The organism is Komagataeibacter diospyri (genome assembly GCF_043995075.1).
Taxonomy (GTDB): domain Bacteria; phylum Pseudomonadota; class Alphaproteobacteria; order Acetobacterales; family Acetobacteraceae; genus Komagataeibacter; species Komagataeibacter diospyri.
In genome coordinates this window covers 1,720,199-1,835,541 of sequence record NZ_CP171836.1, presented here as the reverse complement: position 1 = coordinate 1,835,541, position 115,343 = coordinate 1,720,199, and the positions used below count along the sequence as shown (strand labels likewise).

Here is a 115,343-nt window from a genome sequence, read left to right as displayed (position 1 = left end):
TATTGCCCCGGCACATGGTGCATGACGGGTTTCCCGTCTTCGGGCGTCAGTTCGAACGAGGTGACGGTTTCACTTTCTTCCACGCGGCGGCTGACACGGAAGGGACGCCAGCCAACCCAGCCACCGGGGGCCGCGGCATGGGCCACGTAAATCTGTTCTTCCCGTCCGATCAGGATTTCAGCGAGAAACCAGTAGGCCTTGCCCCATGCATCCATGATCTCGGGGGTGGCGGCATCTCCCAGTACGTGGGCGATGGCGCCCAGCAGGGCATCGGCAACATATGGGTAGTGTTCAGGCAGGATGTTCAGCCCGACATGCTTTTCCGCAATCCGTTCGACTGCACCGGCCATGGCGCCGAGGTTGTCGATGTTGCGGGCATAGGCCAGCACTGCAAGCGCCAGCGCCTTTGGCTGTTCCCCGTCCTTCTGGTGCGAAATGTTGAACAGATCGCGAATATCTGGATTGGCCAGCAGCCGACGGTACATTTCCGTCGTGATCGTCAGGCCGTGCGCTTCCAGTGCGGGTACGCAGGCCTTGATGATGCTGCGGGTCTTGTCATCCAGGGGCGATGCCATGTGTGAGATCCTTTAAGATGTATAATATCTACACCTTTATTGTCATCCAAAAAGATGTCAACAATGTATATCTTTTTTGACGCACATATCCCTTATGCATGATCCGTATTGCTGGGGAAGATGTACTGGCATGCGGGCTGGCGGGTATAATTGACAGTGATAATAAATCGCATAACATGCGCCCGTTATTGGAGTGTGCCGTATGCGTTACGTAATCGTTCTGTCATGTGCCTGGCTTGCGGCGCTCGTGCTTGCACCGGCAGCAAGGGCGATGGACCCCGTGCATCTGGAGGTAAAGGACCACCATTTCACCCCCGACCATATTACGGTCCCGGCGGGACAGCGCTTCCTGATCGTGCTGGATAATCATGATGACACGACGGATGAATTCGAAAGCTACGACCTGAAATTCGAGAAGATCGTGGTCTCGGGCGGCACGATCACCGTGCATGCGGGTCCGCTGCATCCCGGGACCTACAAGTTCTTTGACGACTACCACCCCGACCAGGCAACGGGCACCGTTACCGTGACACAGGAGCCCTGAAACATGCTGGGAAGTCTGCTGATCGTCTTTCGTGAGGTCATGGAAGCGGGACTGATTGTCGGTATCGTGCTGGCGGCGACACAGGGTATTCCGGGGCGTGGACGCTGGGTTGCCGGTGGCATTGCGGCGGGTGTCGCGGGGGCCGCGATTGTGGCCGTATTCGCCGGCAGCCTGTCCGCGGCCCTGTCTGGTAACGGGCAGGATGTGTTTTCCGCTACCATCCTGTGTATCGCGGTGTTGATGCTGGGCTGGCATACGGTGTGGATGACCCGTCACGGACGCGAAATGGCGGGCGAGATGAAGACACTGGGGGCGGAGGTCGTGTCTGGTGAACGCTCGCTGGCCGCCATGTCCGTTGTCGTGGCTGTCGCCGTGTTGCGCGAAGGGGTGGAGGTCGTGCTGTTCCTGTATGGCATCGCGGTTTCGACCCATTCGGGACCGATGGCCATGCTGACTGGCGGCGCGCTGGGCATTGCGGCGGGGGCGGCGCTGTCGTGGCTGCTATACCGGGGACTGATCGTCATTCCGCTCAGTCGCCTGTTCAGTGTGACGGGACTGCTGATCGCCTTTCTCGCGGCGGGCATGGCCAGTCAGGCAGCGGGCCTGCTGGCGGGGGATGACCTGATCCCCGCCCTTGGTTACGAGGTCTGGGATACATCGTGGCTGCTGTCCGATGGCAGCATGATCGGACGTGCGGCCAAGGCGTTGCTGGGTTATTCCGACCGGCCCATGGGGGTGCAGGTCATGACATGGGCAGTGACGCTGGCGGTCATGATCATCGCGACCCGTCTTGTGCGCAGGCAGCCTGCCGCCCGCGCCTGATGGGGTTAGCCGCGCAGGGCAAGCTGACCGATGGCGGGATCATCGGTAAAGAAACCATCCAGCCCCAGATCCAGATAATGCCGGATTTCCGCGATTGATCCCTGCGGGTTGCGGGCGTTGTCCCCCGCGTCATTGCGCAGGTGCGCGGGCAGGAAACGATTTTCGGGCCGGAAAGTATAGGAATGTACCAGCAGGCCCGCGCGATGCGCGTCCTCTATCAGTGATGTCGGCGCACGCCATGCGCCGGTTGCATCACGCGGTATGATGTCCGCATTGGATGGGCCGATCACATCCGCATATTCCCGCACGCGGTGTAAACCGTCAGTGGTCATGAGATCACCAAAGGTAAGCGGTGTGGCGGTGCCTGCCATGTCGGGAACGTGTTCTGTCCGTTCCCCCATCAGCAGCATGAGGCGTGTCTGCGGGTTGATGGCCTGAACCCGTCCGCGAAGCTGGCGCAGGGGGGTTATTTCAAAGGACTGGACCTCCAGCGGGCAGTAGCGGGTGTATTCATGCGCCGCGATGGTGCGCAGGAATGTTTCTTCCGGCTTAAAGCCAAGCTGGTGGAAGTGGGTGGCGTTCTTGATTTCGGGTATCAGCCCGATCATGCGGCCACGGGTAGCGGCTTCGGCTGCCACGAAATCGATTATTTCCTCGAACGTCGGAATGTCGAAATGCCCGTCATAGCGCGTGTTGGCCGCGCGTATGTCGGGCAGGCGTTCACGCGCGCGCAGGGTCTTGAGCTCGGCCAGTGTGAAATCCGTGGTGAACCAGCCGGTTAAGGTTGCGCCATCAATAATCTGCGTACGTCGGCGTTCGGCGAATTCCGGGTGGCTGCCGACATCCGTGGTGTTGGTAATGTGGCTTTCGTGACGGGCAACCAGCACGCCATCCTGTGTCGGCACAAGGTCGGGTTCGATGTAATCGGCCCCATCGGCGATTGCCCTGGCATAGGCGGCCAGCGTGTGTTCGGGACGCAGGGCGGATGCGCCACGATGCGCCATGACGCAGGGCAGGGGCACCAGTGCGGCGGCGGCGAAAGCCTGGCGTGTTGTCATGACCGCCATGCCCGACAGGGCGCCCGTCATGGTCTGTCTGCGTGTCAGCATGGATCCTGTTCCGGCCTGTTGCGGGGCAACAGTCAGGGAAGATCACGTGCAGCGCAATGGGATTTCCAACGTCATGGGCGGATGGCTCCGTGCCGGGTGCCGCTAGCGGGATGCCTTCGTCGCGGATAGGCATAATCGGGGGGAGGGATATTGTCGCGGTGGTTGAATCCCTTGCTGCGGGAAGAGACTGCATATTGACGGTTCGGGCCTGAGTAAATGGCGCAGGCATGTCAATACATGATGTTTCATGTCTTGGGATTGCAGGAACATTGTCGCGGACAAGTAATGATGTGGGATATATGCATGTTTATCGTGTCCCGTGGGGTATCGTTCCTGCCGTGGTGGCGTTCCGCATGGGATGGCGTAAATGATACGTGACCGACTATGGCGTGTGTGGTGTATCAAATCGTGCGGATATGTTTGCAAAACATGTCTGTATAGCGGTTTCGCCGCTTTTTACTCGCTGAACGTGAAGCTGCTATACGTTAAGCTGGGAGTATAAAAGGTTGCGGACCCGGCGTAAGTGGCGGTATCGGTGGTGCCATTATTGCATCCTGCATGGTCATGCCTGTTTTCCCGGCATTCCTGCTGGACCAACATGCATGAGAGGCGACGCCAGATGGCTGCAGACCAGCCCAGTTTTCCCACCAGTATTCACCTGTCCACCCCCAATGCCATACGGATGAACCGCGCGCTGCGCATGTCACGTCGTGACATGCTGCTGGGTGTGATGGGGGCCGCCGCCGTGGTGCTGGGCGCGGACCGGGGCGTTGCCGCTACCCCGGAAGCAGGGGCGGAAGATGCGGTCGCGCCGCTGTTCCTTGCCCTGTCGCACCGCCTGACCGACCGGGACGCGCTTGATGCCCGTATCAGCAACGCGCTGTACGCCCGCATCACCAAGGCAAATCCTGAACGCCGGGACCAGATACAGAAGCTGCATGACCTGATGGCGGGCGGCAAATTCGACAGCGCGCGTGCGCTGGCCACTGCGGCCGAACATAGCGACCCCGTATTCAAGGATGTCATTCATGACATCATGACAGGCTGGTACCGTGGCGTTGCGGATGAAAAGGTGGTCGTGTACCGCTCCGCGCTGATGTTCGACATCACCAAGGATGCCATCTATCCCAAGACCTACGCTGCGGGCGGGCCGTTCTACTGGACCCAGACCCCACCGGAAGTGGCCGTTCCAACTGGCGAACCTGCCCTTTCGCCTTCGAAATTCGTTGTAGAACCCACCTGATATCCGGAGCATCCTCCATGCCTTCCGAACAAGATCTTTCCGCTGACGTCGTGATCGTTGGATCCGGCGTCGCTGGCAGTTCCATTGCCAATGAACTGGCGCGCGCGGGTATTTCCGTCATCGTGCTGGAAGCCGGTCCGCGTGTCGATCGCCAGCATTTTGTCGATAATTTCCGCAATCTGGAAAACAAGCCCTCCTATCAGGGGCCGTTCCCCTGTGTGCCATGGGCCGAACATCCGCCCAACCAGATAACGCCCAACAAATACCTGCATACGACAGGGCCGGACGCCGAAGCCTACCAGCAGGTCTACCTGCGCATGATGGGCGGCACGACATGGCACTGGGCCGGGTGCGCGTGGCGCTACCTGCCGTCGGACTTCGAACTGAAAACCCGTTATGGGCAGGGCCGTGACTGGGCGCTGAAATATGACGACCTTGAGCCGTTCTATTACCAGGCCGAGGTGATGATGGGCGTCTGCGGCCCGGACCCGGCGGTGGAAGACCTCGGTTCGCCGCGCAGGCAGCCTTATCCCATGGACGCGCTGCCCATTTCCTATGCAGCGGAACAGTTTCGCAACCTGATCCGGGAAAAGACCCCGTACCGCGTCGTGCATGAACCGCAGGCCCGCAACACGCGGCCCTATGATAACCGACCGACCTGCGAGGGGCATAACAACTGCATGCCGATCTGCCCCATCGGGGCGATGTACAACGGCAGCTATTCCGTCTATCATGCCGAAGCGGCAGGGGCGAAGTTCGTGCCCAACGCGGTAGTATACCGGATTGAACGTGACAGCGCGAACAGGCGCGTGACGGCGGTGCATTATTACGATCCCGACAGGGGGTCCCACCGTGTGACCGGCAAGTATTTCGTCATCGCGGCGCACTGCATCGAAACTGCGAAGCTTATGCTCTTCTCAGCTGATGAACAGAGCCCCGACGGTATCGCCAACAGTTCCGGTCATGTCGGTCGCAACATGATGGACCATACCGGCGTGCAGGTGACGTTCATCAGTGGTGACAAGGCCCTGTGGCCCGGCCGTGGCCCGCTTGAAACCAACGTGATCGACAATTTCCGTGACGGTGACTGGCGCAACGAACGGGGGGCGTACCTGGTACACATGGTGGATGACAACCAGGTGGACCTTGCAACCGCACTCGCCATTTCCAAGGGATATGTCGGGCGTGAACTGGAGGAGCAGATCCGCTATCTTGCTTCCCACACAGTGCGGCTGTTCAGCCATAACGAAGGGCTGGCCGATCCGGATAATCGGCTGACGCTGAGTGCCACATATAAGGACGCGCTGGGTATTCCGCACCCGGAAGTCTATTACAAGCTGCCTGAATATACGGTGAAAAGCTGCGACCATACCCGTGGCCTGTTCAAGGATCTGATCGGTCTCATGCATGGCACGGACGAGCAGTGGACACCGGGTTACTTTCCGCAGGACCATCCCGCCGGCAGCACCATCATGGGCACAGACCCCAAGGATTCCGTGGTCGACGGTTTCTGCCGCACACATGACCATGAAAACCTGTTCATCGCGAGTTCGTCCGTCTTTTCATCGGTCGGAACCGGCAACATCACCCTGACGGTTGCAGCACTTGCCCTGCGTGTTGCTGATACACTTAAAAAAGAACTGACCCATGCCTGACGTCAAACGCAAGATCCTGTGGTCGGTTCTGGTCACGGGCACAGCCCTTGCTTCCCTGTCCGCAACGCCTGTGCGGGCGGATGAGCCTTCACCCCCCCCATCGTCGGCCCCGGCTCTGGCCACGGCCACTCCATCGGTGCCCGCATCGGCTGAACCTTCGGCGGAGCTTACGGCGCGTGGTGAATATATCGCGACGGCCGGTGACTGTGTCGCCTGCCATACCGCGCCAGGGGGCAAGCCCTTTGCCGGGGGCTTGCGCATTACCACGCCCATGGGAGATGTGGTATCAACCAACATCACCCCGGACCCCGACCATGGCATCGGGAAATATACGGAAGAGGATTTTGAAAAGGCCGTGCGCCATGGCCTTCGCCGTGACGGCAGCCGTCTTTATCCCGCAATGCCATATGTTTCGTATTCCGGCATGACGGATGATGATGTGAAGGCCATGTATGCGTGGTTCATGCATGGGGTGAAGCCGGTGGCCGTAACGCCGCCGGTGACGGAACTGAACTTCCCTGCCAACCTGCGTATCACCATGGCGGTGTGGAACCTTGTCGCGGGCAGCGTCACGCCTGAAACCGGAGATTCCGCCACGTATGACAAGATGCGCCGTGGCAGGTACCTTGCCAATGCCCTGGCGCATTGCGGAACCTGCCATACACCACGCAACATGATGCTGAGCGAGAAGGAAGACAGCTTCCTTGCTGGAGCGCCCCTGCTGGGCTGGTATGCGCCCAATATCACGTCGAGCAAGACAAGCGGCATTGGCAACTGGAGCGAGGATAACCTTGTCACCTATCTCAAGACCGGCCATGTCGCAGGGCTGAGTCAGGCCGCAGGGCCGATGGGTGAGGCGGTGGAACACAGCACCAGCCACCTGACCGATGATGACCTGCATGCCCTGGCCGCCTACATTCTTCAGGTCCCGGCCAAGGAAGACGAGGCTGAACATGGACCACGTGAAGGGTTCGGACAGGCGCTTGATGTGCCGGATATCCGTTCGGGTGAGCTGACACGGATCGACAGGCTCGATGAAATGAGCGGCCCGCATATTTATGATGCGAACTGTGCGGCCTGTCATGGGGGTAACGGTGCGGGCACCAGTGATCATTATGCGCCGTCGCTGTTCCATAATTCGGTTGTTGGGTCTGCCCATCCGGATGACCTGATCATGACAGTCCTGAATGGTGTGGACCGGACGGCAGGTGGGCTGCATGCCTATATGCCCGGCTTTGACCATGGTTCCGATGTGCAGCGCCTGAGCAATACCGAGGTCGCTGCACTGGTCAATTACGTGACCGCCACGTTCGGCAGTGGTGACCATGGTGTGACTGCGGATCAGGTTGAAAAGATGCGCAAGCAGCTTCCCAAGACACCGTAACACGATATGAAATCCCGGCAGCCGTGATAACGCGACAGAATATGCGTAAGGGGTGCCGGGATTTCTTTTGTCAGCCTGTATGATGGGCAGGTATTTGCGTTCCTGTTATCTGCTGCGGAACAAACCGGTCTGTTTACTGTATTTCTTCCTCCGCAGAAATCATGCTGCGTAAGGGCTATCTTTCAAGATCAGATCTTTGATTTATCAATATGTCTGTTTGCTTGCTGCCGCTAGGTATGTGGACGCGTAACGCAGCGACATGGTGCGTATAGACCATGTATTGTATGATCTATCAATATTCAGACAGGTATTATGAACCGCTTCATCAGGCGGACGGTAATGCGTCTGTTTATATGTAATTGAAAAGATTTTATATAAAATAGAAATGTATAATTATTCCATATCATAAATAAAATATGGAATGGAAATATCTGGTGAAAGAAGGCCAGACATGCCACTGGCTGACCTGCGGGGCGCCAGTGGCGCGGCCTGTATTCATGACAGGCCGCATGTCCGGATATTTACCCGATCAGAACGGGGCGTCGATGTCCACGACGTCGATCAGCTTGTGATTGACGAATTCCTTGATGCCAAGGCCGATCAGTTCACGACCGTAGCCGGAACGGGCAACGCCACCGAAGGGCAGGTCGGCCTTCACCATGGTCGGGTGGTTGATGTACACCATGCCGGTATAGATCTGTTCGGCCACCTTCACGCCACGCTGGGTGTCACGCGTAAAGACGGCGCCGCCCAGACCGTAGGGGGAGTCATTGGCGATACGGATGGCGTCCGCATCGTCCTTTGCACGGTACAGCTGGGTGACCGGACCGAAGAATTCCCAATGACGGGCCTCGTTGTCCTTGTGCAGGTTGGTCATCAGCAGCGGACGGAAGAACGCACCCTTTTCGGGAACCGGTGCGCCAATGGTTTCAACAACCGCACCATGCTTCTTGGCTTCTTCAACCTGCGCCAGCAGGTCATCAGCCGCCTTCTGCGACGACAGCGGCGCAAGCGTGGTGGACGGGTCCATCGGGTCGCCAGCCTTCAGTTCGGCAACGCCCTTCTTGTACAGCTCGACAAACCTGTCATAGATCGCATCCGCCACGATCAGGCGCTTGGCGGATACACAGACCTGACCGGCATTCCAGTGGCGACCGAACACGGCCCACTTCACGGTCTTTTCCAGATCGGCGTCATCCAGCACAACGAAGGCGTCGGAACCGCCCAGTTCCATGGTGGACTTCTTCAGCGCCTTGGCCGCGACGCCTGCAATGATGGTGCCAGCCCCTTCGGACCCGGTCAGGGCAACACCGCACACGCGCGGGTCGCTCAGGATCATTTCCGTGTGGTGGCGTGCTGCATACAGGTTGCGGAACCCGCCCTTGGGCAGGCCGGCTTCCACCATCAGGCTGTCGAAGGCTGCGGCGCACTGCGGCACGTTGGAGGCGTGCTTGAGCAGAACCGTGTTACCGGCCGAAAGCTGCGGCGCGATGATGCGGGCGATCTGGTAGTACGGGAAGTTCCACGGCTCGATTGCGAAGACGATGCCCTGCGGCTGGTGGATCAGGATGGCGTCGCCTTCCTTCGGGTCCGCAACCGGCAGCTTTTCCGGTGCCAGCAGGCGTTCGGCATGGGTTGCGTAGTATTCAAAGATTTCAGCCGACAGGATGGTCTCGGCCTTCGCCTCGGCAAAGGTCTTGCCCATCTCCAGTGTCACCAGGCGGGCGTATTTGTCGATATCGCGGCGCAGGATCTGGCCTGCCGCCGTCATGACCTTCGCGCGTTCGGCAAAGGACGTATGCCGCCATGTCTTGAAAACATCATATGCTTCGGTCAGTGCGGTCTGGACTTCCTGATCCGTGGCATTGGGAAACGTCTCGAGCGTTTCACCAGTATAGGGGTTGGTCGTAGCGTAAGCCATTGGCAGTATGTTCCTCAGAGTTTCGTCAAGAAGTATATATTTCACCGGCAGGCGTGCAAGAATCGTTTCAGGTATCACCAACCCTGGAAACGTGCAAAAAATCGTGGTCCCGCATGGACCGGGATTATGTCAGGCGGGGGAAAAATGCCAGTTTTCCGGTCCTGTGTCTGCAACTGGCCCCTATGGCAGTGGAATTATAAAATGGAGTTTATTCCACAACCCCAACGGGCGTATGGGTATTAGACGGGTAGGGGACGTGGCAGGCGCTCACGTTCCTGATCTGTTATGACATCAGCAAGCGTATAATTGTCCATGACGGCGATGAAGGACCCAAGGGCTTCCGCCAGCACGCCCCGCAGGCGGCAGGCATCGGCCAGGATACAACTGGACCTGCCGCCTTCATCCACGGGGTGCATGCAGGCGACCAGGGCCATGTCTTCTTCCGTATGCCGCACCACATCGCCCAGCACGATGCTGGCTGCCGGGCGCCCCAGCTTCAGCCCGCCATTCCGGCCCCGTATGGTTTCCACAAAACCCGCCTGACCCAGTTTGTGTATGATCTTGACAAGATGGTTTTCCGAAATGCCATAGGCCTGCGCTACTTCACGGATGGATGTCAGGCGATCCGTATGGATCCCCAGATAGATCAGTGTCCGCAGTGCGTAATCTGTATGCAGGGTCAGGCGCATGAAAGAAGATATATACGATCTGCATATTATTTCCAGACCTGTAAAATAATATAACGCTTCCGGTTTCTGTTCTGTTCGGGGCTGTCTCGGAATAATGAAATCCTGCAGTGGCCATTCCACTCCGGGGCCCGGCAGCGTAATGCGAAGACAGGGGACGGGATGTCCCTGATATAGCCGGAAAAGCACCCCGTGGAAAAAACACCCCGACTGATCCAGTCCATTGAACGTTCTGCTGCCATTCTGGAAATCATCGCGCAGAAGGGCGGTCACGCGCGCCTGCAGGAAATTGCCGAGATATCGGGACTGGGCAAGACGACGGCGCACAACATTCTCCAGACCCTTGACCACCTGGGATACGTGCAGCGCAGGCACGGGGATGTGCGTTACCATCTGGGTGGGCGCATCCTGAATCTCGCGCGCATCGCGGGCGACGACAACGCCCTGCGCGCGCGACTGCATCCCGTCATGCTGGCGATTGCACGTGACAGCGGCATGACCGTCTATCTTGCCGTGCCCAGCGGGGACGAAGCCGCATATCTGGAGGTGGTCGAATGTGGTGACGCGGCAACGGACAGCAGGCCACCGCTGCATGAGCAGCTTGAAGGCTCCGCGGTGGGGTTGGTGTTCCTTGCGTTCGTGCCCGGCCTGCGCAAACGGGTCATGGCGACCCGCACTGGCGCACTGGATGCACGCACCCTGACCCGGATCGAGGATGTCAGGGTGAAGGGATACGCGATCGATATCGAGGCCTGTCGCCCGGGCTGGAACTGTGTCGCCATCCCATGGCGGGAACAGGGGGAAGTCCGCGCCAGCATCGGCCTGACCGGCCCGGCGTCACGCCTGCCCCGCGCACGCCTTGTGCAACTGGGGTGGATGATGATGAAGCAGGTGGAACAGGCGGGTGTTCAACAATGTTGAAGAAATGACGCGGTCACGTCTTTGCATGTTCCATTCCGCGGGCGTGTGTCTAACCTGTCTTTATTCTTCGTAAGACAGAGGGTTTTACCATGCAGCTTTCCCATGCCATGTCCCTGCTTTCCGCCGCCCGGTCCGAAGCGGACCATCTGGGTGTCAGCGTCAGTATTTCCATCGTGGATGCCGCCGCGTGGCCCATGGCTTTCATCCGCATGGATGGCTGCCCGCTGGGTGCGATCGAGGTCAGTCATAAAAAGGCGCGAACGGCCGTCCTGTTCCAGATGGACAGCGCCGATTTTGCAAAGATTGCGCATCCTGATGGCGGGGCTTACAGCCTGGAAAACACCAATGGCGGCCTGACCAGCTTCGGTGGTGGTGTCGTGCTGAAAGGGACGGATGGGTCTGTCATGGGTGCGATCGGCGTGTCGGGGGCCAGCACGGAAGATGACATTGCCATCGCCCGTGCCGCAGCCGCGCAGCCTGCCGCCTGATTGCCGTTTGTGGATGGTCCATCATGTCAGATAATACGCAGGCTGCAGGCACGATCACGCAGGTCACGTCCCCCCACGGGAAAACAGCCGCTTTCTTCATCCTGACGTTTGGCACGTTTGTCGTGGGAACGGGGGAGTTCGCCATTATGGGAATGCTGCCGGAATTCGCGGCATCCCTCAAACTGTCCGTGGCGGATGCCGGCTATGTCATTACCGCCTATGCGCTGGGGGTTGTGATTGGCGCGCCGCTCATCACCATTCTGGGCGCGCGGCTTTCGCGGCGAGAACTGCTGCTGGTACTGCTGCTGCTGTTCTGTTTCGGGAATGTCCTGAGCATTGTCATGCCCACGCCGGGCCTGGTGGAGGTCGCGCGCTTCATTACCGGCCTGCCGCACGGGGCGCTGTTCGGGATTTCCGCGCTGGTTGGCGCATCCATGGTGGAACGCGCGCGACGGGGCTGGGCCGTGGGGCGGGTGCTGTCGGGTATTGCTATTGCGACCCTGATCGGGGCGCCGTTTTCAACATTCGCCGCCAATCACCTCGGCTGGCGTATGGCGTATCTGACGATCGCGATCCTTGGTTTCGTCACGTTTCTGGGGGTGTGGCGTTATATTCCCGCCGATCAGCCGAACCGGCAGAATTCGCCCTTCAGGGAAGTCAGCGCCATGGGCAATGCACAGGTGCTGCTGACACTGCTGACTGCGGCAATCGGCTTTGGCGGCATGTTTACGATCTATACCTACCTGACCAGTGTGCTGCAGAACGTGACCCACGTGCCTGAATGGGAAAGCATGGTGTATATGGTGGTATGGGGCGCGGGTATGCTGGCGGGCGCGAATGCGGGCGCATGGCTGGTGGACCGTAACCTTGATCTTGCTGCACTGATCGCGTTGTCGGGCAGTGCGGTGGCCATGCTGGTATTTCCCTATATCCTGCACAGCCAGATCGCCCTGATGGCTGACGTATTTCTGGTGCCAACCTTCGTCAATGCGCTTGGCCCTGCGTTGCAGACGCGTCTGATGGACTTTGCGGGGGATGCGCAGACACTCGCAGCCTCCCTCAATCATTCAGCGTTCAATATTGCCAATGCAGTGGGGGCGGCCGGGGGCAGCTTCCTGCTGGCGCGGCAGTTTGGTTATGGTGCGCTGGGTTGGGGGGGCGCGCTGTTTTCAGTGGGTGGACTGATTGTATACCTGTTTGCGCTGATTATGCTGAAAAAGCCTGCCAGGGAAAGTATTTGAAAGGTAATAAAAGTTTTTGGGCGCCGTCTTTTTTAAGACGGCGTTTCCTGACGCTTCACCAGAAACGTCTTTATGCTTCAAATTTTCAGACAATCTGATTACGCAACGGTCCCCCGGTTTCCAGCGCCCTGACATTATCCAGCAGGATATCCACGACATTGTGTTCATAGAACTGCGTTTCTCCCGCAACATGGCTGGTCATGACCAGATTGGGCAGTTGCCACAACGGGGAAGCGGGCGGCAGCGGTTCATCCGCATAGGTGTCGAGGGCCGCGCCCGCGATGGCGTTCGTGCGCAGGGCGGCAGTCAGGGCGGTTTCATCCACGACACGACCGCGTGCCACGTTGATCAGGCAGGCATCGGGTTTCATGGCGGCAAAGGCGCGCTGGTCCATCAACCCTTCGGTCTGCGGGGTCAGGGGGCAGGTCAGCACGATATGGTCGGCCTGACCTATGGCCGCATGCAGTTCATCGGGCCTGACCTGTGCCACCCCCGGAACATCCAGTGGCCGGGGGCTGTGGCGCATGCCACAGACGCGCATGCCCAGTGCCTGGCAGATCTGCGCCAGCCGGTTGCCAATGGTGCCCATGCCTACGATCAGTACCATTTTTCCGGTCAGTTCCTGCAGGCGGGGCCGCGCGTCCATGCCAGTGCCTGACCAGTGGGCGCGGTGCTGGTTGTCACGTGCCTCATAAAGACGGCGTGACAGGCTGAGCAGCAGGGCAAGCGCATGTTCCGCAACCACCGCGGCATTCGCCCCACGCGCATTGCACAGATGGATGCCACGTGTCCTGAGTTGTGTCAGGTCAAACTGTTCCACCCCGGAACTGATGGACTGTATCAGCTTAAGTCGGGGCGCCTGCTGCAACAGGGTGTTGCGCCATAACATGGAAACCACCAGTACTTCCGCCTGTGGTATGATCTGTTCCAGTTGGGCGAATGTCTGGACCTGCACGCAGCGGGGCGCGCCGGGACGTTTTTCCAGTTCCGCGTGGATATTGTAATATTCATGCGCGACATAGATTGTCTGGTTGGGACCGGGTATCTGGCTCACGGCCGTTATCCTATCAAAGATTGATCGGAAACAACTGATTGATAAAAAATAAAAGTTTTTAGGTACCGCCTTTTTTTAAAAAGCCTCATCAAAAAACTTTCCTATGATTGCAGGGTGTTTCTCAAGCTGATTTTTAAACAGGCTTTCAGGGGATGAAAAAGGGACGCCTGCACGGGTTCATTCTGCCCCATGCAGGCGCGCCACCCGGCAGGCCGCCAGATCCCAAGCGGAACATCCGACCGATTTGAAAAAGGCAGGCCTGCCATCCGCAGGCGGCCCGTCATCCAGTGCACGGGATAGGGAATGGACATTGTTCCAGTCCACGCCCGCCTGATACAGGTCCCCTGCCTCGACTGGCGCGCCGATGGCGTCATCCACATACAGCGCACTACCTGCAATGGTGTCCGGGCCGATTTCGACCATGTCGGTCCGGTAGGCGCCCACACCTATGATCAGGCAGTCCGCGCGCGCAGGTTCATTATAAATGACCGACGTGCTGGCCGTGACGGTGATGATGACATCAAACGGCTCCTCCTGCGTGCCTTCCGGGCGGAGGGTAAGGGCGGGTGTCTGGTGCAGCGTGCAGAAATCCAGTGCCCGCTGGAGTGTACGCCCGCGAATGACAACGGTAATGCCGGGATACAGGGCGCATAATGCCTGCAGGTGGGCGAGCGCCTGCGTGCCGGTGCCAATCACCAGCACGCGCCGGACCGGGCCGCGCGCCAGTGTGCGGATGCCCAGCATGCTGACGGCTGCGGTGCGGCGCATGGTGACGGTTGGCCCATCGAGCGTGAACAGGAAACGCCCGGTGCGGGCTTCGGCACAGATGACCTGTCCCTGTATGGTTGGCAGGCCAAGGGCGGGATTGTTGCCAAACAGGGTCAGCAGTTTGGTAACCATGATATCCCGGCCAACCGAGGGCATGGTCATCAGCGCGCCAGCATGGTCATGGGTGCGCACGGTTGTCCGTTCCGGGCACTGGATCTGGCCCCGTTCCAGTTCCTGCATGGCGAGTGCCAGCGCATTGACCAGGGGAGAAAACGGAAGAAAGTCGCGGGTTTCCTGATCGGAATATATTTTCATGCCCATCACCCCGTATTGGTATGGATGTATGACAATGGCTACACCAGTGCCGGTGACTGATATTGTTGTTTATTCTGTCGACTTCGTCCGGCATGTGCAACGATGCGCTTGTGGCCTGATCATTGTATTTTCATCAGGGTTACGGATCACAGGCTTCAGCCTTGCACCCATTATTGTCACGATGTCGTGCCATGAAATAAAATGGCCCCTCATGCTGGCAGGGGGCGGCAGGGACAGGGTTCTGGCATGGTGGCGGGCGGATGGATATTGCCCCGCAGTTACGGCCACCAAACCGAATGGCTGAACGACTGTTTGAAATGCCCGCTTTGAAAATGTCCTGCAAATTATAAAGAAGTTTTTTGGCGAATCTTTAAGGCTTCAGAAAACACCACCTTATTGAAACAGGGTCGTGTCCGCCAAATTTCATTTCTATTTATCAACGAGTTGTTTCAGGCGACCTATGAAACTGCAAGGTAGTATGCCGGGTTGGCGCTGACCTTCATCATGGCATGAAGCCCGTCATGTTTTTTTGGCATGTCATAAAAATTATCGCACGTAATGGTAATGAATAGCCATATATATGGCTCCGCCGTGGGACAGGAAAATCTCCACCGGTTTCAGACAGGATGAAATAAGTGTATTGCGATTTGTTCTCATTCGTGATTATGGTGTGCCCACATCATCGATTGGGATAGATAAATGTTTGTCTGCTCCTGCAATATGCTGACCGATACAGATGTTGAAACAGCCGCGCGTAATGGGGCTGTCCGGCCTAAAGAAGTTTATGAATCCAAGGGATGTCGCGCTCAGTGCGGTAACTGCGTGCCCGGCGTGGTGTGCCTGCTGCGGCAGATTGCCCGTCAGGGCCGCGCAACCATCGCGGACACCATGCACCGGCATGCTGATATCCAGCCACAGGCAATGTAAGTGGCTGTTTAAAAACAACAAAAATGTTAGGCGTTGCTTTTTTCAGGGCCTGTTGGGAATTACCGTGAATTGATGATTGCGGCGACGAGGTGGATCGTGGCTGCAAATGATCTGTCTGTCCTGTCGCTCCGCATGGCGATGCGTTTGAACGCCTTGGGCCTGCAGAAGGAGTTCTCAATGAGATGGCGCGCTTTGCAGGGCCCCATCGAACGGGCGTCTGTCGAGGCAGTTCGAGCGCTGGGGAAGGACCACGCAGGCGCCTTGCGCGCGGATGGCATACACGATCCAGTGGACATCAAACGCCCTGTCAGCAGGAAGCCTCCTGAAATCCGCCGTTGGAGACGGGGCGCAACCCCGACCGTGTCGTAATGCTGGCCGGGAATGAGGGTAAAGCGGAGCAGATTACCCAGGGCATCAGTCATGGCGATGATCTTCGTTGACCATTCCGTTACACTGCGTCTGATTGCCTGTTTTCAGGTCCCCTTTTTGCCCCCTGCCCATGGCGGTGAACCCGGATCACCGTACCGTCGTACCCTCCCATATTCCATATCGGTATTGCCAGAGACAGCTTCGGAAATTCGCTGAAAAACCCCGGCTTCGTCCAAGTCGGTGTAGCGCAGGTAAACCGGGTTCCAGTGTCCGCAATACGGTGGCAGGTCCCGCTACGGACTGCCCGTCAGGGCGATCCATAAGACCACTTCGATAAAGAGGCGATTATCCTTCCCGCTACGTCCGCGATCTGTCTTTTTGCCAACGCACAGCGGCTCCATTTTTGCCCATTGGGCATCGGTCAGGATGAAGCGATTTATATGGTTTTTGATTCATATTCAGAGGATTCAAAAAAGCATAATTCCTGACAGGTCCCAATAAAGGTGGCGTTTTCTGAAGCTTTTTGAAAAAAAGCTGCATCAGAAATTTCCTTATTAATTTGCCCGATGATCCAAAGACAGTCTCTTGATGAGTGCAGGATTGCTGTCTGATCTGATTTTCCAGACAGCCACCAGACCCGCCGGATGGTTCATGGCCTGACGTGGGTTGGCAGTCGGTAAATACAAAAACGGCCCCAATTATGTGACAGGGGCCGTGTCCTTGTGGAAACAGGAGGGGCATTCACATGACCTATGTGTGTCATGTGAACATTGGGGGATATTTACCGACGGATGCTGCCCGGGCGCAGGGTGGACGGGGACGCCCCGAGCGCCAGTCGGATCACGACCCCCAGCATCAGGGTCACGGCGATATTGATGCCCAGCGCCAGTAACCCGGTTGAAACGGAAGCCGAAAAGCCACCAAAGACCACCGGGTGCACCGGTTTCAGCCCATCAATCCAGCACAGCCCCAGTCCCGCAACCGACCCGATCACCCAGCCTGCGATCAGTGCGGGCGCAGGCAGGCGCAGCGGCAGCAGGCCCATGATCAGCGCGGGGAAGGTCTGCAGGATAATGACGCCACCCAGCAGTTGCAGGTCGATGGCGAATTTGGCGTTCAGGAAAATCACGCAGCCCAGCGCGCCGACCTTGACCGCGAATCCGGCCACGCGCGAACCGGTGACCGAGTCGCTGCGGTGGGGCAGGATATTGTGCATGATCAGGTTGGCCGCCCCGATCGCCATGACGGAAGCTGGCACCAGCGCCCCCACCGCGATGGCGGCGAAACAGAACCCTGCAAACCATGACGGGAAGATCGCCAGAAAAAGCTGCGGCACCACCTGGGACGAAGACGTGGTCACGATCCCCGCCGCATGCGCCATAAGCCCCAGCAGCGCGATCAGCCCCAGCACGATCGTATAGGCGGGCAGGAAAACCGCGTTCTGCCGGATCGTATCAGCCGACTTCGCCGCCAGGATGCCGGTCAGCGTATGGGGATACAGGAAAGCGGCGAAGGCGGAGGACAGGGCAAGCGTCGCATAAGGCACCACCTGCCCCTGCGCCACGATATGGCCGTCCGGCAGGCTGGGCAGGTGACCGGCTGCGGACTGAAACATGGTCCCATAGCCACCAAGATGTATCGGCACGATAATGACAGCCGCCAGCACCGCGATGTAGATCATCACGTCCTTGATGAAGGCGGTCAGCGCGGGGGCGTGCAGCCCGCCCAGCCACGTATAGGCGGCAAGGGAGACAAACGCGATCAGCAGCGGCAGCATGCCGGTGAAGCCAAGGGCCTCGATTACCGTGCGGATGCCGATCAGCTGCAGCGCGATATAGGGCAGCACGGCGACAAGGCCGCTCAGCGCCACCATCAGTTCCAGCGACCGGCTGCCAAAGCGCGCGCGTACGATATCTGCCGCCGTGGCATGGCCGCCATCGCGCGCGATGGTCCATAGCCGGGGCATGACGGCGAAAATGAAGGGATAGACGATAATAGTGTACGGTAGCGCGAAGAAGCCGAACCCGCCGGTGGAATAGACCAGCGCCGGCACGGCAATGACCGTATAGGCGGTATAGAAATCCCCCCCCACCAGGAACCACGTGACCCAGGCGCCGAATTCGCGCCCGCCCAGTCCCCATTCCTCTCCCTCGCTATGGCGGTTCACGGCCTTGTGGCGGTTCAGCAGTGGGCGCCATAGCCGAACCGTACTGCCCAGCACGATGGTCGCGACAAAACACACGACGAATACGCTGATGGCGGCGTTATCAGGCAGGATTGATGTGTTCATGACTGACGGTCCGTTTTCCATGCCATCCAGATTAGGACAGATGTGACGGGCACCCACGCGAACTGGTACCAGTAAAAGAACGGGAAGCCGAACAGCACCGGATCATGCCGGTTGTACAATGGAACCCACAGGAGGCCCGCAAAGGGCAGGAGAAGGAGTATGGCTTTTTTCATTTTGACCGTGACTTCTTGTTTTTTGTGTGGCCGCAGGGGATGTTTCTGGAAATAAGGTTCGGGTGTCAACATAATTAAGATAGTTTCAAAGTAATTTTGAAATGTTTAAGGATATTTTTTGTAATTACGTTTTTATTATTGTGCGGTGCGCAAACTTCTTGTTGCATCGCACAACCATTGAACGTGGATTGCCGGGACTGAACTGACCAGCAATAAATTAATAAAATGTATAACTTATATCACTAAATATAATATTTTAGTGACTGCAGCGTTGTCCATTTTATCCTGCTGCAATAAAATTAATCTTATAACATATTGTAAAATAACAAAATTATTTGAAACCTTGCTTGGTCGGTCCTGCCTGTCGTACGTCCGTGGCCATCGGCATGAAGCGCACGGGTCAGTAAAATAGTGATTGCCCGGAGTTGCCCGTGGCGGTTATTTTCAATGCCCGGACCTGCCAACAACAAACAATACTAATAGCGCGGTCGCCTGTTTTTTTACCCTGTTCCGGATCAGGCGTCATTTCTGACAGACGGACGCGCGTAGGAACGAACAGACATGACCAAATGGGTATACAGCTTCGGAGATGGCCTGAACGAGGGACGCGCGGACATGCGCAACCTTCTGGGCGGCAAGGGTGCCAACCTGGCGGAGATGGCTGCGAACGGCCTGCCTGTGCCGCCGGGCTTTACCATTACAACGGAAGTCTGTTCGGCCTTTTATGAAAACGGCCGGAAGTACCCCGCGGACCTGCAGGCGCAGGTGGCCGCGGCCCTGCAGCGGGTCGAGCAGTCAATGGGCCTGCGTTTTGGCGATGCGGATGCGCCGCTGCTGGTCTCGGTCCGTTCGGGTGCGCGTGTATCCATGCCGGGCATGATGGATACGGTGCTGAACCTCGGCCTGAATGACGAAACGGTGGAAGGGCTTGCCCGCTCCTCCGGTGATGCGCGGTTCGCATGGGATAGCTACCGCCGTTTCATCCAGATGTATGGCTCGGTCGTGATGGGGGTGCCGCATCACCATTTCGAAGACGTGCTGGAACAGTTCAAGCGCGCGAACCGCGTGGAAGACGATACGGCGATCACGGCTGACCAGTGGCGCGCCATCGTGGTGGACTACCGCCATATCATCACCACCCATGCCGGGACCGAATTCCCCACCAACCCGCATGACCAGCTGTGGGGCGCCATTGGCGCGGTATTCGGCTCATGGATGAACCCGCGCGCCAATACGTACCGCAAGCTGCATGAAATCCCGGCCTCGTGGGGGACTGCGGTCAACGTGCAGTCCATGGTGTTCGGCAACATGGGCGATGACTGCGCTACCGGCGTGTGCTTCACGCGCGACCCGTCCACGGGCGAAAACATTTTCTACGGTGAATACCTGATCAACGCGCAGGGCGAGGACGTGGTGGCGGGCATCCGCACCCCGCAGCCCATGGCCTGTGCCCGTGCCGAGGCCGGTCAGCACCCGATGGAAACCACGCTGCCCGAAGCCTACGGTGAACTGCTGCGTGTGCGGTCCGTGCTGGAAACCCATTACAAGGACATGCAGGACATCGAATTTACCGTCCAGCGCAACGTCCTGTACATCCTTCAGACCCGCAACGGCAAGCGCACGGCTGCGGCAGCACTCAAGATCGCCATCGACATGGCGCGCGAAGGGCTGATCACGCAGGAAGACGCTATCCAGCGCGTGCCGGCCGCATCCCTTGACCAGTTGCTGCATCCCACCCTTGATCCCAAGGCCGAACGCGTACAGCTGACCCGTGGCCTGCCCGCATCGCCGGGTGCCGCGGCTGGTGCGGTCGTATTCACGGCGGAAGAATGCGAAGCCCGCGCTGCGAAGGGTGAGGATGTGATCCTGGTGCGGATCGAGACCTCGCCCGAGGACGTGCATGGCATGCACGCCGCCCGTGGCGTGCTGACCACCCGTGGCGGCATGACATCGCACGCCGCCGTCGTGGCGCGTGGCATGGGCCGGGTATGTGTGGCGGGTGCGGGTGGCATCCATGTCGATTACGCGGCGGGGACCATGACGGTCGGTTCGCACACCGTGGCGCAGGGTGAATGGATCACGCTCGATGGCGGGACGGGGGCGGTCTATCTTGGTCGCGTGCCGACCATCGAACCCGCGCTGTCGGATGATTTCAACACGCTGATGGGCTGGGCGGATGCGGTGCGCCGTCTGGGCGTGCGCGCCAATGCCGAAACGCCGGACGATGCGCGCACTGCCCGCCGCTTCGGCGCGGAAGGGATCGGTCTTGCCCGTACGGAACACATGTTCTTCGGTCCCGACCGGATCGGGTTCGTGCGCCAGATGATCATTGCTGATGACGAAAGCGTGCGTCAGAAGGCCATTGCCGCCCTGCTGCCGTTCCAGCGTGATGATTTCGCCAGCCTGTTCCGCATTATGGCGGGTCTGCCGGTGACGGTGCGCCTGCTGGACCCGCCGCTGCATGAATTCCTGCCGCATGCCGAAGCCGAAATGGTCGAGGTTGCGCAGGCGCTGGGCAAAAGCGTGGACGACGTGCGCGCGCGTTGTGCCGCACTGTCTGAAACCAACCCGATGCTGGGCCATCGTGGCTGCCGCCTTGGCCTGACCAGCCCGGAAATCTATGCCATGCAGGTCCGTGCGCTGATTCAGGCGGCGGTTATGGTTGAAAAGGAACTGGGCAAGCCCATCCGTCCTGAAATCATGATTCCGCTGGTGGCGACGCAGGCGGAACTGGCGACCACCCGCCGGACCGCCGAAGATGAGATCGCCCGCGTGCTGCAGGAAGAGGGTACCAACCTCAACTACTACATCGGCACCATGATCGAACTGCCCCGTGCGGCGCTGCAGGCGGATAAGATCGCGGAATATGCCGACTTCTTCTCGTTCGGGACAAACGACCTGACGCAGACGGCATTCGGCCTTTCCCGTGATGATGCGGGATCGTTCCTGCCGTACTATGTCGATCACGGCCTGCTGCCGCGCGACCCGTTCGTGTCCATCGACCGTGATGGCGTGGGCGCGCTGGTCCGTCTGGGTGTGGAACGTGGGCGGCAGACCAGCCCGGACCTGAAGCTGGGCATCTGTGGCGAACATGGCGGTGACCCGGATTCCATTGCCTTCTTTGATGAAGTCGGGCTGGATTATGTCTCGTGCTCGCCCTTCCGCGTGCCGGTGGCCCGTCTTGCTGCAGCTCAGGCAGCTCTGGCCACGCGGCAGAAGGCCGGCCAGGCAGTTTAAACGGGCCTGTCTCGCGTCGTGTAACATACCACAAACAAAGGACGTCCCACCTGTGGGGGGGCGTCCTGTCAGGCAGGGCCATGGGCGAAGTTATCCTGCATCTTGTCTCCGAAGCGACAGGACAGGCGCTGGAGGCGGTCATGCGCGCCTGCAGCGCCCAGTTCCAGTCCGCCGCGTTTTCGCCGCGTAACTGGAACCTGATCCGCACACGTGTACAGGTCTCGCGCGTGCTGGCCGGGATCGGGGATGAACCGGGGCCGGTACTGTCCTCGCTAACCTCACCGGACCTGCAGAACATGCTGCGCATGGGGTGCGCGCGCATGGGGGTGCAGGTCAAGAATATCCTTGATGGCACCATCCATTTCCTGGAGCAGCAGACCGGGATCGTGGCGGAACGCCACCCCGGCGGCCAGTATGTGATGGATGATACCTACCGGCGGCGTATCGACGCGATGCAGTACGTCATCTCCCATGATGACGGGCAGAAGACAGCCGACCTGACCAAGGCGGATGTGGTTCTGGTGGGGGTGTCGCGCACATCCAAGACGCCGACATGTTTCTATCTTGCCAATCGCGGGATCCGGGCCGCCAATATCCCGCTGGTGCCCCATGCCCCGCTGCCCACGGGGTTGCGTGACTTTCCCGGCCTTGTGGTGGGATTGACGATCGACCCGTATACATTGCTGGAAATCCGGCGTTCGCGCGTGGGAATGATGTTACCGGGCCGTTCGATTGCAACCCCCGGCATGTCCGAATCTTCGGTAAAACCCTACATTGACCCGCAGGGCGTGCAGGAAGAGCTGCAATGGGCGCGGCGCCTGTGCACGCGATATAAATGGCCGGTCATAAACGTGACCCATCGCTCGGTGGAGGAAACGGCTGCCGCCATTATCGACATGCTGGAACATGATGGCGTCACGGGCACCCCACCGGATCTGGACTGGCCGGGACCGTAATGCCTGCACACTGCGGGGCAAAAGCGCCATTGCGCTGATAATGACACTGCAATGCGGCCCGCCGGATGCCTTGGATTGTGGCACGGCAGGCTGAACCGGACCATGCCGGTGTGCTGGCTGTCCGCCAGATGTTTCCTTAAAAAATGATGATTGTCCGCAATGTCTCCGGTCTGGGCATGCCGCGCGCCTTCGCCCCCGCTGGATGGGCGGGTGTCGGCGTGCGTCTGTACTGTTGCGGACGGGAGGATGGGTCAGCTTGATGCGATGTGTCCGGCCATCGCGGGTAGCGTGCGTCTGCTGACCTGAAATGTAGATATGCAGCAGGCTTTAACCAGATATGTGCATAATTCCAGTTTAGACGGTGAGGTAAATAATAATAACAAATCATGCAAATAATAAAAAAGTAACAATTATACAAATACAATAAATAATCATGCAATTTTTTGATAGGTGAAATATACGAATTCTATACAAATATGAATGATTAGGTGCTGTTTATTTCGTGCATTGGACATGTGGGACAAAAAACGTACGATATGAGAAAGAGTTATTTATCAGGATATTCCTTACCACATTCGGGTCCATAGAGCTGAAGCATGTCCAAGACAGATCTCAAGCTGCTGATTATCCAGCCATCGCATTACCGGTCCAAGACCGACCGGACCATTTTCAAGACCAGACGACGGCAGATGGTACCGCTTGCCCTGCCATACCTTGCGGCGCTGACGCCACGGGAATGGACCGTGACCCTGCTTGATGAACAGCTTGAGGACATTGACTTTGACGTGCCGGTGGATGTGGTCGCCCTGTCTGCCTGGACGCTGCATTCCCCGCGCGCCTATGACATCGCGGCTGAATTCCGCAGGCGTGGGGTCAAGGTCATCATGGGGGGGCCGCATGCCTTCTTCTATGCCGATGAGGCTGCCGAACACTGTGACGCCGTGGGCGTGGGTGAAGCCGAACCGATCTGGAAAACCATGCTGGAGGACGCGGCCGCCGACCGGTTGCAGAAGATCTATCGCGCAGCGCCGCTGAAGGAACTCAATGACCTGCCCGCGCCGCGTTACGATCTGCTGGACCTGAAGAAATTCGGCCCCTTCCGCACGTTTGCCGTGCAGTCCTCGCGCGGGTGCCCGTTCGTGTGTGATTTCTGTTCCGAGCGTTTTTACCTTGGCGGGCGCTACCGCTGGCGGCCGGTGGACCAGATGGTGGCCGAACTGGAGCGGATCAAGAACAAGGGCAGTCACTTCTTCTTCGGGGAAAGCAATTTCGGCGGCAAGAAAAGCCGCGCGATGGAACTGATGGAAGGCCTGGTGCCGCTGAAGATCCGCTGGTCCACGCTGTGGTCATCCAATCTGTGTCTTGATACCGGTTTCCTTGACCTGGCACAGCGCAGTGGCGTGATGCACGTGAATATCGGCATCGAAAGCATTGACGAGGAGATGCTGCAGGGCATGAAAAAGGGCTGGAACAAGGCCAGCCGTTATGGCGAGATGTTCGATAACCTGCGCAAGCGTGACATCAGCTACTCGCTCAACTTCATATTCGGTTATGATGATGAACATCCCGATGTCTATAACGCTACCCTGTCATTTCTTGAGGCGCACAAGGTGCCTGCGGCCTATTTCAACATCCTGACCCCCACCAAGGGGACGGCCCTGTTTGAACGGATGAAAAAGGCGGGCCGGATCATCGATCCCGAGGACATCGACCGCTGGCCCGGGCAGGTCTGCCATATCTGGCCCAAGAACTGCACGCCCGGCCAGATGGAACAGCGCATCCAGACCATGTACCGCAAATTCTACAGCATGCGCTCCATGGTGCATCGCCTGCCGTTTCCCCGCACGCGTTCGGACATGTCATCATGGATCCTGAACCTGACCGAACGTCGCATGGCCTTTTCATCCACGGGAAACAATGATTTTGATATCTATTGAATCCCGTCCGGCCAATTCAGGCCGGGAGGCAACAGGTTAGGGAAGTGACGGCATGCGCGGATCAATCGGAAGTATGCTGCTGGACCGGCTCCAGCAACTCGGTGTTTCGCGCATTTACGGCGTTCCCGGTGATTACAATCTCGAATTCCTTGAACTGATCGAACGCACGCCGGGAATCGCGTTCATTGGCACCTGCAATGAACTCAATGCGGCCTATGCAGCCGATGGCGATGCCCGGATGACGGGTATCGGGGCCGTGCTGGTGACTTATGGCGTGGGTGACTTGTCCGCGTTGTCAGCCGTGGCAGGGGCCTGTGCGGAAGGTGTGCCGGTGGTGGTGATTTCGGGCATGCCGCCCATGCACGCCATCGGGTCGCGTGCACTGGTGCATCACACCCTGGCCGATGGTGACTATGGCAATGTCATGGCCTGCTACCGGCAGTTTACGGTAGCCAGCACCCGCCTGCAGCCGGCAACCGCCGTGGCGGAAACCGATCGTGTGCTGCATGCCGTGCAGACGTTGAAACGTCCGGTCTACATCCAGTTTCCATCCGACATCTGTTACGTGGGCATTGACGTGCCGCCGCCGCCGTCAGCGATTGTGGTATCGGATCCCGACCTGCTGGCGCAGGCGGCCGGATGGGTCGTGCAGCGTATTGCGCAGGCACGTCAGCCCGTGGTGCTGGTGGACGCCATGGTGCGTCAGTACGGATTGCATGACCTTGTGCTGCGGTTATGTACGCAGCACGGCATTCCCTATGCTGCCCTTTCCTCCGCGCGCACGTTGCTGCCGGAAACGGGGGCGTTATGGCTGGGGCCGTATGGAGGGCAGGCATCTGCCCCCGGTGTGGCGGATTATGTGAAGAATGCTGATTGCGTTATCGGTCTGGGTGTCCGGTTTGTCGATTCCACCTCGGGCTATTTCTCACAGGAACTGCAGCCCGGCGCGCTGATTGACGTGCAGCCGTTCAGCCTGACCTGCGATGGCAAAAACATGCAGGGCATTACGGCCGCCGATCTTCTGGGTGCCGTGGGGCGGAACATCTCTGGCAAACAGCCTGCGCGCCCGGCGCTGCCCGTATCCCCCGACCATGCGGTGCTGGCGTCATCTGGTGCGCAGCCATGGGGGCAGGCGGTATTCTGGCAGCAGGTCGAAGCCTTCCTGCGACCGGGTGACATCGTGGGGGCTGATAACGGGTCATCCATGGTGGCGATGCTGCACGCCCGGCTGCCTGCCGGGTGCAGCCTGCTGGTCCAGCCGGTCTGGGCCGCGATCGGCTATTCGCTGCCTGCAAGTCTTGGGGCATGTCTGGCCCAGCCGGACCGGCGGCATGTGCTGTTTATCGGGGACGGGTCATTCCAGATGACGGCGCAGGAACTGTCCACCCTGCTGCGGCACCGGTGCAATATCACGATCTTTCTGATCAATAACGGTGGCTATACCATCGAACGGATGATCCTTGGGCCGCAGGCTGCCTACAATGACATCGCCAACTGGAATTACGCGGCCCTGCCTGCGGCAATGGGGGGCGATGCGGCAGCCATACTGTCGCTGAAGGCGGAGAATCAGGCCGAACTGGATACCGCGCTGGCACAGGTGGCGCAGCATGAAGGGCTGGCCTTTATCGAGGTTGGCTTTACCCCCATGGATGCTCCTGCCGGGCTGGAAGTGATGGGGCGGGCGGTGCGGCGGTACGATTATGGAATCGAAACCCCCGAATCATTCTGATGGACAGCGGACAGGTCATTTTTCGATTAATCAGGAATGACCTGTTTTTAGGCTGGACGGGAGAGGTCAGGCAGGTTATTGAAAATACGACTGTTTTTTTGCACCGCTGCAAAGCAGGGTCCAGATGCCTCACCGTCCGGTCCGGTAGCAGGCAAAAAAGACCAGCTTAACATCACGAAATCGTGAAGTCTGATGGTTAAATTTTATGCATTTGCATAGAGTTTAATCTTCCTCATATCGCTGCTGGCAAGCCTATAAAAGGGTTTGCCATTTTTTTTGGCATATATTCTGTTTTGTCTGGAATAGATAACTGTCTCTCTACCGTCTGTTGGGTATTTGTTGGACAGTTATAATATTTTCATCATGTAATGATCGGTAAATCGCCTCCGATTGGCGTGTGATTTCCATTGCGAGTATTTCGGTTCTGGTGTTCCTTCCGGCTTACCAACTCGACACCAAAGGAACTGAAACATGTTTATTGAAAACGTCAGCACCATGATTGCCCATTCCGTGAACGCCATGTCTTCCCTGACCATGGTTGCTTTCCTGCCCATGATCGCTGCCCTGATGGTTGCTACCATCGTGTCCGATCGCGCTGCCTGAGCCAGGGGGTTTCTGTCCTGATACCCCTGCAGCCGGAATTCCCACGTAATGTGGGAATGGCCGGCGGCCAGCAGGGCATGATGAAACAAGACGGGTCCAGACGCTTCGGCGTCTTTTTTTATGCCTGTAGAATGGGGCTGGAACGTCCCCTTTATTCCATGAAGCCATGATGATGCCCCTGCTTGATGACCTGCTACCCTGTTTTACGTTCAGGGAACGCCACGCCGTGGCCATCCATGCCACGGGCCAGGTCATTCTGGATTGCGTCAGCCGCTATCGTGCCCATGACGATCCCCTGATCCGTATTGCCATCGGCATGCGTGAAAAGCCCGCACGGCTGCTGGGCCTGTCGCAGCGCAGGACGCTGGATATGGATGCTTTCATACCCCTTGGTCGTGTGGGTGATCAGGAAATGGCCATGGGGCTGGTCGGGGCGTTCTGGCGGATGGATTATGGACTGCTGGATATTGCTTCACGTGCGGATTTTGCCGCATGCCGGCGTCGGGATGTCTGCAGGCTGGTCATGGGCTTCAGGGTCGAACACGCGGCCAGCGGCCAGTCCCTGCTGGTCACCGAAACACGCATATCGTGTCCTACGCCAGCCTTGAGGCGACGTTTCGCGCCGTACTGGTATTTGATCCGACCTGTAAGTGGTCTGATCCGGCGGCGTATGCTGGCCCGTATCCGGCAACAGGCGGAAGCCGCGTAACAGGACGGGTCAGGACACTGCGGACAGGCGTGCAATCCCCCATAATCTTTTGACAAAATATGTCACTGGAAAGCGGAAGAAACATTTTTCGCTCTTTATGGCCGTTGATCGGGGAATGTGGGTGCAAAGCGATGTGTTCGCACAGGCTTGTAGGTAACCCGGCATGGGTGTATCGGCCACAAAAGTAACGGCGTGCGAAAGTGCGCTTTTTTTATTTTTGTCCAGAGCACATGCATGACTGATACAATCACCATCGCGCGTGGGGGCGTTCGTGCGCCCGTGCAGCCTTCCGGTCATCCCGGTCTGATCTTCTTTATTCTGGCGCTGGGGGGATTTGCCATCGGCACGGCCGAATTCGCGGCCATGAGCCTTGTGCCCATGATTTCAGCAGGCATGCACGTAACCGTGCCTGAGGCAGGTCATGCGATCGAGGCCTATGCCGCCGGTGTATGTGTCGGCGCCCCGCTGATCGCCATGCTGGGTGCCAAATGCAGCCGCAAATACCTGCTGATCGGCATGATGGTCCTGTATGTGATTGGTAACGGCCTGACCGCGCTGGCCCCCAATTACCTGTGCCTGCTGCTGTGCCGGTTCATAAGTGGCCTGCCGCATGGCGCGTATTTTGGTACGGCGGGTATTGTCGCGTCCTCTCTGGTTCCGGAAAATAAACGCACACAGGCAGTGGCAAGGGTCGTGCTGGGCCTGACCATCGCCACCATTGGTGGCGTGCCCATGGCCAACGGGCTGGGTATGCTGGTGGGCTGGCGCTGGGCCTTCGTACTGATTGCGGGGCTGGCGCTGCTAACCATGCTGCTGATCATGCGCTTTGTACCCACCGACCCACCGCGTCCCAATGCCAGCGCCATGACCGAGATCCGCGCCCTGCGCAACCGGCAGGTCTGGCTGACGCTGGGTATTGGCGTCGTGGGATTCGGGGGTATTTTCTGTGTCTATACCTATCTTGCTTCCATCCTGCAGGAAGTGACCCGTGCTCCGGCCTACATGACCCCGGTCATGCTGGCGGTCTTTGGCGTGGGCATGACGGTGGGCACCATGGCGTGCGCGTGGGCGGCGGATCGCAAGATGATGCCGACCATTGGTGGCACGCTGCTGGTCAATGCCGCCGCCCTGGCCGGTTTTCCCGGTTCGGTGCATTCCGTGTGGGGCATGATGCCGATCGTGTTCATGATCGGCTGTGGTGGCGGACTGGGTACCGTGATCCAGTCGCGTCTGCTGAGTGTCGCGGTCGATGCGCAGGCGCTGGCGGCGGCAATGAACCAGAGCGCGTTCAACATGGCCAACGCGATCGGTCCCATGCTGGGTGGCATGGCGATCAGTGTGGGTCTGGGCTGGGAATCCGTGGGCTGGGTCGGTAGCTGCCTGGCCATGGGCGGATTCGTGATCTGGCTGCTGACGTTAAGCGACATACGCGCCGCCGCCCGCAGGCAGGCAGGCGGCTGATCCGGACAGGGCGGGGCGGTTGATGGCCCGTCCCGTTATGCCTATCTTTTTTCCATGACGAGTGTACCAAAGCGCGATCATCCGCTGCCGCCATTGCTGCGAGATCTGTTTCCTGCGCGACAGGTCGCCGGGATGGTGGGGGAGGTGATTCTGCGTGTGCAGCACGTGCTTGATACCGAAATCGCACCTGCCGCCGCAGCCCATGATCGCGCGGGGGGCTATCCCCATCAGGCAATGGCGGCGCTGAAGGCCACGGGTATTCTTGCGCTGGCGGTGCCATGCGCATGGGGCGGGCTGGGCATGGCGCAGGGCCTGTCGCTTGAACTCATGCTGCGTATTGCCGTGGCCGACCCGGCAGTAGCCCAGATCTACAAGGTGCATGATGATCTGGTGCGTGAGATATTTGTCTATTCCCCACCCGACCTGCGCCAGCGTCTGGCGCATCGTATCATGCACGATCATGCCATCCTTGGTATGGCAGTGGCTGAAAACGGGCGCACGGCTGACGGCTTTCTGCAAACACTGGCGAGGCCCTGTCCCGATGGTACGTATTTCCTGTCGGGGCGCAAGATCTATGCCACCGGCGCGTCCGGGGCGGACCTGATTGCGGTGTCTTCCTTTGACCCCGTGCGGGCGCAACGGCTGGGATCGGTCCGCGCTGGCGTGCGTATGGACCTTGTGCCGCGCGATGCGCCTGGCCTTGTCTTTCACCATGACTGGGACCGCATGGGTCAGCGCGCAACGGATTCCGGCACCGTTACGCTGGAAGATGTCAGGGTAACGGATCAGTGGAATGCGCTGGACCCGGATGCGGTGTTGCCCCAGCATGTTTCACTGCGTTTTCAGGCCGGTTTCAGCGCCATCCTGACCGGTATTGGCATCGGAGCGCTACGTAAGGTCTGTACCTTCGTGCCTGAACGTGCCCGACCGTGGGGGGCTGCGGGCGTAGACAGCGCGGATCAGGACCCGTACGTGCGCCGCCTGCTGGGTGAAATCGGGGCGGACCTGTTTGCGGCCTATTGCAGCGTAATGCAGTCGGGTACGATGCTGGAACTGTATGAAAGCGGGCAGACATCGCGCAATGCGGTCGCCATGGCTGCCAGCGCGGCCCGTTCGGTCGCAACCCGCGCGGCCCTGCGTGCGGCATCGGATGCGCCAGCGGCGGCGGGCGCGCGGGGCACGGATAAGGTGAACGGTCTGGACCGTTACTGGCGCGATGCCCGCACATTGTCGCTGCATGACCCGGTGGACTGGAAGAATGCCGAAATCGGGCGTCATCTGCTGACCGGTTGGGAACCGGAACCCGGGCCCTATCAGTAGTTCCGGTTTGACAGGCCAGGAGACCGTCTGAGAAGGCCTCTTTTGAAATATTGCATAAATTGTAAAGAAGTTTTTGGTGAAGCTTTTTTCAAAAGGCTTCGTCAGGCGCCGCCTTTTTGAAAAAAGGTGGCACCGGGAAACTTTTATATTTATCTATCAATGAGTTATTTCAAAACAGTCTCTCTCATGTCTACGTGATTGTTCACGGGCAGGATACGGACCGGGGGAAAAGCCAGATGCAGCGACCTGTCATTGCCATTATCTCGACCGGCGGCACCATTGCCCGGCGGTCCATGGACCCACGTGATACGGTCGATTACGCGGAAATTGGCGCGAGCATTGGCGGGGGTGACCTGCTGGGCGCCCTGCCGCAGGCGGTGCGCAAGCGGTTCGTGGTGCGCGACATTCCCTTTTCAAGCTGTGACAGTGTGGAGATGACGCTGGCGCGCTGGTTCGATCTGGCCAGCGTCGTGAACCAGACCATTGCGGTCCAGCCGGATCTGGATGGTATCGTCATCACGCATGGCACATCCTCGTTGGAGGAAGCGGCCTGTTTCCTTGATCTCGTGCTGGATCTGCCCTGTCCCGTGGTGGTCGTGGGCGCACAGCGCCCCGCCAGCGCCATCAGTGCCGATGGCCCGGCCAACCTGTATGCCGCCCTGCAGGTGGCATCATGCCCGGACGCTGCCGGGCGGGGTGTGCTGGTTGTGTCCAATAATGAAATCCATGCCGCGCAGGAAGTGACCAAGGTATCAACATACCAGCTTGAGACCTTCCGTTCCCCTGATTTCGGGCCGATTGGCATGATCGAGGCCAACCGGGTTTTTTTCGGGCGTTCGATAAACTATCGCCGCCATGTCGGTTGGCCAACCGGATATGGCAGCGGTGCCGAAATCCCGCGCGTGGATATCAGCTATAGCCATGCCGGGGCGGATGGCGTGGGCATACGGGCCTTTATACGGGCAGGGGCGTGCGGCATCGTTTCGGCGGGCATGGTGCCAGGCATGTGTACGCCAGCGGAAAACGTGGCGATCGATGAAGCAGTGGCGCAGGGCATTGTCGTGGTGCAGGCCAGTAGCGGGTACTGTGGCGGCGTGGTCCGTCGGCATGAATTATATTCCCGTGGCATCCTGGCCGCCGGTCACATGCGGCCACGTCAGGCCCGTATCCTGCTGGCCCTTGCGCTGATGGCTGGGGTGGACAGGGATGCCATCCAGACGCTGTTCGATATGCCGTAAGTGGCGGTTGCAGAGTAAGATGGTTCTGGTGAAGCTTTTTTCAAAAAGCGGTATCCGGAACCGTTGTATTGTTTATCCAAAAAATTATGGGAAAAATTTCAGAACACGCTGTTGAAGGCGACCTGCGGTGAAATGACCTGCCCGGTGTTATGCCCCGCGAACATCGCGGTGACACCGGCAATGACGCCAAAGCGGGGGGACCAGTTGTATTCAATCGCGGGGGCAATGACCCAGTCACCCGATGCCTGCCCCAGAATGTTCTGGTATTTTCCCTGTGCATTGTAACCATGCACTACGGACCCATTGGCCCAGTCACGGGCCATGTCCATGGCGATCACCCATTTCTGGTTGACGCCATATTCCAGCGAAAAGCCGCTTTCCCCGTACATGCCCGGATGCGCCAGTCCCCGGAACCCGGCCGAGGTGCCATAGCTGCTGATATCGGCAATATGTGCCTGCGTCAGTGCGCGGCGGAACGTGCCCCACATGCGCAGCCGCAGTTCATGGTGACCGGGCAGGGTATAGGTGGACTGTTCCGTCAGCGCCACGCGGAAGGTATAGGTGCCGGTGCCCACCCCGTCCTCGTCACGGCCCAGCTTGGTATAGTCACCCGATGGAAACGCGACCCCCACAAACAGGCTGAGGGCGGGAATGTAGCGCTTCGGATCTGCATCAAGATAGCGCCACATTACATCCACTGGCAGGTCGCCCATTTTCAGTCCGCTGGTCGTGCCGCCATGCCCCCCCTTGCGCCAGCCATAGCTTATGTCCGGTGTCATCTGCAGGCTGATCGAATTGGTGATGGAATATTTGTACAGCGTGAAGTTCGACACGCTATGCGCCTTGTCCTTCAGCGACATGCCCTGTCCCGTGCTGTCCAGATACCCGACGGGCTGGCTGTAAGCGAAGTAGGGTTCCCACGCGAACACGCCCTTTTTCGTCAGGGCGCCCGATGGCGATACCAGAGACCCGGTATACCACTGGGCATAATCTTCATGCAGTCCCTGTGACCCGGCAGCCGTGCCGTTGCCCGTGCCGCCCGCATGGGCCGCGGGCAGGGCGGAAAAGGTCGATGCGATCGATACCGCAACAAATAACATTGATTCCGGTATCGAAATATATGATGCTCTTCTACAGGGGCGACCGGCATCATGTGGTAATGCGATTGCATTGCGCGCGAATGCGCTGCCCCGCCGTGTGGCGGCGCGGGCACGTATGAAGGAAAGCATGGTTGTGGCCATTTCCTGATCGGGGCGTCCCTTCACGCATGGCAGTGCGTGGCGGGCCTTATTGGTATTGGGGGCAGGGGTAGGGGATGTCTGCTACATGCTCTGCAGCAGCGGGTATGTGGGGATCTCAGGACATCAATGCTGTGCTCCTGGGCCAACAGGCCGGATGATCTGGCGGGGGAATGGCAGTTCCCCCGCCAGTTTCTTTTCAGGTTGTCGGAATCCGCGGCTGTTCGCCCGCGCTGTCAGGTGTCGTGTCGTTGGGGTTGAGGTATTTCCATCCCAGCATCAGTATGATGGCAATTGCGGGCATGGTGGCCAGCGTGCAGGTGCCATTGGGGTAATCGAACAGCATCAGCAGCAGAACGCTGGCCAGAAAGCCAAGCGTCAGCCATGAGGTGAAGGGCGCGCCCGGCATTTCAAAACCGGCTGACCTGATGCGTCCGCTGCGGACGGCCTGACGCAGCTTCATCTGGCTTATGACAATAAAGCCCCATGTGCTGATGATGCCGATTGCCGCCATGTTCAGCACGATTTCGAACACCTGTGACGGGACGATATAGTTCAGCCCGACCCCAACCAGATAGACCGCGACGGTCAGCAGGATGCCGTTGGCGGGCACCGAGCTTGCATTCATGCGGGCAAGGGATTGCGGGGCCGCCCCGCCCAGCGCCATGGCGCGCAGTACGCGCCCGGTGGAATACAGGCCGGAATTGAGGCTGGACAGCGCTGCGGTCAGCACCACGATGTTCATGATCGTATCGACGCCGGGTACGCCCAGTGTCTGGAAAAAGGTCACGAACGGACTGGTTCCGCCATGATAGGCCGTCCACGGCAGCAGGCTGACCAGCAGCACCACCGACAGCACGTAGAACAGACCGATACGCCAGATGACACTGTTGATGCTGCGCGGCAGGACCGTGCGTACATCCGCGCATTCCCCTGCTGCTGTCCCGATCAGTTCAATACCGGAATAGGCAAACACCACGCCTTGCACCAGCAGCAGGCTGGCGATCAGGCCATGGGGGAAGATGCCGCCGTTATCAGCGATCAGGTGCAGCCCCGTCGTATGGTCGCCCACCGGCATGCGCACGCCCAGAATGATACTGCCAGTGATCAGGAACAGGCACAGCGCCACGATCTTGATGAGGGAGAACCAGAATTCGATTTCCCCGAACCACCGGACCCCCACCATGTTCAGCGTGGTGACGATACACAGCGCCATAAGGGCGAAAACCCATTGTGGCACGGCGGCGAACGTGCCCCAGAAATGCATGTACATCGCCACGGCCGTGATATCGACGATGCCGGTCATGGCCCAGTTCATGAAGGACAGCCAGCCCGCCACAAAGGCTGCCTTTTCCCCCATGAATTCCCGTGCATACGATACAAAGCTGCCGCAGGTGGGGCGGTGCATCACCAGTTCGCCCAGCGCGCGCATGATCAGGAATGAAAACACACCACATACCAGATAGACCAGCGCAAGCGATGGCCCGGCTACCTGCAGGCGCGATCCGGCCCCCATGAAAAGGCCCGTACCGATCGCGCCGCCTACGGCGATCATCTGGATCTGGCGTGCGCCCAATCCCTTGTGATAGCCATCATCCTCCTCTGGCAGGATGGGGGTGCTGTCTTCCAGCGCGGGGTCCGGTTTGCTCATGCTCTGGTCTCCGCCATGGTCGGCGCGGGAGGAAGGAAAAGGGAAGGATGCACCACGAACTCAACAGGCATCTTTACGATTTCGGTCGGGAAATTGTTTAAAAAATAAGCAGTTCCTGTTTTCATGACCCGACGGGATGTCATAACCGGTGGAAACACGGCATGTGCATGGGGCAATGGGTGGAACGGGTCAGAAACGGAAAGAAATATCATGCAGCATCAATTGGTTGTTCTGTCATGAACATTGTCAGACGAAATAACGGCTGACAAGTATGGATGCCTTAATAAAAGCATTATGATTAAAAACTAGACATTTTTATCAAAACTTTGGCAGTAAATGCACAATAATTAATCATTAAGAAAGTCTTTCGACATGCTTAAAAAAGACTCTGCGCAGCGGACATTGTGTCTTGGTGTAATCATGGGGGGGCTTGTGGTTGCCGGTTTGGCAACAATGCCCGCCCGTGCCGATAACGAGCGTTTTGAAGGCAGTGAACTGACACAGGATGCTCCGCAGTATTTCGTGCTGCGCCCGCAGGATCACCAGACCGCCGCCACGACAGGGGAATTGCGGCTGTCGGAAAGCGGGATCGATTTTACGAACGGTGAACTTCTGGAAGTCTCGCTGGAACGGGGCGGGGACGGCCATCTTGTATACAGGGTGGATTATGGACAGAACCCAACCCTGCCATCGGGGCGGATGCTCTGTCCGCCGCCGCTGAATCCGGTCTATCTGGATTTTGCCAGCCAGCCGGATGATGCGGACAGTTATCGCATGACCCTGTATTGCGGGTCGCGTGCCGTGCCGTTTCGCAGCATTACGCCAGATCGTGCCGCAGCGGTGTTCAGTTACCGCCGTGCGGCGGATGCGCAGTGGGCGCACAGTGCGTCCGAAGGGGGATACCTGCATGGGGCGGTGGCGCAGTACTGCACCCTTCACCACGACAGCGCGGGCGTGAATGCCTGCACTACGCGTGAAGAAGCGGCATATGCCACCATCATGTCCCAACGGATCGCTCCGCCTGTCCTTAAACAGTGCGCGGCTTATGTCACGGGACTGCATGACCATGCGGGGTATGTCAGTTTTGTCGGATTGCTGAACTGCACGCGCGTGCGTGACAGTCGTGCGCTGTTCGATTACTGCAGCCAGCGCATGACCGGGCAGAAGCGTGAGGATGATACCCGTTTCCTGGATGGCAATCCTGTTCAGGCGCAGGGTGCGGCGCTGTGCTTCAACGCGCTCGCCGCCCGTCAGGCACGGAAGGAATAGGGACTACGGCCCTCTGGGTGTTTCAGGCGACATCGGGCACTTCTATGCCCGATACGAACTTGAACACATCTTCATGATGGAGCAGGAAAATGCGGTGCTTCTTGCCCAGGAGCAGCGCCTCCTGTGTGTAGGGCGCATTGGACACGATCGCGCCCACGCTGGCCTTGCTGTCGGTCTTTTCCTTTATGCCCTGCCAGATCACGTCATCATGCACCGGCTTGCGGTCCATCCAGCAATGCACCAGCATTTTCAGATTGTTGCGGTTGCACTGGATGACAGACCCCAGCCCCGTGGCCACGGGGGGGCGGGTGTCCCATCCCGCCTTTTCAATCCATTGTGAACAGAAGGCGGCGTATTCCGCCTGATTCATGTCCTGGTGATAGGTGCTGGGGGTAATGGCGGCGGCGGGCGGCTTGGTGGCCGTGCTGGCGGCCATGGTGGTGATATGTCCCTGCACGGTCCTGCATATGCTGGGCCACAGCGCGTGATATCCGTGTCGTGTCAGCGTGGGCAGCAGGGTACTGCGCGTGAAGCGATCCAGATACGTCGCCCATGACGTGTGCCCGGGGGCGGCCGCTGTCGTGTCATGCGCATTCTGGTACCACCGCCCCAGCATGGCGGAATGCCGTTGCGCCAGTTCCAGACAGATCCTGACGGCCTTGCGCCGCCGCGCCATGAGCCAGCATGCCCGGAGGATCAGGACCATGATCCATCCCGTCCCGCAGACCAGCATCAGGGTCAGGATCAGCGAGCCCAGTTTCTGGAAACCGCGCGTCATGAAAAAGATGTCGGTCGGTCGCGGCGTTTCCGCCTGCTGCACGATCACTGGCGGGGTGGCGGGCGGATTGTCGTCCGCTTCGGTATGCTGCGGGCCGGTGGGGGTAGGAGTATCGACGGCAGCGGGCGCGGGGGGGGCGACCGGGGCACGGACCATCGGGTGTTCTTCAGCCATCGCGGCCGGAATGGAGCCGATCGGGGCGATATCGCCCGTCATGAAATACAGCGGCGGCAGCCCCGGCACCGGTGGCACGCGCCGCATGAGTGGCAGGCCGTTGCGGTTGGCTATTTTTTCCCAGCGGATATCGGGCGTGACACTATGGCAGTCACCCTGCCGGATCAGCGTCTTGCGCCATGCGGGTGACTGCTGCGTGCTGATGGTCCGGTCTGACAGGGCACGCAGGATGGCATCATCCCCACACGCCAGCGTGGGGTGGACGGCACTGAACAGGCCTGCGGCGCTCGCGCTTGCCGGCAGGCACAGAAGCAGGCAGGCACTGGCCCATATCCGCATGATGCTCGTTATCCTTCCGGTCTGGAAACGGGAATGAACAGACCCGGGGTATCAGCAAATTGGAATGTGTTAATGTACAGATGCCGATATGCAGAATACATATCTTTTTGTAAACAGTCTTTATTTAGTCCTGTTTGTCGGTATTGATCCTGCCCCGACATCCTGAGGCAAAAAAGTGGCATGTCCTTATCGGGGGGCTGCCCCCTTATCCAACTTATGGCGATGTTCACGAACTTCGCGGATGTTCATCAGGACAGATTGGAAGGCAGGAGCGGATGACTGACCGTTTTGCAATTGTGCTGGCGCGCCATCCCGCCGTCATGGGGGCGGAAGGCCTGTGTTACGGCCAGCGGGACGTTGCCCTGGCGGATGGATGGGAGCGCATGGCCGATGGCCTGCGCACCGTCATGCAGGGGGTGGGATGCAGGATTCTGTTCTCCTCACCGGCCCGGCGCTGCCAGATGGTGGCGGAACGGGTGGCGCGGTTCATGAATCTGGAGCTGAAGGTGGATTCACGTCTGCGTGAAATCAGTTTTGGCGAATGGGAGGGCCGTCCATGGAGTCACATTTCACGTGCAGCACTTGATGCATGGGCGGCCGATGTCAGTGATTTCACGCCTCCCGGAGGGGAAAGCGGTCGCGAGCTGCATGTCCGGGTGCGGCATTTCTGGACCGAAATGCAGCAGTATGGCCAGTCCTGCGCCGTGCTGACCCACGGGGGGCCGCTGCGGCTCATGCAGGGGATGGTCCATGGCATGCCCGGCAGTCTGCTGGCTCCGTCGCCGCCCATGGGATCGGTGCGGGTGATCGAACAGGGGCCGCCCGGACTCAGGACAGGGCAGCCAGGATCGCACATTCCGTCACAACTGCCGTTGCACCAAGAACGTCTCCGGTTTGGCCGCCAATCTGTCGTCGCGCAAACAGGCACATTATGACAGCCGTCCCGATCGCCACGGCACAGGCAAGGGTCGCGCGGGGCAGGGGAAGCAGCACGGTGGCGCAGAGACCGGCAAGCCCCATGCAGGCCACCAGCGCATACCCCGGCAGGGCCGCCATGGAACTGGCCAGCCCGTCACTGCGTGCGGGCGGCAGCCGCCACAGCACCACCACCATGACCGCACGTGCCAGCGCTCCTGCCACCGACATGGCCATGATGGCCATTGCGCCCGGCATGGCGGCCAGTGCCGTAACCCGCACCAGCAGTGCGATCACCACCGCCATGACGCCGTAACTGCCCACCCGGCTGTCACGCATGATTTCCAGCTTGCGCGCGCGGTCCTGCCCGCCGCCACAGCCATCGGCCATGTCCGCCAGCCCGTCTTCATGCAGGCCGCCACAGGCCAGCAGCAGCATCCCGACACCCAACCCCGCAGCTGGCAGGGCCGCAATGCCCAGCCATAGCAGCCCGGCGTAAAGCAGCCCGCCACAGGCCCCAGCGCCCCCACCAACCAGTGGCCAGCACCATATGCTGCGCGTCATGGAATAGGGCAGGCCGTCATGCGCCAGCCATCCCACCGGCATGCGGGTCAGCAGTCCAATCCCGCAGACAAGGTCGGCACGCAGGCGGCCCACGATATTCATTCCTTTGTGCTGACCTGTGCCTGCGCGAATGTCGCCATGCCACACAGGCAGGCAATGGCGGCGCGGACAAGGGGAATGGCCAGCCCCGCGCCGGACCCTTCGCCCAGTCGCAGTTCCAGTTCCAGCAGTGGTGACAGTCCAAGTGCCGCCGCCAGATGTGCATGTCCACCTTCTGCTGAACAGTGTGACAGGCGGGTATGGGACAGTCCATGAGGATTCAGCCGCGCCAGCGGGGCAGCGGCTGCCGTGCAGATGAATCCGTCCAGCAGCACGGGAATGTTCCTGTACCGCGCGGCGATGACCGCCCCCATAATGGCCGCCAGCTCATGCCCGCCAAGGTAACGCGCGATGGCCAGCGGATCTGTCAGGTGCGTGGCGTGGTGGTCCAGCGCGCGGTCGATCACCGCAGCCTTGCGCCGCACGCCCGCATCATCCAGTCCGGTGCCACGCCCGGCCCATTTCGCGCCACCCCCGCCAAACAGTGCGGCACAGATGGCGGCGGCAGGGGTCGTATTGCCAATTCCCATTTCCCCAAGGCACAGCAGGTCCGTATCCGGCCGCACGGCCTGCATGCCGCAGGCCAGCGCGCGCAGGAAGGTCGGCTCATCCATGGCAGGGGCATGGGTCATGTCGGCCGTGGGGCGCAGACCTTCGACTTCCAGCACATGCAGGCGCGCGCCGCTTACGCGGGCGATCTGGTTGATGGCGGCCCCGCCATTGCGGAAATTTTCAACCATCTGGCGCGTGACATCAACAGGCCATGGTGTCACACCCTGCGCGGTGACGCCGTGGTTGCCAGCGAAGACGATGATATCCACCCGTTCGGCACGGGGGCGGGCGGTGCGCTGCCATTGTCCCGCCCAGCGGGCCAGGTCTTCCAGCCGTCCCAGGCTGCCAGGTGGCTTGGTCAGCTGGCTGTCATGATTGGTTATGGCGGCGTCGGCCGCCATGTCAGGCGGAGGCAGGTCGTGGCATAGCTGGCGCAGCGCGGCCATGTCGCGTGGATGGGAAAGATGGGATGGCATGGGCAGCGTTGTGTGGTCTTATGCGCCCGGATGCAAGATGGCGGAGGATAAAATGAAGGCGGCGTGCCAACCTGATACGATGTCCGGCATGCAGGGCTGCATTTTCGTGCTGGGTGGTGCGCGTTCGGGCAAGAGCCGTTTTGCCGAAAACCTGTTTCCTCGGTGGCCCGCGCCATGGACCTATCTTGCCACCTGTCAGCCCCATGACGGGGAAATGGCCGCGCGCGTGGCCCACCACCGGGCGCGGCGGGGGACAGGCTGGCATACGGTCGAAGAACCGCTGGACCTGCCCGCAGCCCTTGATGGAGCGGGTACGTCGCCCGTGCTGGTGGACTGTCTGACGCTGTGGCTGACCAACCTCATGTTGGGCGAACATGATATTGCGGGGGCCACGCAGGCGCTGCTGGCGGCCTTGCGCCGCCGTGCGGGCCCGACCGTGCTGGTGTCGAACGAGGTGGGGCAGGGGATCGTGCCCGACAATACGCTGGCGCGTCGCTTCCGTGATGAGGCAGGCTGGCTGCACCAGTCGGTTGCACGGGATGTCGCGCGTGTGGTTTTTGTGGTGGCTGGCCTGCCGATGGAGATGAAATGACCCTTACCCCCGAAGAAATCCGCCACCGTGAAAAAATGGCCAAACGCAAGCAGGTGCAGGACAGGGAGGTCAGTACCAAATCCATTGAGAAGGGCTTGCTGGCGGTCCATACCGGTGCGGGCAAGGGCAAGTCCACCGCAGCCTTCGGCATGGCGCTGCGCACGCTGGCCCATGGCGGGCGCATCGTGGTGATCCAGTTCATCAAGGGGGCGTGGAACACGGGGGAGCGCAAGGCGCTGGAACGCTTTGGCGACCAGGTGGAATGGCATGCACTGGGCGAGGGCTTTACATGGAACACGCAGGACCGCACCCGCGACATCGCCAACTGCCGTGCGGCGTGGGATCAGGCGCGCGCGGCACTGAAGCGCGCAGATGTCGCGATGGTGATACTGGACGAACTCAACATCGCGCTGCGGTATGACTATCTGCCGGTTGATGAAGTGCTGGCCGATATCGCGGCCCGTCCCGTCATGCAGCATGTTGTCGTGACCGGGCGCAACGCCCGTCCCGCCATGATCGAGGCCGCCGACCTGGTCACCGAAATGACGCAGGTCGCCCACCATTTCAAGAAAGGGGTCAAGGCGCAGGCAGGGATCGAATTCTGATGGCCCCGCGCGCGCTCATGTTTCAGGGCACCGGGTCCAGCGTGGGCAAGTCGGTTCTGGTGGCGGGACTGTGCCGCGCACTGACCCGCCGTGGCCTGCGTGTGCGTCCGTTCAAGCCGCAGAACATGTCCAACAACGCGGCGGTAACAGCAGACGGGGGCGAGATCGGGCGCGCGCAGGCGCTGCAGGCGCGTGCCTGCGGGGTGGCTCTGTCGGTCGATATGAACCCCGTCCTGCTCAAGCCGCAGGGCACGACCGGATCCCAGCTTGTGGTGCGCGGGCGCATGCGCGGGCAGGTGCGGGCAAAAGATTTCCAGTCCTTCAAGCGCGGTCTGATGCCCGAGGTGCTGGACAGTTTCCACACCCTTGCCGGTCAGGCGGATATCGTGCTGGTCGAAGGTGCGGGATCCGCGTCAGAGGTCAACCTGCGGGCTGATGACATCGCCAATATGGGCTTTGCGCAGGCGGCGGACATCAATGTCGTTCTGGTGGGCGATATTGACCGTGGCGGAGTGATCGCAAGCCTCGTGGGCACGCAGGCGGTTGTGGCCGCGGATGATGCGCGGCGCATAAAGGGATTTATCGTCAACCGTATGCGTGGCGATCCGTCACTGTTCGATGCGGGGATGGCGGCGATTGCCGACATGACCGGGTGGCAGGCCGTGGGGCTGGTACCCTTCCTTGACCGCGTGCGCGACCTGCCCGCAGAAGATGCTGCTGATCTGCATGTCGGTAGGGGCAGCGGGACGCAGGGCGTGCGCATTGTCGTGCCCTGTCTGCCCATGATCGCCAATTTTGATGATCTGGACCCGCTGGCGGCGGAAGATGGGGTCAGTCTTGCCATGGTGCAGCGGGGGCAGGTCCTGCCGCCATGTGATCTTGTGATCCTGCCCGGAGCGAAGGCCACCATCGCCGACCTTGCTGTGCTGCGGGACGAGGGATGGGATATTGACATCCATGCCCATGTGCGGCGTGGCGGTCATGTCATGGGCATATGCGGTGGCTACCAGATGCTGGGACGCAGCATTGCCGACCCGCTGGGGATCGAGGGCAGGCCATGCACCGTGGACGGCCTTGGCCTGCTGGACGTCATCACAGTAATGGAAGGCAGCAAGCGGCTGGAGGATGTAACCGGTCGCCTGCTGCCCGAAGGGACCGCCATGCGCGGGTATGAAATGCATATCGGCCGGACCACCGGCCCCGATCACGACGTGCGGCCGCTGATTGATCTGGGCGGGCGGTATGACGGCGCGGTCAGCCCATCGGGACGGATATGGGGTACCTACGTCCATGGCCTGCTGGCCGGTGGCGGGACGCGGGCGGCATTGCTGGCGCGGCTGGGTGGTCACTCGGACGGGCATGACCATGATGCGACGGTGGATGCAGCCCTTGATATGCTGGCCGATCATCTGGAAACACATCTGGATATTGATAGCCTGCTGGCACTGGCCCGTCCCGTTGGTAATAAATAAGGGCTGCCAGAAAAGTCAGTGCATGACATAATATTAAAAATGAAGTTTTTTGGTGAAGATTTTTAATAGACTTCATGGAACGCTGCCTTTTTCGAAAAAGACGGCGCTCCAAAACTTTTATTGTTTTTTTGATCGATGAGTTGTTTTTTTAAACAGTCTTTCAACGCCTGCGAGCGAACAGGTGACGGGCAAGCATGCCCACTGCTGAAAATCCCGCCACGGTCTGGAGCAGGCAGGCGCGACGGTACAGCGCAAGGGCCCGGTGCAGGTCGGCAGGACGCAACGCGGCTGGCCCATCGCCCACCCATGGTTCCGTCACGCTGACACCGTTATAGGCGCGCGGACCGGACAGACGTATGCCCAGCGCGCCCGCCATCGCGGCTTCGGGCCAACCGGCATTGGGGGATCGGTGGTGGCGGGCGTCGCGCCACAGAATGCGCAAGGCGTCCCGTGCGCTCATGCCCTTCAGGGTCAGGGCGGCAAGGATGAGCCACAGCGCCGACAGGCGGGATGCGGGCAGGTTGACCAGGTCATCCAGCTTTGCCGCCGCGTAACCAAAGGCTGCATGCCGGGGCGTGCGGTGGCCGATCATGCTGTCAGCCGTGTTGACCGATTTGTAAAAGACCGCGCCCGGCAGCCCGCCTGCAGCCATCCACAGCAGGGGGGCGACGATGCCATCGGAAAAGTTTTCGGCCAGTGTTTCGGTCGCGGCCCGCAGCACACCTGCCTTATCCAGCTGTTCGGGGTCACGGCCTACAATATGGGAGACCGCACGCCGGGCGGCGGGCAGGCTGTCATGTGCCTGTATCGCCACGGCCTCGACATGGTCATGCAGTGAACGCTGGGCGACAAGGGAACTGGCCAGTACCGCCGTCAGCGGCAGTGCCAGCCACCGGGGCAGGATACGCCGGATGGCGCGATCCACCAGCATGGCGGTTGCCGTGGGCACGGATACAATCAGCACACTGGCCACAAAACCGTTGGCCCGGCGTCGTGCCGGAGTGGTGTCTGGTGTATTGAGGCGCCGGTCCAGCATGCCGATCAGCCCCCCGATCCACATGACCGGATGCCCGACACGGCGCACCAGCGCCTGTGGATAACCTACGGCCATGTCGGTTACCGATGCGATGCAGGTGATGCCAAGGTTTCGTAACATGAAAAAAAGAGCAGAGCGCATGCCTGCGTGGATATGGTGCGCCCCGCAACGGGTCAAGAGTACGGCCTGTATCAGCGATCTTTTAAAATTAACGTGTTGATGTAAAATAATAAAAGTTCCGAGTTCTGCCTCTTTTCAACAATTGCGGTGTCCTTTGAAGCTTTTTGACAAAAGCTTTACCAAAAATTTCCCTATGATCCGCAGTCTGTTGGAACAGGCGTTTCAGGATGCTGCAAGGCATGTGGAAAGGCCTGTCCGCCATCCATTTTTTCGTGATCAATATTTCTTGCATTAATCAATATGTCGAAAAAATGGTCTAGGCATTTATCCAGACCTCACGGATATAGTGAGCGTTCGGAGCAGCAATGACATGGCACAGCAGGTAGGCGTTTTTGGGTATCAGTGATTTACGGTTCACTTCGTCGCGGCGGCGGTTCATGCAGGGACTGGCAGGGATTGCTGCATGCAGTACGGTTCTTGCCTCCCTTCCGGCCCATTCCAGTCCCCCCGCACCCTATGTCCCGCGTTTCTTCAATCCCGCCGAATGGGCTTTCCTGATCGCTGCGTGCGACCGTCTGATCCCGGCTGATGCAAACGGTCCCGGCGCAGTGGCGCTGGATGTGCCACGTTTCATCGACATGCAGATGGACACCCCCTACGCCCATGGGGCGCAGTGGTACATGCAGGCCCCCTTCGTGCAGGGGCCGGACAACCTTGGCTACCAGCTGCCCCATGCCCCGCGTGACCTGTACCGGCGCGGGATTGCGGGCATGAACGGCCACGCCGCCACCCGCCATGGCAGGCCGTTCGCGGACCTTGCGCCCGCATTGCAGGATGACCTGCTGCGTGGGGCGGAAAATGGTGGCATGACCTTTGGCGACCTGCCATCGTCCGTGTTCTTTGACCAGTTGCTGGCCAATGTGATGGAAGGCGCGTTTTCGGACCCCATCCATGGCGGCAATACCGGGCTTGGCGGCTGGACCATGCTCGGCTTTCCCGGTGCGCGGGCGGATTTCATGGACTGGGTGGACCGCTACGGCGTGCATTACCCGCTGGGCAGTGTGTCCATATCGGGAGAAACGGCATGAGCGACGACGCACGCAGGCTGCACCCGGTTGATGTGGTGATCGTGGGCGGTGGCTGGGCCGGGTCCATCATGGCCAAGGAAATGACCGAGGCCGGGCGGTCGGTCGTCATGCTGGAACGCGGGCCGGACCGCAGCACGGCGGCGGATGGGGCCTATCCCGCCTCGATTGACGAACTGGAGGCCAATTTCCGCTATAAACTGTTTCAGGACCTGTCAAAAAACACCGTCACCATCCGCAACAACAGCCAGCAGACGGCGCTGCCCTATCGCCGCATGGCCGCCTTCCTGCCCGGTGAGGGCGTGGGGGGCGCGGGCCTGCACTGGTCTGGCGTGCATTTCCGTATGCCGCCCGATGACCTGCGCCTGCGCACGCGCGTGATCGAGAAATACGGCGCCAAATTCATTCCCGAAGGCATGAACCTTCAGGATTACGGCGTCAGTTATGAGGAACTGGAACCCTTTTTCGACAAGGCGGAAAAGGTATTTGGCACATCGGGCGAAGCCTACATGGTCAAGGGACAGGTCGTGGGGAAGGGGAATGTGTTTTCCCCCTCGCGTTCCGACCATTTCCCGCTGCCCGCGCTGAAGGATGTCTATACTGCCCATCTGTTCCGCAAGGCGGCGGAAGAAGTGGGCTTCCATCCCTATTCCCTGCCTGCGGCCAATGCGTCGCGGCAGTACATCAACCCGTACGGCGTGCAGATGGGGCCATGCAATTTCTGTGGTTATTGCAGCGGGTATGCCTGTTACATGTATTCCAAGGCATCGCCCAACGTGAATATCCTGCCGGTGCTGCGGCGGCACCCGCTGTTTGAACTGCGCGCGGGCTGTCATGTGCTGAAGGTGGAACTGGACACGGATGGCAGGCGTGCGACCGGCGTGACCTATATCGACCCTGACGGCAAGGTGGTGACCCAGCCTGCGGATATGGTGATCCTGACTGCGTTCCAGTTCCATAATGTCCGGCTCATGCTGCTGTCAGGCATCGGCAAACCTTATGATCCCGTACGTAACGAAGGGGTGGTGGGACGCAATTTTGTCTATCAGAACGTGACGACCAGCAATGTCTGGCTCGATCGCGGTATTGATACCAACCAGTATATCGGCGCAGGCGGCGGTGGCGTCGCGTTTGATGATTTCAACAGCGAGAATTTCGACCATGGGCCGCTGGGTTTCGTAGGGGGATCGCCGGTCTGGGTGAACCAGGCGGGCGTGAAGGCGATTGCAGCCGCCCATTCCGGTGGACCGCCGGGCACGCCGCGCTGGGGCAGTGCGTGGAAGGCGGGCATGATCGACACCTACCGTCATTCCCTGCGCATTGATGCCCACGGGGCGAACATGGCCTATCGGGACGTGTACCTCGATCTTGATCCGACATGGAAGGACGCCTGCGGGCAGCCCCTGTTACGCATGACGTTTGACTGGAAAGACAACGACATCCGCATGAACCGCTATGTGGTGGACAGGATCGGCGACGTGGCAAAAGCTATGGGCGCGCGGCGTGTCAACCTGACCCGGCGCGAATTCGGCAAGCCGTTCGACACCCGTCAGTACCAGACCACCCACCTGGGTGGCGGGGCCGTGATGGGCAGTGATCCGGGGACAAGCGCGCTCAACCGCTACCTGCAGTCGTGGGATGTGCATAATGTGTTCGTGATCGGGGCGAACGCTTTTCCACAGGGAACAGGCTACAACCCGACCGGCATGGTTGCGGCGCTGGCGTACTGGGCGGCCCATCATATCCGCGCGACCTACCTTGCCCATCCCGGGCCGCTGGCGGGATGAGGGTCATGGTGTGGGGAAAGCGGCTGTGCCTGCTGGCTGGCATACTGACGGCGGTGGTGATGGGGACGCCACCGGCACGGGCGCAGGATATGGCACAGGATCATCAGGCATATGATCAGGCCGGGGATGATGCGATCACGCGCGGGGAATACATGGCCCGCGCGGCTGATTGCGCAGCCTGTCACACCGTGCCTGGCGGCGCGCCCTTTGCGGGGGGCATGGCCTTTCATCTGCCGACCGGCACGCTGTATGCCCCCAACATCACCCCTGACCGGCAGACCGGTATCGGCCAGTATTCCGAGGCCGAATTCAGTCGTGCCCTGCGTCGGGGCATCCGCCGTGACGGGGCCACGCTGTACCCGGCCATGCCCTATCCGTCATATGCACGCCTGACGGATGCGGACGTGCATGTGCTGTATGTCTATTTCATGCAGGGCGTGAAGCCTGTTCCGCACGCGGTGGTGCAGGATGGCATGTCGTGGCCCATGTCCATGCGCTGGCCGCTTTCCATCTGGCGTATGCTGTTTGCTCCTGATCCGAAGGCGGCGTTGCGCGACATGGATCGCCGCACCTTTGCCGACCCGCTGGTGGCCCGTGGCAGCTATCTGGTCGAAGGACCGGGTCATTGCGGTGCATGTCATACGCCACGTGCCCTGACCATGCAGGAAAAGGCCCTGACGGCGGTGGACGGGCCATTGTACCTGTCGGGGGGCGATGCGGTGGATGGCTGGCGTCCCGTCAGCCTGCGCGGCGAAAACCGCACCGGACTGGGACGGTGGAACGAACATGATATCGTGCGTTTTCTGGCCACCGGGCGCATGCCGCTGGGGGCGGCATTTGGCGGCATGACGGATGCCATCGGCCATGGCACGCAGCATATGACGGACGATGACCGGCTGGCGATCGCACGCTACCTCAAGACCCTGTCACCCACCGCGCCCGCTGTGGCGCAGGGCTGGATCTATGACCCTGCGGTAACCGATGCCCTGCGCGCGGGTGATGTTTCTGCCCGTGGCGCCCGTGCCTATGTCGATAGCTGTGCTGCCTGTCACCGTACCGACGGTCGTGGTTATCCCACCACGTTCCCGCCACTGGCGGGCAACCCGGTGGTCATGGACCCCAGACCCGACTCCCTGATCCGTATCGTGCTGGAGGGAAATACCCTGCGCGCCACGCGGCAGGCGCCCTCCGCCTTTGTCATGCCCGGGTTTGCCACGCGTATGGACGATAAGACCGTGGCGGATACCGTCACCTTCATCCGTGCGGCATGGGGAAATGACGCGCCTGCGGTAACGGTTGCGGATGTCGCGCGGATACGGCGCACCCTGTCGCCCGAACATCCGCCCGTCTCCCTGCCCATGAACTGATTGTGAAGCATGTGCGGGGACGGGGCCGATTGCCCTTGTTCCCCGGACTTGCATGAATGGTCGTACAAGCCAGCACCGGGGAAGACGATGACCATGTCCATGCACAGGCGTGACCTGTTCCGTGCCATCCTGCCATTGTCCATGGGTATGGGCGGTGTCGCCCGTGCGGCTGAACCCGCGCGGGATGCCACCAACCGTGATCATGGCGTGGCCCCGTCAGGCCCGTTTGACATCGTGGCCCGGTTTGATGGTCCCGGCCCGTCGGGTATCGCGGTGACGCATGGGCGCATATTCGTGGGCTTTCCCCGCCACGCGGTCAATCATCGTGGGGCGACCCTTGCGGAACTGAAGGACGGAAAGCTGTATCCCTATCCCGATGTAACGCACAGCATGCCGTCCGATCAGCCGCCTGCAAACCGTCTCATGTCCGTGCATGGCATGACGACGGATGCGCGGGGACGGTTATGGGCCATTGATGATGGTAAGCTGGCGGGACAGCCACTGGCACCAGGGGCGGCGAAGGTTATCGGCATTGACCCCGAAACGGACCGGATCTTCGCCAGCATCATCCTGCATGCGCCGACCCTGCTTGCGGATAGTCACATGAACGACCTGCGGGTGGACCTGACGCATGGGGCGCAGGGCACGGTGTACGTGACCGATTCCTCCTTTGGTCTCTCGCCTGCCCTTGTGGTGGTGGATATCGCAACAGGCCGGCAGCGCAGGGTGCTGGCGGATCATCCCTCCATCAAGGCGGAGCGCCCCTTCATGGCAGTGGTGGAGGGACGGCCTCTGGTGTTCGATCCCCCCCAGCACCCGCCCGCCTTTGTCTGGGGTGGAGTTGACGGCATTACCCTGTCCCCGGACAGCACCACGCTGTATTACAGCCCCCTGACCAGCAGGCGGCTGTACAGTATTCCCACCGACCTGCTGGCCGATTTTTCCAAAACCGATGTGCAACTTGCCGCCGGTATCCGCGATCTTGGGGAAAAGGGCGTGGCTGATGGTCTGGCCACTGATGCAAAAGGTCGCATCTACACCACCAATTTCGAACATGACGCCATTTTCCGCCGTAATGCCGATGGCACGTTCGATACCATGGTGCATGATCCGCGCATTCTCTCGCCTGACGGAATATTCGTTGATGGCGACATGGTTTACTGCACGCTGGGACAGTGGAACCGTCTGGGAGGGCTGAATGGCGGGCATGACCTGCGGGTGCCACCCTATTACCTGATCCGCTTTCCCACCGATGTACATGGGCCCGTGGACGCGACAAAGCCCGCGCACGGTTAGTTGCCCCTTTCCCCCGACGCTGAATTGCGGCAACAATCCCAGTCATGAATATTATGTCGCGTATGATCCTGCCGCTCATGCGGCGTCTGGAACCCGAGACCGCCCATCGTGTCGCCCTTGATGCCCTGCAGCTTGGACTGGGTGGGGTATCCTGCCCCGGGAAAGATGACCCGGCGCTGTCGGTGCGGGCCATGGGCCTGCGTTTTCCCAACCCTATCGGCATGGCGGCGGGGTTTGACAAGAATGCGCTGGTCGTGCGCCCGCTGGCGCGTTCGGGCTTCGGTTTTGTCGAAGCCGGGACCGTGACCCCGCGTCCGCAGCCAGGCAACCCGCAGCCGCGCCTGTTCCGGCTGACGGAAGACCGCGGCATCATCAACCGCATGGGCTTCAATAATCAGGGTATCGACCGCTTTGCCGTGCGTCTGGCACGTCTGCACCGCGTGTCATCCCCGCGTCGCACGCCGGGCGCGCAGGTGCCGGTTGGGGCGAACCTTGGCATCAACAAGACCGGCGCGGACCCCGAACGCGATTATCCCATGCTGGTCGGGCGGGTTAAGCATTATGCCGACTACATCGTCATCAACCTGTCATCGCCCAACACGCCGGGCCTGCGCGACCTGCTGGAGGCCACGCGGCTGAAGGGTATTCTGGACGCGATCAATACCGCCCATCCCGAACGGCCGCCGCTGCTGGTCAAGATATCGCCCGACATCGCGCATGATGATGTGCCCGCAGTGGTCGAGGCCGCGATTGCCGGTGGCGCGCAGGGGCTGATCGTCTCCAACACAACCATTTCCCGCCCGGCGGGACTGCGTAGCCCGTATGCCAGCGAGACCGGCGGCCTGTCCGGACGCCCGCTGCGCGCGCTGGCGCAGGACATGCTGACCCGCGTGGCACAGGTGGCGAATGGCCGCGTGGCGCTGGTGGCCTGTGGCGGGATCGAAACCGGTGCGGATATCGTGGACCGGGTGCGTGCGGGCGCCGACCTTGTGCAGATCTACACGTCCTATGTTTATGACGGGCCAGGCATCATCGCGCGCCTGAAGGCCGAAACCCTGCGCGCGCTGCGTGCGGAAGGGTTCGAGACACTGGCCGATGCCAAGGGAACCGCTCTCAAATGAAATGGCATGACGGGCTGTCCACGCTGAACGGGGATTATGACGGCTACATCCTTGACCTGTGGGGTGTGGTGCATAATGGCGTGCAGCCCTATCCCGGCGTTCTGGAATGTCTGCAGCGCCTGCGCGAAGCCGGTCGTCGTGTCGTGCTGCTGTCCAATGCGCCGCGCCGGACTGCAACGGTGGAACCAAACCTGCGCCGCATGGGGATCAGTGCGGATCTGTATGACGCCATCATGACCAGTGGCGAATGCACCCACCGCATGTTGGCCAGCCGCGATGACCCGTGGTTCGCAGCCCTTGGGCGGCGCATGATCCATCTTGGCCCGGAAAAGGATGTGGATGTCTATGCCGGGCTGGACCTTGATGTGGTCACCGACCCGGCTCATGCGGATTTCGTTCTCAATACCGGGCCGGATGCTGAACTGGGGGAGGAGGACATCGCCCCTTACCTGCCGCTGCTTGAACGCTGTGCCGCGCAGAACCTGCCCATGATCTGCGCCAACCCGGACCAGCAGGTCATCCGTGGCACGCAACGCCTGATCTGTGCAGGCGCCATGGCAAGCTGGTATGCGGAACATGACCGTGACGTGCGCTGGATCGGCAAGCCCTATCCAGAAGTGTACGGACTGGCGCTGTCATTGCTGGATATGCCGCGTGACCGTGTGCTGGCGCTGGGGGATGCGCTGGCGACCGATATGCGCGGGGCAGCCACTGCCGGTATTGATGGCTGCTGGGTGCTGGGCGGCATTCATCAGGAAATGCTGGGCGGTAGCTGGGAACAGGGTCGTAATCCGGATTACGACCTTGCAGTGGCCGAAGCATCCGCCGCCGGGCTTGCACCGGTGGCCTGCGTGCCGTCCCTGCGCTGGTAACTGACAGTCGTCGCCGGTCAGGCGTGGCCGGGGGTGGCGCTGTACCACGCGGGATCAATGCGCACACTGGCCAGCGCCTGCCGCCATTTGGCATTGTGATCGGCCCCGAATACGATGTTTTCGGTGGCCGGGGCTGCGATCCATGCGTCATGGTGCAGCATTTCTTCTTCCAGTTGTCCCGCCTCCCAGCTGGCGTGCCCCATGGCCAGCAGTGCATGGGCGGGACCATTGCCATCGGCAATGTCACGCAGTACGTCCAGACTGGCCGTAAGCGTGGTGGTGCGGTCAACCGGCAGGCTGCCGTCCCCGCTCCAGTCCGATGTATGCAGCACGAATCCGCGCCCGTTATCCATCGGACCGCCCGCGCACAGATTGATGCGGCGACGGGGTGGTACGGGGGCGATGCCAAGCTGTTCCAGCACATCATCAAGGACAGGCTGGGACAGGCGACGGTTGACGACAAGGCCCATGGCCCCGTCCTCGGGCGTATGGGCGCACAGGTAGACGACACTGCGCGCGAAAGCGGGATCGGTCAGGGCGGGAGTGGCCACAAGCAGGTGGCCTGTCAGGCTGCAGCCTGGAGTTGTCGCGAAGGAAGCCATACACCACCATAGAACCGGATTTGCCCTGCTTTGCAACCATTTCAGGTGTTACCCGTGGCGTGATTGTTCTCAATGACGGATGCCCCACGATATGCAAGGCTTGCCGTTCCATGCAGGAAGGAGACCGATCATGAAGCAGACCGTACTGGTAACCGGTGCCACAGCCGGATTCGGCAAGGCGATTGCCCACCGTCTTGTGCATGATGGATACCGTGTCATTGCAACCGGCCGCAGGCGTGAACGTCTTGACGCGCTGGCGGCGGAGCTGGGGCCTGACCTGCTGCCCTTCCGCCTGGACATGGATGATGCGGGCGCGGTCACGGCCCTGCCGGGCAGCCTGCCCGATGGATGGCGTGATGTGGACGTGCTGGTCAATAATGCCGGACTGGCGCTGGGGATGGAAAAGGCGCAGGACGCGGAAATCGCCAACTGGCAGACCATGATTTCCACCAACGTGACCGGCATGGTCGAACTGACCCGTGTGCTGCTGCCCGGCATGGTGGCGCGTGATCGAGGGCATGTCGTGACCCTTGGCAGCACGGCTGGCACCTATCCCTATACCGGTGGCAATGTGTATGGCGCGACCAAGGCGTTCGTCAGGCAGTTCATGCGCAACCTGCGCTGTGACCTGCTGGGTCATAATGTGCGCGTTACGAACCTTGAACCCGGCTTGTGCGGGGGGAGTGAGTTCAGCCAGGTACGCCTGCGTGACGATGCAAAGGCTGCAGCGGTGTACGAAGGGACAAAGCCGCTGCTACCGGCGGATATTGCCGAGACGGTGGCCTGGGTCCTGTCATTGCCGCGTCACGTCAATATCAATGAAATCGAGATGATGCCGGTCTGTCAGGCGGCAGGCGGTCTTGCGGTGGCGCGGGGGATGAAGGACTGATCATGGCCCGCAAGACCAAGAATATGAGTAACACGCTGGCACGCCAGTTCGCTGTGCGTAGCGGACATGATTTTTCCCTTGCGGCTTGTCCCACGCGGGCGGCGGAAGCCTGCGGGCTGGACAAGAAAACCGGCAAGCGGCTGCTGAAGGAACGCATCCGCCGCCTGTCGCAACTGCAGTCGGTACTGTACGCCAATGGCACATGGTCCGTGCTGATCGTGCTGCAGGCGCTGGATGCGGGGGGCAAGGATGGCGTGATCAAGCATGTCATGTCCGGCATCAACCCGCAGGGCGTCAGCGTAACGTCGTTCAAGCAGCCCGGTCCGGTTGAACTGTCGCATGGTTACCTGTGGCGCGAGCATCTGGCAGCTCCTGCGGCCGGGCGCATCGGCATTTTCAACCGCAGTCATTATGAGGAAGTGCTGGTCACCCGGGTACACCCCGAACTGCTGGACCATGAATGCCTGCCTGCCTCCTTACGTAAAAAGCCGACATTCTGGCAGGACCGTTATGAGGACATCAGCCATTTCGAGCAGTATATGGCGCGTCAGGGGACGGTTGTGCTGAAGTTCTTCCTGCACCTGTCGAAGGAGGAGCAGCGAAAGCGCTTCCTGCGCCGGATCGACCACCGCACCAAGAACTGGAAATTCTCGCCAGCCGATATCCATGAACGGCATTACTGGGATGATTACCAGAGCGCGTACGAGGAGGCGATCAAGCGCACCGCCCACCCCGATGCGCCGTGGTTTGTCGTGCCGGCCGATCAGAAATGGTTTGAACGGCTGGTGGTGATCGAGGCCATTATTGACGCGCTGGAAAAACTGCATCTGAAAATGCCGGCATCCGATCCCGCCATGGAGGCGGAAATGGAGAAGGCCCGCAAGCAGCTTGAAGCGGAAGCCCCACAGACCACCCATCACGCCGTTCATTGACGTGTATGACCACACCCCGCAAAAGATTGTGATCTTGTGTGAATGGAGAACAGTCATGGCGGCAATGCGCTGGCATATACGTGGGATGATGGGGCTTGCGGCGGTCCTTGCGGTGCAGGGGGCGCTGATGGCACCAGCCGAGGCACGCCGCCATCACCATCACAGGCGGGAACAGGCCGGGGAAGACTACCAGCAGTCTGGCAGTGAAAAGGACAATGCGCAGACCCAGGCTATCGCTACCCCCGTGCCGGAAACCTGTGATAACCGCAAATTCCTGGCCGACGTTGAAGCGGCAGAAGGTAAGCAGGGCGACCAGCCTGATCGGGTCGAGCATGTCTGTGGCCGCGTAATCGCGGTGTCCGCGTCAAAACGGACCCGTAGCGGCCTTCATGGCTATTTCTATGTTGATGTCGGTAATGGCGTGTCCATCCGCATCGTGTCCGATCTGGACCGTATGTCCGCGCCTGCATGGCCGTGGGTGGCCAGGGGTGACCAGGCGGATGTGCTGGGCCGGTATTATTACGATAACGCGCGCAGTCAGGGCATTGACTGGACCCATCACGGTACCGGTCGTACCTGGCCTGTGGCGGGGTATGTGACAGTCAACGGCACCCGTTACCAGTAAGGGCTGTTTCAGATCTTAAAAACGTTTTGGGCACCGCCTTTTTTCAAAAAGGCGGTGTTTCCTGAAGCTTTCTGAAAACAGATTCACTGAAAAATTGTATTCCCATCAATAAGTTATTCAGGCGCGTGGGCCCAACAGGATAATGGCTGCGCCCACCAGGCAGATCGCGGCTCCCCCGATATCCCAGCGATCAGGCGGCAGCTTTTCCACCAGCCATGACCAGATCAGGCTGGCAGCGATATAGACCCCCCCATAAATGGCATAGGCCCGGCCCGCATTGTCAGCCGGGCTGAACGTCAGCAGCCATGCGAACAGCACCAGCGACAGGCAGCCCGGCACCAGAACCAGCGCCGAACGCCCCAGACGCATCCACGCCCAGAAACAGAAACACCCGCAGATTTCCGCGAATGCGGCGGGAACATAAATGGCGGCGGTCAGCATGGGGTTCCTTTCGGGGCAGGGGTACAAAAAAACAGGGACCATTTCTGGTCCCTGTCATTTTCAGGCGATAGCCATAAGGGCTTTGTCAGTCGGCGGCTTCTTCTTCCCGCGTGCTGTCGCCTTCGTCCCCTTCAGTGGACGGGTTTTCCGCATGCGAGATATATTCAAAGTCCAGCTTGCCATCCTTGAGCGTGATCTTGGCCACGCCACCTTTGGTCAGCTTACCAAACAGCAGTTCTTCCGCCAGTGGCTTCTTGATGTGTTCCTGAATGACACGGCCCAGGGGACGTGCGCCATACAGCCGGTCATACCCACGTTCCGCCAGCCATTCACGTGCAGCCGACGAGATTTCAATCATCACGTTGCGGTCCGCAAGCTGGGCTTCCAGCTGGAAGATGAACTTCTCCACCACCCGGTCAACCACATGTGGTGACAGGTTGGCGAACGGAATGATCGCATCAAGACGGTTGCGGAACTCCGGCGTGAACAGGCGCTTGATCGCATCCTCGTCCTCGCCTTCGCGTGACGTGCGGCCAAAACCGATCGCCTCCTTGCTCAGGTCGGCCGCGCCTGCATTGGTGGTCATGATCAGGACCACGTTGCGGAAATCGACCGTCTTGCCATTATGGTCGGTCAGCCGCCCATGATCCATCACCTGCAGCAGGACGTTATACAGATCCTGATGTGCTTTCTCGATTTCATCAAGCAGCAGGACCGCATGCGGGTGCTGGTCAATGGCGTCGGTCAGCAGGCCACCCTGGTCAAACCCGACATAGCCCGGCGGTGCACCGATCAGGCGCGAAATCGAATGCCGTTCCATGTATTCCGACATGTCGAAGCGGATCAGTTCGATTCCCAGCGTGCTGGCAAGCTGCTTGGCCACTTCCGTCTTGCCGACACCCGTGGGACCGGAGAACAGATAGTTGCCAATCGGCTTTTCCGGATCACGCAGTCCGGCGCGCGACAGCTTGATCGCGGCCGTCAGGGCCTCGATCGCCTTGTCCTGCCCATAGACCATGCCCTTGAGGTCACGTTCCAGCGAACGCAGCGTTTCCTTGTCGTCGGACGAGACGCTCTTGGGCGGGATGCGCGCGATCTTGGCGACGATATCCTCGACATCCTTCAGTGTGACCGTCTTGCGACGGCGGTTTTCGGGCACCAGCATGCGCGAGGCACCGACTTCGTCAATCACGTCGATGGCCTTGTCGGGCAGCTTGCGGTCATGGATGTACTTGGCGGACAGTTCCACCGCACCCTTGATCGCGTCATCGGTGTAACGCACCTTGTGATGCTTTTCGTAATTGACCTTCAGGCCACGCAGGATCTTGACCGCATCATCGACCGAGGGTTCCGCCACGTCGATCTTCTGGAACCGGCGCACCAGCGCGCGGTCCTTTTCAAAATGCTGGCGGTATTCCTTGTACGTGGTCGAACCCATGCAGCGCAGCGTGCCGGCGGCAAGGGCGGGCTTGAGCAGGTTGGACGCATCCATGGCCCCGCCCGATGTCGCACCCGCGCCAATGACGGTATGGATTTCGTCAATGAACAGGATGGAGCCGGGGTTGTTGTCCAGTTCGGTCACGACCGCCTTCAGCCGTTCCTCGAAATCACCACGGTAGCGGGTGCCCGCCAGCAGCGCGCCCATATCCAGCGAATAGATCGTGGAATTGAGCAGCACTTCCGGCACGTCACCTTCGACAATGCGCTTGGCCAGCCCTTCGGCAATGGCAGTCTTGCCCACGCCGGGGTCACCCACATACAGCGGGTTGTTCTTGGTGCGGCGGCACAGGATCTGGATCGTGCGTTCGATTTCGGAGTCGCGGCCGATCAGCGGGTCAACCTTGCCTTCCTGCGCCTTCTCGTTGAGGTTGGTGCAGTAGGTGGACAGCGCATCCTGGCTTTTCTGTCCGGTCTTGCCGCGTTCCTCGTTTTCATTTCCTTCGGGCGCGCTACCGGCGACGGGCCGACGCGTGGAGCGGTCGGGCGCCTTGGCGATACCGTGGGAGATGAAGTTGACCGCATCCAGCCGCGTCATGTCCTGCAGCTGCAGGAAATAGACAGCGTGGCTTTCGCGTTCGGCAAACAGGGCGACCAGCACATTTGCGCCCGTTACCTCGTCCCGGCCGGTGGACTGCACGTGGATCGCGGCGCGCTGGATCACGCGCTGGAATGCGGCGGTCGGCTTGGGATCAACGGTACGGTCGGCGGCAAGCCCGGCGAGATCCTTGTCAAGGAAATCGGTCAGGTCGGTGCGCAGCTTGGTCAGGTCAACCCCGCAGGCGCGGAATACCGTCACGGCATCCGGGTCATCGATCAGGGCGAGCAGGAGGTGTTCAAGCGTTGCGTATTCGTGCCGACGGTCGCCGGCCAGTGTCAGCGCACGGTGAAGCGTCTGTTCAAGATTACGTGACAACATGCCGAGACGCTCCTTTTCCAAGAGGGGCCACCCGGGCCCCGGAGATCATAACCGGTAAGTCGGGACAATCCTTGCCCCGTTGTGGTGGAAATGCCAGCACAAAATGCCATGGAACGCGATCGGATCGCGGTGGGGGCGGTAAGATGCGCTTGTCCGTGGGGTCAGTCCTTCTCGATGGTGCATTGCAGCGGGTGCTGGTTCTGGCGCGCCAGGTCCATCACCTGTGTTACTTTGGTTTCCGCAACCTCATACGTAAAGACCCCGCATACACCGACGCCACGTTTGTGAACGTGCAGCATGATGTCCGTCGCCTCCTCGCGGTTTTTCTGGAAAAAGCGTTCCAGCACATGCACCACGAATTCCATCGGGGTATAATCGTCGTTCAGCATCAGCACCTTGTACATCGCCGGCTTGCGGGTCTGTGGGCGGGTGCGGATGACAACGTCGATCATGCCGTCGTCATTGCCGGGGGGAGAATCCTGCCCACCGTTGCGGCGTGGCGGCGTGTTGCCACCATGTCCGTGCGGGTACGTGCCACCCATTTCGGGTGACGACACGGGGCGGGGCAGGGAAGGGCGAGCAATAGCAGACATGACAGGTACCATATTGGAACTTTGCCGTCAGTTGGAAGGGGTGGCGCGCCATGGATACAAGGATTTTTTTACAATCCCGAACCGAAGCCTTCTGCCCGCCACATTCGGCGGGCATGGAAATACGCTCTGGACGAATAGAAAACCTTTCTTTTAGAATGGTTGCAGTCAAGCAACCCATGAATGGATGGAGGGGCGCCGGGTAATGTCCGTGTGCTCGGAAGCCGTATGACTGTCATCGCACGCGCAGGTTTCACCCTTCCATGAGCCATATTCCCATGTCCCGTCTTTCCCGCCTGAAGGTTACCGCGACCGTCGGGCTGTGTGTCGGCCTTGGCGGCATGCACGCCGCCCGCGCCCAGTACGTGGGGCAGGTCAGCGCCATCGTGCTGGATGCCCGCACGGGGGCGGTCGTGTCACAGCAGGACCCGGACCTGCGACGTTATCCCGCCAGCCTGACAAAACTTATGACGCTGTACCTGGCTTTCAAGGCCGTGCGGACGGGACAGGTCACGCTGGACCAGCCCATGCCGGTGTCGGTCCATGCCGCCTCCATGGAACCATCCAAGCTGGGGCTGCGGCCCGGCAGCACCCTGACGGTGGAGCAGGCGGTGCTGGCGCTGGTCACCAAATCCGCCAATGACGCGGCCTGCGCACTGGGTGAATTCCTGGGCGGCGGTGATGAAACCCGTTTTGCCGCGATGATGACGCGCGAGGCCGGCCGGCTGGGCATGTATGACACCGTGTTCCGCAATGCTTCCGGCCTGCCGAATCCGGAACAGATGACATCGGCGCGTGATCTTGCGGTGCTGGCGCGGCACCTGATCGTGGATTATGGCGAGTACTACCATTATTTCGCGGTGCCCGGTTTCTATTTCCATGGGCATGAAGTGCCCAACCATGACCCGATGCTGGGTGCCTATCCCGGCGCGGACGGGCTGAAGACCGGTTATACTGCCGTGGCAGGGCATAACCTTGTTACCTCGGCCGTGCGGGATAACGTGCGCCTGATCGGCGTGGTGATGGGGGCGAAGTCCAATAACCGTCGCAATGCCACCATGACTGCCCTGCTGGATGGTGGTTTCGAGGCGGAAGGCGTTGCCCCTGTCACCCGTCCCGCAATGCGTCCGCTGCTGCTGGCGCGCGCCGGTGGCGGTACCATGGCGGCACGGCATGGTGCGCGCAACGTGCACCTGGCTTCCATGCGGCTGAACCCCGTGCAGCCTGACGAAGTGGCCGACGCATCCGCGATTCCCGCGTCCTATACCCGCCTTCGCCGGGGGCATGGCACGGTCGTGCATGTCCATCCCGCGGTGGTGCATGCACGTGTGCATCTGGTCGGCATGGGACATGTCGCCCATGCAACGCATACCCATGCGAAGGCGCGAAGCTGACAGCGCGTTCCGGGCGCTGTATAGAAGGCATCACATTATCCATCCAGCGCGGCTGGCATGCGGGTCAGGCGCGTTCCTGTTGTCCCTTTCCTGACTGCGGGCGGGTGGTCATGTGACGAACACAGGAAAGGATAACGCCATGGAAGGCGATATGCGCGGCGGCGGGGTGCAGATCCACTCGCCCGAGGATTTTGCCGGAATGCGTGCCGCAGGCCAGCTTGCCGCACGGACGCTGGACATGATCACGCCGCATGTGCGCGCCGGGGTCACCACGGGCGCACTGGACAGGCTGATTCATGATTTCATGATCGCCAACGGTTCGGTGCCTGCAACGCTGGGTTATCGTGGATATCCGGCATCCAGCTGCATCTCGATCAACCATGTCGTCTGTCATGGTATCCCGGGTGATCGGGAACTGAAGGATGGTGACATCCTGAATATCGATGTGACCGTTATCCTTGATGGCTGGTTTGGCGATACCAGCCGCATGTACACAGTCGGCAAGGTGCCCATCAAGGCCCAGAAGCTGATCGAGGCGACGTACGAATCCCTTATGCTGTCCATTGACGCGGTGCGGCCGGGGGCGACGCTGGGTGATATCGGGCATGTCATCCAGACCTATGCCGAAGCGCGCCGTTTTTCGGTCGTGCAGGATTTCTGTGGCCATGGAATCGGGCGCACCTTCCACGCCCCGCCGAACGTGCTGCATTACGGCCGCCCCGGTGAGGGGCTGATCCTGCGTCCGGGCATGTTCTTCACCATCGAACCGATGCTGAACACCGGGCGTCCGGATGTGAAGATCCTGGAAGACGGGTGGACCGCCGTCACGCGCGACCGTTCCCTGTCGGCCCAGTTCGAGCATATGCTGGGTGTGACCGAGGACGGGTGCGAGGTTTTCACCCTTTCGCCTGCGGGATATAGCTGCCCGCCTTATCCGGTTGATGGAACATAGACGTTTCTGGATGCCGCCTTTTTGAAAAAAGGCGGTGTTCCTTGAAGTTTTTGAAAAAAGCTTCACCAAAAAACTTCTTATGATTGAAGGATGTCCCAGGGACTGGTTCCCTTTAGTATTACATTAAGGGGAGCGGACATCAGCAATGGAGCCAACATGCCTTTTTCCCGTAACCTGCGGTACGGCGCGGTCCTTTTTGCATGTCTTGTAACCGGCATGCCGGATGTCAGCCGGGCCGCAGTTGCCGACCCGCTGGCCTTTGAAACCACCCGAACGGGACAGGCCGTGGGCCTTGCCCCCATGCCGGGACGGCATGGGATGGTGGTCAGCGCGCAGGATATTGCATCCCATGTTGGGGCGGACATTCTGGCGCGCGGCGGCAATGCGGTGGATGCCGCCGTTGCCGTGGGGTATGCCATGGCCGTGGTCTATCCGGCAGCGGGAAACATTGGCGGCGGTGGCTTCATGACCCTGCGCACGCCGGACGGGCATGTGACGTTTGTTGATTTCCGTGAACACGCGCCAAATGCCGCGACCCCCACCATGTATCAGGATGCATCGGGACACGTCATTGCCGGGGCATCCATCACCGGGTGGCGGGCCGTGGCAGTGCCGGGCACCGTGGCGGGGATGGAGGAAGTGCGTGGCCGCTGGGGCAGGCTGCCGCGTGCCGATGTCATGGCGCCTGCCATCGCCCTTGCACGTGACGGGTTTATCCTGAAACAGGGCGACGTTGACCTGCTGCATACCGCGACCGCCGCTTTTGCGAAGGATCCGTATGCGCGCGCGATCTTCCTGCACCCCGATGGTACGCCGCTGGAGGCAGGCGAACGGCTGGTGCAGGCCGATCTGGCCCGTACGCTGGAACGGATCGCGCATGATGGCGCGCGGGCATTCTATGATGGCCCGATTGCAAAGGAAATCGTCAAAAGCAGCCAGAAGGCTGGCGGTATCCTGTCGCGTAAGGACTTCACCAGTTACCACACGCGCATGATGGCCCCGCTGTCGTGTGACTATCGCGGTTATCATATCGACACGGCGCCCCCCCCCAGCGGGGGCGGGGTTGCCTTGTGCGAAATGCTCAATATCCTGTCGGGCTACGACATGCATGCCCTGGGTCTGCATACGGCGGCCAGCGTGCAGCGCGAGGTCGAGGCCATGCGCCACGCCTATGCCGACCGGCAGAACCTTGGCGACCCGGCTTTCGTAACCAATCCGGTCGCCCACCTGACCGACCCGGCCTATGCGCAGCAGGTCCGCAAATACCTGCCGCTCAACCACGCCGTGCCCTCAGTCAGCCTGCATCCAGGTACGGCGGAACCGGAAAAGGAAGAAACCACCCATTATTCCATCGCGGATCAGGACGGAACCGCCGTCGCCGTGACCTATACCCTGAATGGCTGGTTCGGGGCCGGGGTCGTGGCGGGCCGGACCGGAATCGTGATGAATGACGAAATGGATGATTTCTCCAGCCGTCCGGGTGAACCCAATATGTTCGGCATCGTTGGCAGTGCTGCCAATGCCATCGCACCGGGCAAGACGCCGCTGTCATCCATGGCGCCCACCATTGTCTCACGCGATGGGCAGCCGGTCATGGTGCTGGGCAGCCCCGGTGGCTCGCGCATTCCCACCATCATCCTGTCGGTCCTGACCGGCATGGTGGATTACGGGCTGGATGTGCAGCAGGCGGTTGACCTGCCGCGCATCCATGAACAGTGGCAGCCCGACGTGGTGCAGGTGGAGCACGGCGCGCTGTCGCCCGCCGTGACGCGCATCCTGACGCATGAGGGCTACCATATTGAAGAACACGCCCCGTGGGGCCTGGCCGAGAGCATCCTGTCCGGCGGGCCGCGCATCGGGAAGGTCGGGCAGGCCCGTTATTATGGCGGGGCAGACATGCGCCACCAGTCGGGTGCCGCGGTCGGGGAATAAGTGGACGGGCGCGCGATTTTTTCTGTCGCCCCCTTGTGCATGGGGCGGGTGTATGTGTTAGAACCCGCTCGGGAGATCGGTTGTAGACGGATACCTTGCTAACCTGGTCAGGTCCGGAAGGAAGCAGCCGTAGTGAGTTTCGTCCGGGTTATGGCCGGTCTTCCACCCGAAAGTTTCCGTGTCGCGGTTGCGCTTCAGGCGCACGCGCCACTTCTCCAGCCCGGATGCATCAATGACCGTCCCGTCGGATCAGGATCGTTCCGAGGAGGCCGGGCTGCCTGCACCGCCCGCAGACGGCCCCGGACTTTTTGGTGACGCAGGGCCGCCGCCCGCACCCGTAACACCGGATGCAGCCCCTGCGGCGCCCTATCGGGTACTGGCCCGCAAATACCGCCCCACGACCTTTGATGATCTGATCGGACAGGAAACGACTGTCCGCATCCTGCGCAATGCCTTCGCACTGGGCCGGGTCGCGCATGCATTCATGCTGACCGGTGTGCGGGGAGTGGGCAAGACCACCACGGCACGCATCATCGCCCGCGCGCTGAACTGCACCGGGCCGGATGGCAAGGGTGGCCCTACGGCCGACCCGTGTGGCGTCTGTCCCAACTGCGTCGCCATTCTGGCGGACCGGCATCCCGACGTGCTGGAAATGGATGCCGCGTCGCGCACCGGCGTCGATGACGTGCGCGAAATCATCGAGGCGACGCGATTCCGTCCCATGCAGGGGCGGATGAAGGTCTTCATCATTGATGAAGTGCACATGCTCTCGCGCAATGCGTTCAACGCGTTGCTCAAGACGCTGGAGGAGCCGCCCGCGCAGGTCACCTTCATTTTTGCCACAACCGAACTGCGCAAGGTGCCGGTCACCGTCCTGTCACGCTGTCAGACCTTCGCGCTGCGCCGTGTGCCGCAGGTGGAACTGGCCGCGCATTTCGACCGGGTGGCGCAGGCGGAACATGTCCGCTTTTCCCCTGATGCCCTGTCGCTGATCGCACGTGCGGCCGACGGGTCGGTGCGTGACGGGCTGTCGCTGCTGGATCAGGCCATAGCCCAGGGCACGCTGGATGGCGAAGGCGGCACGGATGCGGCTCCCATCGGCGTCGACCTTGTGGCGGGTATGCTGGGGCTGGCGGATCGCGGGCTGGTGTTCGACCTGCTGGATGCGGTGCTGGAGGGAAAACCCGACCGGGCACTGGCCATTACGGCGGATGTCTATGTGCGTGGCGGTGATCTGGGCGTGATGCTCAGCGATGTGCTGGAGCTGGTGCATACGGTTTCACGTATCAAGGCCATTCCGGCGCTACGCGATAATCCCGAACTGCCGGAAGCCGAGCGCCAGCGGGGTGCGGCTTTGGCCGAACGCGTGCCCGTGCCGGTGCTGGGACGGACATGGCAGATGCTGCTCAAGGGCCTGTCGGAAGTGGAACAGGCCCCTGACCGCAGGCAGGCGGCCGAAATGGTGCTGATCCGCCTGTGTTATGTAGCCGATCTGCCGCCGCCGGGCGACCTTGTGCGCAAGGTGCTGGGGCAGGATGCGGCGGCCGCCCCCCTGCGCGTGTCGGAACCGGCGGGTGATGGCCATGGCGCGCCCATGGCTGTTGCCGCGTCTTCCCCTGTAACCGGGGGGAATCCGGATGGGGGGAACAGCGCAATCCGCATGGTGGCCAACGGTGGCATGCAGGTTGAAAGCACGCCCGCACCCCGGACCGGAAGGGTGGAGAAAACCGCCCTCGCGCCGGAACCGGTCGTCCCGCCGCGCACGTGGCGCGAGACCGTGGCCTTTGTTTCCGGCCGAGATGCCATGCTGCATGGCCACCTGCGGCATGCGACGCATCTGGTATCCTTCGCCCCGCCACTGATCGAAATACGTATCGAGCGTAACAGCCTGCCCGGCCTTGCCCGGCGGCTGGAAACCGTGCTGCGTGAAGGTACTGGCGACCCTGCATGGCAGGTGCGCCTGTCGGAAGATGAAGGGGAAGCGACCCTGGCCGAACAGGGGGCCGAGATCATCCAGCTGCACCGGGCGGCGGCGCAGGCTCATCCGCTGGTGCAGGCCGCGATGCAGGTTTTTCCGACTGCCCGCCTGGGTGAGGTCACGGACCATGCACTGGATGATTATGGCCTGCCACCTGAAGAAATGGCGGCCCAGAATTTGGCGCCGGATCTCGAATTCGCGCCTCTTGATGCCGATCTGGTAGAAGAGGACGATCTGGATTCAGATGATTTTGCCTGAGGAGAGCAACTGAACATGAAAAATCTTGCCGGCCTGATGAAGCAGGCCACACAGATGCAGGCCCGCATGGAAGAAATGCAGGCCAAGCTGGAAGACATGACGATCGAAGGCAGCGCGGGCGCTGGCATGGTGACCATCACCATGAACGGCAAGGGCGACATGAAGGCGATCCGTATCGACCCCAAGCTGGCTGACCCGGCCGAGATGGAAATGCTGCAGGACCTGATCCTTGCGGCCAGTGCGGATGCGCGCAAGAAGCTGGATGCGACCGCCAGCGAGGAAATGAAGAAGGTCACCGGCGGCCTGAGCCTGCCGGGCGGGATGAAATTTCCGTTCTGATCCATAACGTCGGGAAACATGCATGAGTGGCAGGGGCGAAATCGACCGGCTGGTGACCCTGTTGGGCCGCCTGCCGGGGCTGGGTCCGCGTTCGGCCCGGCGCGCAGCCCTTGCCCTGCTGCGCCAGCCCCATGCGCGGATGCTGCCCCTGGCCGAGGCGATGGAACAGGCCGCGCGTGCGGTGCGTACCTGTTCAACCTGCGGCAACCTGGACACCACCGATCCGTGCGGCATCTGCGCGGACCCCATGCGTGACGACGGACTGGTCTGCGTGGTGGAAAATGTGGGCGATCTGTGGGCTCTGGAACGCGCGGGCGTCCACCGTGGCGTGTACCAGGTGCTGGGTGGCACACTGTCCGCCCTGTCGGGTATGGGGCCGGATGACCTGAACGTGCGGCCCCTGTTTGACCGCATCGTCGCAGGTGGTGTGCGCGAAGTCATCCTTGCGCTGGGTACGACGGTGGAAGGGGCGACCACCATGCACTGGCTGCATGAACGCCTCGCCCGGTTTGATGTGCAGGTCAGCCGCGTTGGGCAGGGTGTACCGGTGGGCGGCGCGCTGGACGTGCTTGATGACGGGACACTGGCCGCCGCCATCATGGCGCGCAGACCGGCGTGAGCAATACATTCCCATGGCCCGTGCCCGCCACCATCCCTCGCGTGGCGCTGGTGACGGGGGGCGCTGCCCGGCTTGGCCGCGCCATTGCGCTGGAACTGGCGCGCGCGGGTTTTGACATTGCCATCCATTATAACGAATCCGCCGATGCGGCCGAACGGACTGCGGCGGAAATTCGTGCCATTGGGCGCAGGGGCCATGTGTTTCAGGCTGACCTGTCGCGTGAAGAATCGGTCCACGCCCTGTTGCCCGCCGTTATGCAGGCGCTGGGGCCTGTGGGCGTGCTGGTCAACAATGCCAGCACCTTTTACCGTGATGAATGGGATGACGCCACGCGGGTGGGGTGGGATGCGCATATGCAGCCCAATACCCGCGCACCCTTCGTGCTGATGCAGGAATTCGCGCGTCTGCTGCCGCCGCAGGCGCAGGGGATGGTGCTGAACATGCTGGATGAGCGCGTATGGTCGCTGACCCCGCATTTTGTCAGCTATACCGTGTCCAAGGCGGCGCTATGGACGCTGACCCAGACCATGGCGCTGGCGCTGGCGCCGCGCGGTATCCGGGTCAACGCCATCGGTCCCGGCCCGGTACTGCCGACGCCACGGCAGACGGCGGAGCATTTCGCCCGGCAATGCGCCTCCGTTCCGCTGGGGCATGGGGCGACGCCCGATGAAATTGCGCGTGCGGCGCTTTCACTGCTCTGCCTGCCTTCCGTGACCGGACAGATGCTGGCCCTTGACGGGGGCCAGCACATGCAGTGGTCGCCCGCCCCCCGTCCGGCCTGAATATTTCAACCGACTGGATCCGCCATGTCCCTGCTGCCGCCATGGAATGAACCGCAACCGCTGCGTTGCCTGTTTGTGCGCAATATGGTGCTGGACGCCCATATCGGCGTGTTTGAACATGAACAGGGCGTGACCCAGCGCATCCGCGTCAACGTGGCCTTTGGCGTGTCGGACAGCGCGACACTGGACGTGGGACCGGACGACCTGGGCCGCACGGTATCATATGAACGTGTGGTGCTGCTGGTGCGCGAACTGGTGGCGCAGGGACATGTAGCGCTTGTGGAAACGCTGGCCGAACGAATCGCTGCGGGCGTGCTGGCGGACAGACGTGTCCGCATCACACGCGTCTGCGTGGAAAAGCTGGACATCTTTGACGACGCCGAATCGGTCGGGGTCGAGATCGAACGCCGCAACCCGGACGTCTGATGCAAAAACGGCCCGGGACATGCTGTCCCGGGCCGGATCATGTCAGTTGTCGTGGTCGTCCTTGTCGGTCTTCACGTCGATGTCGGCGCTGCTGATATCGTCGTCATCATCGTCATCAAGGCCCGCATCGTCCGGCAGGACGGTATCATCGTCCTCATCGGCGTCGGCATCCAGATCGACGTCGACATCGTTTTCGAGCGCGTCATCGGCCGTCTTGGGCTTGGATTCGGGAGCAGCTTCCACCGGGCGACGGACGCGGGGCAGTTCCACGGGCTGTTCAGCACCGCATTTGGGGCAGACGGCCGGATTCTTGTTCAGATCGTAGAAACGGGCGCTGCAGGAGACACAGACACGTTTGGTGCCGAGGTTGGACTGAGCCATCTTGAACCTGTCGATCCTGTTTTGATTATGAATGAAGCCACGGTATCCGGAAGTGGCAAAAGGCGCAGCCCCATGCCAGTTTGTAGGCGTAATGTCAAACACCGGGGCATGCGCCGGTGGGGTGATCATGCCGATCTGTGATTGACTTTGCCACCCGGAATACGGAATTGGATGACGTATGAAAACCGATCACGTCCAATCTTCCGTCCGCGCGCTGACGGTCCATGCCCCGCGCGCGCCCCTTTCCGGTTCGGTCCAGGTGCCGGGTGACAAATCGATCAGCCACCGTTCGCTGATGTTCGCGGCCCTTGCACGTGGCACGACCCACATAACCGGCCTGCTGGAAGGCGAGGACGTGCTGCGCACCGCCGACGCCATGCGTGCGCTGGGGGCGGACATCACCCGCACGGGAACCGGGGACTGGACGGTGCAGGGATGCGGGCTGGATGGGCTGCGCGAACCGGCGGATGTGCTGGACATGGGCAATTCGGGCACGGCGGCGCGCCTGCTGTCGGGCATTCTGGCAAGCCACGGGTTCACTTCCGTCATGACGGGCGACGCCAGCCTGCGCAGCCGGCCGATGAAGCGGGTGACGGACCCGCTGGCGGGCACGGGTGCCGTGTTCCTGTCACGTCAGGGCGGTCGCCTGCCGCTGGCCATACAGGGCAACGCCAACCCGCCACCGCTATCCTACCGTCTGCCGGTGGCGTCCGCGCAGGTGAAGTCGGCCGTGCTGCTGGCGGGGCTGAACGCAGTGGGCGAAACCCGGGTGGAAGAACCCGTGGCCACCCGTGACCACACCGAAAACATGCTGCGCCATTTCGGTGCGACCGTGCAGGTCGAACCCATGGGGGCCGGCGGCCGGGTCATCACCCTGCAGGGCAGGCCCGAACTGGTGGCGCGTGACATCGTGGTGCCGGGCGATCCGTCATCGGCGGCCTTCATGCTGGCGGCGGCGCTGCTGGTGCCGGGGTCGAAGGTCAGCGTGCGTGGCGTGGGGCTGAACCCGCTGCGCACCGGGCTGTTCACATCACTGAAGGAAATGGGCGCTGATCTGGTCATCAGCAACGAACGCGTGGAAGGGGGGGAGCCCGTGGGCGACATCACCGCTACCGCAGGTTGCCTGCATGGCGTGGACGTGCCCGCCACCCGCGCGCCGTCCATGATTGACGAATATCCCATTCTGGCCGTGGTCGCGGCCCATGCCACGGGGCAGTCGCGCTTTCGCGGGCTGGAGGAACTGCGCGTAAAGGAAAGTGACCGCCTGTCCGCCACCGTTGCCATGCTGGAAGCCAATGGCGTCAGGGTCGAAGTCGTGGGTGATGACATGATCGTGCATGGCACGGCGGGCGCCATTCCCGGCGGCGGGCTGGTCCAGACCCGCATGGATCACCGCCTGGCGATGAGCGCGGTCGTGATGGGCCTTGCAGCACGCAAGCCGGTCCGCGTTGATGATACCGCGTTCATTGACACCAGTTTCCCCGGTTTCAGCGCGCTCATGAACAGCATCGGCGCCGGGCTTGCGGCATGACCCGGCGGCTGGTCATAGCGGTTGACGGCCCCGCAGCCGCGGGCAAGGGCACCCTGGCAAAGCGGCTGGCGCTGGCTCTTGACCTGCCATACCTTGATACGGGGCTGCTTTACCGCGCGACGGGGCGGCGGATGATCGACGCGGGGCATGACCCGGCACGGGGTGCGGCGGAGGAATTCGCCGCCAGTGTCGGGCTGGAGGACCTCAGCCGCACCGACCTGCGTGTGCCCGAAGTCGATCGCGCGGCCAGCCTTGTCGCGGCCCAGCCCGCCGTACGCCGCGTGCTGGTTGACGTGCAGCGCCGTTTTGCGGGCGAGCATGGCGCGGTGCTGGATGGGCGCGATATCGGGACGGTCATTTTCCCTGATGCTTCGGTCAAGCTGTTCATTACCGCATCGCCGCGCACGCGGGCCACGCGTCGGTGGGAACAGTTGGCGACGGACCCCGACACGCCTGACCGTGAGGAACAGATCACCCGGGTCGAACGTGAGATCGAAGCCCGTGACATGGCCGATTCAGGCCGCGCTGTCGCCCCCCTGCGTGCAGCCGAAGACGCCGTACGCATCGAGACCGATGGCCTGAGCGCCGATGAGGTACTGGCCGAAGCCCTGCGGATCGTGGCGCGCATGACGCGCTAGGGCGATTTTGTACGGGAACCAGCCCGCATATTGCGGGTTTTTATTGACATACGCCGCCCATAGGGTGTCTGTGCTCAACGGTATATGCCCCACGTGCCCGCGTGGCGCGGGGTATGGCGTCAATTTTGGCCGTCAGGCGAGCCGCGACCGTGTCGTGGCGTATCCGCCGGGCAAGCCGTTCCCATTGTCCCGTTACGTGCGGGCAGGCGGGGGCGCAGGATTGTCCCTATCCACCCGATGGGTGGAACAGGGTTACAGGATTTACGAGTAGCTCATGGCTTCAGCCACAACACAGCCCGTCGCCGACCATAAGGGTGGCGAGGACTTTGCCGCCCTTCTTGAGGAAACCCTTGGTCGCGATTCCGCGTTTGACGGTTCCGTTGTCACCGGTCGCGTCGTCCGCCTGACGGATGAATACGCAATCGTCGATGTCGGTCTGAAAAGCGAAGGGCGCGTCGCCCTGAAGGAATTCGGTCCGCCGGGCGTTACCCCCGATGTCAAGCCGGGCGATGTTATCGAACTGTTTGTCGAGCGGTACGAAGACCGTGACGGGTCCATTGTCCTGTCGCGCGAAAAGGCCCGCCGCGAGGAAGCCTGGTCGAACCTGGAAAAGGCGTTCGAGAACAACCAGCGCGTCAACGGCACCATCTATGGCCGCGTCAAGGGTGGCTTCACGGTTGATCTGGGCGGCGCAATGGCGTTCCTGCCCGGTAGCCAGGTGGACATCCGCCCCGTGCGCGACGTCACCCCGCTGATGGGTGTGCCCCAGCCGTTCCAGATCCTGAAGATGGATCGTGCGCGTGGCAACATCGTCGTCTCGCGTCGTGCGGTTCTGGAAGAAACCCGTGCGGAACAGCGCAGCGAGCTGATCCAGGGCCTGAAGGAAGGCATGATCCTCGACGGCGTGGTCAAGAACATCACCGATTACGGTGCGTTCGTGGATCTGGGCGGCGTCGATGGCCTGCTGCATGTGACCGACATCGCATGGAAGCGCATCAACCACCCGTCCGAAGCCCTGCAGATCGGCCAGCCGGTCCGCGTGCAGGTCATCCGCTTCAACCCCGACACGCAGCGTATCTCGCTGGGCATGAAGCAGCTTGAAGCCGATCCGTGGGAAAACGTGGCGATCAAGTACCCGCCGGGTGCCCGCTACACCGGTCGCGTCACGAACATCACCGACTACGGTGCATTCGTGGAGCTGGAGCCGGGCGTCGAGGGTCTGGTGCACGTGTCCGAAATGTCCTGGACAAAGAAGAACGTCCATCCGGGCAAGATCGTCGCCACTTCGCAGGAAGTCGATGTGATGGTTCTGGATGTGGACAGCGCGAAGCGCCGCATCTCGCTGGGCCTGAAGCAGGTGCAGCGCAACCCGTGGGAGCAGTTCGCCGAGGAACACAAGGTTGGTTCCGTGGTGGAAGGCGAGATCCGCAACATCACCGAATTCGGCCTGTTCATCGGCCTGTCCGCGGACATCGACGGCATGGTTCACATGTCCGACCTGTCCTGGGACGAGCCGGGCGAAGTTGCCATGAGCCACTACGAAAAGGGCCAGGTCGTGAAGGCCAAGGTTCTGGACGTGGATGTGGAGAAGGAGCGCATCTCGCTCGGTATCAAGCAGCTGCATGAAGATCCGGCCGCCGATACCCTGAGCAAGGTGCAGAAGGGCGCTGTCGTGACCTGCATCGTGACCGCTGTTCAGTCGAACGGCATCGAGGTGAAGGTTGACGACGTGCTGACCGGCTTCATCCGCCGTGCGGAACTGGCACGCGACAAGGCCGACCAGCGTCCGGAGCGTTTCGCCGTTGGTGAACGCGTCGATGCCAAGGTTGTCTCGGTTGACCGCGCAGCCCGCAAGCTGGCCCTGACCATCCGCGGCCGCGAGGTCGAGGAAGACAAGCAGGCGATCTCCGACTACGGTTCGTCCGATAGCGGGGCTTCGCTGGGTGACATTCTGGGTGCCGCGATCCGTCGCCGTAACGCCGAGAACTGATACCAGCTGGATTGTCCGGCCTGCTGACGCAGGCTGGACACCTTGCCGAAAGGGGGAGGTGCAGAAATGCACCTCCCCCTTTTTTATGGTCTCGACCAGTCATCGGGTCAGGGCAGGCTGGTGGGGTTTCGATGGCGCATAAAACGTCCGGCACCGCATATGCTGATGATATGGATTTATATTTATTGCGTTAGAAATAGATAAACCTTTTGCAACCGGAAGTATTACTTACCTCTTTCATGCAACCTGAACGTATCCTGAATTGGCTTGGGCAAGAATCCCGGGTGCTCATCATGCCGGATATGCAGGTCGATTCATTAACAATGGACCTATGTAAGAAGTATCAGAAGTATATAGTAGGAATATTATCCTTAAAGCGATATTCCATACAATTCTGTAATGAAAATTTTTTACTTCTCTAAAGCTGTTGACAAAAAATCATGATCAATTAAATGGTTAAAAAAATATTTCAGAAGCCCCGCTGGAATATAAAAAATAATAATCAATAATAAAACTAATATAATATTTTTTATTAGTGAATGATTGGTGATGTTTTCAAAAAAAACAATATATTTAATCCTGTCTTCAATTATTTTTGTAGTTCTGATGCTGATATCCTGCCTGACATATCTGTCAGTGGATCAGCAGTTCCTCGTCGCGATCGGGGGGATTGCACTGTTTTTTCTTGTACGACGGCACCATGGACGCTGGTCGCGCTGTTTCCTCATGTTCCTGTCCATTTTTGTGTCCAGCCGTTATCTGGTCTGGCGTTTTACCTCGACGCTTGACCTGTCGGGCGTGCTGCAGACCATCATGGTCCTGGCGCTGGCATTGGGAGAAATCTATACGACCATCCGTGTCGGGCTGACGTATTTCCAGCTGGCATGGCCTCTGCGGCGCAAGGTTCATCCGTTGCCGGAAGATACGGCGCAATGGCCGGTGATCGATGTCTATGTCCCGACCTATAACGAAGATCTGTCCATTGTCCGCACCACGGTTCTGGGCTGCCTTGCGCTGGACTGGCCCGCGGACAAGCTCAATGTCTATATCCTTGATGATGGCAGGCGGCAGGCCTTCCGTGACTTCGCGCGGCAGGTGGGGGCCGGTTACATCACCCGCATGCACAACAACCATGCGAAGGCAGGGAACCTGAACCATGCGATTGAAGTGACGACAGGCGACCTGATCGCGATTTTTGACTGCGACCACGTGCCGGTGCGCGGCTTCCTTAAAAAGACCATTGGCTGGATGGTGGCGGATCCCAATCTGGCGCTGCTGCAGACGCCACATCATTTCTATTCCCCCGATCCCTTTCAGCGCAACATGAGCCGCGGGCATGAAATCCCGCCCGAGGCCAACCTGTTCTATGGCCTGCTGCAGGACGGGAATGATTACTGGAACGCCACCTTTTTTTGCGGGTCGTGCGCGGTGCTGCGGCGCACGGCCATCATGTCCATCAATGGGTTTGCGACCGAAACGGTAACGGAAGACGCCCATACCGCCCTGCGCATGCAGCGTGATGGCTGGGGGTCCGCCTATCTGCGCGAACCCCTGGCGGCGGGGCTGGAGACGGAAACCCTGGGCATGCAGATCGGCCAGCGCATGCGCTGGGCCCGTGGCATGTTCCAGATGCTGCGCATTGACAATCCCCTGACCGGGCCGGGGCTGAAGTTCACCCAGCGGCTGTGCTATTTCGCCGCGTCCACGCATTATCTGTTTTCCCTTTCGCGGCTTCTGTTCCTGCTGGCGCCGCTGGGCTACCTGTTTCTGGGCGTGACCATGATCGCGGCCTCGCCCCTTGAACTGGCGGTCTATGCCCTGCCGCACCTGTTTCACACCACCATGACCATGTCGCACCTGCAGGGGCGGTGGCGCTATACATTCTGGAGCGAGCTGTACGAGACCGTGCTGGCGCCCTTTCTGGTGCGCATGACGTTCATCACCCTGCTGGCCCCGCACAAGGGCAAGTTCAACGTGACCGACAAGGGTGGACTGCTGGAGGAGGGATACTTCGACTGGCGCGCGGTCTATCCCAACATCATCATTGCACTGGCCCTGTTCGTCGGGCTGTGCAGTGGCCTGTGGTATGCGGTCGTGAACTATCACGAGACGCTGATCTTCCGCGCCATGCTGATGAACAGCATATGGATCGTGTTCAGCCTGACGATTGTCATGGGGTCGGTCGCGGTTGCGCGCGAAACCCGACAGCGCCGCCGCAACCACCGGGTGCGCGCCAAAATTCCGTTGCACCTGGTGCCGGAGAATCATGAAGTCCTTAACTGCCATACCCTTGATATCTCGATGGGAGGCTGCAGCGTTGGCCTGCATGCGACGGACCGGCTGGCGGTCGGGCAGGTCCTTACGGTCAAATGGGATCTGGGCGCGGGTCCGGCTGCGGTCAGGGCGAGTGTCATCGCGCGTGACGAAGGCCGTGTGCACCTGCAATGGGCCATGAATGACCTGGCGGAGGAAGAGGAAGTCGTAGGACTGGTGTTCGGGCGCAACGACGCCTGGACACAGTGGTCCGATTTTCCGCCTGATAACCCGCTACGTAGTTTCTACACGGTCGTACTCAGCATCCTTGCCCTGTTCCGCCCTGAACCGCGTGCCGCGAAGGGGCCGGAAACACCCGTGCCCCAACTGCCCGTGCCGGAAGCCGAACCTGAGGTGCGCCTGCCGAAGGAACGTCTGGTGGTCCAGCCCGACCATCGCGTGCGTATGCGAAGGGGCGCCACGGTTGCGGCCCTGTGTCTCATGCTTGGGGCAGGGGGTGTTGCGCGGGCACAGATGCCGCAGCCACCCGCGTCCGTGATGAACGGTAATGCGGTCGAGGCCTTTGATGATGCGCATATGGCTGCTGGCGATGTGGGCCGTGTGTCCCTTACCGAGGTCGCGACCAGCCGTACATTTATTGAACTGGGGCAACCCCGCCCCATGCTGCTGCGTGCTGTTTCCCCACTTTATGGCATGGATGCCGATGTGGGACGTGACAAGATCATCCGCAGTGCGCAACTGGTCCTGTCTGGCAGCGTACGGCGTCCTGCAGGTGTGGGGCAGGTGGCGCTGGCTGTCATGCTCAACAACCAGAACGTGGGTGTGGTCTGCCTGTCTGGCACGGGGACGTTCGGCCCGGTCACGCTGCCGGTCAGCCCGTTGTATTTCGATACGCAGAACCGTTTCAATTTCCGGCTGCTGACAGCAGCCAGTGAGGCGTTTCCCCCTGCGGCCTGTGGTCCCGACGCGCAGCCTCCAACGGGCGATGCGCTGGTGGTGCATGACCCGGACGTGCAGGTGTCGATTGCACCGGAGTCCGTGCTGTCATTCAGTACCGTGCGGCTGATCCCGCACCGGCTGCTTTCCGCGCTGCCCTATCCGCTGCTCGACCGGGGTGAGGCCAATGCCGTGCCCATTACGTTCGTGCTGCCTGCGGCACCCGGTGGCGACACGCAGGCCGCCGCGGCGATGGTGGCCTCATGGCTGGGCATGAGCATGCAGGACCGGCGTATCCATTTCAATGTTGCGGCAGGACTGCCCGCGCATGGCAATGCCGTTGCCATTGGCATGGGGCAGGCTGGTCCGTGGGGCAGTACCCCACCGGGGCCGGTCGTGGCGGAAGTGGCCAACCCGCATGATGCGTTTGGCACGGTGCTGGTCATATCGGGACGTGACGGGGCCGAGGTCACCACGGCGGCGCGTGCCCTGGCGCTGGGTCAGCAGGTGCATGTCGATACCGCCACCGCAATGCCGACCGCTGTTACCGTGTCACCGCATAGACCCTATGATTCCCCCACCATGCTGCCGACTGACCGTCCCGTAGCACTTGGTGAACTGCTGCCCGATGGGGTGCTGCGCCGTCCCGGTCTTGCACCCATGCTGGTGGAGATTCCTTTCAGCGTGCCGCCTGACCTGCATACATGGCGTTCGCGGCCGTTTACCGCCCGGCTCCGGATTGACGTACCCGATGGGGCACTGGTGAGCCGCTGGCAGTCGCATGTGGCCGTCATGCTCAACGGGACATTCCTGCATAACTATCCGCTGGTGTCGTGGTCGCTCAATCCGTTTGGCAAACGGGGCGGCGGGGTGGTGACGCATGACGTGGAACTCCCTTCGTGGCTGCTGGGGGAGCGCAATACGCTGTCGGTCTATCTGGATGTCCGTCCCCGCCATGTCGGGGCACAGGAGAACAATGCCCCGCTGATCGGGCTTGAGCCGTCCTCGATCCTGGATTTTTCGCACTCCCGGCACCTGGCCGCCCTTCCCAGCCTGAAGCTGTTCGTCACGACCGGCTTTCCATTCACGCGCATGGCGGACCTGTCACGCACCACGGTCATCGTGCCGCCTGATGCAGCAGCAGCTACGGAAAGCGCCTTTCTGGACATGATGGGCTTCTTCGGGGCGACCAGCGGCTGTCCCGTAACGGGCGTGCATGTCGGGACGACGGACATGGCGTACGGACCCGACCCGCAGGACGACCTGATCGTCATCTCCCCGCAGGGCCAGCTTGGCGCGGCGGCACAGGTGCTGGACCACGCAGGCTACCGTAATGGCGCGACATGGCGGGTGCAGGCAGGGCAGTGGATCAGCCATCTGTATGGCGCACAAACGACCGGTATTCCCACTACCTTTGATGAAGGCGCGCTGGTTGCGGCCCGCTCCCCCTATAGCCGGCATGGCTCGGTCGTGGCGGTGCTGGGCACCACGCCTGATACGCTGTCCGCCATGGTGCAGGACATGCGTGATCCGGCACGGATCGGGCGCTTCGCGGGGGACATGGTCGTGCGTCACGGGGCGCGACTGGATAATTATCGCACCGTCGGTGCCTATACGGTGGGCTACATGCCCGCATGGATGTGGCCGGACTGGTATCTGGGGGGGCATCCGCTGCTGCTTTACGCGCTGGGCATCGGGGCCAGTGTTGCGGGCACGTCCTGCGCCATGGTGCTTCTGCGCGGGCGCAGCCGCCGTCGCATCCAGAACGATGATCTGACTGGCAACCTGTGACGGAAGGACCTTATCCCATGTACGCTGCGCCTTCTGTACCGTATCGTAAAAGCCTGTCGGTCGGCACCATGCTCGGGGCGGTGTGCCGTCGCGTGGCGGTTGCGGGGACGCTTGGCCTGTTCGGGCCGTGGACGGGCGTGCATGCGCAATCCACCGTCGGCTATGCCGAAGGAATCGTCAACCAGCAGATGGAGGAAGGGTATTTCTGGATTCACCAGAATGAGGATACGCATGCCCTTCATGCCATCGAACGCGCCCTGCAGATCCAGCCGGACAATGTCGAGGCCCAGCTGATGCTGGGCGCGGTGCAGGTGCATCAGGGCGACAGTACGGCTGCCCGCGCCACGCTGCGCCGTCTTGAAGCAGTACATGGTCCGCCCCGGCAGCTTGCGGCCCTGCAGCAGTGGCTGACCCAGCCCCCTGTGGACAAGGCGGCACTGGGCCGCGTGCGGACACTGGCCGATCATGGCAATGTCACGCAGGCCATGGCGGGGTATCGCGCCCTGTTTCCCCAGCCCATCCTGCCCCCCGCGCTGGAGGTGGAATATGACAGTGTGCAGGCGGGCACGCCGTCTGGTTATGACGGGGCGCAACAACGCCTGCAGGCATTGCTGGACATCCTGCCGCATGATCTTGAGGCGCAGCTCGCGCTTGATAAGGCGATGAGCTACCAGCCTGCCACCCGCAGCCAGGCGCTGGACCGTATCCGGAAACTGGTTGACGCGTCCGATACGCCATCCGTGATCCGGGACGAAGCCATCCGGATGTGGCGTGGTACGCTGGGCTGGATGGGCACGGACCCGCAGGCGGTACCCTATTATCAGGCATGGCTGCGGTTTCGCCCCGATGATACGGAAATCCGGCAGAGGCTGGATCAGGCCAGCCATATGCAGCTTGTGCAGGCCGGTTTTGCAGCTCTTGCCAGCAATGATCTCGATCAGGCGGAAAGTGATTTCAATCACGCCATGGCGGGCCAGTCCCCCAATGCGGCTGCTATCGAGGGGCTGGGCCTTGTCGCCCAGCGTCGCGGCGACATGGACACGGCCCGCACCCTGCTGACACAGGCCAGCGCGCTTGCACCGGATAATGCGGACCTGCGCAAGGCGCTCGCGGGGCTTGATGCGCCGGGGGCTGATCCGCTGGTGGCGCGGATGTGGGCCCTTGTGTCCCACCATGATTATGAACAGGCATGGTCGCTGCTGTCCCGGATTGAAAGCCGGCATGGCATGATTGCCGATACAGCGCAGGCACGTGCCATCATGCTGGAAGCGCGGCATGATTATGCCCGGGCGGCAGTGGCATGGCACGACCTGCTGCGCCTTGCGCCGGGCAATGTAGTGGCCGAAGCTGGTCTGGCGCGTATCGCGCTTCGGGCTGGCAGGCTGGATGAGGCGACGCAATGGATCGCGCGGCTGCGTGCGGCGCATTATCCCGGCCTGCCCGCGCTGGACGCGCAGTTGCTGCAGGCCCGTGCACTGGCGACATCCGATCCCCGCCTGCGCGCCACCCTGCTGGAACAGGCCCTGCGGCAGCTACCTGATAACGGCTGGGATCACCTGCATCTTGCGCAGGCCCTGATCGCGCTGGAGCAGCCGGAGCGTGCCCGCACCATCATGGCCACGTTCTGCAATGCGGCCCATGGGCGTACCGATGCCCTGCAGGCCTGTTTCCTGTTCGCGCTGCAGGAACACGACATGCCCCATGCCGCGGACCTGCTGGCGGCCCTGCCACATGGGGCGCTGACACCGGACATGGCGCGTGGGGCGGCCCTTGTGGCCTTGTGGCAGCGTATCGGGGCCCTGCCCGCCGATGATGCGCAGGCCGTAGGCGTGCTGCGTACCCTGCCCATTACGCCGGACCCGGATGGGGCGCGTGGGGAGATGGTCATGACTGCCATGGTGCGTCGTCACGCCCCGGCCGCAGTGATGGCACAGGTGCTTGGGCAGGCCGCAGCCGCCAGCACCATGGCGGCCGATCAGGCGCTGGCTTACGCAGGACTGTTCATGCAACTGGGGGATATCGCCGGGGCGCAGCGCATGATTGACTGGCTGGATGGGCATGCGTCCCTGCTTGCCCCCCAGCAACGTGCGGCACGCCAGCGGATGGAAGAAAGCCTTATTATCGCGCAGGCGGATCGTGACGATCTGGATGGGCATCCTGACCGTGCGCGGCAGCTTGTTGATCCATTACTGGCGCAGGATCCGGATTCCGTAGCACTGCTGCTGGCCCGGGGGCGTATTGCAGCCAGCAGCCATGACCTGTCGGGTGCAATCGGATTTGATACGAAGGCCCTGCATCTGCAGCCCGATGACGAACTGGCGCAGGCCGCCATGGCCCGGCACGGTCTGGCCATGGGGCATGAACGTGCCGCGCGTGATATGGCTGACACGCTCATGGCGCGGCATCCGCAGTGGGGCGACACATGGGAAATCCGTGCGGAACTGGATGGCCGGGTCGGGCATGACCGTGCCCGTCTGCATGACCTGATTCAGGCCCGCAGGCTGGATTGCACGCCGCCGGAGGGCACGCATGAACCAGCACCCCAGCCCGATCCGGGCTGCGCACCGCAACGTCTGCGCGCAGATGATGAAAGGCCGGATATCAACACCAGCTTTGTTTTCGGCGCGGGTGCGCCCATGCCGGAAACCTACAGCTACAATCCCCGCCTGACTCCGGTCGAAAGCCTGAATGCGCAGCGGAATTACCTGTCACGCGCGCTGGTGCCACAGGCGGATGGCAATATTGAAATCCGCGACCGTTCCGGGCAGAGCGGGCTTGGTCACCTGACGGCCATCAATATTCCAATGACGGCGACAATACCGCTGTCTTCCACCCGGCAGTCCGTTTCCTTTTCCATCATGCCAAGCGTGCTGATGTCGGGCAATCCGCTGGCGCAGGGTCAGACCGCGCGGCAGTATGGTACGGTGGCAGGCAATGGCGTGCGCCCGGGTTTCCATGTACCGGGTGCCGTGGGCGGTGTGGCGCTGGGGGTGCATTACCGGCGGGACTGGATCGCGGCTGATGTCGGTTCGACCCCGCTCGGGTTCGTCACGTCAACGGTGTTGGGGGGTGTTGAACTGACCCCGAGGCTGACCAACACGATCAGCCTGCGCCTGACGGGGGAGCGTCGGGTAGTGAATGACAGCCTGCTGTCATTTGCCGGTGCGCGCGATCCCGGCACGGGGCGTGTATGGGGTGGGGTGACCCGTAACCGGGGGCATGGCCAGCTTGAATGGGGAACCGCGAAGTATAACGCCTATGCCGGTGGTGGTTATGCGGTGATGAAAGGCGTGAACACGGTTGCCAACCACGAATCCGAGGCCGGGGCCGGTGGCTCGGCGCAGGTGTGGCATGGGCGCGAAACCCAGCATCTGCGGATTGGCCTCGACCTGGTCTATTTCGGTTACAAGCGGAATACCTATTTCTTTACATGGGGACAGGGGGGCTACTTCTCCCCGCATGCTTTCATGGCTGCCCTTGTGCCTGTCACGTATGATGGTCATGCGGGCCGCTGGACATGGCTGTTCAAGGGGGAAGCGGGCTACCAGCATTATACCCAGAATGCGACGGGCATGTTCCCGCTGGGCGGCGGGGGGACCTATGGCCGCCAGTCCTATGCCGGGCAGAGTACTGGCGGTCTGGCGGGCAATGTCATGGCCCGCATGATCTATCAGATGACGCCCACGTTACGGATGGGGCTGGAGGGCGGCTATTCCCGATCCGGTAGCTGGGATGAGGCGCATGGCATGTTCATGATCCATTACGCCCCGGCGCAGTAAGGACATTGACTGCGTCGATCCGTCGCGGGCATGCGGGAAGGGTCATATCCTCTGGTACTGCAGACCATGACCCTGCCCGACGATTTCCCCATGGGCTGATGTGTAAAGCAGAACATAATCATGCAGTTCGGTATCTGCCAGAGGGACGATCTGGCTTGAAATACGGTCACTTCCATGGACTGACTGATTACAGGCAGCAGCTAATGGCTGAATATCTTCTTCTGATTGATGCTCTTCATAACGCAGGTGGCTGCCGTAAATATGAATGACGCAAAACCTGAAGCCAACAGTATTCGAGACATTATCTTCGATGGCGGGCAGCAGGAATTCATCCTGCCAGCTTCCTGTTTATTGATACGTCATATCCAGATGGTCGTTTAGCGGATACCTTCTTCCTGATAGGCCGCCTTGTCCGACAGATGTTTGATATGACGAATAAACGAACGGCTCGTCATTTTCTGTATTTCAATGTCCTGGACGTAAAAATCCCCGCAGGCCATCTGGGCCTGCCGGGTTGCTTTCATACCCAACTGGTTGAGAAGGTGCCGGGCGGTGACCCGGAAAATGTACCATCCATCCTTGATCGCAATATAGGAGATGTAGAATCTATGCGCACTCGCAAGCCACTTGCCCACAATTTCATTTTCCACGGCAGATATTTCCATGGGTTGCGCGTCTCCAGATCATTCCCTTGATCCTGCCTGTCCACCGAAGAATAGTAAATATGGATAACGATTATCTGTATTGCGTATTTTTCAATATGGTTTGTTCTTTACCATAAATTTACAATTGTTGTATTTTTAATGAATGTATTATTCTGGTAATGGAAGGAACAGGACTTGTAAGGTTCTGTTTGTCGGGGCCATGTGGTGCATCTATGCCACCCATCCCTGTTACCTGACAGGGATCATATGCCGTTGATATCGGGCCGTGCAGAACGCCGGATAGACAGGGCAGGCGTGGTCCTGCCCTGTCTGCCCTTATGGTGCTGCAGGTGGTCCCTTGATGATTTCCGCAAGGTCGGCCGGGCGGATCCATTTACGGAATGCATCACGTATGGCCATGGCATCCAGTGTGTAATAGGCCCGGGCCGCGATATCATTCTGGTTCAGTGGCAGGCCTAGGTCACTGAAATGCAGGTAGCCCGCCGCAATGGTGTCCAGACTGGCGGATTGCAGGGCCAGGCTACGCAGCATGCCCGCGCGGGCCATGGTCAGTTCGTCTTCGCTGACTGGCTGCATCTGCATTGCCATGATGTCATGGATGGCCGCATCGCGCGCCGCCGCAACCTGGTCGGGGTCCGCACCAAAGGAAATGCTGTAGGCGCTGCGGTGGCGTTTCCATGTCAGGTGACTGCGTATGGTATAGACATAACCACTGCGTACCCGCAGGTCGCGGTACAGGCGCGATGAAAAACCCGATCCAAGGATTTCATTACCAAGGTTGAGCGCAAAGTGTTCCGGGTTGGCGACATTCAGCGACAGGCTTTCGGGCAGGGAGACCGTAGCCTGGGTGCTGGACGGGTCGGGCACCTTTATCACGCTGGTATGACTGTCGGGACGCGGGGGCAGGTCAATCACGGGTGTCGGTCCGCTGGCACGCCATGCGCCAAACGTGTGCGATATCGCGCGGTAGGCGGCGGCGGGGGTAATATCACCGGTGATGACAATGGTGGTCAGGTCCGGCCTGTAGGCCGATTTCCAGAACGCACGGCAATCGGCCAGTGTCAGTTTCATCACCTCATCCGGCCGCGCCTGTCGCAGGGACGGGTCGCCCGCTGGTGATACCGCGCCCTGCATCGCGCGCTGGAACAGGTACTCGGGCGAATGCAGCAGGCCGGACAGGGACGCCGCCGTATTGGCGCGCACCACCCTGAACGCCTGTTCGGGCAGGGCAGGGTGCAGTTCATTTTCTGCCAGCAGTTCCAGACCCCGGTTAAAGTCGGGCGTCAGTACATTCAGGCTGAAATCGGTACCGGCATTTTCGCTGGCGGCAATATCATCAAATGCTTTCTGCAGCCCGACCCGGTCATGCGTCGTGCTGCCATAGCTGAACAGTTCATTCGTAATATCGGCAATGCCTTCCTGCCCCGGTGGTTCCTGCATGTCCTCGTTCTGGCGGATGGTGCCATACAGGTTGATGGTATGGCTGACGGAAGCAGGGCGGACTATCAGGTGCAGGCCATTGGGCAGGGTGTACTGCGCCGGCTGGACCGAGGCTTCGGGCGGTCGCAGTGCCCGCAGGCTGTCATTGGCCCAGCGGGGCAGGGGCACGGGATGGTCGGGTGTGCTGGCGAAGGACTCTGCGCCGCCAAATCCCTTGTCCGCAACCGGATGCCCACCATCACGCGGGGTCAGGATGGCGGTAATGGACTGCTGCGGGTCCAGCACCGCGCGGGCCAGACGGTTGACATCTTCCGGTGTGACAGCGGCAAAGGCGGCGGCTTCATCATCCGGGGATTGCAGGCCCATGACGGCCTGTGCTTCCGACCAGCTTTCCGCAAGCCCGGAAATGCTGTTGGCGGCAAAGCCTAGCTGCGCCAGTTCCTTGCGTTTGGCCGCATCGACCAGATCGGATGGTACGCCGTTTTCACGCAGGCTGCGCAGGATGTCCTGCATACGCGCCTGAAGCGGGGCAGGGTTACTGCCCTTGGGGAACGCCGCGATGGCAATGCCGATTCCGGCGTCCGCCTTGGTCACGAAATCGAAGCTGGACAGCAACGCGCGTCCCTGCGGCACAAGGTCATATAACGCGCCACGCTGGCTGCTCAGCACATCGGACAGGATCCGCGCGGTGGCATAGTCATGGCTGTTCTGCCCCGGCATCCGGCTGGCGATGGCAACAAGACCCACCGGGTAATCGGTCGGGAACTGCAGGGTCTGGGCATGCACGGGACCGGGGTGGATCTGCGGGCGGGCGGGCAGTCTGCGTGCCGGGATCGGGCCAAAGGTTTCGCGCACCATCGCCAGTGTGCGGGCGGCGTCCACATCCCCCGTTATGACCAGGATGGCGTTGTTGGGCGCATACCACTGCCGGTAGAACCGCCGCAGCAGGGCTGTATCCGTTCTGTCAAAGGACGGGCGGCTGCCCAGTGCGTCATGTTCATAGGGCGTGCCGGCAAACAGGATCGATTGCAGCCGGGCCAGATAGACATAACCGGGACTGGACAGATCGCGTGAGACTTCCTGCTCGATCGCGCCGCGTTCATGCATCCAGTCCTCGGCCGCAAGTGTCAGGCCATTCATGCGCATGGCTTCGATACGTAACAGAACGTCAAGGTTATCCGCGGGCGCGGTATAGAAGAACTGCGTTACGTTTTCCGTCGTGTCCGCATTGTAATCCCCCCCCAGCCGCGCACCGATGGCGGCCATCTGGTCACGGTCCAGCCCCTTGCTGCCACGGAACATCATGTGTTCCAATGCATGGGCCGTTCCGGGAAAACCCGCAGGTGCCGCAGATGACCCGACCATATAGTTGATTTCGGTGCTGACAACCGGCGCCAGCCGGTCGGGTACGATCACCACGCGCAACCCGTTGGGCAGCGTGGCCTGCAGCGGCGCTTCAGGCTGGGCAACGGTTGCGACCGGTGTGGCGGCGCGGGCCACGGGCGGTACCAGGCAACTGCCACATAACAGGAGGGAGAGGCATAATGTTTTGGAAAACAGGCGTGCTATCATACCCCCAGATTACGCTGCTTTGGCCATTGCGGCCAGTTCATGCGACCCCGGCCTGCCATAACGGCCTGTTATAAAGGATCGAACCATGTCCCGTGTCCCGGTGGAGAAGGCCAGCATGCGTGAACGCATCCGTCAGGTCATGGATACGGCCGTGGAGACGTCCCGGCTGGTTGGCGCCGTGGTCATGGTCGCGGTGGACGGGGAGGTTGTCGTGGTGGAAGCCGCGGGGCAGGCCGATCGGGAAGGCGGTCTTCCCATGCAGGCCGATACCCTGTTCCGCCTTGCCTCCCTGACCAAGCCGGTGGTGACCGCCGTCGTATTGGCCATGGTGGAGGAAGGTCTGCTGGACCTGCATGCCGCAGTGACCCGTTACCTGCCGCATTTCTGTCCTGCGCTGCCGGATGGGACCCCGTGCGAGATCACGCTGCACCAGTTGCTGACCCATACCAGTGGCCTGACCTACGGATTCGCCTTCCCGCGTGACGACAATCCCTACACCCGCGCGGGCGTATCCGATGGCATTGCGGAACCGGGGCTGTCGCTGGCGGATAACCTGTCCCGGCTGGCGTCAACCCGGCTGATCTTCGCGCCGGGGCAGGGATGGGCCTATTCGCTGGGGCTGGATGTAATGGGCGGTGTGATCGAAAAGGCATCCGGCCTGTCGCTGCCTGCTGCGGTGCGGCATTATATTGGCGCGCCGCTGGGCTGGCGGGACAGTGGTTTCATGCTGACCCCGTTACAATCCCCCGCCGCCTGTTATGCCGATGGCCGGCCCGTACCCATCCGGATGGGGGCGGAATATGTCCTGCCACGCCTGCTGCCCGGTGGTGGAATGGGGGAAATCCGCTTTGCGCCCGATCGCATCCGCAATCCGGAATCCTATCCATCCGGTGGGGCTGGCATGGTAGGGACGGCAGCGGAGTTCCTTGCGTTTCTTGAAGCCGTGCGCATTGGTGGCGAAGGCATGCTGTCGCCCGCATCCGCCATGCTGTTTGGACAGAACGCCATTGGCGATATTGATATGGGACCACTGGCGCGTGGTCGGCGCTTCGGTTATGGGGCTGCGGTCATAGCGGACCCGTCGCTTGCACGGACACCACTAAGCCCCGGCAGTTTTACATGGGGTGGCGTGTACGGGCATCAATGGGCGGTGGACCGTGCGCGGGGTATGAGCATCGTCATGCTCAGCAACACCGCGCTGGCGGGCATGGCGGGGGCATATCCCGATGCGGTGGTCGCCGCCGCCTGTGGCGCATGAGGGGCCTGTGGATGCGCCAGTGCTACGACGGATATGAGGATACTGGGAACTGTCATGTCATTTGGTGAACGCGTCAACCAGTTTGATGCCTGGCTGCTGGACCGGGTTTTCCAGCCTTTTGCCGACGCCCTGCCCGAACGCCTGACAGCCATGGAAATGGGCATGAGCTTTCAGGTCGGGTCCATTGTGCTGTCGGCTGCGTCCATTTCCGCCCTGCTGGTGCTGGAGGGCATGACGCTGGATAACCTGATCGCCAACGTGCTCGGCTGGTTTTTCGAGGTGGTCTTCTATATCGGCATCCATCGCATGCGCAGGCTGGTGAAACCGGGTTACCAGAACCCGTTGCGCGTCATGCTGGCGGGCATGCGGCCCATTTCCATCCCGTTTGCGGCCTATGCCTTCTATCAGGCGGTTACGGCGGACCGGGCGTATGAACTTGCCCTGTGGTTCAATTCCCTGTCGCAGCTTGTATTTGTTGCCGGGATCTACCTGATTTCATGCAACGTGCCGCCGCCGGGACACCGCGCACGGCAGGCGTCCTTCGGGCGCGGGCCGCTACCGAATGAAATAGGCTGACCGTCAGGGACGTTAAGAAGTTTCTGGTGAAGCTTTTCTCAAAAAGCGTTTGAAGAACGCCGTCTTTTTGAAAATTGGAAAATTGGAAAAAGGCGGTACCCAAAAAACTTTTGATTTTTGTCAGCGGGTTGCGCGGGCGTGCTTTTCAGAAATCCACGCACCGTCCTTTGACCGTCCAGTCACCGTAACGGGTCGGCTCCGGCCCCTTCGGGCCACCGACTTCATCCGCCTCGGCAGGCTGTTTCAGAAGCGCGGCTTCCTTGGCCGCTTCGTCCTGCGCCGTATCGGCGGCAGGGGCGGGGGAGGGGGTCTTGTCCTTGCTCATAATGACAGTCTCTGCCCAACCGCCCGAAACAGGCAAGCCAAAACGTCCGCATGGACGCCGGGGTAGCGCGTTATTGATGTTCGGACTGCGCGATGCGTTGCTGCACCGTCATCCGCCATGGCGCATTCGCGGGAGCTGCGTCCAGCGCGCGACGGTACAGATCCGCCGTTTCGGGGGAGATGTGGCCGCCATCGGCCATCATCTGTGCTTCTGCCGCGCGGGCGGCGACTTCAGGGTCGAAGCGCTGTTCTATGGCGCTACGCCATGCCTGGGCGGCGGCAGCGTAATGGTCGCGCCCGGCTTCGGCCTGACCCAGCAGCACATAACCCTGAAACAGGCTGGGATCACCCGCCGGGATCTGTTTCAACTGGTCGCGCAGGCGGTCGATGATCGCGTCATTGCGATGGTCCTCGCGCTGCAGTGCCACAAGGCGCGGGGCCAGCGGCTGGGCCGGAAGCGAAGGATGCCCGACCGTAAGATACAGCCCGATGGCTGCAACCGGCAGCGCGATCAGGGCTGCGGTAATGGCCCCGGTTGAGCTGCCCTTGCCCGCGACGAAGGTGGGCAGCATGTCTGTGCCCAGCAGCCGGCGCTGGATTTCCAGCCGCGCGCTGTCATGTTCGGACGGCGCGATCATGCCTTCGACCAGATCGCGTTCCAGTTCCGCAAGCTGCGCCTGATGCAGGACAAGGGCTGTCTCGCGTTCATCACGTAGCAGGGTCGTGCGACGGAACGAGATCAGCGCGGGCAACAGTGCGATCACGCCAAGCAGGCAGATACCAATCCAGATCATAAGACTCTCAGCGTGTTTCGGTCAGGTCGGACAGACGGCGGCGTTCTTCGTCCGTCAGGGGCGTGGGCGTTACCGTGCGGGGCCTGCGGAATGTCCACCACGCCACGCCTATGCCAATGCACAGCGCCAGCAGCGGCATGACCCACAGCAGCAGCGTGCCGATGGTCAGGGGCGGCTTGAGGCGAATGAAGTTACCGTAGCGGTTGACCATCCAGTCCATGATCTGCCGGTTGCTTTCCCCCCTGGCTACGTGTTCGCGCACCACATGACGCAGGTCACGGGCCAGATCGGCGCTGCTGTCCTCGATCGACTCGTTCTGACACACAAGGCAGCGCAACTGGGACCCGATGGCCTCGGCACGCTGTTCCTGCGCCGGGTCGGGCAGCATTTCGGACGGGTCATCCACCGCCATTGCCACCAGTGGGGCAAACAGCAGACAGACCAGCAGGGCAATCACGCCATAACGGCGCGGGGAATGTGTCTTCATGACTTCAGGCTGTCCGCCAGCGGCATGATCGTATTGGTGATCATGGTTTCGGTAATGGGCGAGGCCGTATGCCAGCGGATCACGCCGCCGGGGCCGATCAGGAAAGTTTCCGGCACGCCGGACACACCCCAGTCGATCGCGGCCAGACCGTCACGGTCGGCGGCGATGCGGGCATAGGGATTGCCCGCGCGCTGCACGAAGCCCAACGCGTGTTCGGGCTTGTCCTTATACGCAATGCCCCAGATCGGCAGGCGTTCCTTCAGTGCGTTCAGCACCGGCATTTCGGCAACACATGGGATGCACCACGACGCGAAATAGTTCACCAGCACCGGGGATTTCAGCGCACGCAGGTCCTGCGCGGAAAAGCCCTGTCCCGGTGCCTGATCCGGCAGGGCGAAATCCGGTACGGGACGGTTCAGCGCCGGGGCATGGATGTCATGCGGGTCGAACGACCCCTTTGTCATGCCCGACAGCATGCGCCAGAACCCCACGCCGACCCCACCAGCCACAACCAGCGGGGCCGCCATCAGCAGGCGGCGACGGGTGGGGGAAGAAGGCTGGCCGTTCATTGGATCACCATCACATCAACAGCTTTCGCCCGGCGCGGCGCACCGACACGCACGCGCCGGTCAGACAGCGACAGCGCGCCGCCAAAGGCCATGATCAGCCCACCCAGCCACATCCATGGTGCCAGCGGGTTGTAATGCAGGCGCAGCACATAGGTCGGGTTGGCGTCATCCCCATGCCTGTCGCCCAGCACGCCATAGATATCGGCCATAAGGTTGGTATGGATCGCGACTTCGGTCGTGGTCTGGTGCTGGCTTGCGAATGTGCGTTTGGAAGGATGCAGCGTCGTGATCAGTCTGCCATTGTGGCGGACCTCGATGGTGGCGACCAGCGCGCTGTAGTTCGGGCCTTCTGCCGGGTGTACGTCGGTCAGGGTCCAGGTGTCACCGGCCAGCATCTCGCTCTCGCCCACATGCACTTCCACAATGCGGTGGGCCGCCTGTGACATGCCGGCAATGCCCAGAACCACAATCCCGACACCGGCATGGGCCAGGGCTGCGCCAAACACGGCGCGCGGCAGGCTGCGTGCGCGCTGCCAGCTTTGCGCCAGTGGCTGGCGGAACAGGCGCAGGCGTTCGGTAATATCGGCAATGCTGGAACAGATCACCCACACGGCGGTCGCTGTCGCCAGCACCGGCAGGATGTCACGCATCCGGAAGGTAGCCAACACCAGCGCCACCAGCGCCACACAGGCCGCCCACCACAGACGGCGCAGTACCGGCCACATCTGTGCCCGTTTCCACGGTACCATCGGGCCAAAGCCCATGAACACCATAAGCGGTATGGCCAGCGGGATGGTGGTCGCGTCAAAGAACGGCTTGCCGACCGAAATCGTCTTGCCGAACAGAAGTGACATGAACGGTGGGTACATCGTGCCCGTCAGCACTACGGCACAGATCGAACACAGCAGGATGTTGTTCAGGACCAGCAGTCCCTCACGCGATACGGGCGAAAACAGCCCGCCTGTGGTCAGTTGCGGGGCGCGGATGGCGAACAGCAGCAGCGACCCGCCAATGACGAGTGCGAGCAGCCCAAGGATGAACACACCGCGTGCAGGATCATTGGCGAAGGCATGCACCGAATTGAGGATGCCTGAACGCACAAGGAACGTGCCGGACAGCGAGAAGGAAAACGTGCCGATCGCCAGCAGCACGGTCCAGATCTTCAGCGCCTCGCGCTTTTCCACCACAATGGCCGAATGCACCAGCGCCGTGCCCGTCAGCCACGGGATGAGAGAGGCGTTTTCCACCGGATCCCAGAACCAGTAACCACCCCAGCCCAGCACGTAGTACGACCACCATGACCCCATGGCGATGCCACAGGTCAGGAAGCACCACGCCGCCACCGCCCACGGGCGTACCCAGCGGCCCCATGCCGCATCCACGCGCCCCTCGATCAGGGCGGCGATGGCGAAGGCGAAGGGAACGGCAAAACCGACATAACCGGTGTAGAGAATGGGCGGATGGAACGCGAGGCCGGGATCCTGCAGCAGCGGGTTCATGCCCTGTCCATCCAGCGGGGCTGGCCACACGCGGGCGAACGGGTTGGACGTGGTCAGGCAGAACAGTTCGAACCCTGCCGCAACGCCCCCCAGCACCGCGATTACACGCGCCTGCAGCGCGGATGGCAGGTTGCGGCCAAACAGCGCCACCGCGCCACCGCATATGGACAGGATCATCGCCCACAGCAGGACCGACCCTTCGTGGTTACCCCATACGCCGGTGATCTTGTACAGCAGCGGCTTGCTGACCGCGCTGTTGGCGGCCACGTTCTGCACGGAAAAGTCATTGGTGATGGCGGCGTGGATCAGGCACGCAAAGGAGGTGATTAGCGCGATCATCTGCCCCACCGCCAGCGCCGGGGCCAGCGCCATCAGGCGTGCATCGCGCCGGTTGGCCCCGATCAGGGGCAGGATGGCCTGTCCGGCGGCCATGCAGCATGCCAGCGCCAGCGCAAAATTTCCAAGTTCCGGGTTCATTATCGGATGTCAGTTTCCGTCAGGGGTCTGGGTGGCCGGTTTTTTCGTCTCGGCAGCCGTCATGGTGTTCCAGCTGGCCGCGTCCGGGGCCTTGCCGAAACGGGGATCCCACTTGCCGCTGCGGCGCAGTTCTTCCGCCACTTCCTTGGGCATGTAGGTCTCGTCATGCTTGGCCAGCACTTCGCTGGCGCGGAAGGTGCCATCGGGATTGACGGTACCCACGGCCACCACGCTCTGCCCCTCGCGGAACAGGTCGGGCAGGATGCCTTCGTAACGCACGGTCACGGCGGCCTGCCCGTCAGTTACGTCAAACAGGTTGACGGGTGAATCCTTCACCTTTTCGCGGCGCACGCTGCCCGCCACGACCATGCCGCCAAGGCGGATGGTCCGGTCGGCCGGGGGCGGCTTGGCATGGACCTGTGACGGCGCCATGAAGAAGACGATATTGGATGAAAAGGCGTTCAGCGTCAGTGCGGCGGCGGAACCAAGTCCGATCATGCACGCCACCACAAGCCACAGGCGTCGGCTTTTACGGGTCATGACGGCTGGCGTGTCCGGGGCTGTTCAATGGCGGCCAGGCGTCTGCGCGCGGTGCGCAGACGGATGGCGGCGTTGACGGACAGGACCGCCGCAACGCCAAGCGTCAGGCCATAGGCGGCCAGGATATAGGGCAGGTGGGTCATACGGCGGCACTGTCAGGCTTGGGGGCGGGATTGGCGGACTGGCGGCCACGGTTGGCGGCCAGGATCGTACGGATGCGGCTTTCCATGACCGATGCGCGCAGGCGGGCCAGCACGATCGCGCCAAACCCCAGCGTGAATCCCAGCGTGGTCAGCCCCAGCGGCCACAGCATGGAGGTGGACATGGTCGGCGCCCCCGTAACCGTGATGCTGTCGGGCTGGTGCAGGGTGTTCCACCACTGTACGCTGAACTTGATGATCGGCAGGTCAACGGCACCCGCCAGACCCAGTATGGCGGCGGCGCGGTAGCCCCGCTGCGGTTCGTCAAACGCGCGGATCAGCGCGATATGCCCCAGATACAGGAAAAACAGCACCAGCACGGATGTCAGGCGCGCGTCCCACACCCACCACGTGCCCCACATCGGCTTGCCCCACAGCGACCCGGTGGCAAGGCAGACAGCGGTGATGGATGCGCCCACCGGACCGATCTCCACCGCCGCGAGGTCCGCCAGCGGATGCCGCCAGACCAGTGACAGCAGTGAACAGACTGCCAGGCCCATATAGCCTGATGATGCAAGCCATGCAGTCGGCACATGCACATACATGATGCGCACGCTGTCGCCCTGCTGCCAGTCGGCGGGGGAGAAGAACAGTCCCCACACGATTCCGGCAATGGACAGCACCAGGGCAGGCCATGTCAGCCATGGCTGAAGCTTCGCCCCCATGCGCAGGAAACGGCCGGGGTTGGCGTAACGGTGAAAAAGGTTACCGGTTCGTGCGGTAAGGCTCTGCGTTGCGTTCAAGGTTGATCCATCCGTGCCCGGGGCACCTGTCCCTGCAATGAAAACGGTCAAGAAATTCGTGCCATCACCCTTGTGTGGGGGGGGGCTGGCGTTTTCCTGCTCTACACTATCGCGTTAAAAAAGACACGGCCAGTCCTGTCCCATCATGGTACGGTCGCGCCACAGGAGGAGAAAACATGCTGTTTGCGATCATTTGCACCGACAAGCCCGCCAGCCTCGAAACCCGCAAGGCAACGCGTGAACGCCACCTTGCGTATCTGGAACGCTGGAAGCGTCACATCATCCACGGCGGTCCGCTGCTGGACGCGGAAAACCGCCCCTGTGGCAGCCTGCTGGTGGTGGATGTGGCCGACCGCGCCGCGGCGGAAGGATTCGCGGTGGAAGACCCGTATGCGAAGGTCGACCTGTTCGAGAGCGTGGTGATCCGTCCGTTCCGTTCAGTTTTTCGTGATGGGCTTCGGGTGGAGTAAAAAAACGGTCATGGCGTACTGGCTGATCAAGTCCGAGCCCGATGCCTTCTCGTGGTCCGAGCAGGTTGAGAACGATATTGAACCGTGGACCGGCGTGCGCAACCACCAGGCGAAGAAAAACCTCGCGGCGATGAAGGTGGGCGACCGGGCCTTTTTCTATCACTCCAACGTGGGCCGTGAGATCGTGGGCGTGGTGGAAGTCGTGCGCGAAGCCTATCCCGACCCCACGGCGGCGGATGGCAAATGGGTCTGTGTTGACGTGCGTGCGGTCGGTCCGGTGCCACATCCGGTCACGCTGGCGGCGATAAAGGCCGATCCGGACCTTGCGGATCTGGCGCTGATCCGTCAGTCGCGGCTGTCCGTCGTGCCGGTTTCGGACACGCACTGGCGGCATCTGTGCCGGATGGGTGGCTGGAACAGCTAGGGACATGCCACGTTTCATGACAGCAGGCATGGCGGCGCACGTTGCAAGAATGCCGTCATGGTGCTGAAACGGTGGGAACTGCCGCATGGGTATTGCGGGCGGTGTCCCATGCCCCGCCTTTATGGCGGACATGGCGCGACCGGTCCGTAAAGGTACGGAAGATCAGGCGAAGGGCATTGTAATGAGTGCAGGTTCCTCAAACGAACTGGCGCCGCTGACGTTGGACAGCGCGTGTATCACTGAACTCCAGCAGGCGCTGGAACGGGTTGAATCAGGGCGCGGCGTGCTGGTGCGTCTTGCCGATCTCATGGGGGGCGCCGTGGGGCAGGCAGCCATGCTGGGCATGCGTACGCTTGGCCTGGCGCCGGGGTTGCAGGCTCGCCTGCAGGTCACGGCGGAAACCGCGATCAGGCGTGCGTTCGACCTTGCGGTTGTCGGCATGGACCGCCCCCATGACGTATCCGCCACCCCCGATGGTGGTGCGGGATGGCGCGACCCGGCGCTGAAGGCCGCCGTTACGGTCTCGGGGGCCGTGGGTGGCTTTACCGGCCTGCCGGGCCTTGTGGCCGATGTGGGCTTCACCACCCTGACCATCATGCGCGAAATCGCCCGTATCGCACGTGAACAGGGTGAAGACCTGTCGCAGGAAGATGCGCGCGCCGCCTGTCTGGAAGTGTTCGCCCTGCGTGCCTTCCCGTTTGGTGCGTCAAAAGGTCAGGGGCAGGGCGAGGATAGCGAACTGGGCTATTTTTCCGCCCGTGCCATGCTGCGCGGTCGCCCTGTCGTCATGCTGGTCAGCGAGGTCGCGACCCATTACGGTCTGGGCCTGTCGCGTAAATTCGCATTGCAGATGATGCCGGTTGCGGGTGCGCTGTGCGGGGCGTCGCTCAATGTCGCGTTCCTGTCGCATTACCGTGCCGTGGCGCAGGCGCATTTCACCATTCGCAGGCTGGAGCGTGAATACGGCCCTGAAGTCCGCCGCACCGCGATGGACATGAAGGCCCATGCGGCAGCGCAGGTTCGCGAAAGCTGAAGTCCGCAGGAAGGTTTCTGGAAGCCGGCCGAGAAGCAGGTCCAGACAACGTCCGGCGATCATATGGAAGTTTTCGGTGAAGCTTTTTTTAAAGTTTCAAAAGAATGCCGCCTTTTGGGAAAAAGGCGGCATCCAAAGACTTTCATTTTCATTTATCAATGGATTGTTTTCAAACAATCCCCGTCGGCCGCTCAGGCCGATTTGTCGGGCACGGCTGGCGCAGGCTTCGGGTGGGCGCGCAGTTCGATGAAGGCGGCTACCAGCGCGAAGAACGTGTAAAAAGCCAGCAACGTATCCAGCACCCCGTGGAAACGGGGGGCAAGATACTGCAGCAGCACCGTAATCAGTGCGAACACCACGAAAACACCGGGCAGTCCGATCATGACCCTGTCCTTCCTGTCATTGCGCCGGATCAGGCCCTGACCGGCGTCAGCGCGTCACGGCCCGCCAGCACTGCTTCCACATTGTCCACTGCCATCATGCCCATGTCGGTGCGCGTTTCTACCGTCGCACTGCCCACATGGGGAGTCAGGAACACGTTGGGCAGTTCAAGGAAGCGCGGGTCGGGATTGGGCTCGTTGCGGTAGACATCCAGCCCCGCGGCCGCAAGCTGGCCGGAACGCAGGGCGTCGATCAGCGCGTCTTCATCCACCAGCGCCCCACGCGCCGCATTGATGAAAATCGCCCCGCGCGGCAGGCAGGACAGCAGGTCGGCATTGATCATGCCATCGGTTTCGGGGCTTGCGGGCAGGTGCAGGCTCAGGATGTCGCAATGGGGCAGCATGTCGGTCACGGTGCTGAAATAGGTCGCACCGGCTTCCTGGTCCGATGGCAGGCGGCGGCGGTTGGAATACATCACCTTCATGTCGAAGCCACGCGCCCGCTTCGCCACCGCCCGGCCAATGCGGCCCATGCCGACAATGCCCAGCCGCTTGCCGCTTATGCGTGTGCCCAGCAGTTCGTCCATGGCCAGTGACCGGCCCCAGCCCCTGCGCATCAGCGCGCCATATTCACTTGCCCGCCGTGCCGCCGCCAGCATCAGCAGTATGGCCATGTCCGCATTGCATTCGGTCAGTACGTCAGGCGTGTTGGTGACAACTATGCCGCGCGCATGCAGGGCGGGAATGTCCAGATGGTCCGTGCCAACGCTGACCGTGGCCACGACCTTTACACTGTCAGGCAGCAGCAGCACGTCATTGCCACGCAGCGGCAGGCCGGTGGCGGTCAGGATCGCCTGCGGCTGGAACACACGCGCCGCATCCAGCAGTTCGCGCGTTGTCATCTGCTGGTCTGGGACCGTGGGTATGTTAAAGCTCTGTTCAATGCGTTGCATTACCGGGGTGGTCTGGCGCTGGGTCAGTAATACACGGGGACGGGTATCGGACATATGGGGTGGTTTCTCCTGACAAGGCGGGCATGCCCACGAAAGCATGCGAAAAGGGTTATCCTAAGAACATGACGGGTCAAGAGACGGTTCCCATTACACCGGAACTTATGCTGCGTGCGTACATGGCGGGGCTGTTTCCCATGGCGCCGGATGCCGGATCGGATGAACTGGAATGGTTCTGTCCCGAAATGCGCGGTATCCTGCCGCTGGACGGGTTTCATGTCAGCCGCAGGCTCATGCGCACGGTGCTGTCGGCGCGCTTTGCAGTGGTGGCAGATCAGGACTTCCCCGCCGTCATGGATGGCTGCGCCGAACCTGCGCCGGGACGGGAGACGACATGGATCAGCCCGCGCATCCGCACCCTGTTCTGCCAGCTGCATGACATGGGTCATGCCCATAGTGTGGAAGTCCGGCACGAAGGCAGGCTGGTGGGCGGTCTGTATGGCGTGGCGATCGGGCAGGCGTTCTTTGGTGAAAGCATGTTCAGCCGTATGCGCGATGCGTCCAAGGTCGCACTTGTTCACCTTGTCGCGCGCCTGCGGCTGGGAGGATTCAGCATTCTGGATACCCAGTTCGGCACCGATCACCTGTCCAGCTTTGGCGGGATGGAAATCCCGGCACGGGACTACATGCGCCAGCTGGCTCAGGCCGTGGGGCGACAGGCGACATGGATTGGAAATGATCGCGTAACGGAACTTGAAACCGCCATCCGCGCCCTGCGCATGTGACGGGCGGCGTATGGTTGACACGACCGGCCATGCGGGGTTCCGTCTTGGCAGATGAAAGGGAAAACACGATGAAGCATGGAACGGCCCGCCCGCGATGGCAGTGGACAAGGACGGGCGTGCTGCGGCCGGGTATTGCGGCGCTGGCGGTCAGTATCGCGTCCGGCTGTGACATTCCCGCCGCGCGGGCGGAGGACCCTTCCAGCGTTCATCCCCCGCTGACCCCCACCCGTGACGTGCAGGTGGACTATAACGTGCAGCCCGACGGCGTACCCGAACCCAAGGCCGTGCGCACATGGTTCGCTTATAATGGCGGGTTGATGCGAATCGACAGCCCGCAGGGCATGGGCGAGACGATCCTCAACCGCATGAGCCGCCAGGTCACGATCATCATCAACCCGCAGAAGGTGTACAGCCAGCTTGATGCCCGCTATGGCATCCGCAATCCTTTCCTGCTCGACCTGTCCATGACATTCGCGCGCAGGGGCAGTTCCACCGTGGCGGGTGTGCCCTGCACGCAGTGGGATGTCACGACCGATCAGGGCAGTGCCACCGCCTGCGTGACTGATGACGGGGTGGTGCTGCAGGAAATCGGTGTGGATGGCGACGGGCTGAAGGGCCGGCTGGAGGCGACGAAGGTGGTGTACGCCCCGATCCCCGACAGCATGTTCCAGCCGCCCGAGGGATATCGCAAGATCGATCCGCCCCCCCCACCCGGCACGCCGCCCGCCCGCAAGGATGCGGATAAGAAAGGCGGCTGATGCCGTCTGACCCGAAGGCCAGTTTTTCAAGGATTACATGAAGTGACACGATTTGCGCATGGTGGCCGCCGGGCTGCACTGGTGACCTGTATGCTGGTGGCCGGGATGGCAGGTCATGCATCCGCCGCCGACCCTGATCCCCAGAGCCCCTATGTCACCCCACAGGCGGATGTGGACGTGACCTACACCATTTATCCCCCCCATGACACGAGCGCGGTCATGAGCCAGCGCATGCGCTGGTCCGCCAGCCGCATGATGCAGCGCGTGGACCCCGCCAACGCCAGCACCTACATGATTACCGACTACCATGCCGGGACCCTGACGGTGGTAAACCCCGGCCAGAAGGTCAAGACGGTCATTCCGGCGCCGGGGGCGGCCAATGTGCAGATGGGTCAGCGCGCGCAGGGCACCTGGCTGCGCACCGGCGTGTCAAAGGTTGCGGGGATTCCCTGCGCCCTGTGGCAGACACAGGATACCGACCAGCGTTCGAGCGAGATCTGCTACACCGATGATGGCGTGATGATGGAAGTCATCCGTGATGGCAAGGTGATGGTCGAAGCCGCATCCGTGACACGCACGCCGCAGGATGAAAGCGTGTTCGCTGTTCCGTCAGGACTGAAGGAACTGCACGCAGCCCACCCCTGATAGAGACCCCACCCGGTCTGCTTTATGGCATGAAAAGGGCGGAACCTGCCCGTAAATCGCCATTACGGTGCTGTCTAACCGATTCCGGCGGGGATGCTTTCCCTGCCGGATTGGACCAGTAACGGGAACAGGTTGATGAAGAATACAGGACGTATCGCAGCGGGGCTTCTGGTTCTTGCCGGGCTGGCGACCGCCGCCCCGCAGGCACATGCTTACGGGCGTCACGGTGGTGGCGATGCGTTTGTCGGCGGTCTGGTTGGCGGCCTTGTCGGCGGTGCCGTGGCGGGTGCAATGGTTGATGCGTACGGCCCGCCACCGCCCCCTCCGCCGCCGATGTATTACCGTCCGGCCCCGCCGGTGGCCTATTACGCACCGCCACCCCCTCCGCCGCCCGTGGTGGTGTATGGCCCCTATGGTGGTCCGGGACGGCCGTATTACTGAGCCTTGGCCGCCTGTAGCGTCAGGGTCGCAATGGCCTTGCGCACGGCGGCGACATGGTTCGTGACCTTGACCTTGCGCCACGCCTGCACCAGGTGGCCGGTGGCGTCGATCAGGAAGGTCGCGCGTTCGATGCCCATGTATTTGCGGCCATACATCGATTTTTCCACCCATACGCCATAGGCTTCGGTCACCTTGCCATCGCTGTCGGATGCAAGGGGAAAGGTGAGGTTGTGGTCGGCTGCGAATTTTTCGATCGCAGGCATGCCATCGCGTGAAACGCCAATGACATTCACGCCGTCTTTGAGCAGGTCAGCCAGTGCGGCCTCGAACTCACATGCTTCCTTGGTGCAGCCTGACGTGTTGGCCTTGGGGTAGAAATACAGCACGAACGGATGGCCCTGCAGCGCATGCAGGCTGACCGTGCGGCCATGGCTTGCGGGCATGCTGAAATCGGGAACGGCACTGCCGGGTTCGGGAAAGGGGGGTGTCGGGTTGCTCATGACCTGCCTTGCTGATCTTGGGTGCACGTGTCCCGTCCATGGGGGACGCATGCAGCATTGTTGTGGGGACGATCATGCACTGCCTTGGCCGCTCGGGGAACCGCTGTCATGTGCCTTCCACGCTTACACTTATGTGTCCGGGGCGGGCGGCAGCAGGCGGTCGAAGACTTCCCTGACACTGGCGGCCATGCGGTCCATGCGCGCCAGCAGCCTCTCCGCGTCCGCCACCCGGAATTCCCCGGTCAGGATTTCCAGGCTGGCGGCGGGAATGGTGTCGGGCACCTCGCTGCCACATATGATCCGGATCAGCCCCTGCAGCGCACGCCAGAACAGGTCGGCGCGACGCAGCAGGCGGGCATCGGCGTCCGTGATATCCCCCCCATGCGCCAGGCGCAGCAGGGCCAGACGGGTGGACTGGCTGCGCCTGGCGGGATCGGTCGTCAGAAGCTGCAGCCCCTGGGCAATGAATTCCACATCCATAAGGCCGCCGTGCCGGCGCTTGATGTCCCAGGGGCTGGTGGCGGGACGTTCACGGGCCAGGCGTTCGCGCATATGGCGTACGTCATGTACGATCTGGCCGCGCTCGTGCGGGGTGCGGACGCCGTGGCCCAGTGCTGTGGCAATGGCCGCACGCAGTTCGCAGCGCAGGGCGGGCGGTCCCGCCACGACGCGCGCGCGCGTCAGGGCCATGCGTTCCCATGTCCATGCGGATTCTGCATGATAGCGGCGGAACGCGGACAGCGAGACGGCGACCGGCCCCTTGGACCCCGATGGACGCAGCCGCATGTCCACCTCGTACAACGGTCCCTCGCGCCCCGGCGCGGTCAGGGCCGCGACAAAGGCATGCGCCAGCCGGACGTAATACGTGCCCGCCGCAAGCGGGCGTGGCATCAGGCCATCGGCAGGTGTGGTGGCAGGCACGACGCTTTCTCCGGCATCCGCCGGGTGGTCGAACACCAGCATGAGGTCAAGGTCCGATCCCGGCATCATTTCACACGATCCCGCCTTGCCCAGCGCCACGACCGCCATGGACCCGCCGGGCACCGTGCCGTGGCGGCGCCTGTGTTCATTGCTGACCACGCGCAGCAGGCCACGTATCACCGTTTCCGCCATTGCGGTGCGGGCACGGGCGGCGCGTTCCTCGCTCATGCGGTGTTCAAGGCGGGCGACCGACAGGCGGAATTCCTCGCCACAGACCAGACCGCGCAGGACGGGCAGGACCTGTTCGGCCGACTGTGCGCCCGCGACATGCCGCCGCACCAGCGCCGTGACCGTACCCAGTGCACCGGGACCGCCATCCATGTCCAGCAACCCGTCCAGCGCGGAGGGCGTCTGCGCCAGATGGTCCGCCAGGAACGGCGCACAGTCCAGCACTGTGACAATGCGGTGGATCAGCGCGGGATTGCGTTCCAGCAGCGACAGGAACTGCACCCCCGCCCACTGGCGTTCCAGCAGCGCGTCAAAACGCCGCAGCACGGTCAGCGGCTGCCGGCGCTTGCCGATTTCCGTCATGATGGCGGGCAGCAGCCGGCGCAGCAGCTTGCGCGCCCGGTCCGAACGCAGCGCGCGCAGGCGGTTGCCTTCCCACCGGTTCAGGATGACAAGGGCATCATTGATGTCGGTGGCCGGGAAACCATGCTCCAGCAGCCTGTCGGCGGCGTCGGCATCCTCGGGGGCGATGGTAAGGTCCGGCGCATCACTTTCGGCAAACTGCAGGTCGAAGGTCCGGCGCGAATGCTGCATGACCGACAGCATGCCGCAGGAAAGGCTGCCTGCATCCGGTGCGAGCATGAAGGTCGCGAAGCGCGCGAATCCGTCATGTGTATCCGGCAGGGTATGGGTCTGGTGATCCATGCGCATTTGCAGCCGGTGTTCGGCCTGCCGCAGCATGCGGTAATTGCGGGCCAGTATTGCGGCCTGTTCACGTTCCAGCAGGCCCGCCCGGCGCAGCCTGCGCAGCGCACCCAGCGTGGTAGGGTCACGCAGTTCGGGTCGCCTGCCGCCCCAGACCAGTTGCAGGGCCTGAGCCACGAATTCCACTTCCCGTATGCCGCCCTGGCCCAGTTTGACATTCTGTCCCAGCAGCCAGCCTATGGCGGCGTCAGGATCGCGGATGAATTCGGGCGGCAGGCTGCCCAGGTTGGCATGTCCCGCGTTACGGTGGCGGTCGATCCGTGCTTTCATGTCATGCAGATCGTCAATTACCGCGAAATCCAGATGGCGACGCCATACGAACGGATGAATGCTTTTCAGAAAACGGCGTCCCGCCGTGATGTCCCCCGCGACCGGCCGGGCCTTGGTCATGGCCGCGCGTTCCCACGTCCGGCCCATGCTTTCGTAATACTGGATGGCAGCGGGAAAGGATACGGCGGCAGGCGTGGCGGAGGGGTCGGGGCGCAGCCGCAGGTCCATGCGGAATACGTAACCATTTGCATCACGCGCTTCCATAAGCGTGACAAGATCGCTAGTCATGCGCACAAAGGTATGCCGCAGTTCCCCGTTGCCGGGGTGACGGTCCGGGTCATACAGGATGATCAGGTCTATGTCCGAGGAGTAGTTCAGTTCCCGCGCGCCCAGCTTCCCCATTGCCAGAACCACGAAGCCGCTGCCCCGGCACGGGGTTTCGGGGTTACGCAGGCGCAGTCGCCCGGTGTCATGCGCATGCAGCAGCAGATGTCTGACCGCTGCCCCCAGCGCGTTCTCGGCCAGCTGGCTCAGCGCCAGGGTGACCTGCTCCAGCGTCCATGCTCCGCCGATATCGGCCAGCGCAATGGCCAGCGCCGCCTGCCGTTTGGCCACACGCAATGCTGCCATGACCTCAGCGCGTGCAGTAGCGGGCGGCAGGGCATCCAGTCCCGACAGGATATGGCGCACGCACGCATCCGCGCCATCCGTCAGCAGGTCGGCAAAGGCATGGGTGTCGCGCAGCGCCAGATCGGACAGGTAGGGACTGTTTCCCCCCACCGCATCCAGCAATGGCCCCAGTTCGGGCAGGCTGGCGATATCGGGCAGGCCCGCGCGCGCGCAGGCATCCGTCAGATTTTCATGCAGGATGCGCGCGGCCCGCGTGTCGGCGGCGTGGGGCCATGTGCAGCCACGCCACGAAGGATGCAGCACGAAGGAGGGCAGGGCAGGCTGGTCCATGGGGAAAGGTCCGTTAAGGGGCTGAAAAATCATGCGGGCCGGCATGGTGGCATGGCGTGGGTGGCATGACGGAAGCTGGCCAACCCTCTCCCGCCCCGGTCCCCGTGTCCAGTCCCAGCCGTGTGCGTCGCGCGGTGATGGCGGCCGGACGGATGGTGATCTGGCTGGTGCTGTTGTGCATTACGCTGCCTGCGGTACTCCTGCTGGTGCTGACGGTGCGGCTGTCCGCTGGCCCGCTGGATGTGACGCCGGTGGTCAGCCTGCTCATGCCGCTGCCGGTAGCCCATGGCTTCAGGCGTGACGATATCATTGGCACCCTGTCCGCAGGGCATGTGCGCATGGGCTGGAATGCCGTGCATGAAGGTCTGCGCGCCCCACTGGTGATATGGGTAGAGGACGTGCGGATCCAGCGCCGTGACGGGCAGATGGCTGATACCCTGCGTCGTGGCCGCCTGACGCTGGACAGCCCGGCACTGTTTCATGGCAGCGTGCGGATACTGGAACTGTCGGCATCACACGGGCGGCTGAAGCTTGCACGCAACAGGGAGGGCAAATTCGGCCTCGACCTTGGTCCGGACACGCCTTATTCCGCACGGAAACCCGAAGAGCCGGCCCCGGTGGACCTGACGGCGCTGCGGCAGGCGGTCATATCCGACACCCACGTCAATTTTGCCGACCGCATGACCGGGCGCACATGGCGGCTGGGCGAAGCCGATGCCCGGCTGAAGGTCGTGACCGATTCCGGGCAAAAGGGGGTCACGGGTGATGTCCGCCTCGGGCTGGAGGGGAATGGTGAACGGCTGGTGGTGCATGGCACGGGCGAACATGTCGGCGCGGGTCAGATCAACTGGACACTGCAGCTTGACCCGATCAGTCCCGCCGCCTTCGCGCCGGGCCAGAAGGAGGTGGAGCCACTTGGCCTGCCCGTGGGCGGTCAGCTGCAGGTTGCCTTTCGTAACGGGGGCGCGCCGGATGTTCCTTTCCTCATGCCGCGTGAGTTCACGCTGCATCTGGATGCGGGCAACGGGAAGGTCACGACACGCAAGGCGGGGCAGTTCCTGGTGGGTGAAGGGGAAGCCGACCTGGTCGGATCGCTGGGGGCGGGGCCGCGTGCCGCACCGTTTGATGGCCCGCTGCATGTGGCACTGAAACGGCTGGAACTGCACCTGCGCGCGCCGGGACATGCAACCGATGACGGCAGTGGCCCCACGCTGGACGCTACGGCGGACCTCAAATCGACATCCCTGCTGAACCCGAAGGCGGCGCAGGTGAATGTGACCGCGCGCGCACGCGCGCTGGATTTTGCGACACTGGGCGATTTCTGGCCCCCACGCGCCATGAAGGGCGCGCGGCGGTGGGTTACGCAGAACATCCCGCAGGGGCATGTGCAGGAACTGCAGGTCAATATGGGGCTGGCCAGCCACAAGGGCTGGAACGGGCTGGACCTTGTCTCGCTGGGCGGGACGATTGATGCGGACAGGATGGAACTGCACTGGCTGCGTCCCATTCCGCCCATGCATGACATGGACGCCCATCTGACCTTCGATGGCCCGGATGAGATCATGATCCGCTTTGGCCACGCCTTTCAGCTGGTGGACCTGGCGGACCGACACGTGGACGCCACCGGCACCGGACGGATCGAGGTCGGCCCCGGTTCCATGCGGATCACGGGCCTGAATGAAAAGGTGCAGGTGGGGGATATCAACGTCACCCTGCTTGGTAATGCGCGTGATGTGCTGGCGCTGCTGGCCGAACCGCGGCTGAATGTGCTTTCGCGCCATCCCATGTCGTTTACGCACCCTGCGGGGCGGGCCAATGTGTCGCTGCATATCGCCCTGCCGCTGGATGCGCATGTGCGGCTGGACCAGATCGACCTGCGCAGCCACACCGATCTGGCACAGGTGCATCTGGGCAATGTGGTGGTGGGGCGGCCACTGGATAACGGCAACCTTGGCATTGATGCCACGATCAACGGCCTGCTGCTGCAGGGGACCGGGGTGCTGGCGGGCATTCCATCCAGTGTGATCTACACCATGGATTTCCGTAACGGGCCGATGGTCCACGCAGTGGAAAGCGCCAGCCTGCAGGGACATGTCACCCCTGAGGGCGTGCGCCGCGCGGGGTTCGAGATGGGTGAGCATTTTGCCGGCAGCGCCCAACTGGATGTGGATTACGACCGGTACGTGGGCGGCAAGGCGCAGGTCAATATCGACCTTGACCTTGACCGTGCGGCGCTGAGCATTCCCATCTGGTCCAAGAAAGTGGGGCAGGAAGCGAATGCCTCGGTCGAGCTTGATCTTGACCATGGCCAGATCTCCAGCATCGAGAATATCCGCGCCGTAGGCCCTGACCTGCTGATTGATGGCCATGCCGAAACCGCATCCGGCGTCGCGCGCCGCCTGATCCTGCGCGGGTTCCATGTTGGCCGGTCAATGGGCAATGCCTCGGTCACGCTGCCGCTGCGCGACAGAGATCCGATCGGGGTGAACGTGGCGGCAAAAGTACTGGACCTGTCGCCGCTGGTGTCATTCCAGACTGCGCCGGACAGTTCGGTTTCTGCCAGGGTGGCGGCCCGGCAGGGCAGCAGTGGCTACCATGTGCCCGAAATGGCCAGCGGACGCGTGAAGGGACCGCCGGGACGCAGGTGGGACCTGAATGTGGATGCCCGCACCCTGTATTACAGCCCGAAAGATACGCTGACGAATGTGCACAGCCATCTGGAAACCGATGGCGTGCGCCTGACGCGCGGGGTCATGACGGTCGAGGGGCCGGTGGCGGCTGCGGCGCACCTGAATCCCAAGGGCAATACGCGCGTGCTGGATGTGCATGTGGCCAGCCTTGGTGCGCTGCTGCAGGACATGAAGGTCACGGATGAGATGCAGGGCGGTGTAACCGACATCACCGGCAGCTTTGACGACAGCGTTGCGACCGCACCCTTCTCGGGCAAGGTGCATATGGGACCGTTCAGGCTGCGCAACGTGCCGGCGGTGGTGCGCATGGCCAACAATGCCTCGATCTATGGCTGGCTGCGCGCGCCGCATGCGCCCAGCTTTCAGGTCGAGCAGCTGGATGCGCCGGTTACGCTGGATGAAGGCAACATCCATATTGCCGACGGGCTGGTCAGCAACGCATCCCTCGGAGCCACGGTGTCAGGTGACGTGAACCTGGAGAAAAAGACGCTGAATCTTGATGGCACCATCATCCCGGCCTTTGCCGTGAATGCCGCACCTGGTCACCTGCCCGGCCTGCTGGGCTGGCTGTTCAGCCCCGAAAAGAACGGGGGCGTCGTCTCCGCCACCTATCAGGTCACAGGGCCGATGGATAACCCGGCAGTGCATGTAAATCCGTATGCGATGCTGCTGCCCGGTTTCCTGCGTAACCTCATGCATATCCACTAAAGAAGTTTCTGGTGAAGCTTTTTTCAAAAAGGCGGCGCCAAAAACTTTTATCAATTATGTATTTTGGAACAGTCTTTTAGTGTTCCTGCGTGATGCGGTCATGCCCGGGCAAAAGGAACAGCACGGTCAGCAGCGAACAGGCGATGCAGCCGGTCACGTACCAGTAAAACAGCCCTTCATGCCCGATCTGCTTGAACCACAGGGCCACGTATTCCGCCGTGCCGCCAAAGACCGAAACGGTCAGCGCATAGGGTAGCGCCACCCCCAGCGCGCGGATGCGCGTGGGGAACAGTTCGGCCTTCACCACCGCGTTGATGGAGGTATAGCCCGAAATCCCGATCAGTGCCGCCGTCACCAGGCCAAAAGCCGCCAGCGGGGAATGCACGCTTGATAGTGCCTGCATGAGCGGCACGGTCGCAATACAGCCGATAATGCCGAACGACAACAGCAGCCGCCTGCGGCCCACCCGGTCCGACAGCGCGCCAAAGGCGGGCTGGACCATGGCGAATACCACCAGTGACGCGGTGGAGACCAGCGTGGACTGTTCCTTGGTCAGTCCGGCGGTATTCACCAGATATTTCTGCATGTAGATGGTGAAGGTATAGAATGCGACGGTGCCCCCCAGCGTCAGGCCGCATACGCCCAGCACCTCGCGCGGGTGGCGCAGCAGCACGCGCAGGCCACCATGGGCGGTGTGGTCATGGCTGACTGTGTTGAACTGCTCGCTTTCCGCCATGCCGCGGCGGAACCACAGGATGGACAGCGCCAGCAGCGCGCCGATGGAAAACGGGATGCGCCAGCCCCATGCCCCAAGCTGTGCCGGGCTGAGCAGCACGAACTGCAGGATCAGCAGTACCACAAGCGCCAGCAACTGTCCCATCACCAGCGTGACATACTGAAAACTGGCGTAAAACCCGCGCTGCGCAGGGGGAGCGATTTCCGACAGGTACGTGGCGCTGGCCCCGTATTCGCCCCCAAGGCTCAGTCCCTGCAGCAGGCGCGCGAACAGCAGTATGCACGGGGCCGCAACGCCAATGCGGTCGTAGGTCGGGCATACCGCAATGGCCAGCGAGCCTGCGCACATGGCGATGATGGAAATGCTCAGCGCCGCGCGCCGTCCATGCCGGTCCGCCATAAGCCCCATGAGCCACCCGCCCACCGGCCGCATGAGGAAGCCGATGGCGAACACCGCCGCACTGCGCAGCAGTTCGGTCGTCTGGTTGCCCTTGGGAAAGAAGGCATGGGCAAAATACATGGAAAATGCCGCATAGACGTACCAATCGTAATATTCAATCAGATTTCCGGATGAACCCGCAATAATGCTTCGTATTCTCTGCGCGGTAGTCAGCGCGCCGGTCTGGGTCTTGAAAACAGGCATGATGTGCAACCTATGGGGGCGAAAGGATCGTCAGGATGAATGGGGCAGGGAGGGGGCGGTCGGTGCGCGACTGTCGGATACGGCGTCCACTCCGGCAATGACGGGGGTATCCGCGTCCACGTCGCTGATCCGGCCTGACAGGGCCGCGGCAAGGCGGTCGGTATCCAGTGCGCCTTCCCACCGGGCCAGTACGATGGTGGCAACCGCGTTGCCGATGATGTTGGTCAGCGACCGGCATTCCGACATGAAACGGTCAATGCCAAGGATCAGACCCATGCCCGCCACCGGCACGTCGGGCACCACCGCCAGCGTCGCGGCAAGGGTGACGAACCCCGCACCCGTGACCCCGGCAGCACCCTTGGAGCTGATCATGGCGACCAGCAGCAGGCTGACCTGCTGGCCCAGACCCAGATGCACATCCGTCGCCTGTGCGATGAACAGGGCAGAAAGTGACATATAGATGTTGGTGCCATCCAGATTGAAGGAATAGCCCATCGGCACCACAAGCCCCACGACGGATGGCGCGCAGCCCGCGTTCTCCATCCGGGTCATGAGGCTGGGCAGCGCTGATTCGGATGAACTGGTGCCCAGCACGATCAGCAGTTCCTCACGCAGGTAGGCCAGCAGCGGAAGGATGCGGAACCCGTTGTATCGCGCGACCGCCCCCAGTACCACCACCACGAACAGTGCGGAAGTGGCGTAGAACGTCGCCACGAGGAAAGCGAGGTGCAGCACCGATCCGATGCCAAACCGTCCGATGGTGAATGCCATCGCCCCCAGCGCCCCGATGGGGGCGGCATACATGACCAGCCTGACCACGCCGAACACCAGCTGCGTCAGTTGCCTGAGCAGGGTCAGGATCGCATGCCCCTTCGTTCCCATGTGCGACAGGCTGATGCTGAACAGGATGGCGATCAGCAGCACCTGCAGGATATCGCCCGAAACAAAGGCGCTGACCACTGTGTCGGGAATGATGTTGAGCAGGAAGTCACTGAACGAATGCGCCTGCGCACGTGCGGTGAAGGCTGCGACCGCATGGGTATCCAGCGTTGCGGGGTCGGCATGGATATGCGCCCCGGGACGCACGATATTGGCCATGACCATGCCCACCACCAGCGCCAGCGAGGAAAAGGTCAGGAAATACACCATCGCCTTGGCTGCCAGCCGCCCCGCCTGTCCCAGGTCGGACAGGCTGGCCACCCCCGTCACCACCGTCAGGAAGATGACCGGCGGGATCACCATCTTGACCAGGCGGATGAAGCCATCGCCCAGCGGTTTCAGCGTCACGGCCACATGCGGGCAGAAATATCCCAGCACGATGCCCACCACCACCGCGATGACAACCTGCGCATACAGGCTGCGAAACAGGGATCCGCGCCGCGCCGGTCGGGCTTGCGGGCAGGTCTGCGTTTCCTCGGGCATGGTGGATGGGTCCTCAAGAACGGTTCGGTTTCCGGCACCGCGAACGGGCGGGGTGAAGGCATGCCGGGGCACGCTAGTGGGTTTTGGCGCCGTGCGAACCTGAAAATCAGGTGAGAGGCGGATCATTACGGTCGCTGCATATCACGGTTGCCAGATATTCCAAAAAAACATGATGGGTTTACATCCCCTGCATTACAGGGCACGGACATGTTTTGTTCTTTCTGATGGGAAATCATCCGCCATGTCCGATATGTCCGCATCGCCCGTTTTGTGGATCGGAATGCTGCTGGCCGCCGTATCGTGCCTGTTGTCCCTGATCGTGCTGCGCCGCCTGTCCCTTATGGCGGGGCAGGGCGGGGATACGGACATGCTTGCGCGACTATGCGTGATGACGGAACGCGAGACCGCCGCCCGGGTGGCGGAAAACGAGGCCCAGCGCGCCCGCATGGCGGAAATCGAACGCGCGCTGTCGACACGGCTGGACCAGCGCCATCAGGAAATGACCGAAACCTTCAACCGCATTGCCCGCATGATGGGCCGCGACCTTGCGGAAATGCGGGTAACGCAGTCCGAGACCCTGCGCGAAATGGCGGAGGAGGGCAGGCGGCAGGGCGATGAACTGCGCGCCGCCGTGAATGAACGCCTGCATCAGGCGGTGGAAAAACAGATGCAGACATCCTTCCAGCGCGTGCTTGAACAGATCGGCGCAATGCAGAAGGCGATGGGCGAGGTCTCGGCCATGACCGCGCAGGTGGGGGATCTCAAGCGCCTGTTCGCCAACGTCAAGACGCGTGGGGGCTGGGGCGAATCCCAGTTGCGCAGCATCCTTGACGACGTGCTGCCCGAAGGTGCGTACGAGACCAACCGCCGCCTGCGCGAGGATGGTCGCGAGGTGGTGGAATTCGCCGTGCGCATGCCGGTGCGCGCCACCGTGCCGCCGGTGCTGGCCATTGATTCCAAATTCCCGACCGAAGCCTATGAACGCCTTCTGCAGGCGGTTGAGGACTGTAACCCGGACGCCGAACGCGCAGCCCGCCGCGCGCTGGAAACCACCCTGCGGATCGAGGCGCGCAAGATTGCGACCAAATACATCGTCCCGCCCGTGACGGTTGAATTTGCCGTCCTGTACCTGCCCACCGACGGGCTGTATGCGGAGGTCGCGCGGATTCCCGGCCTGCTGGATGAAATCGGCCGGACCTATCGCGTCATCGTGATGGGGCCGGGTCTCATGCCCGCCATGCTGCGCACCATCCACCTTGGTTACGTGACACTGGCGCTGGAACGGCGCACGGATGACATCGCACGCCTGCTGGGCGCCACGCGGCAGGAGATGCTGCGCATGGACGGGGTGCTGGAAAAACTGGCCCGCAATGCATCGGCCATGTCATCCTCCATTGACGAAGCGCGCAGGCGCACGGGCCTGGTGACCCGCAGGCTGCGCGAACTGGATGTGGATACCCGCGCAGCTCCTGCCGGGGATGATGGCGCGCCCACGGCTCCAGCCACGGGCGATGGTGTCGGGGGACAGGCCGACATGGCGCCGTCATGGTCGCGCGAAGGGGCGGCCGGGCGCGGGATGTAGCTGAAAACGATTTTAATTGGCCCTGTTCCGGCACGCCCTGCATAAAGGAGGGATGATGAGTGTTCCGTCCGAAACCCACCGTCCTGAAACCGTTCCCGTTTCGCCTGCGGGCGGGGCCGCGCCGCGCGTCCTGCTGGTGGAAGATGACAGCAAGATCGCGCAGGAGGTGGTGGAGGAACTCGAAAGCCGCCATTTCCATGTCCAGCATGAGGAATCAGGCGCTGCCGGTCTGGCGATCGGGCTGAATGCGCATTTCGATGTCATGATCGTGGATCGCATGCTGCCCGAACTTGATGGCCTGACGCTGATCGAGACCCTGCGTGAGCGCAGGGTGCATGTGCCCGTTCTGGTACTGTCTGCCCTGTCGGCGGTGGATGACCGGGTCAGTGGGCTGAAGGCGGGGGGCGATGACTACCTGACCAAGCCGTTCGCGATGGAGGAACTGGCCGCGCGGCTGGAGGCGCTGCTGCGCAGGCCCGACAATTCACGCCATACCATGCTGCGTGTCGGCCCGCTTGAAATGGACCTGATCGAACGCACGGTCACGCGCAATGGCGTGCCGATCGACCTGCTGCCACGTGAATTCCGGCTGCTGGAATACCTCATGCGCCGTCCGGGGCAGGTGCTGACACGCAACATGCTGCTGGAAGATGTCTGGAATTACCGCTTCATCCCCCAGACCAACCTTGTGGACGTGCATATCGGCAAGCTGCGTCGCAAGATCGATGAAAGCGGCAAGCCCCCCCTGATCCAGAGCATCCGGGGCGCGGGGTTCATGCTGCGTGCTTCGTAACGAACTGTTCCGGACCGCCACCTTCCGCCTGACTCTGGCGGTGGTGGCGGCGATGATCTGTTCGGCGGCACTGCAGTTCTTTTTCGGTTACAGTCAGGCCAGCGTGTTCGAGGCCCGGCGGTCCGACATGCTGCTGCTGCGCGAAGCCAGCATCCTGCAGCGCGAAACTCCATCCGAGCTTGAACAGCAGGTGCGCGACCGTGCCACCGATGACCTGCGCATCATCATGAACGTCACCACGCTGTTTGACGCACAGCAGCATTATATCGTGGGTGACCTGCGCAACTGGCCCACCGGGCTGGTGGCAGACGGGCATGTACATGTCATCGAACCCGAGGCGATGGGCGGCGGGTCCGCCACCGTGCTGCGCATGGTGGCGGTGCATGTGCGGGGAGGGCGGTACCTGGTGCTGGGTCGCAGTCGGCACATGCGTACCGAACTGCGGCTGATGATGCGGCATTCCATGCTGGTTTCGATCGTGCCGACCGTCCTGTTTGCGCTGATGACCGGCATCATCCTCAGCCATCGGGCGCTTTCGCGGGTCAAGGACATGCATGAGGCGATTGATCGCATCATGGAAGGCGACCTGCATGAACGCCTGCCGGCGGGAAAGCAGAATGATGACCTCCAGCGCCTTGCAGGTAGCGTCAACCGTATGCTGGACCGGCTGGAACAGCTGCTGGATGAAATACGCGACGTGGGCAACGACATCGCCCATGACCTGCGCACGCCACTGGCGCGCGTGCGTGCGCGCCTTGATCGCGCGCTGAATGCCGACCATTCGGCCGAAGCGCTGCGCAATGTCATTTCCCGCACCATAGATGACCTGGACCAGTCCTTTTCCATCATCACCGCCCTGCTGCGCATTGGCGAGATCGAGAACGGCCGCAGGCGCGCGGGTTTCGGTACGGTTGACCTGGGCGCGCTGGTGGCCGATATCGTGGATCTGTATGAACCCATAGCCGAAACCAAGGGTATCATCCTGTCATATGTGGGCGCGGATACGCCGATACGGGTGCAGGGGGACAGGGACTTGCTGATCGAGGTACTGGCCAACCTGGTGGACAACGCCGTCAAATTCACGCCCGAAGGTGGCCGGGTTGAAATCCGCACCCGCATGAGTGGCGATTGTGCACTGCTGCAGGTTGCCGATACCGGAATCGGCATCCCGGCGGGGGAACGCAAGGCGGTCATGGGACGTTTTTACCGTTCGGACAAAAGTCGCCACATTCCTGGCAGCGGACTTGGGCTGAGCCTGGTGTCGGCCATCCTCGCGCTGCATCACGCGCGGCTCGATATCATGCCGTCGCGTGTGCATGACAGCCTGCCGGGGGTGACAATGGGTATCATTTTCCCACCATCGACCTTGATTCAGGCTGGAAACTAAATTGAAATTTCATTTGCCACCCGTCGTGCCACCGTTAACACCGGAAGGACAGACGGGGAGACGAGATATGTACGAACACCACCTGTCCCGGCCCGGGTCCGCGGAAGGTCAGCCGACCGGGCGGAGGGAAACAGGCCACGCATGAACGGTATCGTTGTTACCGCGCTCAAGCGGCCCTATACTTTCGTCGTCCTTTCCATCCTGATTGTCGTATTCGGTGTCCGTGGGCTGCTGCGCACGCCAACCGACGTATTTCCCAGCATCAACATTCCCGTCGTCGCGATCTGCTGGACCTATACCGGCCTCATGCCCGAAGACATGTCCGGCCGTGTCGTCTATTATTACGAACGCGCCCTGACCGCGACGGTCAACAATATCGAACATATCGAAAGCCAGTCCTATTACGGACGTGGCATCGTGAAGGTGTTCTTCCAGCCCGGCACCGATACCGCCGTGGCGCAGACGCAGATCACCTCCGTCTCCCAGACCGTCATCAAACAGATGCCCGCCGGCATGACGCCACCGCTGGTGCTGACCTACAACGCATCATCCGTGCCGGTGCTGACGCTGCAGGTCTCATCCGATTCCATGACGGCGTCGCAGATCTATGACATGTCCTCCAACCTGATCCGGCCTGCGCTGGTCTCGGTGGCGGGGGCAGCCATTCCCAACCCGTATGGTGGCCAGCCGGGCAATATCATGGTCGATCTGGACCAGAGCAAGCTGCTGGCCCATGGCCTGTCCGCGACCGATATCGGCAATGCCCTGGGCAAGCAGAACATCGTGCTGCCCGCCGGTGACCAGCAGATCGGCGCGTTCGACTGGATGGTCCAGACCAATGCCTCGCCCGAGGAAATCGACAGTTTCAACAACATGCCCATCAAGCAGGAGGGCAACTCCGTCGTATACCTGCGCGATGTGGCATGGGTACATGCCGGTGGACCGCCACAGACCAACATGGTGCTGGTCAAGGGGCATCAGGCCGTCCTGATCGTCATCATGAAAAGTGGCGATGCCTCCACCCTGTCGGTGGTCAGCGGAATCAAGGCGCTGCTGCCATCCATCGTGCGTACGCTGCCACCAGGTGTCGACATTACCGTGCTGGGTGATGCATCGACCTTCGTGAAGGAGGCGGTGCGTGACGTGGTGCAGGAAATGGGCACCGCAGCCCTGCTGACCAGCCTTGTGGTGCTGTTGTTCCTGGGCTCGTGGCGATCGACGGTCATCATCGCCACTTCCATCCCGCTGGCCATGCTGTGTTCGGTCATCGGGCTGGGCATGGCGGGGCAGACCATCAATGTCATGACGCTGGGTGGCCTTGCGCTGGCGGTCGGTATTCTGGTTGATGATGCGACCGTCATGATCGAAAACATCGACGCCCACCTTGAAATGGAAAAGGATCTGGAAACGGCCATCATTGATGCCGCCAACCAGATCGTTATCCCCACCTTCGTGTCCACATTATGTATCTGTATCGTGTGGATGCCGCTGTTTCAGCTTACGGGTGTCGCAGGCTGGCTGTTCATGCCCATGGCCGAAGCCATCATCTTCGCCATGATCGCGTCTTTTATCCTGTCGCGCACACTGGTGCCGACCATGGCCAAATATATGCTGGCGGCACAGGTCGCGGCCCATGCGGCGGCCAGAGCGGCGGGCGGGCATCAGGAACCACGCAATATCTTCGGTCGCTTCCAGCAGGGGTTTGAACGGAAATTCATTGCCTTTCGCAACCGTTACCGCGCCATTCTTGAACACCTGATCAGCATACGCGGGCGGTTCGTGCCGATATTCGGTATCGGGGCGTTTTCATCGCTCCTGCTGCTGGTGTTCGCGGGGCAGGACTTCTTCCCCGAAATCAACTCCAATGCGCTGGCTTTGCACATGCGCGCACCGATGGGCACCAAGATTTCGGAAGCTGGCAAGATTTCCATGCTGGTGAATTACGAGATCGAACGCCTGCTGCCCGGACAGGTCGAAAATATCGTCAACAACTGCGGCCTGCCGTTCAGCCCGCTCAATCAGGCCTTCATCCCCACGCCAACCGTTGGCGCGCAGGACTGTGACCTGACCGTGACGCTGAAGAACGAGGAAGCGCCCGTCGCGAAATATCGCACGATCCTGCGCAAGGGACTGGCGGAGAAATTCCCCGGCACCGAAATCACCTTCATGCCAGCCGACCTTACGGCCAAGATTCTGAACTTCGGCCTGCCCGCGCCGCTGGATGTGCAGGTGACGGGGCGCAACCTGTACGCCAATTTCGATTTTGCCGAAAAGCTGGCGGAAAAGCTGCGCCATGTCACCGGCATTGCTGACGTGGCGGTGCAGGAACCGCTGAATACGCCTACGCTGCGCGTCAATGCGCGCCGGACCTATGCGCTGGGTACCGGCCTGACCGAAGCGGATGTTGCGAACAACGCGCTGGCTGTCCTGTCGGGCAGCGGACAGGTGGCGCCGACCTACTGGCTGGATCCCAAGACCGGGGTTTCGCATCTGGTGGATATCCAGACGCCGCTGCAGTTCCTGCAGACCATGAACGACCTTGAGACCATTCCCATCGACAAGGGCGATGGTAATCCGTCGGACAAGGCGCCACAGATATTGGGAGGGCTGAGCGATATCGTGCAGACCGGCACCCCGGGCGAGGTCTCGCACTACAACATCATGCCGGTGTTCAACATCTATGCCTCGACCGAAGGACTGGACCTCGGCGCGGTTTCCCGGCAGGTCGCCCGGGTGGTGGACAGCGTAAGCAAGGATCTGCCCGCAGGGTCGAGCCTGACCATCCGGGGGCAGGCGGAGACCATGAACGGGGCCTATACCCAGCTTATCGGTGGTCTGGCGATGTCGATCCTGCTGGTGTACCTGATCATCGTGGTCAACTTCCAGTCATGGCTGGACCCGTTCATCATCATCACGGCCCTTCCCGGCGCGCTGGCGGGCATCGCGTGGAGCCTTTTCCTGACGCATACGGCGCTGTCGGTCCCGGCGCTGACGGGAGCGATCATGTGCATGGGAACGGCGACGGCCAATTCTATCCTTGTCGTCTCGTTCGCGCGTGAACGGATGGATGTGCATGGTGATGCCCTGCGCGCCGCGATCGAGGCGGGATATGAACGTATCCGCCCCGTTCTGATGACGGCATCGGCCATGATTATCGGCATGCTGCCCATGTCGCTGAGCAATTCGCAGAACGCCCCGCTGGGCCGCGCCGTGATGGGTGGCCTGCTGGTGGCGACATGCGCAACGCTGCTGTTCGTGCCCTGCGTATTCGCCCTGATCCATTCCAGAAAGTCCAAGAAGTCCGCCGCTGGCGAAGGAGAGCACGCATGACCGCCACAGGCGAAAACCCCAGGCCACGCATGTCCGGACGTGCGCGGCTGTATGCCACCCTGGGTGGGGTTGTGGTGGCCGCCATTGTGGCCGGGGGTATCCTTGAACGCCGGATCCATGTCTCGCACCTGAAGGACATGGCGCAGGACGCGGCCATTCCCCGTGTGCAGGTGATTCTGCCGCAGAAAGGGCCGAAAACCCGCACGCTGGACCTGCCGGGCAATATCTCGGCATGGTACCAGGCGCCCATATTCGCGCAGGTCTCGGGCTATGTGCAGATGTGGTACAAGGATATCGGCGCGAAGGTGAAGGCGGGCGAAATCCTTGCCACCATCGACACGCCGGGACTGGACGCGCAGTACGCGGCATCCAAGGCCAATTTCGATGTGGCCATGGCGCGGTACAGGCTGGCCCAGATCACCGCCAAGCGCTGGCGCGCGCTGCAGGGCACGCAGGCGGTGTCACAGCAGGAAGTGGACGTCCAGGCCGCCAATGCCGAAGCCCGGCAGGCGGAGGTCGAGGCCGCCCGGCACGAAGTCTCCCGCTTTGCCGCCCTGATCGCGTTCAAGCAGATCGTGGCTCCGTTTGACGGTGTGGTGACATCCCGTCTGGCGGATGTGGGCGATTACGTGAACGCAGGCGGTGGCGATGTCTCGTCGCGTGGTACCGCCACCGAACTGTTCAGCGTGGCCGATGTGCACCGCATGCGCGTGTTTGTGTCCGTGCCGCAGGATTATGCCGACATCATCAGCCCCAAGCTGGAGGGTGACGTCTCCGTGCCGCAGTATCCGGGGCGTGTGTTCAAGGCCAGGTTCCTTGCGACCGCCAAGGCGTTCAATGCGGGCACGCGTACGGTGACGACCGAACTGGTGGTCGATAATGACAAACGTGAACTGTGGCCGGATTCATATGCGAATGTACACTTTGTCGCACCCGGTGATCCCGATATCCTGATAATCCCCGAAGGTGCTCTTGTGTTCCGCGCGCAGGGCATGCAGGTGGCGGTTGTGGACGCCGATGACCGCATACGCCTGCGTAATGTAACGGTTGGCACCAATCTGGGGACAAAAGTGCAGGTTCTGGCTGGTATCGGTCCAAAGGACCGGATTGTGAACAACCCGTCAGCGGGGCTGCTGGAAGGTCAGAAGGTCTATCTGGTCGGGGCGACGCCGGGATATAACGATGCGGGTGCGACGGCCTCGCCCGCAGTGGACAAGGGCGATGACGTCCGTGCCATGCCGGCGGGTGACAGTAACGCGGGTGATACGGGGGTGCGTCAATGAACGGCGCGCCGCGCGACCCGTCGTCCTCCATGCTGTCCCGTCGCATGCTTTCGCTGGCCGGGTGTGCCGCCATCGCAGGCACACTGGGTGGCTGCGTGGACCTGGCCCCCAAATACCATGGCCAGCATTACATGCTGCCCGACAACTGGAAGGGGGATGCCGTGGTTCAGTTCGGCACCCCGCAGGATGGTGCGGCAAGGGGGGACTGGTGGAAGGTCTTTCACGATTCCACCCTTGATGAACTGGAAGAACGTGCCAGCCACCTGAACCCGAACCTGCAGGCGGATGCGGAAGCCTTCACCCAGGCGCGGGACATCGTGGCGGAAGCGCAGTCGAACCTGTATCCGCAGATCTCGGGCGGGGCCGGAGCGTCCCAGAATCAGTCATCCAACCACCGGCTGTGGCGTGGTGCGGGATCGACCGGCCCGATCTACATGTCATCGGAACAGTATAGCGCGGCCGCGCGGTGGGAACCGGATTTCTGGTCCGCCATCCGTAACCGCAGGCGCGTGCAGCAG

The 115,343-nt window shown here is 61.5% G+C and carries 98 protein-coding genes and 1 other RNA gene (2 of these 99 running past the window's edge); 63 read left to right on the top strand and 36 right to left on the bottom strand.

The features are described from left to right. On the bottom strand, window positions 1-575 hold the start of the coding sequence (gene hmpA, locus ACE2AA_RS08685; RefSeq protein WP_395369454.1) for an NO-inducible flavohemoprotein. It extends 637 nt beyond the left edge of the window; only the first 575 of its 1,212 coding nucleotides appear in the window; its start codon is at window positions 573-575; the stop codon falls past the left edge of the window. 202 nt (window positions 576-777) lie between these two features. Between hmpA and ACE2AA_RS08680 the strand changes: the two genes are divergently transcribed. Together ACE2AA_RS08680 and ACE2AA_RS08675 are read left to right on the top strand one after the other, a co-directional pair. Next, window positions 778-1,119: a cupredoxin domain-containing protein gene (locus tag ACE2AA_RS08680; protein WP_193557659.1), complete on the top strand. Its 342-nt coding sequence runs from the start codon at window positions 778-780 to the stop codon at window positions 1,117-1,119. A gap of 3 nt (window positions 1,120-1,122) precedes the next feature. After that, complete coding sequence (locus ACE2AA_RS08675) at window positions 1,123-1,941, top strand: FTR1 family protein (RefSeq protein WP_141300791.1); 819 nt, start codon at window positions 1,123-1,125, stop codon at window positions 1,939-1,941. A 5-nt stretch (window positions 1,942-1,946) separates the two neighbouring features. Here the strand turns inward: ACE2AA_RS08675 and ACE2AA_RS08670 are convergent, their stop codons facing one another. Continuing rightward, window positions 1,947-3,050, bottom strand: coding sequence for a glycerophosphodiester phosphodiesterase family protein (locus ACE2AA_RS08670; protein ID WP_141300789.1), 1,104 nt, complete (start codon window positions 3,048-3,050; stop codon window positions 1,947-1,949). A 619-nt stretch (window positions 3,051-3,669) separates the two neighbouring features. Here ACE2AA_RS08670 and ACE2AA_RS08665 point away from each other — a divergent pair. Genes ACE2AA_RS08665 through ACE2AA_RS08655 form a run of 3 tightly spaced genes read left to right on the top strand, consistent with a single transcriptional unit; the run spans window position 3,670 to window position 7,332 of the window. Then, window positions 3,670-4,293, top strand: coding sequence for a sorbitol dehydrogenase family protein (locus ACE2AA_RS08665; protein ID WP_141260780.1), 624 nt, complete (start codon window positions 3,670-3,672; stop codon window positions 4,291-4,293). A 17-nt stretch (window positions 4,294-4,310) separates the two neighbouring features. After that, window positions 4,311-5,948, top strand: coding sequence for a GMC family oxidoreductase (locus ACE2AA_RS08660; RefSeq protein ID WP_141300787.1), 1,638 nt, complete (start codon window positions 4,311-4,313; stop codon window positions 5,946-5,948). Further along, window positions 5,941-7,332, top strand: a complete 1,392-nt coding sequence (locus tag ACE2AA_RS08655; protein WP_395369451.1) for a c-type cytochrome — start codon at window positions 5,941-5,943, stop codon at window positions 7,330-7,332. Before ACE2AA_RS08660 ends, ACE2AA_RS08655 begins: the two co-directional genes overlap by 8 nt. A 529-nt stretch (window positions 7,333-7,861) precedes the next feature. Here ACE2AA_RS08655 and ACE2AA_RS08650 read toward each other — a convergent pair. Continuing rightward, window positions 7,862-9,253: an NAD-dependent succinate-semialdehyde dehydrogenase gene (locus tag ACE2AA_RS08650; RefSeq protein WP_141260746.1), complete on the bottom strand. Its 1,392-nt coding sequence runs from the start codon at window positions 9,251-9,253 to the stop codon at window positions 7,862-7,864. 239 nt (window positions 9,254-9,492) lie between these two features. After that, window positions 9,493-9,942 carry an Rrf2 family transcriptional regulator gene (locus ACE2AA_RS08645; RefSeq protein WP_141260745.1) on the bottom strand — a complete coding sequence of 150 codons (450 nt, stop codon included), beginning with the start codon at window positions 9,940-9,942 and terminating at the stop codon, window positions 9,493-9,495. A gap of 189 nt (window positions 9,943-10,131) precedes the next feature. Here ACE2AA_RS08645 and ACE2AA_RS08640 point away from each other — a divergent pair, with 189 nt between their 5' ends. The 3 genes from ACE2AA_RS08640 (at window position 10,132) to ACE2AA_RS08630 (ending at window position 12,589) form a co-directional block, all read left to right on the top strand. After that, complete coding sequence (locus tag ACE2AA_RS08640) at window positions 10,132-10,860, top strand: IclR family transcriptional regulator (protein ID WP_395369449.1); 729 nt, start codon at window positions 10,132-10,134, stop codon at window positions 10,858-10,860. A gap of 89 nt (window positions 10,861-10,949) precedes the next feature. After that, a complete protein-coding gene (locus ACE2AA_RS08635; RefSeq protein ID WP_141260743.1) occupies window positions 10,950-11,348 on the top strand; it encodes a heme-binding protein in 399 nt (132 codons plus the stop codon). A gap of 23 nt (window positions 11,349-11,371) precedes the next feature. Continuing rightward, window positions 11,372-12,589 (top strand): MFS transporter, encoded by a 1,218-nt coding sequence (locus ACE2AA_RS08630; RefSeq protein WP_141300719.1) that lies wholly within the window; start codon window positions 11,372-11,374, stop codon window positions 12,587-12,589. 85 nt (window positions 12,590-12,674) lie between these two features. Here the strand turns inward: ACE2AA_RS08630 and ACE2AA_RS08625 are convergent, their stop codons facing one another. Both ACE2AA_RS08625 and ACE2AA_RS08620 read right to left on the bottom strand, forming a co-directional pair. Continuing rightward, window positions 12,675-13,643: a D-2-hydroxyacid dehydrogenase gene (locus tag ACE2AA_RS08625; protein WP_395369447.1), complete on the bottom strand. Its 969-nt coding sequence runs from the start codon at window positions 13,641-13,643 to the stop codon at window positions 12,675-12,677. 177 nt (window positions 13,644-13,820) lie between these two features. After that, entirely contained in the window at window positions 13,821-14,726 is a 906-nt protein-coding gene (locus ACE2AA_RS08620; RefSeq protein WP_395369445.1) for a delta(1)-pyrroline-2-carboxylate reductase family protein, read from the bottom strand. Between the two features lie 699 nt (window positions 14,727-15,425). Here ACE2AA_RS08620 and ACE2AA_RS08615 point away from each other — a divergent pair. After that, window positions 15,426-15,653: a bacterioferritin-associated ferredoxin gene (locus ACE2AA_RS08615; RefSeq protein WP_193557656.1), complete on the top strand. Its 228-nt coding sequence runs from the start codon at window positions 15,426-15,428 to the stop codon at window positions 15,651-15,653. Between the two features lie 662 nt (window positions 15,654-16,315). On the opposite strand, the gene ACE2AA_RS08610 is transcribed toward ACE2AA_RS08615, so the two are convergent. From ACE2AA_RS08610 to ACE2AA_RS08600, 3 genes are all read right to left on the bottom strand, one after another. Then, a complete protein-coding gene (locus ACE2AA_RS08610) occupies window positions 16,316-16,447 on the bottom strand; it encodes a transposase (protein WP_395372166.1) in 132 nt (43 codons plus the stop codon). Window positions 16,448-16,803: 356 nt separating this feature from the next. After that, window positions 16,804-18,312: a sodium:solute symporter gene (locus ACE2AA_RS08605; protein ID WP_141300717.1), complete on the bottom strand. Its 1,509-nt coding sequence runs from the start codon at window positions 18,310-18,312 to the stop codon at window positions 16,804-16,806. Beyond that, complete coding sequence (locus tag ACE2AA_RS08600) at window positions 18,309-18,485, bottom strand: DUF3311 domain-containing protein (protein ID WP_025439145.1); 177 nt, start codon at window positions 18,483-18,485, stop codon at window positions 18,309-18,311. Before ACE2AA_RS08600 ends, ACE2AA_RS08605 begins: the two co-directional genes overlap by 4 nt. 561 nt (window positions 18,486-19,046) lie before the next feature. On the opposite strand from ACE2AA_RS08600, the gene ppdK reads away from it, so the two are divergent. From ppdK to ACE2AA_RS08550, 10 genes are all read left to right on the top strand, one after another. After that, window positions 19,047-21,722: a pyruvate, phosphate dikinase gene (gene ppdK, locus ACE2AA_RS08595; protein ID WP_141260738.1), complete on the top strand. Its 2,676-nt coding sequence runs from the start codon at window positions 19,047-19,049 to the stop codon at window positions 21,720-21,722. An 80-nt stretch (window positions 21,723-21,802) separates the two neighbouring features. Next, complete coding sequence (locus tag ACE2AA_RS08590; RefSeq protein ID WP_141300715.1) at window positions 21,803-22,678, top strand: pyruvate, water dikinase regulatory protein; 876 nt, start codon at window positions 21,803-21,805, stop codon at window positions 22,676-22,678. Between the two features lie 159 nt (window positions 22,679-22,837). Further along, window positions 22,838-22,984 (top strand): hypothetical protein, encoded by a 147-nt coding sequence (locus tag ACE2AA_RS08585; protein WP_395369443.1) that lies wholly within the window; start codon window positions 22,838-22,840, stop codon window positions 22,982-22,984. 290 nt (window positions 22,985-23,274) lie between these two features. Continuing rightward, window positions 23,275-24,615: a B12-binding domain-containing radical SAM protein gene (locus tag ACE2AA_RS08580; protein ID WP_395369441.1), complete on the top strand. Its 1,341-nt coding sequence runs from the start codon at window positions 23,275-23,277 to the stop codon at window positions 24,613-24,615. Window positions 24,616-24,667: 52 nt separating this feature from the next. Then, window positions 24,668-26,344 (top strand): alpha-keto acid decarboxylase family protein, encoded by a 1,677-nt coding sequence (locus ACE2AA_RS08575; protein ID WP_395369440.1) that lies wholly within the window; start codon window positions 24,668-24,670, stop codon window positions 26,342-26,344. Window positions 26,345-26,815: 471 nt separating this feature from the next. Then, window positions 26,816-26,947, top strand: a complete 132-nt coding sequence (locus ACE2AA_RS08570) for a hypothetical protein (protein ID WP_010506875.1) — start codon at window positions 26,816-26,818, stop codon at window positions 26,945-26,947. A gap of 166 nt (window positions 26,948-27,113) precedes the next feature. Continuing rightward, entirely contained in the window at window positions 27,114-27,656 is a 543-nt protein-coding gene (locus tag ACE2AA_RS08565) for a hypothetical protein (RefSeq protein ID WP_395369439.1), read from the top strand. A 234-nt stretch (window positions 27,657-27,890) separates the two neighbouring features. Continuing rightward, a complete protein-coding gene (locus tag ACE2AA_RS08560; RefSeq protein ID WP_141300714.1) occupies window positions 27,891-29,117 on the top strand; it encodes an MFS transporter in 1,227 nt (408 codons plus the stop codon). Between the two features lie 54 nt (window positions 29,118-29,171). Then, window positions 29,172-30,437, top strand: a complete 1,266-nt coding sequence (locus ACE2AA_RS08555; RefSeq protein WP_395369436.1) for an acyl-CoA dehydrogenase family protein — start codon at window positions 29,172-29,174, stop codon at window positions 30,435-30,437. A gap of 236 nt (window positions 30,438-30,673) precedes the next feature. Beyond that, complete coding sequence (locus ACE2AA_RS08550) at window positions 30,674-31,675, top strand: asparaginase (RefSeq protein ID WP_141300710.1); 1,002 nt, start codon at window positions 30,674-30,676, stop codon at window positions 31,673-31,675. 98 nt (window positions 31,676-31,773) lie between these two features. On the opposite strand, the gene ACE2AA_RS08545 is transcribed toward ACE2AA_RS08550, so the two are convergent. Then, a complete protein-coding gene (locus ACE2AA_RS08545; RefSeq protein ID WP_370685915.1) occupies window positions 31,774-32,775 on the bottom strand; it encodes a hypothetical protein in 1,002 nt (333 codons plus the stop codon). Window positions 32,776-33,112: 337 nt separating this feature from the next. Continuing rightward, on the bottom strand, window positions 33,113-34,564 hold the full coding sequence (locus tag ACE2AA_RS08540) for an amino acid permease (RefSeq protein WP_141260731.1): 1,452 nt from the start codon (window positions 34,562-34,564) through the stop codon (window positions 33,113-33,115). A 372-nt stretch (window positions 34,565-34,936) separates the two neighbouring features. Here ACE2AA_RS08540 and ACE2AA_RS08535 point away from each other — a divergent pair, with 372 nt between their 5' ends. Continuing rightward, a complete protein-coding gene (locus ACE2AA_RS08535; protein WP_395369434.1) occupies window positions 34,937-35,833 on the top strand; it encodes a hypothetical protein in 897 nt (298 codons plus the stop codon). Window positions 35,834-35,855: 22 nt separating this feature from the next. Here the strand turns inward: ACE2AA_RS08535 and ACE2AA_RS08530 are convergent, their stop codons facing one another. Beyond that, the gene (locus ACE2AA_RS08530) at window positions 35,856-37,124 is read right to left on the bottom strand and encodes a restriction endonuclease (protein ID WP_141260729.1); all 1,269 of its coding nucleotides are present in this window, start codon (window positions 37,122-37,124) and stop codon (window positions 35,856-35,858) included. Between the two features lie 275 nt (window positions 37,125-37,399). Between ACE2AA_RS08530 and ACE2AA_RS08525 the strand changes: the two genes are divergently transcribed. Continuing rightward, window positions 37,400-38,059, top strand: coding sequence for a histidine phosphatase family protein (locus ACE2AA_RS08525; RefSeq protein ID WP_141260728.1), 660 nt, complete (start codon window positions 37,400-37,402; stop codon window positions 38,057-38,059). Here the strand turns inward: ACE2AA_RS08525 and cobS are convergent. Together cobS and cobT are read right to left on the bottom strand one after the other, a co-directional pair. Further along, a complete protein-coding gene (gene cobS / locus ACE2AA_RS08520) occupies window positions 37,953-38,705 on the bottom strand; it encodes an adenosylcobinamide-GDP ribazoletransferase (protein ID WP_141300702.1) in 753 nt (250 codons plus the stop codon). The two genes, ACE2AA_RS08525 and cobS, sit on opposite strands and share 107 nt — an antisense overlap. After that, a complete protein-coding gene (cobT, locus tag ACE2AA_RS08515; protein ID WP_395369431.1) occupies window positions 38,702-39,730 on the bottom strand; it encodes a nicotinate-nucleotide--dimethylbenzimidazole phosphoribosyltransferase in 1,029 nt (342 codons plus the stop codon). The genes cobS and cobT overlap by 4 nt, the downstream gene beginning before the upstream one ends. Between cobT and cobU the strand changes: the two genes are divergently transcribed. From cobU to ACE2AA_RS08500, 3 genes are read left to right on the top strand one after another with little or no spacing between them, the layout of a single operon-like run. Then, entirely contained in the window at window positions 39,729-40,322 is a 594-nt protein-coding gene (gene cobU / locus ACE2AA_RS08510; protein WP_395369429.1) for a bifunctional adenosylcobinamide kinase/adenosylcobinamide-phosphate guanylyltransferase, read from the top strand. The two genes, cobT and cobU, sit on opposite strands and share 2 nt — an antisense overlap. Beyond that, window positions 40,319-40,927, top strand: coding sequence for a cob(I)yrinic acid a,c-diamide adenosyltransferase (cobO, locus tag ACE2AA_RS08505; RefSeq protein ID WP_141260724.1), 609 nt, complete (start codon window positions 40,319-40,321; stop codon window positions 40,925-40,927). The genes cobU and cobO overlap by 4 nt, the downstream gene beginning before the upstream one ends. Next, entirely contained in the window at window positions 40,927-42,399 is a 1,473-nt protein-coding gene (locus ACE2AA_RS08500) for a cobyric acid synthase (RefSeq protein ID WP_395369427.1), read from the top strand. Before cobO ends, ACE2AA_RS08500 begins: the two co-directional genes overlap by 1 nt. A 160-nt stretch (window positions 42,400-42,559) precedes the next feature. Here ACE2AA_RS08500 and cbiB read toward each other — a convergent pair whose 3' ends face one another. Further along, a complete protein-coding gene (cbiB, locus tag ACE2AA_RS08495) occupies window positions 42,560-43,612 on the bottom strand; it encodes an adenosylcobinamide-phosphate synthase CbiB (protein WP_395369425.1) in 1,053 nt (350 codons plus the stop codon). Window positions 43,613-43,992: 380 nt separating this feature from the next. On the opposite strand from cbiB, the gene ACE2AA_RS08490 reads away from it, so the two are divergent. From ACE2AA_RS08490 to ACE2AA_RS08465, 6 genes are all read left to right on the top strand, one after another. Next, a complete protein-coding gene (locus ACE2AA_RS08490; protein WP_395369423.1) occupies window positions 43,993-44,643 on the top strand; it encodes a gluconate 2-dehydrogenase subunit 3 family protein in 651 nt (216 codons plus the stop codon). Then, window positions 44,640-46,427 carry a GMC family oxidoreductase gene (locus ACE2AA_RS08485; RefSeq protein WP_141300690.1) on the top strand — a complete coding sequence of 596 codons (1,788 nt, stop codon included), beginning with the start codon at window positions 44,640-44,642 and terminating at the stop codon, window positions 46,425-46,427. The genes ACE2AA_RS08490 and ACE2AA_RS08485 overlap by 4 nt, the downstream gene beginning before the upstream one ends. 59 nt (window positions 46,428-46,486) lie before the next feature. Beyond that, on the top strand, window positions 46,487-47,794 hold the full coding sequence (locus ACE2AA_RS08480) for a c-type cytochrome (RefSeq protein ID WP_395372164.1): 1,308 nt from the start codon (window positions 46,487-46,489) through the stop codon (window positions 47,792-47,794). Between the two features lie 87 nt (window positions 47,795-47,881). Next, window positions 47,882-49,090: an L-dopachrome tautomerase-related protein gene (locus ACE2AA_RS08475; protein WP_395369422.1), complete on the top strand. Its 1,209-nt coding sequence runs from the start codon at window positions 47,882-47,884 to the stop codon at window positions 49,088-49,090. 44 nt (window positions 49,091-49,134) lie between these two features. Continuing rightward, complete coding sequence (locus ACE2AA_RS08470) at window positions 49,135-50,211, top strand: quinone-dependent dihydroorotate dehydrogenase (protein WP_141300686.1); 1,077 nt, start codon at window positions 49,135-49,137, stop codon at window positions 50,209-50,211. Further along, window positions 50,208-51,083 carry a TIGR01459 family HAD-type hydrolase gene (locus tag ACE2AA_RS08465; RefSeq protein WP_141300684.1) on the top strand — a complete coding sequence of 292 codons (876 nt, stop codon included), beginning with the start codon at window positions 50,208-50,210 and terminating at the stop codon, window positions 51,081-51,083. The genes ACE2AA_RS08470 and ACE2AA_RS08465 overlap by 4 nt, the downstream gene beginning before the upstream one ends. Window positions 51,084-51,100: 17 nt before the next feature. Here the strand turns inward: ACE2AA_RS08465 and ACE2AA_RS08460 are convergent, their stop codons facing one another. Next, window positions 51,101-51,685 (bottom strand): YqgE/AlgH family protein, encoded by a 585-nt coding sequence (locus ACE2AA_RS08460; protein ID WP_141260716.1) that lies wholly within the window; start codon window positions 51,683-51,685, stop codon window positions 51,101-51,103. Window positions 51,686-51,815: 130 nt separating this feature from the next. Here ACE2AA_RS08460 and ACE2AA_RS08455 point away from each other — a divergent pair, with 130 nt between their 5' ends. Genes ACE2AA_RS08455 through ACE2AA_RS08445 form a run of 3 tightly spaced genes read left to right on the top strand, consistent with a single transcriptional unit; the run spans window position 51,816 to window position 54,131 of the window. Beyond that, window positions 51,816-52,574 (top strand): SDR family NAD(P)-dependent oxidoreductase, encoded by a 759-nt coding sequence (locus ACE2AA_RS08455; protein WP_141260715.1) that lies wholly within the window; start codon window positions 51,816-51,818, stop codon window positions 52,572-52,574. A 2-nt stretch (window positions 52,575-52,576) separates the two neighbouring features. After that, window positions 52,577-53,506, top strand: coding sequence for a polyphosphate kinase 2 family protein (locus tag ACE2AA_RS08450; RefSeq protein ID WP_395369420.1), 930 nt, complete (start codon window positions 52,577-52,579; stop codon window positions 53,504-53,506). 55 nt (window positions 53,507-53,561) lie between these two features. Further along, window positions 53,562-54,131 (top strand): hypothetical protein, encoded by a 570-nt coding sequence (locus tag ACE2AA_RS08445; RefSeq protein ID WP_395369419.1) that lies wholly within the window; start codon window positions 53,562-53,564, stop codon window positions 54,129-54,131. 117 nt (window positions 54,132-54,248) lie between these two features. Here ACE2AA_RS08445 and ACE2AA_RS08440 read toward each other — a convergent pair whose 3' ends face one another. The 3 genes from ACE2AA_RS08440 to clpS form a co-directional block, all read right to left on the bottom strand. Next, the gene (locus tag ACE2AA_RS08440) at window positions 54,249-54,572 is read right to left on the bottom strand and encodes a YnfA family protein (RefSeq protein ID WP_141260712.1); all 324 of its coding nucleotides are present in this window, start codon (window positions 54,570-54,572) and stop codon (window positions 54,249-54,251) included. 85 nt (window positions 54,573-54,657) lie between these two features. Continuing rightward, window positions 54,658-56,988, bottom strand: coding sequence for an ATP-dependent Clp protease ATP-binding subunit ClpA (gene clpA, locus ACE2AA_RS08435; RefSeq protein ID WP_141260711.1), 2,331 nt, complete (start codon window positions 56,986-56,988; stop codon window positions 54,658-54,660). Between the two features lie 161 nt (window positions 56,989-57,149). Beyond that, window positions 57,150-57,530 (bottom strand): ATP-dependent Clp protease adapter ClpS, encoded by a 381-nt coding sequence (gene clpS, locus ACE2AA_RS08430; protein ID WP_026019524.1) that lies wholly within the window; start codon window positions 57,528-57,530, stop codon window positions 57,150-57,152. 311 nt (window positions 57,531-57,841) lie between these two features. Here clpS and ACE2AA_RS08425 point away from each other — a divergent pair, with 311 nt between their 5' ends. The 9 genes from ACE2AA_RS08425 to folB all read left to right on the top strand — a co-directional run bounded on the left by ACE2AA_RS08425 (window position 57,842) and on the right by folB (window position 66,258). Next, on the top strand, window positions 57,842-58,972 hold the full coding sequence (locus ACE2AA_RS08425; protein ID WP_395369417.1) for a D-alanyl-D-alanine carboxypeptidase family protein: 1,131 nt from the start codon (window positions 57,842-57,844) through the stop codon (window positions 58,970-58,972). Window positions 58,973-59,111: 139 nt separating this feature from the next. Further along, on the top strand, window positions 59,112-59,924 hold the full coding sequence (gene map / locus ACE2AA_RS08420) for a type I methionyl aminopeptidase (protein WP_395372163.1): 813 nt from the start codon (window positions 59,112-59,114) through the stop codon (window positions 59,922-59,924). A gap of 156 nt (window positions 59,925-60,080) precedes the next feature. After that, window positions 60,081-61,856, top strand: a complete 1,776-nt coding sequence (gene ggt / locus ACE2AA_RS08415; RefSeq protein WP_141300680.1) for a gamma-glutamyltransferase — start codon at window positions 60,081-60,083, stop codon at window positions 61,854-61,856. A gap of 71 nt (window positions 61,857-61,927) precedes the next feature. Continuing rightward, an RNA gene (gene ffs, locus ACE2AA_RS08410) (signal recognition particle sRNA small type) lies at window positions 61,928-62,022 on the top strand. A gap of 66 nt (window positions 62,023-62,088) precedes the next feature. Continuing rightward, window positions 62,089-64,092 (top strand): DNA polymerase III subunit gamma/tau, encoded by a 2,004-nt coding sequence (locus ACE2AA_RS08405; protein WP_395369416.1) that lies wholly within the window; start codon window positions 62,089-62,091, stop codon window positions 64,090-64,092. A gap of 15 nt (window positions 64,093-64,107) precedes the next feature. Continuing rightward, window positions 64,108-64,431: a YbaB/EbfC family nucleoid-associated protein gene (locus tag ACE2AA_RS08400; protein WP_010506817.1), complete on the top strand. Its 324-nt coding sequence runs from the start codon at window positions 64,108-64,110 to the stop codon at window positions 64,429-64,431. A gap of 22 nt (window positions 64,432-64,453) precedes the next feature. Beyond that, complete coding sequence (gene recR / locus ACE2AA_RS08395) at window positions 64,454-65,050, top strand: recombination mediator RecR (RefSeq protein ID WP_395369414.1); 597 nt, start codon at window positions 64,454-64,456, stop codon at window positions 65,048-65,050. Next, window positions 65,047-65,832, top strand: a complete 786-nt coding sequence (locus tag ACE2AA_RS08390) for an SDR family oxidoreductase (RefSeq protein WP_141260706.1) — start codon at window positions 65,047-65,049, stop codon at window positions 65,830-65,832. Before recR ends, ACE2AA_RS08390 begins: the two co-directional genes overlap by 4 nt. Window positions 65,833-65,856: 24 nt before the next feature. After that, window positions 65,857-66,258 carry a dihydroneopterin aldolase gene (gene folB / locus ACE2AA_RS08385; RefSeq protein ID WP_395369412.1) on the top strand — a complete coding sequence of 134 codons (402 nt, stop codon included), beginning with the start codon at window positions 65,857-65,859 and terminating at the stop codon, window positions 66,256-66,258. A gap of 42 nt (window positions 66,259-66,300) precedes the next feature. Here folB and ACE2AA_RS08380 read toward each other — a convergent pair whose 3' ends face one another. Beyond that, window positions 66,301-66,639, bottom strand: coding sequence for a TIGR02300 family protein (locus tag ACE2AA_RS08380; protein WP_193557658.1), 339 nt, complete (start codon window positions 66,637-66,639; stop codon window positions 66,301-66,303). 178 nt (window positions 66,640-66,817) lie between these two features. On the opposite strand from ACE2AA_RS08380, the gene aroA reads away from it, so the two are divergent. The 5 genes from aroA (at window position 66,818) to ACE2AA_RS08355 (ending at window position 79,578) form a co-directional block, all read left to right on the top strand. Next, a complete protein-coding gene (gene aroA / locus ACE2AA_RS08375; RefSeq protein ID WP_141300676.1) occupies window positions 66,818-68,170 on the top strand; it encodes a 3-phosphoshikimate 1-carboxyvinyltransferase in 1,353 nt (450 codons plus the stop codon). Then, window positions 68,167-68,808, top strand: coding sequence for a (d)CMP kinase (gene cmk, locus ACE2AA_RS08370; RefSeq protein ID WP_395369410.1), 642 nt, complete (start codon window positions 68,167-68,169; stop codon window positions 68,806-68,808). The genes aroA and cmk overlap by 4 nt, the downstream gene beginning before the upstream one ends. 274 nt (window positions 68,809-69,082) lie before the next feature. After that, window positions 69,083-70,798: a 30S ribosomal protein S1 gene (rpsA, locus tag ACE2AA_RS08365; RefSeq protein WP_110555331.1), complete on the top strand. Its 1,716-nt coding sequence runs from the start codon at window positions 69,083-69,085 to the stop codon at window positions 70,796-70,798. Between the two features lie 549 nt (window positions 70,799-71,347). After that, complete coding sequence (gene bcsA / locus ACE2AA_RS08360) at window positions 71,348-75,799, top strand: UDP-forming cellulose synthase catalytic subunit (protein WP_395372055.1); 4,452 nt, start codon at window positions 71,348-71,350, stop codon at window positions 75,797-75,799. Between the two features lie 17 nt (window positions 75,800-75,816). Beyond that, on the top strand, window positions 75,817-79,578 hold the full coding sequence (locus ACE2AA_RS08355; RefSeq protein ID WP_395372051.1) for a cellulose synthase subunit BcsC-related outer membrane protein: 3,762 nt from the start codon (window positions 75,817-75,819) through the stop codon (window positions 79,576-79,578). Window positions 79,579-79,955: 377 nt separating this feature from the next. Here the strand turns inward: ACE2AA_RS08355 and ACE2AA_RS08350 are convergent, their stop codons facing one another. Next, window positions 79,956-80,243, bottom strand: a complete 288-nt coding sequence (locus ACE2AA_RS08350; protein ID WP_395372050.1) for a hypothetical protein — start codon at window positions 80,241-80,243, stop codon at window positions 79,956-79,958. 315 nt (window positions 80,244-80,558) lie between these two features. Beyond that, window positions 80,559-83,255, bottom strand: a complete 2,697-nt coding sequence (locus ACE2AA_RS08345; protein WP_395372048.1) for a M16 family metallopeptidase — start codon at window positions 83,253-83,255, stop codon at window positions 80,559-80,561. A gap of 85 nt (window positions 83,256-83,340) precedes the next feature. On the opposite strand from ACE2AA_RS08345, the gene ACE2AA_RS08340 reads away from it, so the two are divergent. Together ACE2AA_RS08340 and ACE2AA_RS08335 are read left to right on the top strand one after the other, a co-directional pair. After that, window positions 83,341-84,513: a serine hydrolase gene (locus ACE2AA_RS08340; protein ID WP_141260697.1), complete on the top strand. Its 1,173-nt coding sequence runs from the start codon at window positions 83,341-83,343 to the stop codon at window positions 84,511-84,513. A 54-nt stretch (window positions 84,514-84,567) separates the two neighbouring features. Next, on the top strand, window positions 84,568-85,089 hold the full coding sequence (locus tag ACE2AA_RS08335) for a hypothetical protein (protein ID WP_141260696.1): 522 nt from the start codon (window positions 84,568-84,570) through the stop codon (window positions 85,087-85,089). Between the two features lie 145 nt (window positions 85,090-85,234). Here the strand turns inward: ACE2AA_RS08335 and ACE2AA_RS08330 are convergent, their stop codons facing one another. The 8 genes from ACE2AA_RS08330 to ACE2AA_RS08295 all read right to left on the bottom strand — a co-directional run bounded on the left by ACE2AA_RS08330 (window position 85,235) and on the right by ACE2AA_RS08295 (window position 90,722). Beyond that, window positions 85,235-85,414 carry a DUF1674 domain-containing protein gene (locus ACE2AA_RS08330; protein ID WP_025439100.1) on the bottom strand — a complete coding sequence of 60 codons (180 nt, stop codon included), beginning with the start codon at window positions 85,412-85,414 and terminating at the stop codon, window positions 85,235-85,237. 70 nt (window positions 85,415-85,484) lie between these two features. Then, window positions 85,485-86,207: a c-type cytochrome biogenesis protein CcmI gene (ccmI, locus tag ACE2AA_RS08325; protein WP_141260695.1), complete on the bottom strand. Its 723-nt coding sequence runs from the start codon at window positions 86,205-86,207 to the stop codon at window positions 85,485-85,487. A 7-nt stretch (window positions 86,208-86,214) separates the two neighbouring features. Then, window positions 86,215-86,694: a cytochrome c-type biogenesis protein gene (locus tag ACE2AA_RS08320; protein ID WP_141260694.1), complete on the bottom strand. Its 480-nt coding sequence runs from the start codon at window positions 86,692-86,694 to the stop codon at window positions 86,215-86,217. Beyond that, window positions 86,691-87,263, bottom strand: coding sequence for a DsbE family thiol:disulfide interchange protein (locus ACE2AA_RS08315; RefSeq protein ID WP_141260693.1), 573 nt, complete (start codon window positions 87,261-87,263; stop codon window positions 86,691-86,693). Before ACE2AA_RS08315 ends, ACE2AA_RS08320 begins: the two co-directional genes overlap by 4 nt. Further along, window positions 87,260-89,239: a heme lyase CcmF/NrfE family subunit gene (locus ACE2AA_RS08310; RefSeq protein WP_141260692.1), complete on the bottom strand. Its 1,980-nt coding sequence runs from the start codon at window positions 89,237-89,239 to the stop codon at window positions 87,260-87,262. Before ACE2AA_RS08310 ends, ACE2AA_RS08315 begins: the two co-directional genes overlap by 4 nt. Window positions 89,240-89,248: 9 nt before the next feature. Then, a complete protein-coding gene (gene ccmE / locus ACE2AA_RS08305; RefSeq protein ID WP_141260691.1) occupies window positions 89,249-89,779 on the bottom strand; it encodes a cytochrome c maturation protein CcmE in 531 nt (176 codons plus the stop codon). Continuing rightward, complete coding sequence (gene ccmD / locus ACE2AA_RS08300) at window positions 89,776-89,922, bottom strand: heme exporter protein CcmD (protein WP_141260690.1); 147 nt, start codon at window positions 89,920-89,922, stop codon at window positions 89,776-89,778. The genes ccmE and ccmD overlap by 4 nt, the downstream gene beginning before the upstream one ends. Further along, window positions 89,919-90,722, bottom strand: coding sequence for a heme ABC transporter permease (locus ACE2AA_RS08295; RefSeq protein WP_141260689.1), 804 nt, complete (start codon window positions 90,720-90,722; stop codon window positions 89,919-89,921). The genes ccmD and ACE2AA_RS08295 overlap by 4 nt, the downstream gene beginning before the upstream one ends. Before the next feature lie 176 nt (window positions 90,723-90,898). Between ACE2AA_RS08295 and ACE2AA_RS08290 the strand changes: the two genes are divergently transcribed. The 3 genes from ACE2AA_RS08290 to ACE2AA_RS08280 all read left to right on the top strand — a co-directional run bounded on the left by ACE2AA_RS08290 (window position 90,899) and on the right by ACE2AA_RS08280 (window position 92,649). Then, window positions 90,899-91,192 carry a YciI family protein gene (locus tag ACE2AA_RS08290; protein WP_010506782.1) on the top strand — a complete coding sequence of 98 codons (294 nt, stop codon included), beginning with the start codon at window positions 90,899-90,901 and terminating at the stop codon, window positions 91,190-91,192. Between the two features lie 10 nt (window positions 91,193-91,202). Then, window positions 91,203-91,616 (top strand): EVE domain-containing protein, encoded by a 414-nt coding sequence (locus ACE2AA_RS08285; RefSeq protein WP_141260688.1) that lies wholly within the window; start codon window positions 91,203-91,205, stop codon window positions 91,614-91,616. 181 nt (window positions 91,617-91,797) lie between these two features. After that, window positions 91,798-92,649 carry an EcsC family protein gene (locus tag ACE2AA_RS08280; RefSeq protein ID WP_141260687.1) on the top strand — a complete coding sequence of 284 codons (852 nt, stop codon included), beginning with the start codon at window positions 91,798-91,800 and terminating at the stop codon, window positions 92,647-92,649. A 191-nt stretch (window positions 92,650-92,840) separates the two neighbouring features. Here the strand turns inward: ACE2AA_RS08280 and ACE2AA_RS08275 are convergent, their stop codons facing one another. After that, window positions 92,841-93,032, bottom strand: coding sequence for a hypothetical protein (locus ACE2AA_RS08275; RefSeq protein ID WP_141260685.1), 192 nt, complete (start codon window positions 93,030-93,032; stop codon window positions 92,841-92,843). A 29-nt stretch (window positions 93,033-93,061) separates the two neighbouring features. Further along, on the bottom strand, window positions 93,062-94,036 hold the full coding sequence (locus ACE2AA_RS08270; RefSeq protein ID WP_141300661.1) for a D-glycerate dehydrogenase: 975 nt from the start codon (window positions 94,034-94,036) through the stop codon (window positions 93,062-93,064). A gap of 68 nt (window positions 94,037-94,104) precedes the next feature. Here ACE2AA_RS08270 and aat point away from each other — a divergent pair, with 68 nt between their 5' ends. The 4 genes from aat to ACE2AA_RS08250 all read left to right on the top strand — a co-directional run bounded on the left by aat (window position 94,105) and on the right by ACE2AA_RS08250 (window position 96,608). Then, window positions 94,105-94,764 (top strand): leucyl/phenylalanyl-tRNA--protein transferase, encoded by a 660-nt coding sequence (gene aat, locus ACE2AA_RS08265; RefSeq protein ID WP_227000865.1) that lies wholly within the window; start codon window positions 94,105-94,107, stop codon window positions 94,762-94,764. 68 nt (window positions 94,765-94,832) lie between these two features. Then, entirely contained in the window at window positions 94,833-95,522 is a 690-nt protein-coding gene (locus ACE2AA_RS08260; protein ID WP_141260682.1) for a hypothetical protein, read from the top strand. 42 nt (window positions 95,523-95,564) lie between these two features. Then, window positions 95,565-96,167, top strand: coding sequence for a DUF4412 domain-containing protein (locus tag ACE2AA_RS08255; protein ID WP_141260681.1), 603 nt, complete (start codon window positions 95,565-95,567; stop codon window positions 96,165-96,167). Between the two features lie 135 nt (window positions 96,168-96,302). Continuing rightward, the gene (locus ACE2AA_RS08250) at window positions 96,303-96,608 is read left to right on the top strand and encodes a hypothetical protein (RefSeq protein ID WP_141260680.1); all 306 of its coding nucleotides are present in this window, start codon (window positions 96,303-96,305) and stop codon (window positions 96,606-96,608) included. Here ACE2AA_RS08250 and ACE2AA_RS08245 read toward each other — a convergent pair. Continuing rightward, complete coding sequence (locus ACE2AA_RS08245) at window positions 96,602-97,108, bottom strand: peroxiredoxin (RefSeq protein WP_141300657.1); 507 nt, start codon at window positions 97,106-97,108, stop codon at window positions 96,602-96,604. The two genes, ACE2AA_RS08250 and ACE2AA_RS08245, sit on opposite strands and share 7 nt — an antisense overlap. Before the next feature lie 129 nt (window positions 97,109-97,237). Then, window positions 97,238-100,252, bottom strand: a complete 3,015-nt coding sequence (locus ACE2AA_RS08240) for a bifunctional [glutamine synthetase] adenylyltransferase/[glutamine synthetase]-adenylyl-L-tyrosine phosphorylase (protein ID WP_395372042.1) — start codon at window positions 100,250-100,252, stop codon at window positions 97,238-97,240. Between the two features lie 65 nt (window positions 100,253-100,317). Between ACE2AA_RS08240 and ACE2AA_RS08235 the strand changes: the two genes are divergently transcribed. After that, a complete protein-coding gene (locus ACE2AA_RS08235) occupies window positions 100,318-103,650 on the top strand; it encodes an AsmA-like C-terminal region-containing protein (RefSeq protein WP_395372041.1) in 3,333 nt (1,110 codons plus the stop codon). Between the two features lie 76 nt (window positions 103,651-103,726). On the opposite strand, the gene ACE2AA_RS08230 is transcribed toward ACE2AA_RS08235, so the two are convergent. Together ACE2AA_RS08230 and dctA are read right to left on the bottom strand one after the other, a co-directional pair. Further along, a complete protein-coding gene (locus ACE2AA_RS08230) occupies window positions 103,727-105,028 on the bottom strand; it encodes an MFS transporter (protein ID WP_141300651.1) in 1,302 nt (433 codons plus the stop codon). 30 nt (window positions 105,029-105,058) lie between these two features. After that, entirely contained in the window at window positions 105,059-106,450 is a 1,392-nt protein-coding gene (gene dctA, locus ACE2AA_RS08225) for a C4-dicarboxylate transporter DctA (RefSeq protein WP_141260675.1), read from the bottom strand. Between the two features lie 241 nt (window positions 106,451-106,691). On the opposite strand from dctA, the gene ACE2AA_RS08220 reads away from it, so the two are divergent. From ACE2AA_RS08220 to ACE2AA_RS08195, 6 genes are all read left to right on the top strand, one after another. After that, window positions 106,692-108,032, top strand: a complete 1,341-nt coding sequence (locus ACE2AA_RS08220) for a DNA recombination protein RmuC (RefSeq protein ID WP_395372038.1) — start codon at window positions 106,692-106,694, stop codon at window positions 108,030-108,032. A gap of 55 nt (window positions 108,033-108,087) precedes the next feature. Further along, entirely contained in the window at window positions 108,088-108,825 is a 738-nt protein-coding gene (locus ACE2AA_RS08215) for a response regulator transcription factor (RefSeq protein WP_141260673.1), read from the top strand. Next, window positions 108,815-110,212 carry a HAMP domain-containing sensor histidine kinase gene (locus tag ACE2AA_RS08210; RefSeq protein WP_141260672.1) on the top strand — a complete coding sequence of 466 codons (1,398 nt, stop codon included), beginning with the start codon at window positions 108,815-108,817 and terminating at the stop codon, window positions 110,210-110,212. The genes ACE2AA_RS08215 and ACE2AA_RS08210 overlap by 11 nt, the downstream gene beginning before the upstream one ends. Before the next feature lie 141 nt (window positions 110,213-110,353). Then, window positions 110,354-113,542 (top strand): efflux RND transporter permease subunit, encoded by a 3,189-nt coding sequence (locus ACE2AA_RS08205; RefSeq protein ID WP_395372036.1) that lies wholly within the window; start codon window positions 110,354-110,356, stop codon window positions 113,540-113,542. Further along, complete coding sequence (locus tag ACE2AA_RS08200) at window positions 113,539-114,825, top strand: efflux RND transporter periplasmic adaptor subunit (RefSeq protein WP_141260670.1); 1,287 nt, start codon at window positions 113,539-113,541, stop codon at window positions 114,823-114,825. Before ACE2AA_RS08205 ends, ACE2AA_RS08200 begins: the two co-directional genes overlap by 4 nt. Beyond that, window positions 114,822-115,343, top strand: partial view of an efflux transporter outer membrane subunit gene (locus ACE2AA_RS08195; protein ID WP_395372034.1) — the 5' portion only. The gene runs 1,101 nt beyond the window's last position; the window shows 522 of its 1,623 coding nt (coding positions 1-522); the start codon lies at window positions 114,822-114,824; its stop codon lies off the right edge, out of view. The genes ACE2AA_RS08200 and ACE2AA_RS08195 overlap by 4 nt, the downstream gene beginning before the upstream one ends.

What these genes read in the sequence shown, in the direction of transcription:
- ACE2AA_RS08205 (WP_395372036.1), top strand. Translation starts at nt 110,354, where the DNA reads ATGAACGGTATCGTTGTTACCGCGCTCAAGCGGCCCTATACTTTCGTC.
- ACE2AA_RS08650 (WP_141260746.1), bottom strand. Translation starts at nt 9,253, where the DNA reads ATGGCTTACGCTACGACCAACCCCTATACTGGTGAAACGCTCGAGACG.
- ACE2AA_RS08310 (WP_141260692.1), bottom strand. Translation starts at nt 89,239, where the DNA reads ATGAACCCGGAACTTGGAAATTTTGCGCTGGCGCTGGCATGCTGCATG.
- ACE2AA_RS08675 (WP_141300791.1), top strand. Translation starts at nt 1,123, where the DNA reads ATGCTGGGAAGTCTGCTGATCGTCTTTCGTGAGGTCATGGAAGCGGGA.
- ACE2AA_RS08570 (WP_010506875.1), top strand. Translation starts at nt 26,816, where the DNA reads ATGTTTATTGAAAACGTCAGCACCATGATTGCCCATTCCGTGAACGCC.
- cobU (WP_395369429.1), top strand. Translation starts at nt 39,729, where the DNA reads ATGGGCAGCGTTGTGTGGTCTTATGCGCCCGGATGCAAGATGGCGGAG.
- ACE2AA_RS08440 (WP_141260712.1), bottom strand. Translation starts at nt 54,572, where the DNA reads ATGCTGACCGCCGCCATTTATGTTCCCGCCGCATTCGCGGAAATCTGC.
- cobT (WP_395369431.1), bottom strand. Translation starts at nt 39,730, where the DNA reads ATGCCATCCCATCTTTCCCATCCACGCGACATGGCCGCGCTGCGCCAG.
- map (WP_395372163.1), top strand. Translation starts at nt 59,112, where the DNA reads ATGGAAGGCGATATGCGCGGCGGCGGGGTGCAGATCCACTCGCCCGAG.
- ACE2AA_RS08620 (WP_395369445.1), bottom strand. Translation starts at nt 14,726, where the DNA reads ATGAAAATATATTCCGATCAGGAAACCCGCGACTTTCTTCCGTTTTCT.
- ACE2AA_RS08600 (WP_025439145.1), bottom strand. Translation starts at nt 18,485, where the DNA reads ATGAAAAAAGCCATACTCCTTCTCCTGCCCTTTGCGGGCCTCCTGTGG.
- ACE2AA_RS08450 (WP_395369420.1), top strand. Translation starts at nt 52,577, where the DNA reads ATGGCCCGCAAGACCAAGAATATGAGTAACACGCTGGCACGCCAGTTC.
- ACE2AA_RS08645 (WP_141260745.1), bottom strand. Translation starts at nt 9,942, where the DNA reads ATGCGCCTGACCCTGCATACAGATTACGCACTGCGGACACTGATCTAT.
- ccmI (WP_141260695.1), bottom strand. Translation starts at nt 86,207, where the DNA reads ATGATCTGGATTGGTATCTGCCTGCTTGGCGTGATCGCACTGTTGCCC.
- ACE2AA_RS08545 (WP_370685915.1), bottom strand. Translation starts at nt 32,775, where the DNA reads ATGTTATTTGTTGCGGTATCGATCGCATCGACCTTTTCCGCCCTGCCC.
- ACE2AA_RS08665 (WP_141260780.1), top strand. Translation starts at nt 3,670, where the DNA reads ATGGCTGCAGACCAGCCCAGTTTTCCCACCAGTATTCACCTGTCCACC.
- ACE2AA_RS08655 (WP_395369451.1), top strand. Translation starts at nt 5,941, where the DNA reads ATGCCTGACGTCAAACGCAAGATCCTGTGGTCGGTTCTGGTCACGGGC.
- aroA (WP_141300676.1), top strand. Translation starts at nt 66,818, where the DNA reads ATGAAAACCGATCACGTCCAATCTTCCGTCCGCGCGCTGACGGTCCAT.
- ACE2AA_RS08290 (WP_010506782.1), top strand. Translation starts at nt 90,899, where the DNA reads ATGCTGTTTGCGATCATTTGCACCGACAAGCCCGCCAGCCTCGAAACC.
- recR (WP_395369414.1), top strand. Translation starts at nt 64,454, where the DNA reads ATGAGTGGCAGGGGCGAAATCGACCGGCTGGTGACCCTGTTGGGCCGC.
- ACE2AA_RS08230 (WP_141300651.1), bottom strand. Translation starts at nt 105,028, where the DNA reads ATGCCTGTTTTCAAGACCCAGACCGGCGCGCTGACTACCGCGCAGAGA.
- ACE2AA_RS08525 (WP_141260728.1), top strand. Translation starts at nt 37,400, where the DNA reads ATGACTGACCGTTTTGCAATTGTGCTGGCGCGCCATCCCGCCGTCATG.
- cobS (WP_141300702.1), bottom strand. Translation starts at nt 38,705, where the DNA reads ATGAATATCGTGGGCCGCCTGCGTGCCGACCTTGTCTGCGGGATTGGA.
- ccmD (WP_141260690.1), bottom strand. Translation starts at nt 89,922, where the DNA reads ATGACCCACCTGCCCTATATCCTGGCCGCCTATGGCCTGACGCTTGGC.
- ACE2AA_RS08460 (WP_141260716.1), bottom strand. Translation starts at nt 51,685, where the DNA reads ATGGCTTCCTTCGCGACAACTCCAGGCTGCAGCCTGACAGGCCACCTG.
- ACE2AA_RS08670 (WP_141300789.1), bottom strand. Translation starts at nt 3,050, where the DNA reads ATGCTGACACGCAGACAGACCATGACGGGCGCCCTGTCGGGCATGGCG.
- ACE2AA_RS08575 (WP_395369440.1), top strand. Translation starts at nt 24,668, where the DNA reads ATGCGCGGATCAATCGGAAGTATGCTGCTGGACCGGCTCCAGCAACTC.
- ACE2AA_RS08340 (WP_141260697.1), top strand. Translation starts at nt 83,341, where the DNA reads ATGTCCCGTGTCCCGGTGGAGAAGGCCAGCATGCGTGAACGCATCCGT.
- ACE2AA_RS08550 (WP_141300710.1), top strand. Translation starts at nt 30,674, where the DNA reads ATGCAGCGACCTGTCATTGCCATTATCTCGACCGGCGGCACCATTGCC.
- ppdK (WP_141260738.1), top strand. Translation starts at nt 19,047, where the DNA reads ATGACCAAATGGGTATACAGCTTCGGAGATGGCCTGAACGAGGGACGC.
- ACE2AA_RS08475 (WP_395369422.1), top strand. Translation starts at nt 47,882, where the DNA reads ATGACCATGTCCATGCACAGGCGTGACCTGTTCCGTGCCATCCTGCCA.
- ACE2AA_RS08565 (WP_395369439.1), top strand. Translation starts at nt 27,114, where the DNA reads ATGATGATGCCCCTGCTTGATGACCTGCTACCCTGTTTTACGTTCAGG.
- ACE2AA_RS08215 (WP_141260673.1), top strand. Translation starts at nt 108,088, where the DNA reads ATGAGTGTTCCGTCCGAAACCCACCGTCCTGAAACCGTTCCCGTTTCG.
- ACE2AA_RS08580 (WP_395369441.1), top strand. Translation starts at nt 23,275, where the DNA reads ATGTCCAAGACAGATCTCAAGCTGCTGATTATCCAGCCATCGCATTAC.
- ACE2AA_RS08560 (WP_141300714.1), top strand. Translation starts at nt 27,891, where the DNA reads ATGACTGATACAATCACCATCGCGCGTGGGGGCGTTCGTGCGCCCGTG.
- ACE2AA_RS08270 (WP_141300661.1), bottom strand. Translation starts at nt 94,036, where the DNA reads ATGTCCGATACCCGTCCCCGTGTATTACTGACCCAGCGCCAGACCACC.
- ACE2AA_RS08335 (WP_141260696.1), top strand. Translation starts at nt 84,568, where the DNA reads ATGTCATTTGGTGAACGCGTCAACCAGTTTGATGCCTGGCTGCTGGAC.
- ACE2AA_RS08630 (WP_141300719.1), top strand. Translation starts at nt 11,372, where the DNA reads ATGTCAGATAATACGCAGGCTGCAGGCACGATCACGCAGGTCACGTCC.
- ACE2AA_RS08530 (WP_141260729.1), bottom strand. Translation starts at nt 37,124, where the DNA reads ATGCGGATATGGGCCAGTGCCTGCCTGCTTCTGTGCCTGCCGGCAAGC.
- ACE2AA_RS08400 (WP_010506817.1), top strand. Translation starts at nt 64,108, where the DNA reads ATGAAAAATCTTGCCGGCCTGATGAAGCAGGCCACACAGATGCAGGCC.
- ACE2AA_RS08605 (WP_141300717.1), bottom strand. Translation starts at nt 18,312, where the DNA reads ATGAACACATCAATCCTGCCTGATAACGCCGCCATCAGCGTATTCGTC.
- ACE2AA_RS08235 (WP_395372041.1), top strand. Translation starts at nt 100,318, where the DNA reads ATGACGGAAGCTGGCCAACCCTCTCCCGCCCCGGTCCCCGTGTCCAGT.
- ACE2AA_RS08330 (WP_025439100.1), bottom strand. Translation starts at nt 85,414, where the DNA reads ATGAGCAAGGACAAGACCCCCTCCCCCGCCCCTGCCGCCGATACGGCG.
- ACE2AA_RS08350 (WP_395372050.1), bottom strand. Translation starts at nt 80,243, where the DNA reads ATGGAAATATCTGCCGTGGAAAATGAAATTGTGGGCAAGTGGCTTGCG.
- ACE2AA_RS08405 (WP_395369416.1), top strand. Translation starts at nt 62,089, where the DNA reads ATGACCGTCCCGTCGGATCAGGATCGTTCCGAGGAGGCCGGGCTGCCT.
- ACE2AA_RS08425 (WP_395369417.1), top strand. Translation starts at nt 57,842, where the DNA reads ATGAGCCATATTCCCATGTCCCGTCTTTCCCGCCTGAAGGTTACCGCG.
- ACE2AA_RS08280 (WP_141260687.1), top strand. Translation starts at nt 91,798, where the DNA reads ATGAGTGCAGGTTCCTCAAACGAACTGGCGCCGCTGACGTTGGACAGC.
- ACE2AA_RS08535 (WP_395369434.1), top strand. Translation starts at nt 34,937, where the DNA reads ATGCTTAAAAAAGACTCTGCGCAGCGGACATTGTGTCTTGGTGTAATC.
- ACE2AA_RS08355 (WP_395372051.1), top strand. Translation starts at nt 75,817, where the DNA reads ATGTACGCTGCGCCTTCTGTACCGTATCGTAAAAGCCTGTCGGTCGGC.
- ACE2AA_RS08485 (WP_141300690.1), top strand. Translation starts at nt 44,640, where the DNA reads ATGAGCGACGACGCACGCAGGCTGCACCCGGTTGATGTGGTGATCGTG.
- ACE2AA_RS08680 (WP_193557659.1), top strand. Translation starts at nt 778, where the DNA reads ATGCGTTACGTAATCGTTCTGTCATGTGCCTGGCTTGCGGCGCTCGTG.
- ACE2AA_RS08250 (WP_141260680.1), top strand. Translation starts at nt 96,303, where the DNA reads ATGAAGAATACAGGACGTATCGCAGCGGGGCTTCTGGTTCTTGCCGGG.
- bcsA (WP_395372055.1), top strand. Translation starts at nt 71,348, where the DNA reads ATGTTTTCAAAAAAAACAATATATTTAATCCTGTCTTCAATTATTTTT.
- ACE2AA_RS08320 (WP_141260694.1), bottom strand. Translation starts at nt 86,694, where the DNA reads ATGAAGACACATTCCCCGCGCCGTTATGGCGTGATTGCCCTGCTGGTC.
- ACE2AA_RS08660 (WP_141300787.1), top strand. Translation starts at nt 4,311, where the DNA reads ATGCCTTCCGAACAAGATCTTTCCGCTGACGTCGTGATCGTTGGATCC.
- ACE2AA_RS08635 (WP_141260743.1), top strand. Translation starts at nt 10,950, where the DNA reads ATGCAGCTTTCCCATGCCATGTCCCTGCTTTCCGCCGCCCGGTCCGAA.
- ACE2AA_RS08555 (WP_395369436.1), top strand. Translation starts at nt 29,172, where the DNA reads ATGACGAGTGTACCAAAGCGCGATCATCCGCTGCCGCCATTGCTGCGA.
- ACE2AA_RS08480 (WP_395372164.1), top strand. Translation starts at nt 46,487, where the DNA reads ATGGGGACGCCACCGGCACGGGCGCAGGATATGGCACAGGATCATCAG.
- cobO (WP_141260724.1), top strand. Translation starts at nt 40,319, where the DNA reads ATGACCCTTACCCCCGAAGAAATCCGCCACCGTGAAAAAATGGCCAAA.
- ccmE (WP_141260691.1), bottom strand. Translation starts at nt 89,779, where the DNA reads ATGACCCGTAAAAGCCGACGCCTGTGGCTTGTGGTGGCGTGCATGATC.
- ACE2AA_RS08200 (WP_141260670.1), top strand. Translation starts at nt 113,539, where the DNA reads ATGACCGCCACAGGCGAAAACCCCAGGCCACGCATGTCCGGACGTGCG.
- ACE2AA_RS08615 (WP_193557656.1), top strand. Translation starts at nt 15,426, where the DNA reads ATGTTTGTCTGCTCCTGCAATATGCTGACCGATACAGATGTTGAAACA.
- ACE2AA_RS08220 (WP_395372038.1), top strand. Translation starts at nt 106,692, where the DNA reads ATGTCCGATATGTCCGCATCGCCCGTTTTGTGGATCGGAATGCTGCTG.
- ACE2AA_RS08240 (WP_395372042.1), bottom strand. Translation starts at nt 100,252, where the DNA reads ATGGACCAGCCTGCCCTGCCCTCCTTCGTGCTGCATCCTTCGTGGCGT.
- ACE2AA_RS08470 (WP_141300686.1), top strand. Translation starts at nt 49,135, where the DNA reads ATGAATATTATGTCGCGTATGATCCTGCCGCTCATGCGGCGTCTGGAA.
- ACE2AA_RS08500 (WP_395369427.1), top strand. Translation starts at nt 40,927, where the DNA reads ATGGCCCCGCGCGCGCTCATGTTTCAGGGCACCGGGTCCAGCGTGGGC.
- ACE2AA_RS08445 (WP_395369419.1), top strand. Translation starts at nt 53,562, where the DNA reads ATGGCGGCAATGCGCTGGCATATACGTGGGATGATGGGGCTTGCGGCG.
- ACE2AA_RS08455 (WP_141260715.1), top strand. Translation starts at nt 51,816, where the DNA reads ATGAAGCAGACCGTACTGGTAACCGGTGCCACAGCCGGATTCGGCAAG.
- ACE2AA_RS08465 (WP_141300684.1), top strand. Translation starts at nt 50,208, where the DNA reads ATGAAATGGCATGACGGGCTGTCCACGCTGAACGGGGATTATGACGGC.
- clpA (WP_141260711.1), bottom strand. Translation starts at nt 56,988, where the DNA reads ATGTTGTCACGTAATCTTGAACAGACGCTTCACCGTGCGCTGACACTG.
- ACE2AA_RS08345 (WP_395372048.1), bottom strand. Translation starts at nt 83,255, where the DNA reads ATGATAGCACGCCTGTTTTCCAAAACATTATGCCTCTCCCTCCTGTTA.
- ACE2AA_RS08590 (WP_141300715.1), top strand. Translation starts at nt 21,803, where the DNA reads ATGGGCGAAGTTATCCTGCATCTTGTCTCCGAAGCGACAGGACAGGCG.
- dctA (WP_141260675.1), bottom strand. Translation starts at nt 106,450, where the DNA reads ATGCCCGAGGAAACGCAGACCTGCCCGCAAGCCCGACCGGCGCGGCGC.
- ACE2AA_RS08260 (WP_141260682.1), top strand. Translation starts at nt 94,833, where the DNA reads ATGAAGCATGGAACGGCCCGCCCGCGATGGCAGTGGACAAGGACGGGC.
- ggt (WP_141300680.1), top strand. Translation starts at nt 60,081, where the DNA reads ATGCCTTTTTCCCGTAACCTGCGGTACGGCGCGGTCCTTTTTGCATGT.
- rpsA (WP_110555331.1), top strand. Translation starts at nt 69,083, where the DNA reads ATGGCTTCAGCCACAACACAGCCCGTCGCCGACCATAAGGGTGGCGAG.
- ACE2AA_RS08490 (WP_395369423.1), top strand. Translation starts at nt 43,993, where the DNA reads ATGCAGGGACTGGCAGGGATTGCTGCATGCAGTACGGTTCTTGCCTCC.
- ACE2AA_RS08275 (WP_141260685.1), bottom strand. Translation starts at nt 93,032, where the DNA reads ATGATCGGACTGCCCGGTGTTTTCGTGGTGTTCGCACTGATTACGGTG.
- clpS (WP_026019524.1), bottom strand. Translation starts at nt 57,530, where the DNA reads ATGGGTGGCACGTACCCGCACGGACATGGTGGCAACACGCCGCCACGC.
- cmk (WP_395369410.1), top strand. Translation starts at nt 68,167, where the DNA reads ATGACCCGGCGGCTGGTCATAGCGGTTGACGGCCCCGCAGCCGCGGGC.
- ACE2AA_RS08285 (WP_141260688.1), top strand. Translation starts at nt 91,203, where the DNA reads ATGGCGTACTGGCTGATCAAGTCCGAGCCCGATGCCTTCTCGTGGTCC.
- ACE2AA_RS08245 (WP_141300657.1), bottom strand. Translation starts at nt 97,108, where the DNA reads ATGAGCAACCCGACACCCCCCTTTCCCGAACCCGGCAGTGCCGTTCCC.
- ACE2AA_RS08585 (WP_395369443.1), top strand. Translation starts at nt 22,838, where the DNA reads ATGTCTCCGGTCTGGGCATGCCGCGCGCCTTCGCCCCCGCTGGATGGG.
- aat (WP_227000865.1), top strand. Translation starts at nt 94,105, where the DNA reads ATGACGGGTCAAGAGACGGTTCCCATTACACCGGAACTTATGCTGCGT.
- folB (WP_395369412.1), top strand. Translation starts at nt 65,857, where the DNA reads ATGTCCCTGCTGCCGCCATGGAATGAACCGCAACCGCTGCGTTGCCTG.
- ACE2AA_RS08315 (WP_141260693.1), bottom strand. Translation starts at nt 87,263, where the DNA reads ATGAACGGCCAGCCTTCTTCCCCCACCCGTCGCCGCCTGCTGATGGCG.
- ACE2AA_RS08380 (WP_193557658.1), bottom strand. Translation starts at nt 66,639, where the DNA reads ATGGCTCAGTCCAACCTCGGCACCAAACGTGTCTGTGTCTCCTGCAGC.
- ACE2AA_RS08540 (WP_141260731.1), bottom strand. Translation starts at nt 34,564, where the DNA reads ATGAGCAAACCGGACCCCGCGCTGGAAGACAGCACCCCCATCCTGCCA.